Genomic DNA, 115343 nt, shown 5'->3' with positions numbered 1-115343 from the left:
TTCGGCCCGGTACGCTCGGTGCGTGCGGAACCAGATCATGGTCTCGTGGTGGAAGTTGCTTTTGAGGGCCTCAACCGTTCAACCCGGCACAAGTCGGGTGTTGCCATGCGCTTTCCACGTTTTTCCCGGCTTCGATGGGACAAGCCGCCGCGTGAAGCGGACCGGCTTGAGACATTGGAAAGACTACTGAGCTGAGAACCTGTTTACTCGACAGCGGTGGTTACGCGAATTGCAAAAATATCAACGGGCTTGCCTGCACCACTGAGATCAGAATTGATCGTGATTTTGCCCGAGCGACCAGCGGACTGGCTTCCCTGAAAATCCTGATCGAACAGGAAATCGCTCACGGAATCACGGACGTCATAACGTCTGCGTCCACAATCACCGAGACCAGCAAAATCGCAATTAACTGACATTTGCGTAGGCTTACCATCATCACTGCGGGCAACAATGTCAAAGGTCGCCTTTTTACCAATCAGCTGGTTCAGGACACCTTCGCCGATATCAAAGGTGACACTGTCGCTCGCGCTTTTCGACTGAACCCGGGCAAAACTATTCGTACCTTCGCGCATGATTTCAGCCGTTGCCCCACCTTGCACTGACATGCGCGTAGCATCCACTGGCGTGAAAATATTGATCCAGGTACGTCCTTCCGGATCTTCGCCTTCCTTGATCGGAGCCATGCGATTATCTGTCAGAAGTGGGCTTGAGCCATTGCCGCGCGTGAAATCCGCAAAACTGTTGTAAAGTGAGAAACCAATCAACCCCAGAATAACGACAACCATGACCGAGATGCCGAGACCAATAAGCGGTGAGCGGCGCTTTTTCTTGCGATCCTTGCGGGAAACACCCGCTTCATAACCGAGATCGGCGGAACCGCGCTTTTTCCTTTTCGATGTCGCGCGGATATCCGTCGTATCGAGCGCCGGGCCAGTTTCATAAGCGCCCTCACCCAAAACGGGGTCTGAGGATTCTGGTGCTCCCAGCGACGGTTCTCGCTTCGCATTCGCCTCAGAACCAGCTTTAAACTCAGCCTCGATCTCAGAAATAGCATCCTTGATCTTCTGACGCCGCTGCTGCTTCTGATCTTCACTAAGAGCAGTATTGCTCGTCAACGCGCGCTCATGTGCACCCCAAGCCGCCTCATAAATGCGCTGACGGGTGGCCGGATTATGTGCATCCGACTTTGCGAATGCATTCCTGATTGCGCGTTCAATACTTTCCAAAGGGCTGCTCTTCCTTGGTTGCGTCTTCTCACTGGATCCTTCGGACACAGCTGGTTAAATGAGCCTCAGCGAAATTAACGTCTGAATCAAGGCATTTACCTGTTCTGGACCCATTTTGGCTACCCGCAAGAACTGTCAAATATACCAAATATTAACTTTAAGGCTCATTTTCCCCCGACCTTTATAAAAACAGCCTGCTCATAAGCTCTCATACTGCCGTGTTTTCTCCTAAGATTTTTCATGTTGCTGTTCGCAAAAGCCGTGCTAAAAATATTACGTTTACGGAAACGTCAATTTTTGGAGGATAAAATGGCATTGCCGGATATTTTGAAAAACAGGCTGCGCATTCCCGTGGTCGGAGCGCCACTGTTTATCATTTCCAATCCGGCTTTGGTGCTGGCGCAATGCAAGGCAGGCGTAGTCGGCTCATTTCCAGCGCTGAATGCGCGCCCCGAGGCACAGCTCGATGAGTGGCTCGCCGAGATTACTGAAGAACTTGCCACCTACAATGCTGCGAACCCCGAACGCCCAGCCGCTCCGTTTGCAGTTAATCAAATTGTGCATCGTTCCAACAGACGGCTCGAGCACGACCTTGGCCTCTGCGTGAAATACAAAGTCCCAATCGTGATTTCCTCACTCGGTGCCGTGCCCGAGGTCAATGCCGCGATCCATTCTTACGGCGGTATCGTGCTGCATGACGTCATCAACAACAGACATGCCAACTCGGCGATCCGCAAAGGTGCTGACGGCCTTATTGCCGTTGCTGCAGGCGCTGGTGGTCATGCAGGCGCTCTCTCACCTTTTGCACTCGTTCAAGAAATTCGCGAATGGTTCGATGGCCCCTTGCTCCTTTCCGGTGCAATCGCCAATGGTGGCGCTATTCTGGCGGCACAGGCCATGGGCGCAGATCTTGCTTATATTGGCTCGCCATTCATCGCGACGACTGAAGCTCGCGCATCCGAAGATTACAAGCAGATGATTGTCGATTCGAACGCTTCTGATATTGTCTATTCCAACTACTTTACTGGAATTGCTGGCAATTACCTGAAGCCGTCAATCGCTAAATCCGGCCTGGATCCTGATCACCTACCAGAAGCGGATCCATCCAAGATGGACTTCGACAAGGCCCATCAGGACGGCACAAAAGCATGGAAAGATATTTGGGGCTGCGGACAGGGTATCGGCGCGATTAAGGAAATCGCACCGGCAGCACAGCTGATTTACCGGCTGGCTCAGGAATACGAGCAAGCGCGCAGCCGGATCTGCCAAGGCGCATAATTACAATCCATGAAGATAACAAAGCCTCCAATCGCGAACACTGGCGGCTTTGTTTCAAATTGGCTCTAACAAACGTGAAGAATATGTGTTTTGGACCTTGCTTTCCATCCTGCTTTTGGTTATCAGCGCACCGTTCGGTCACAAACTGATCGACATTCCTTCGGGAGTTTGGAACTATGGTTCCGGGCCGCTTTAGCTCAGTTGGTAGAGCACATCATTCGTAATGATGGGGTCAGCAGTTCGAGTCTGCTAAGCGGCACCATAAAATCCATGATTGAGCTATTTTTCGTTTTCACCACAAAGATGCTAGCAATCAAATAGCAATCACCTTCGCGAAACGTAATCTGCTCGGCAAAATTGCCTTAACTAGCAGCATAAGATCCTGTAGAAAAACGCTCGAGAACCATCATACTCGTCCGGAGCTGCACATAGTCGCGATCAACACTTCACAATTTCTGCGTTGTCAAACTCGACTATTCTCATTGTTCTGTTAGCAACGAATTCCGTCCACATTCGTGATCGAACGCTGTCTATTGTCATGTGAGCTAAAATAAATGGCGAAAAAGCCTAAGAAGAAAAATGAGCAGCCTAGCCTTGAGCAGCTCTATCTCAGGCTCACGGAACACTTCGTTCGAAAATATAATATGTCATTAAGCTTTCTCGCGCCGCACACTGACAGTCCTCGAGAACGTCCGTCTCTCAACAAACTATGAGCTTAACCATCTGGTGACGTCTGAGCAAGCCGCTAGTTCTTGGGTTTAAGCCCAAAAACGTTAGCTAACCGGCGGGTGCAGGGCATTGAGAATCCACCTTACCGAAAAGTGGGTAAAGCCATTCGTTATCAATACGGCGATTTATTGCCTTTTATTGAACTCCAAAAGAGGAAAAACACTAGTCAGAAGTGAAGCAGATTTTATTATCTGAAAATGCATGACTGATCATTTCGAATGACTGGAACGGGGTCGGGAGCGAACTGTCCTCTTTTGGAGGCCAGCGATGCAATAGAAGCTACTATGGGGCGCGGGCGAGATCTACGCCCGCTACCGGCCCCTTAGTGGTGATTACAAATGGCACATATTGTAAAAATCACATTTTCCCATATGTGGCCATCACTTCGCTTTTAGCAGGTGATGCAACCGCACCACAGCCTAAATCCTTCTACCTGTTTTACTGTCGAAGAGATGCACGCGGCTTTCGTCTCCTTTGACGTGCACCCGTTGCCCTAGCTCCAACTCGCTATCACGCGGGAACTCGACAGTCAGCATTTTAGCGTGGCCAATTTCGATATAGCCGAACATCTGACTGCCCAATCGTTCAACCACAGCAAGCTCACCACTGAACCACGCTTCCTGCGCAGAACAAGCTGACAGGTCTTCAGGCCGAACGCCAAGCGTGACGTGATCCTGAAGGCTAAGCTGCGTGTTTTGTAAGCCGAGAGAGACATCTCTATCCATGCAAGAAAGCACAAGATTCTCTTCGCTATTTTGTCGAACTGCCGCAGGAAGAGCGTTCATGGTTGGGCTACCGATGAATTGTGCAACGAAGAGACTAGCAGGCTTGCGGTAAATATCGAGCGGTTTGCCAATCTGTTCGACATTACCCTTGTTCATAACCACAATTCGATCAGCAAGTGTCATCGCCTCGACCTGATCATGCGTCACGTAAACGGTGGTTGCTTTAATCTTCCGGTGCAGTTTTGCGATTTCCAACCGCATTTCAACACGCAAAGCTGCATCAAGGTTCGACAGTGGCTCATCGAACAAAAACGCATTGGGTTCTCTCACAATGGCGCGCCCCATAGCGACGCGCTGACGTTGACCACCCGAAAGTTGTGCAGGGCGCCGGGCGAGAAATTCACCAATTTTCAGCGTCTCCGCCACCGTTCCAATGCGCGATGATACGTCGTTGTCATTGGAGCCACGCATCTTGAGTCCAAAAGCCATATTCTCCTCCACACTCATGTGCGGATAGAGCGCGTAGTCCTGAAAAACCATGGCAATGTTACGCTCTGAAGGCGACAGCTCATTGACGATAGCATCGCCAAACTTCAGCTCGCCACCCGATATATCCTCCAGACCAGCGATCATTCTGAGCAAAGTAGATTTGCCACAACCGGAGGGACCGACCAGAACAACAAACTCTCCACTCTCGATACGAAAGTCGAGATCGTGAATGACTTTATGGGTGCCATAAGTCTTCTGGATACGCTCCAACGTGATGGCGATCATGCTTGCTCCTCCCAGAGTTTTTGCTTGACGTCTATTATCGATATTATTATCAATAATGATAATTGAAGCGTTAGGCAAGAAGGCGCAGGTATCGGCGTGGCATATTTTTCACCCAAACTCGTTCAGAGCAGACCTCCGAAGGCAGCAGTCGTATTTGAGGCGCTGAAGCGAGATATTATGCTTGGTACATTGCCTGCCGGGATCAATCTGACAGAGCTGGAAATCGCTGCACATTTTCAATGCAGTCAGGGACCCGTGCGTGAAGCGCTGCTTCAGTTGCAGGAAGAAGGCCTCGTTCTCCGACAGGGCCATAGGGGAACACAGGTTTCTCTATGCACACCGGACGAAGCTGTTGAAATGTTTCGTCTACGTAACTCCATTGAATGTAATGGGATCCCACGCGTCATGATGCGTCGCTCCAAGAAGCTGACGGATGATCTTAAAGGAATGCTGGACGGGATGCTGCAAGCAGCCGATCAAGAAGATGAATATCGTCTGGCTGCAATTGATCGTGATTTTCACAGATGCATTTTCGACGAAGCTGACTTGCCCGCTCTGAACCCCATTTTGCATCGTTGCCTTGTACATAATCATCGCTTCAAAATTTCACAAAGTGGCAGTACGCGCGATCTCCGTGGAACAGCACTGCGTCATTGCTCAATCATTGATGCGATTCAAGCTGCCGACACTGAGGCCGCAATGACTGCTATGCGTCATCACATTGCGACAATTGTCGATTTTGGGCCCGCGATATTCCCTGAAGAGGGCAGCTCTTCATGAGAAATACCATCAAACAAGAACTATTGCCAAAAATGCGGACTCTTCTCGAAGAAATCGCAATCGAGTTCGCTGGTACTCCTGATCCAACGATGCTTCCATCAGCAGAAGGGCGCGCATTGGCGGAAAAAAACAACCAGCGCTGGAATATCAATCTTCCAGAAATGCAGGATGTGCGTTCAATACATCTAGCTGCGAACCCATCTGTCGGCTCACAGGAAACTCCATTGCTTGTTCTGGAGCCTCACAACAAAAAGCCAGGAAGCATTCTTTTCGTTCATGGTGGCGGCTTCGCGTTTTGTAGTCCCAAAACACATGAACGCTGCGCACGCGTGCTTGCAGAAAAGACCCGCTTAACTGCGGTTTTGCCTGATTACAGACTGGCCCCGGAGAACCCCTTCCCGGCAGGCCTTCATGATGTCATCGGTGCCATGCGGGCATTGATCGATGGAAAATTAGAGGGTCTGGTTGGCCCCGTTTATATAGCAGGCGATTCTGCTGGCGCAAATTTAGCACTTTCAGCAATGCTGCATGAGGCAGAAAACAATTATGCACTGCCTAAAGGCGCCCTGCTCTTTTATGGCAACTATGCCATGGATTTTGACACCCCATCGTATCAGGCATTCATCAATGGTCCCGGACTGACCACCGACAGAATGAAGCGTTATTGGAACTGGTATGCGGGTGGACAAGACATTGTTTCACATCCGCTGGCCTGCCCGCTTCAAGCCAAAGATGCAGCCCTAGAAAAAATGCCGCCGCTCTATCTTACAGCGGCAGGCATCGACCCCCTCTTTTCCGATACGATTTTGTTGCACGAGCGACTTTTGAAAATTGGGCGCAAAGACGAATTAGCCATCACAGAAGGCGTTGTGCATGGCTTTCTGCAGTACACGAATGAACTAACGGCAGCTGAAGCAGCGTTGGAGGATGCGGCAACGGCATTAAGCCGAATGGCCTGAACAGAAGGGGCCTTTTAAACAACTGGGAGGAGTTGAAATGTTTAAATCTATTATGCTTAGTGCGGCATTTACCACTGCACTCACAATTTCCGCGCAATCCGCTGAGACCGTCCGCTTCTGGTATCATTTTGACAATCCGGAAAATCCGATGTCGGAATTGGTTTCCAAGTTTGAAAAAGCAAATCCGGAAATTAAAATTGAAGCGGAAAATATTCCGTGGAACAGCTATTATGATAATCTCTACACGTCGATCATTGGCGGCAGCGCGCCCGATGCTGCAATGGTCAAACTGTTCGCGCAGCCACGTCTGACGGAAATGGAAGCACTTGAACCGCTAGGCGAACGGATCGATGGCTGGGCCGGAAAAAATGACCTGCTCGATAATCTGCTGGAACTGAACAAAGCAGCAGACGGCAACCAATATTATCTGCCTATTCAGTATGTCGTTCTTTATCTTTATTATCGTGCTGATCTCTTCAAGGAAGCTGGCTTGGAGCCTCCTAAAACCTGTGACGACTTCCGCAACGCCGCAATCAAGCTGACAGACGCTCCAAATCGTTACGGCTTCGGCCTTCGTGGAGGCAAAGGTGGATGGGATCAATGGGGTGCCTTCGTTCTTTCACAAGGCGGTGAGGTTAAACCCGGAGGATTGACAACCCCATCTGCCGTGGCAGCCAATCAATGGGTGATCGATCTTTTCCAGAAAGACAAAGTCATTCCTCCATCCGCCCCTAATGATGGATTTCAGGAGATCATTTCAGCTTTCAAAACCGGTAAAACTGCTATGACGATCCACCATGTTGGCTCATCTAAGGATCTCGTCTCTGCACTCGGAGATAAGGTATCAGCAGTTCCTGTACCTGAATGCAGCGGTAATCGCTGGACCTCCTATGGCGATGAATCGCTTGCGATTTTCTCGTCCTCAGAAGTGAAAGACGCTGCATGGAAATGGATATCCTTCCTTGCAGAAGGCGAAAATAATGTTTCCTTTAACAGCGCAACCGGCCAGATGACGGTCACAAAGAGTGGCTCAAAAGACTGGAAGCTTCATGATCGCCGGTTCGTTGATGCTACAGTCGAGTCCCTGCCCTTCGCGCATGTACTACCACAAAACGAAGGTACATCAGAATTCGTGAACACGGCGTGGCAAATTGCGATGCAACGCGCACTCGCTGGGCAAATCACCTCCGAACAGATGATGCAGGAACTGGAAAAGCTTTTCCAAAATTAGACGAATAGTTCGCGGAGTTAGCATGGTGGCAAACAAGTGTGCTGTCATGCCTCCCATCGAAAAATGCCGTCGAAATCCAGTTCTTTCATCAGCATGGATAGATAACCTATGTCCGCTTTGCCCTCCGCTTCCCGCGCACCGACGCGCCTTCGCCGCAGAAGCAAAACACTGCTGCCTTACTGGTTGCTTAGCCCTGCCGTTATCGTGACGCTGGTGATCGTCTTCCTGCCTATGGTGCAGGCAGTTTGGACAAGCTTTTACGACCTGCTACTTTTCAAACCAAAAGCAACAGCATTTGTTGGACTCGGCAACTACGTCAAGTTGTTGCAGGACCCGGTATTTTGGACTGCATTCTGGAACACATGTATCTGGATCGGGCTGACTGTACCACTACAGATGGGGCTGGGACTGATAACCGCCCTCTTGCTCAACAGGGAATTCCCATGGCGAGGTTTGGCCCGCGCACTGATAATAATTCCATGGGCATTGCCAAGTGTCGTCATAGCACTCATGTGGCGGTGGATTTACGATCCTAATACTGGCGTTCTCAATGACATATTGCTCAATCTGTCGGTCGTAAGCCAGGCAGTTCCATGGCTGGCCGATCCAAACATCGCCCTCTATGCAATCATTGCCACACTGACATGGCAGGGCTTCCCGTTCTTTGCGATCATGATCCTCGCAGGCTTACAGGGCATTCCCAAAAGCCAGTATGAGGCGGCATCCATCGATGGTGCTTCGCCATGGCGCCAATTCGTAAACGTAACACTGCCCGGCATCGCTCCGGTTTTGGCAACAGCTGGATTGCTCAGAGTGATCTGGGTTGCGAATTCGATGGACGTGATCTTCGTCATGACAGGTGGCGGTCCCGGTTACTCAACCTACACCCTCCCCCTCTATGCATTCGTAAAAGCGCGACAAAATCTCGATTTCGGCTATGGCACAGCAATCGCTGTCACCTTCACGCTGCTGCTCGGAGTTCTGGTTGTTCTTTATCTTGCCCGTACAATGCGTGAGGTGGAAAAATGAAACGTCAAAGCACGCTCAAACGCGTATTAACCACCGACCTGCCAGTCGCCTGTATCGTATTATTCGCCTTAGCCCCATTCGCATGGATGGTTTTGACATCGCTCACACCGACTGAGCAGCTATCAGCGAGCGGTGTATCCCTGTCACCATCAGGCTGGAGCCTCGATAATTACGAGCGACTTTTTAACAAAGCCCAGTTCTACAAAAACATGCTCGACAGCCTCGTCATAGCAGTTGGTACAGTAGTGTTGGGCCTGGCGGTTTCAGTAACAGCAGCCTATGCGCTATCGCGTTTCCGCTTTATCGGGCGCAAATTGTTCATGATGCAGTTTCTGCTCATCAACATGTTCCCAATCGTGCTGCTAATTCTACCACTTTTTATTCTCATGCGGAAATACGGCATTCTGGACACCTATTTCGGGCTTATTCTCGCAAACGCCACGGTCGCAATTCCCTTTTCGGTCTGGATGCTAACAAGCTACGTTGCGGCTATTCCCAAAAGTCTTGACGAAGCTGCGATGATCGATGGTTGCTCGCGTCTTGCTGCGCTGCGCCGAGTGATCATTCCGCTGATGATGCCGGGTATTATTTCTACCGGCATCTACATCTTCATCACGGCATGGAACGAATATCTCTATGCGCTCACACTTGGTGGCAGAAATGTGCGCCCCGTTACAGTCGCGATCCAAACCTTGATCGGTGAATACCAGATCGAATGGGGATTGCTGGCAGCCGGTGCTGTTGTCGGCGCTATGCCCGCAACCATTCTTTTCCTGCTCGTTCAAAAACGCCTTATCGGCGGCCTCACACAGGGGGCAGTCAAAGGCTGACACCTCCGTTCCCTAATAATTCTTCAAGCAATCGAGGAAATATCATGAACCCCATAGGGTTGATTTCAATGCAATATGCACGCCCCTTCACGGCCGAGCATTTTCCGCTGTTCCATAAAATGCGTAAACACGGATTTGAGTTTGTGGAGTTGCTGGTGCCTGAACCCGGCGAACTCGACCTGAAAGAAACACGCAAAGCACTTGATGACGCAGGACTTGGCGTCGTGCTTGCGGCACGCGTTAATCTTGAACGTAACATCTCGTCTGCTGACAACAACGCCTATCAGGGCGGCGTCGATTATCTCAAATACACTGTCGATTGCGCCCATTCACTCGGCGCGCAGGTTGTCGGCGGGCCGCTGACCGGGAACCCCCTCGTATTTGCTGGCCGCCCTCCTCAGCCCGTTTCAGAAGATGAGCGCTTGCGCCGCAAAGATAGCTGCGTAAAAGCCCTGAAAATTGCAGGGGAATATGCTCACGGAAGCGATATTCTGCTCGCAGTCGAACCGCTTAATCGTTTTGAAAGCGACGTTCTTTGCACGACGCAACAAGCAATCGAACTGTTAGATGCAGTTGATCAACCAGCAATCAAGCTGATGCTCGACACTTTCCATATGCACATGGAAGAAAGCTCAATTCCAGAAGCAATCAGGCTTGCAGGCGATCTGGTCGTGCATTTTCAGGCTAACGAAAATCACCGCGGCTTTCCTGGCACGGGCGCAACAGACTGGGTAGCGGTTTGTCGCGCACTACACGAGATCGGTTATACAGGCCCGATTTCGCTTGAACCTTTCCGCCGTCAGGATGATCGTTACGGCGTTCCTTTTGCGCAGTGGCGCGCCCCGCACGAGGACGAAAGTGATCGTTTAGCAGCCAGCACTGCCTTCATGAAAAGCCACCTCCTTCTCACGGAATATCGTCGATGACCCTCAAAATTGGTTGGATTGGTTGCGGCATCCACGCAACCCAAATGTTGCTTCCTCAGCTTGTTCGCTATGATGTGGAGATTGCCGCACTCTGCGATGTCGACCCGGTACGGCTAGCAAATGCCGGACGACAGTTCGGGGTACGCGCACTTACAAATGATGTTGAAACCCTGCTCAACACACCCGGTCTTGATGCAATTGGCATGGCTGTCGGCCCTGATCAGCATCTTGCCTTTGGTAAAGCCGCACTGGAACGCGGCCTACCTGTATTCATGGAAAAGCCACCTTCTGGATCGGCCGAAGGCGCGCGAGAACTTCTCAAAGCTTCCGAGAAAACGAAAAAGCCACTGCTGCTCGGTTTCATGAAGCGCTATTCTGTCGGAAACAAAATTGCTTCAAATATCATACGGTCGGGTCAATTCGGCGACGTTCTCGGGCTGACGGGCTATTATATGACGGCTCCCGGTTATTTCGCGGGCAACGTCGATTACACCGGTTTCTTCCTGCACCACTGCGTCCATTATATGGACCTCGTCTCCCACTTGGTTTCCCCTGTTCGAAAACTGACAGCCAAGAAAGTCGAAAAACAACCGGGCAAGCTGCTTATTCACGCGGCTTTCGACTTTGAATGTGGAGCTATGGGCAGCATTGCCATGGGGACTATGCAATCGCGTGGAACACCCGTCGAGCGCATTGAGCTAATGGGAGATCATCAGCGTATCGAGGTAGATAATGTCATTGATGTGCGCTGGCATCGCAATCCTGCATTCAAGATAGATGATCCCAAAGCAACGCTATCAAGCGAATGCGATTCACTGACTTGGAAGCCTAACTTCACTGCAGCTGCGAACGAAGATCCGAAGGGCTATCATTCGCTGCTGGCCGATGTCGTTCCGGCGCTAATGGGCGAAGATACACCGGCACCAAACATCATAGACGGTGTTATCGCCATGGAACGCTTAGAGACCATGCGAAAGGAAATAGGACTGTAGTGCCAGCTGATGTTTAACATCAGAGCGAAATTATCAAAGAAAAATGGCCAAGGATTTGCCTGAGTTCGCTTTCTTTAGGCATTTGCGAACGATTGTAACTGCTACTAGATGGTTGCTTTTTGACCCGGTCAGTTCCTATACGTACACTTGAGCGTAGAATTACGGTCAATCTGCAACGTAATCAACGTAACTCCACACTTAACGCCAGTAAATAGGTATAACTCCGGCACATATGGCAAATGCACTTTTGCCATATGTGCCAAACTGCTCGACTAACCGACTATAAAGGTCAAGATCAGTTTTCGCAGTCGTCATCTGATCACTGCATTCAAACTAAAATTCACTGATACAATTTTGATATCGAACCTTCTAATTGGCGGATGTAAAACGTTAGAAAGATAATAGGTTTCGGTATTACACATTTATCGTTCAGCGCGGAATTTTGTATGAAGAATGTAGACGTTTTGGCGATCACAGTAACATGCTTGATCACATCAATCGTACAGCTTTGCGCGCAAGAATCTGACTTCAGTCTTACTTATCACGTCGAACGAACTCCAAGCCACGCACTTGATATAGAAAACTGCTGATCAGTGTCGAAAGCTCAACCAGAGCAGCCAGTTTTTTGGTTAGTTTGCAGCAGTTTCCGCAACAGCCGATTATTGTCAGCGGTGGCGAGCAAGGGCGCGGTGTTTTCACGGTTCAATGTATCGCTGTCGAAGATGTGAACGTCAGCGTTGTGCAAGGCTTCGATTATAAAGAGAATAAGGGCGAAAACTGTTGCGGGGTTTAATGAACTGCAGAATGGTGAGCGGTAGCTTGATCAAAAACGGTATTGTATTCCTGTCAGCATCGCTTTTAGCCGTGTTGACGATAAGCGGTCCTGTTCGTTCAGATGGTTTGCAACCTCATCAGCCGCTCGGCATCAGACATGTTTGCGCACCCGCACAGGTAAGCGCCAGTCCCGGAAAGTCAGCTCAGCATTCGCTTAGTTCCAGAGATGAAATCCAACTGGAAGACATCACCTTTGGATCAGACAATAAGCCTTATTTTGCAGTCAATTATGCCACCGGAACCGGGCTTCAACGTGCCACGGGTTTTTTGCCAATCGACCAGGTCTTTAATTTCTGCGACTTTGAAAAGCGCGCAGTGAACGGCCAGAGCTTTCTGGCTCCTCCAAACACCTGCCACCTGATTGCAGTTGAAACAAGCTCGGTCGCCGCTTTGAATAAAGAAGCATCGGCTCTTGAAAAATTCCGCGCTTCCATGGCCGCCTACCGAATGAGCAATGGAAATTATGCACTGTCCCTTGGCTTGCTCAATACGCGCGCGAGTGAAGCGATACTGCGGCAAGCAGATGGCATTCCCACGACCAGCCAATGCTCAACCGGTGCAGAATTTGCTGAAGCGATGCTGAAAGCCGAAAACACGTTTTCAGAAGGAGAAAGCGGACGCTTTGCTTCCGACGCCGAACGTCTGGCCGCAGCTCACGATTTGATGCGTAAGGGAGTGCAAACGACCGATGCAGCTGTTTTAAAGCAAGCCTGTGATTTGGGAGCTTCAGAAGCCTGTAGTCGCTACGCTGAAGTGATCTACGACGCGGACGATCCAAACGGAACCTTGCCTGCAACTGTTACCCATTATGCCCTTATGGGGTGCATGGGCGGGAATGTGCTTGGCTGTAAACTTGCGATCAATCGTGCTGAAAACACATTGGAAAATGCGCAGTTTCGTGCCGTTGACGGCGGAACCCGCAATCCTGACGATCTTGTTGTTTTGGAACTTGCAAAGCCTGGCTGCGATGCACGACAGGCTGTGAGCTGCATCTTATTAGCGCGTGGTACAGCACCTTATAAGACACCGACACTCATTCAGGCGGCATCGAATTTTGCTGCCATGCTGATCGCATGCAGAACCAGCATTACCTGGGCATGTGAAGAACTTGAGGACACCTTCGCACAGGTTGTTCAGGCGCGTAAAGGCTACGCCTCCGCAACGGCGGATGAAAATTACGCGCTGGGATCTTTTGTCGAGGAATTCTGTACTCCAGGCCCTGCTAAACCCAACGTCCCTCAATGTAAGCCCGGTTATCTGAAATACCGTGATTTTCTACAAACTACAAAAATTTCGGCAACTGGCGACACAAGAATTGAAAAAGCGAAAAGCTTTCTGGAAAGAGGCTGCACTGCTGGTGATCCATCAGCCTGTGCCGCCCAAACCAGGCTGGGCGATCACTGGCCTGCCGAAGCCCGAAGCAGAGCAGCAGCAAGGGCGAACGATTTATGTGCGCACCAATCTGAGAAAGACAGCGTTTGTGATGGATTGGCGGCGGCTCTCGACCCTGAGCTTAGTGGAGCAAAACCCGCTCAACGCGAGATTTACGGCGCTCTTGTTGCGAAATGCATGACCGACAGAACCTCCGATGGACCACAGGCTTGTAGTGCTGCCGTTACAGCCTATAAGTCACTGGAGGAAGATAATCAGCCGTCCCGTATTGAAGTTATGCTTTCTGAAGCTTGTAAGGGTGAAAATGTCAACGGCTGCCAGGCACTGGCTTCACTTATAGCCGAGAAATCCCAGAATCGATCGCCAGACAATGAAGATAAAGAAGCGCTTTTGTCAGCCCTTCGCACCGGTTGTCGCTTTGATGATAGCCCTGCAAGCACATGTCTTACCTTAGCAGATACTCTTGCTTCCAGCGGGGATAACGCCAACGCAGCAGATGTTTACGCAAGAACTTGCGAGTATCAGATCAAGAATGCAGTCAGAAGACCGAGGGATGTCAGCATCTGTTATAATGCAGCCAAATTCGCACTGGCGCAGAAAATCCAATATGCCGATGCGCTTCGCTGGTCAGAATTTGCCTGTGGTGCCGAAGATCTTGGACTGTCACCCTATGCCTGCAAACTGGCAGGTAATATCCACGCATCCGGCCTTGGTGTTGAGCCCAATCCGCAGGAAGCAGTGATTGCCTATCAAAGTGGATGCTTTCATTCGTTTGTAAAAACCACAGATGGCGAAGCCTGTATCAAGTACGGAAATATTCTCCTGGATACACTCAATCATCTTGGTGAGACTGGCGCTCCCAAATTAATCCTTCCGGGAAACATGTATGACGACACCCAAAATCCAATTGGAATTGGATCGGAGGCCTCGCGCGCATACGACATGGGTTGCATGGACAATATTAAGCAGGCTTGTCAGTTAAACCGGAAGCTGCTCGATGACTGGAGTAACGGGCGTTATCCCCATAACCGTGTTCGCTGTCGCGTTCAGGATGACCGCGGATCTGTGTCTTCTGACAAGATATGCCGCGAGTTTCCTTTTTATCAGGCAGCTGGACAATTAAAGGAACAGCGTCATCAGGTCAGATTAGAAGTGTATGTCTGGCCAGATGGCGACAGAACCGTGGTCTATCAAAAGGACGGAACATGGCTTTTAAATGAAGTCATAACAGATGGCGTTCGAAGTGACAGTGCAACAAATTGCTGGCTCAACCCAATTTCAAAGCGGAGCTTCTGTGTGGAAACACTCGAGCAATGACGTTATGAAACGGAGACAAACAGTGGAAATATCATTCCGATTACCGGAGAGATGAGCACGCCACGCCTGCAATGATTTACAAAACTACTTCAAATCATTTTGACGGCAGACAGATTTTTTAAAACTGGCAGAGCATTATAGACAGACACTAGCACTAAAGAAAAAAGACCCATATTGAGCGCGAAGTCCTGATATATCCATTTAACTGGCTAGCCAAACCCCACAGACAAGAGATCTGAAGAAGAATGTACTGTTTCGCTCTTTAGATTTGCCATTGTCCAGCATAGGATAGCAGCAGCGGGTAAGCTGCACAAAAACGTCTTGATCCATTGGGTTGTCCGAATTTTCATCCTAAGGAAAAGCCTTAAAACCTGATCTATTTTTACTATTCGACACAAGGTGACTACTAAATTTCGAATGAAAATGGAGCAGATCTGCATTAAGATAATGCAGATGTTATACTATTGTTTTAAATAGTTATATTGATCAGATTCTAACCAGACAAATTGTCTGAAATAATCGAAAATCAGTTAGCATTATCCACTATTTCATTCAACATATTTTTCCAAAGATCGACTAGCTTTCTACTGGTATCGACATCCGGATCAAAACTCTGATGAACAGCGATGCCGCGCAGCACTGATAAAATGAGATGAAGCTTTAGAGTATCCGTTTGGTTCTCAGGCTCAAAACCTACCAGTTTAGATACGCGTAAGTCACGTATATTAACCCATCGCTTCATTTCATCACGCAATCGCTGACCCAGTTCGTTATCCAATCGTGCCGCCAGCATCAATTCAATTGCAGCAATGTATCGTTTGTCTGCAAAGATGTTTAGCCATAGCGTTTCAGTGAGTTCAGATAGGGAATATCGTGTCTCATCTGGATTAGACGCAACAGGATGAACTATCTCCCAGTCTTCATGAAGCTGTCGAAGAGCTGCCACGAGAAGATCATTGCGCGAAGGGAACTGGTGCGTCAGCGCACCACGCGAAACTTGTGCCTTTTGAGCAATCATAGCTGTTGAAATGAGTCCATGACCAACTTCGGCAAGCGCCTCGAGGGTGGCTTGGCACACTCTTGACCGCGTCGATAACGAGCGCTCCGCCTGCGTTTTTCTACTCAATTGCGCTGAATTTCGCGCCCTGATCGGCTTAGCGGAGCTGTTCATGGGATGACGTCTCTACAAATAATTACAGATTAAATTACTGCCTCGATATTAAGCGAACTGCATCTAAAATCAACATATGCAACGAACAACATCCATTTAAATCTATGTTAAAACAGAGGTATAGGCGAGTTTTCAACATAAAAACAAACTGACCTGTTTTTATGTGGACAAACCGAAACCCCCGTGCAAGGATGAGGGCAATATACTTACTGTATACAAGCGCCGAAACTGGCGCATTATGGGGAATGAACGATGACGAGTTATGTGTTTTTCGGCGGTCAGATTCTTGATGTTGATAGCGGCGCACTTAAATCCGGCTTGGAAGTACTGGTCGAAGGCGATCGCATCGTAACAGTTAGTGACCAGCGAATTGACGCTCCTGACGCGCAAAGAATTGACTTGGCAGGCCGCACATTGATGCCAGGCCTCGTTGATGCACACGTGCACGTAGCAGCAACGCTCGTTGATCTCGCCGAAAACGCCGCTTTACCGACATCTCTTATAGCTCTGCGTAGCGCCAAGATCATGCGTGATATGCTGATGCGCGGATTTACAACTCTGCGCGACCTGGCTGGCGCTGATCTTGGCTTGAAACTTGCTGTCGACGAAGGCGCCGTTGAGGCCCCTCGCCTCGTTATATGTGGTAAAGCATTAAGCCAAACAGTCGGCCATGGTGATTACCGTAAGCGCTACGACAATCGTCCCTTACATGAAGCCCGGCTGGGAAGTCTGGGTCGCATTGCAGATGGCGTAGATGAAGTGCGTCGCGCCGCACGCGAAGAAATCAAAAATGGTGCACAGTTTATCAAAATCATGGCCAATGGCGGTGTCGCATCGCCTAACGACCCCATTCACGTACTGCAATATTCGCGCGAAGAAATTTGCGCCATTGTTGAAGAAGCCGAGAATTACGGGCTTTATGTTGCCGCGCACACCTATTCAGATGCCTCTATTCGCCGTGCTGTCGAATGCGGTGTCAAGTCATTGGAACATTGCAACCTCATAACGCCTGAGACTGCACGACTGGCTGCCGAAGCTGGTGCAATCGCCTGCCCAACACTCGTTGCCTATGAAGGGCTAGCGTTGGAAGGCGCAAGCTTCGGTCTGAGTGAAGATTCCCAATCCAAGATTGATACGGTACGTCGTGGTGGACTAGAGTCGTTGGCGATTATGCGTGATGCCGGTCTTCCAATGGCATTCGGGTCCGATTTGCTCGGCCAACTTCACAAATACCAGTCGATGGAATTTTCCTTACGCGCAAGCGTTCTGACGAACCGCGAAGTGCTGCATTCAGCGACCAGAGTTTCGGCAAAGCTCTGTGGCATGGAAGACGAAGTTGGGGTGATCATGCCAGGCGCCTATGCGGACCTTTTGATTGTAGATGGGAATCCGCTTGAGGATATCACCACGTTAGAACGTCATGACGAGTGCTTGATTGCAATCATGAAGGGCGGCGTCTTTCATAAAAACGCTCTGGCGGAGTAAGTCACATGGTCCGAGGCAATTCTCTTTCAGAACGCCTGGGACGATTGGGAGCAGCAACAATGATAGCATTCAGCCTTGTGCTGATGCTTCTGCCCCTTGTGCTGGTGTTCTGGCTCTCTGTGATCTCGAACGAGATACTGTCATTGCCGGTTGAAGGCTACTCGCTCCACTGGTTTTCGGAAGCCTTTCGCCAGCCCCAGTTTTTCAGTGGCTTCCTGCTTTCTATCGCTGTCGCTAGCTTTGCAATGTTTGCTGGCCTTCTGGTTTCAGTTCCTGCGGCAATTGTGATTATTCGGCGCAGTTTTCGCGGTCGAAGTGCATTGATCCAACTTTTAATGTCACCTCTTACGGTGCCAGCAATCGTCATTGGTGCGGCACTCTATGTCACTGTAGTTGAAATCGAAATTGCCTCTGGAGCCCCGATTGTCGGTTCGACGGGTGTCTTTGTGGCCGGGCATGTTTTGCTGACAATTCCGTGGTGCATTCGCTTGCTTCTGGCCTCGCTCGAAGGTGTAAACATGACAGTTGAGGAGGCTGCGGCTTCCCTTGGTGCCAAACCATCAACTGTTGTCTGGCTTGTAACGCTGCCACTTATCAAGCCAGGGATTTTTGCAGCGGCCGTGTTCTCGTTCGTCGTCAGTTTCGGCAATCTTGAGGTATCAATTTTCCTCTCTGCTCCAGGACAAGTGACGCTTCCGGTTGCGATGATGCAGTATCTGGAATGGAAGATTGATCCAACGATCGCTGCCGTTTCTGTTCTGCAAGTGCTTTTTGTGGCGCTGATGCTGATGATTTCCAACCGCTTTGTAAATATTTCGAGGATGGTCTGATGGCTGACGTTCAAATTCAGGGACTGACCAAAACCTACGGGGCTTTCCGGGCCGTATCCGACATGACGCTTGACGTTCATGAGGGCGAGTTCCTTATCTTTTTGGGACCATCAGGTTGTGGCAAGACGACAACTTTGCGCATGCTGGCTGGCTTTATCGAACCAGATGCCGGAACCATGCGCTTGGGCAGCAGGGAAATCACTTACGAGCCTCCGCATCGACGTAATATCGGTCTGGTGTTTCAGAACTATGCGCTTTTCCCGCATCTGAGTATTTTCGAAAATGTTGCCTTTGGCCTTCGCCGCAGAAAAGTCGCAGAACCAGAACTGAAAACCCGCGTACAGCACGCTCTTGAGCTTGTAGATCTTGGGCACTTGATGGACCGCTTACCCAAACAATTATCCGGCGGTCAGCAACAGCGTGTCGCCATTGCTCGCGCTATCGCAATTCGGCCGGATATGCTGCTTCTCGATGAGCCCTTATCCAATCTGGATGCTCGTTTGCGTCTGCAAGTCCGTGATGAGCTTCGCAGCCTGCAAAAAACACTTGGTATCACGACAATTATGGTGACTCACGATCAGGAAGAGGCCATGTCGGTTGGTGACCGGTTGGTACTGATGCGTTCAGGTGTGATTGAACAGATCGGCAATGCGGAACAGTTGTATAAGCAGCCTGCAAACCGCTTTGTTGCTGATTTTATCGGTCGGGCGAATTTCCTGACCGGACAAACAACGGACAATGGGATTTTTACGACTGATGGCGGCGTGCGGTTTCATGCAGCTCTTAGTTCCAAAACTGCAACCGAGGTGCTTATCCGACCAGAGGCACTCAGTCTAAGCAAAGCACCCTTACCTTCCGCGCAAAATAGTCAGACAGTTACTATTAAAAAACATGTGTTCCTCGGCGGCATGGTCGAAATTGACCTCATGCTAAGCGACGGTCAGCATCTGACGGCCGTTTCTTCACCGCGCGAACTCAATGAGGCAGGTATTCATCTTACTCCTGAAAACTCGATAACAATGAGCATCGCGCCGGAGGACGTCGTGTTGTTTTAGTCTCTCATGCCCAAATGAGGCAGCAGACCTCTGGGAGTGATCCACCGACGATAAAAAGGGGAATTAATATGACAAAAATAAGCAGACGTACTTTTGGAATTCTTTCCGGCAGCCTTCTGGCCTCTACAATGATGCCTTCTTTTGCTAAAGCCGCAGGACGCGTTGTCGTTGGTACTTGGGGCGGAGATTATCAGAATCTCCAGCAGATCAATATTGCTGATGGCAATCTGAAAGGCAGTGGAACACAGGTCATTTATGATCCTGCAACTGATACAGTGCGCAAGGCAAAACTTCTGGCCGAGCGTCGTTTGCCACGCGGATCAATGGACATCGCTTGCCTCACCCGTCAGGGCAGCTTTGAGATGTTTCAGAACGGGCTGACTGAAGAACTGGATGAAACTAAGGTTCCCAATCTGAGCAAGGTTCTTCCATTCATTCGCACCAATTACTCTATCCCGCATATCTATACGGGTCGTGTCATTCTCTACAATCCAAAGCAGGTGAGCCCTGCCCCCACGTCTTACGCAGACTTGTGGGATCCAAAATATGCTGGTCGTGTGGGCGTGATCGATCTGCAGTATCAGACGACAATTGAATCTGCTGCCATGATTGCAGGTGGTAGCGCGTCGGATTACGAACCCGGCAAAGCCAAATTGCTGGAGCTGAAAAAGCAGGGTGTAAAAATATACCCGACCAATGAGGCTCTCGCACAAGCGTTGAAGTCTGGTGAAATCGTGATGTGCATCATGTGGAATGCGCGCGGTTACATGTGGAAAAATGCTGGCATCGATATCGAAATTGCCATTCCGAAAGAAGGCATTGGCCTTTATTTGTCGGATATGACCGTTCCGAAGAACGCGCCGAACAAGGAAGCTGCATATCAGTATTTGAACGCCATGCTTGAAGAAGTACCGCAAACGGCATTTGCTGAGCAGATGGGGTATGCGCCGACAAATGCCGAAGTGAAGTTGCCAGCGGAACTTGCATCAGCCGTTGATTACACAGCGGAGCAACGCGACCAATTTGTATTGCCCGATCTTGAGTACGTCGCAAAAACCGACGCTGATCTGCAAAACTGGTGGAACAAAGAGTTCAAGGCCTGATTCTCGCCACATCCTGTCTGGCTCCGGCCAGACAGGTACAGCTCCAGCTTTCTCGGTATAGCCATGCAAAAAAACTCTTTTTCCGCCGCCGCACTTCTTATGCCTGCGACCGGGCTGGTCCTCCTATTTATGGCCCTGCCGCTGCTTTATCTGTTGCGTTATAGTTTTAATGACTTTGTGCCCGGTGAGTTCATGGTGCAGGGCTTTACTATAGCGAACTTTGCAACGTTCGTTACCGATACATATTACCTGAAAGGCATGGGTACGACATTACTCATGGCAAGTTCAGTTACCGCAGTCTGCATCATACTCAGTTTACCTCTGGCAAACTGGATTTCACGCCAAAGCGGCAGTCTCAAAACGTTGCTTCTTATGGCTATTATCCTACCACTCTTTATCTCGAACGCTGTTCGTGCTGCTGGATGGATGGTGGCTTTTGGTCAGACGGGTGTGTTAAATTTTCTTCTTATGAAGATTGGTATCATTTCTACACCACTGACGATCATGCAGACGCCAACTGCCGTTTTTATTGGCATAACTGCAGTCAATCTCCCCTATGTAGTTCTCACTCTACAAAGTGTCTTCGAGGGCCTGGATGAGAATATTGACTACGCAGCAGCTAGCCTCGGCGCGTCACCGTTACAGAGCTTTATGCTCGTGAGAATGCCACAAATTATGCCCGGACTTCTTGCCGCTTCGGTGTTGTCGTTCATTCTGACAATGAATGCATATGCCACGCCAGTACTTCTCGGCGGTCCATCGTTCCGCATGATGGCTCCAATGATCGTGACAGAAATCTTGAACAAAGCAAACTGGCCTCTTGGGGCTGCCCTCGCCTTCATTCTTCTAACCGTAACGGTCACAATATCAGTGCTCGCCGGGCTTTTTATTCGCCGGCGCTACTAATGAGGAAGGCCGGTCAGGGTCGCTGAACTAACTCCCTATTTACTTACGATGACGCTCGCTATCGACTTTTCCAAAGCGGAGAATTCGGTAGCCTCACGCGCCTTGCTATTGACGATCAGATGTGAAATTTCCTCGATTGTACAGAACACAGAACGGGCTGGCGCGCCGATTTTGGAATGATCAGCAAGAATTATAGTCTTTGCTGAGTTGCGCACCATGGCTCGCGCTATTTCGGCTCCGTGGACAAAATGATTCATAGCTCCTCGCTCAGGGTCAATACCCCATGGAGCCAATAAAGCCACATCAGCGCGATAGCGATAAATGTCATTGATTGTTGACGCGCCCCAGGTTTCAAGAGGATCCTGACGCACGTCGCCAGGCAACAAATGCACCTTATAACAATGATAAGAATCGCTTTCTTTTCCTGAGAGCAATCGCGCTACGTCGATTGAATTGGTTAGGATATTCAAGCCTGTAAGACCATGATGGTTAGCTAATACTTCCGCCATCACAGTCGTGGTGGTGCCAGCATCAATGAACAAAGTCATGTCATTGGAAAGCAGATTAAGGGCTTCCAACGCGATGGCTTGCTTCTCGAACAGTCTTTGTTTGATACGCACATGATAGTCAGTATCTTCCTTGGCAAGCGGCACAGCGCCACCCCTGACACGCTTCAGTTTGCCTGCCTGCTCAAGCTCCATGAGATCGCGCCGGATCGTTTCGCGCGAAACGCCCATTTCCTCCGTGATCTGGTCAATCGAGATACGACCAAAAGCCGTGAGATAATCCCTAATCTTCTTATGCCGCTCATCCTGCCACATGACTCTATCCGTCCGCTTTGTTTGGCATATAAAAAACACAGAAAAACACATATGCCAACTATTGCCACATTTTTTATTTGTTGCTAGTTTTATTTAAGGGAAATTGGGGGAAATATAATGTCGACATCAGAATTGGATCATTATGTTGGTTTCGCAGCCGCTTTAGCAGACATGGCGCGCGAAACATTAGCAAATGAACTGAACTGCAATGAGAACGCAGTTTCTGAAATCGAAGTGAAGCCGGACCGCAGTTTGGTCACGAAGTATGATCGCGCCATAGAACACCGTCTGCGTGTAGAAATTCGCAAACAATATCCACATCATGGCATCATTGGTGAAGAAGAAGGCAGTATTGATGCACAGGCATCGCATGTATGGGTTCTTGACCCCATCGATGGCACAGCACCCTTCATCGTAGGTATACCAGTCTGGGGAACACTGATTGCACTGGCAATTGACGGCGTGCCAAAGGTCGGCGTGATCGACAATCCCGTGCTGGACACAAGATGGATAGGTGCTGCTGGACAAGCAACGCGGCTCAATGGGCAAATTGTGAAATGCCGCCCATGTGAAAGCCTTGCCACTGGGCTTATGACCAATTCCAATCAGGATTATATGTCAGCTGATCAGCTACCTGTTCTGAATGCACTGCGCCGTCGAACTGCCAACCGAGTATATGGCGGCGCTTGCCTCAATTATGGAAGACTTGCTGAAGGGCGCACAGACCTCGCTGTCGATGCCGGACAGCAAATATATGATTTCGCTCCATATCGTCCGATTATCGAAGGTGCGGGTGGAAAAATCACAGACTGGCACGGCGAACCGCTGACTTTAGCCAGCAACGGCACCATTCTTGCGGCTGGCGACGCGCGTTGCCATGCACAGGCACTGGAAGTGGTGCATTCCGGTCTGGCGGAGGCAACTCCAACGGCGTGAAATTCGCCCCTATCTTACTGTTAAATTTAACTAAAAATAAGAGTGGGAACTCAAGTATGGGCATTAAAATCCAAACCCTAGATGTGACTTATGGAGAAGAAAACGTCATCTCCCAATTATCACTAGATATTCCTCAGGGTTGCTTTTTTACTCTTTTGGGACCGTCCGGCTGCGGCAAGACAACATTATTGCGCACTATTGCTGGATTTGTAGCAGCGTCTAATGGCTCAATCCGTTTCAGTGATACAGACGTCACGCACCTGCCACCGCATAAGCGCAATATCGGGATGGTTTTTCAAGATTATGCACTTTTTCCCGACAAGACGGTGCAGCAGAATGTTGCCTATGGTCTTAGCGCCCGTTGCGAAAAAGGCGAGAGCGCAAAAGCCAAGGTTGGTCAGGCGCTTGAACGTGTTGGCCTCAGTCATCTGGCACAACGTCATCCCGCCGCATTATCGGGTGGGCAGCGCCAGCGTGTAGCCCTCGCCCGTGCTCTTGTCATCAAGCCAGCAGTTCTGTTGATGGACGAACCCCTGTCCAACTTGGATGCCAAGCTGCGCATCCAGATCCGCGAGACAATTTGCGAGTTGCAGCGCGAGGACAATATTACCACGGTATTTGTTACTCATGACCAGGAAGAAGCACTGGCTATGTCAGACCACATTGGTGTCATGAACCGTGGAGCGCTTGAGCAAATTGGTACACCCAAACAAATTTATACGACACCACGTACGAGCTATGTGGCTGATTTTGTCGGCTCTGCTAACTGTATACCGGTCGATGTGCAGTCCGTACAAAATGACTATGCTAACGTCTCCATCGGTACGCAAGTAATCCGCGCTGCCGATCATCGCGGCGAAAAATCAGGCAAACGTGGCACTCTGATCCTTCGCCCTGAAAATCTTCATATCTCCGCGGCACGCCAGCAGGGCCAGCAGGCAATCTCCGGCTCGGTCCGCAGTCGTCAATACCTAGGCACCAAGACAAGTTATCGTCTCGATCTTCATGACGGACAGCAACTCGTTGCCGAATTGCATGGTCAGAACCATGATGCCTTTGAACTGGGCGATCAGGTCCATGTTACGATCAATCCGGATCAGGCGCTGGTGATCGCATCATGAAAAAATCACTTCAAACACCCTGGTTCTGGTTGAGCCTACTGGCTCTGGCGCTGTTATGCGTCTTTATACTCTACCCGCTCATAACCATTCTTAGCGCCAGTTTTGTAGGCGAAGGTCAGAATGGCTGGATGCGCCTGTTGGACAATCCACGCTATATCGCCGCGATACAGAATACACTCATACTCGCCTCTGTCGTCACCATATTCTGCACCATTATTGGTGTTCCGTTGGCATATGTGGCGGCTCGCTATACTTTTCCCGGCAAGTGGCTCATTGCTCTTTTGCCATTGATTACCTTAGTGCTCCCAGAAGTCATAGCAGCCCAAACCTGGCTCATGATGTTGGGCAATAATGGTTTAGTGACGAGATTTCTTAAGGGCTACGGGATCATCTTACCAAGCTTCTATGGCTGGTTTGGCCTCATCGTCTCCATGAGCTTCATCTATTACACCTATATCTACATTGGTGTCGTAGCGGCGATTGGTAAGTTCGATGTGCAACTCGAAGAGGCAGCTCAATCGTTGGGAACAAGCCCAGCAAAATCTCGCTTGCGCGTCATGCTGCCAGTAATTCTGCCAACCGTTCTTGCCTCGGCTTTGCTCGTTTTCACAATGGTAGTCGGAAACTTTGCCATCTCTATGATTTTGAGCCATCGACTGCCATTGCTTTCCGTCGTCACTTATCAAGCGGCAGTGGCAGACGGCGCCAGCGACATCACCATGCAATCGACGCTTGCCAGCGTGTCCGTGTTAATCGTTATGCTCGTGCTTTTTTGCAACCGGTTTGTGGTGTCGCGTGGGCGTTTCGAAATTGTTCAAGGGCGCGGAGCAAAACCTATACCTTTGCGGGGATTAAACGGTCTGCTGGTCGCTGTAAGCGCAGGATTTATAGTAATAGTATCACTGTTGCCACTTTGTATGATCGTCGTCGGCGCGTTCACCGCATCGCGTGGACCCGTGATGCAATGGGGCAACTGGACATTTTCCAACATAGCCCGCGTTTTCGTCACGGCACCTCAGCCGCTCGTCAACTCTCTCACCTATGCAGCGACCGCCACGTTCATATCGATTATCTTCAGTGCCGTAGTCAGCTATCTGATCGTAAAAAAGCCAAATCTTATTACCCCGATCATTGATTACATATCAGCCATTCCACTCGCTTTATCGGGCACGGTTTTGGGCGTTGGCCTTCTGGCAACCTTCCACGGCGGCTGGTTGCCATTGTCCGGCACCGCGATGATCATTGTATTGGCCTACGTGGTACGCCGGATGCCTTTTGGTATGCGCAACTCACAAGCCATATTGCAGAACATTCCAAATTCGATTGAAGAAGCGTCGATCAGCCTTGGTGTTCCACCAGTACGATCTTTCTTCAAGGTTGTGCTTCCTATGATGTTACCGGCAATTGCATCCGCCGCAATCCTGACATGGACAACCACGGTTGCCGAATTATCAGCGTCTATTCTGGTCTATTCCGGTGGGCGGGAGACACTACCAATTCAAGTTTTCCGACTGCTCGATTCTGGCCTCATGGCATACGCATCAGCTTACGGCTTAATATTGGTAACAGTCATTCTGGTACCGATCATCATTGCCACAAAACTGTTCCGGATCGATGTTTTTGCTTCCAAATAAACAGACGAAGCAGATCAACTGCTCAACCACTTCATCAAATGCGAGGAAACTATGAAACTATCTTCTTATCTATTAGCTGGTTCTATGTCGCTTGGCCTCACTATTCCAGCGATGGCCAGTGATCCAGTGCTTTATACGTCCAACCCGGTTCAGGCCTATGAGGCCGTGCAATCCGTGGTCAAGGAAAAAGCCGGGCAAAATCTCGGCGTTATCACCGGAGGTTCTGGCGTTTTGTTGCGGCGTGCAGAAGCTGAAGCATCGGCACCTCAGAGTGACATTTTCTGGTCTTCATCCGCGAACACCCTTGGCGCATATGAAAAGTTATTTGAGCCCTATAAGGCATCCGCGCTCGAAGCCATTCCGGAAAACCTGCATTACAGTGGCGATCTGTTTATTCCATCCAATGTTCATCTGGTGACAATGCTGGTCAATTCCGATCAGCTGCAAGATAATGAAGCTCCCAAGAGATGGGCTGATCTGGCCAAACCGGAATGGAAAGGCAAGATTATCATGCCCGACCCAGTCAACAGCTCGACAGGCTATACAATTGCGTGGGGGCTTTCAAAACTGCTCGATGAAGACACGTTTAGGGCTGTTGTAGCCAATATCGTAACTTCGGGTGCTGCTTCCAATGTGCCAAAAGGTACAGCGATGGGTGAATACACCATTGGCCTGACTTTTGAGGCCACAGCTTATCCTTATATCGACGGCGGGCAGGAAGAATTATCCCTTGTATATCCATCAGAAGGCACATTCATGACGCCAGAATTTGCCGGTTTGTTCAGGAATGCACCAAGTGGTGAGAATGCTAAGAAAGCACTCGACAGCCTGCTTTCAAAGGAAGCGCAAATTGAACTGTTGAAGGTCGCATTCCGTCGCCCAAGCCGCAACGATATTAAAGTATCTGAATTCGTCGAATTGCCAGAGCTAGCCGAAGTGAAAGTGTTCGAACTCGATGAGGCCGATGCTGCAAAGAACCGCGAAGCGTTTCTAGCCGAATGGGCTAAGCTGCCAAAAGCAGGTGATCTACCGCAATAGAAAACTAAATACCCATATCTTAGTTAGAAAGCTGCTCTCCCTCACTGATTTCATATGAAATTTAAAAGTTAAGTGGGAGGGCAGCGACATTGGACACTTTGTCGTCGTCGATGATTTTTTGCTGGAAAATCAAGCTAACTGCATCGCGGATTGGGTCTGGTGCCAGATGCACATATTGCTGGGTTGTCTGAGACTGACTACGATCTAACAGTTTCCCAACTAGATATAGACTTTGCCCCGAAGATACAGCGATTCTTGCAAAATGATGGCAGAGATCATGGATACTCAGATCAACTAAATCCGCTTCAGAGCGAATGTCATGCCATATCTTTTGTATACTGATCGGCCGATACCCTCTAATGGATGAAGGAGACCCAAATGGTGAGCCGGCCATTTTAGGGAGCGAATTAATCAATGATAATGCACTATCACCTAGGTGCACTACTTTTTGGCCAGTTTTGCTATCTGGTAATTTCGCTAGTCGGTGTTCATTCAATGTCGGCTTAGGAGATATTCGAGAGAGTAATTTAATCTCACAAATACCTGTCGCCCCTAGGTCTTGGTGAGTCAAGCGCGTGTGATCTGTGGAAAATCACCCAAAAGTCCAGGCTCCCTCTGGATTATGCGTATTATCCGAGGCGAGCATCACCGAAACCAATGCTATCCCGGAAGGCTCATAGCTTGGCCGAAAGATATCATTGAGGGTGTCTATCCAATGCAGCCGATTACCACCAGAAAAGCCCTTGAACCTTTCTTTATACGTGGGACGGAAATGGCCTATCAATGTTGCCTCTAGAACTTCCGCGCATGCTGATACCCCTGCCAGCCTCAAGAATATTACGGCTTTCTATGAACTTTAGAGGGGACACACTCAGCAAGATAGCAGCTCTGGTATCCAAAAACATATACCTAAAGAATACCCGCAATCTCAGGGACTTTTTATGGTCCCAAAGTCGGTCGACGAAATCTCGATTTCCATCTTTTCGGGCAGAAATACCGATGTAGTCGACTTTGAAATCCGAGCACTCCGGCCAATTTCGATCGTCGACTCGAATAAAATACGGAAGATCTGATTCCAAGAAAACCCTTTGCGGTTCGCGTCATCATCAACAATTACCCGATTTGAATGTCCCATAGGACCACGGACAAGGTGAACATTTTTGATTAACTGGAGTCGGCATTTGTGTGTCCGCTAGCAAATGATACGGCGAGTTTCCATCGAGAAGCATCACAAACGCAACGCTCCTCCAATCTCAATACCCCATTTCAAAATCAAGCTCTTCTACGACTTAATTTTGGCTGGGAACCACGAAAAGCTGTCTTGCTTGAACATGCAGCGAGGACGAGTAACAATGATGTAGTGGTGATGACCATGCGTTACACCGATGCCATGGACCTCGTGACAGTGATCTTTCTTGAAGACTATTGTTCTGTCGAGTTCGCGACTTTAATCTTCTTGTAGTCCTCAATGTGTTGCCGGCCGATGACTATTGGAAAGCCGGATGAGAAGTGAAGAGTTGAGTAATCGGTCACAAGAGTTTCAACCGTAATGGATTATGAATACTCGGTGGATGGTGGTCTTCAAACAACGGCCATCTGTCCAGTGCAGCTAAATGCATGGACGACGTTTTGCCAACTTTCCGGACGCGCATAGTGGTAGTGTGCTGTTAGAACGTACGCCCGCTTACTAGCCCAAGCAGGACATTCAGCTCAAATACGCCGAGCGGCGGCTTTGGGGAAATCTCATTGCCAGCGTGAACGGCACGAATTGCGCGCAATGCAGACGTTAAACAATCAGGACGGTCGGCAGCGATCAAACAAACATATGGTAGAATTTACATTCTGCCATATGTCGGCGCTCTGGACTAGAAAGCTCGCATTTATATTGAAGAGAAGCGATTTACAAAAATGTTTTGTCGTTCACATCCGTATTTTTACCAACCTTCTGTCAGGACAACTTCTAAGGTATCAGCGAAATAATCAGCGCTCTCCTTGGTAAGGCATAAGGGTGGCTTTATTTTGAAGATATTCAAGTGTTCACCCGTCGGCTGCATAATGATACCAAGCTCCAAAAGCCGGTCGCATAGAGCCATCGTTTCCTCGGTAGCGGGCTCTAGAAAAACATGGTCACGGACAAGCTCTAAGCCTATATAAAGCCCCGCGCCATGCACCGCTCCAACTAATGAAAACTGCTGTTTGAGCACCTCAAGACGTCTTTTGAGATGATCTCCAACGCTCCACGCATTGGCCTGAAGTTGCTCATCTTCCATAATGTCCAAAACAGTGTTTCCAACGACAGATGAAACTGGGCTCCCGCCAGCAGACGAGAAAAAATAGCCTTCCTTTTCAAGTGCATGAGCAATTTCCTTGCGCGTAATTACTGCGCCTAACGGGTGTCCATTGCCCATGCCTTTTGCAATCGTGATGACGTCAGGCACAACCTGCTGCTCTTCAAAACCCCAGAAGTAGTGACCTGTACGTCCATAACCGACTTGCACTTCATCGGCGATGCAAAGCCCGCCACGCGATCTGACTTCCTGGTAGACCTTTTCAAGATAACCTGATGGCAAGGGTATTCCGCCAGCATTGCCATAAATAGGTTCACAAATGAAACCAGCGATGCTTCCACCTTTTGCATCCAACTCCGACAGTTTATCGAGTACCGTTCCGATATATTGTTCGGCAGTCATATTACCCCGATAGGTATTGGGTGATACCACGGCATGCACCCATGACGGCCGTGTTCCAAGCGCATTGGGATTATCAGCTGTTGAAGTCGAGATGGCATCGCTGCCAACTGTCCAACCATGATAAGCTTCTAATAATGACACAATATTGCGATGACCATTCCATGCCCACGCAAGTCTCAATGCAAGGTCATTTGCCTCTGAACCGCTATTCACCAGAAACACTGTGTCCAGTCCTTCCGGTGCGAGTGCCGCGAGCCTTTCTGAAAAATCAGCTACTTCTGAATAGTTGAAGCGCGAATTGGTATTGAGCTTCAACCATTGCTTTTTCACATTTTCTGCAAGTCGGGGATGCCCATGGCCCACCGTGGTCACGTTATTGACCATATCGAGATATGCGCGCCCTTCTGTGTCAAACAGATGTTCTTTCCAACCACGTTCAATCTGTGGTGGCGTATCGTAATAATGTTTCTGTGTGCCAGCCAGGCTTCGATAGCGCTTTTCAAGCAACAATTCCGCCTCGCGTGGCGATGCTTCGACGGACAAGCCTAAAAATGTAGCCGGTGATGGGCATACGGAAGACCATGCGGCGGCTTGCGATGGCCTGGCAAATTGTGGCAACGCGTCAGACACCAATTCTGACTGTTGAACACAGATGATACCGAAACCATTCGCATTATTGCGGACAGTGCCCAACGCATCGCCCGATGATACTGAAGCCGCCACACCATCCGCGATGTCTAATCCGCTTAAATGCAGATTTAGATCGCCATTTCGCAGAATTAATGTGCCATCTGCAAAATGGGCACGACCATCAAAAGGCGCAACGACCTCAGTTCCGGCGCGAACGCAGGCTGTAATATGCAGCGCAAAACTTTCAGGCTCTAAGCGGCTGTTAATCTGCGTGCGCGTCAGTCGGTACTCACCATATTGCGTCAGGCTACTGCCCACGGCATAAGCGGCCTCCAGCAATATCTTGCGTTCGATACCGCTGTTATTCCAGTTCCCTGCGACAAAGTCGGGGTTCTCAATCGATAAGTCCACTTGTTTTGCTAAGGACAAATCAAGGGACGGAAAAATCGATAGCACATTGGCATGAGGCTTTTCTGCTAAGGTCACGCCAAGCGCAAAGAAGATTGCCTTTTCCATAAGTTCAAACGGAACCGATGTCGCCGTTTGGAAGATGATCCGCTCATGCGCGGCGTTGGTCGCGGCATAGATATTATTCGGATCAAGCTTGAGTTGCTGATGTGATGCTGCAAGCAATATGCAGGCGCGTGCCACAATCAACGGCCAAAGGGCGACAAGCTCATCCTTATTCAATGGGCAAACGGCATGAAATGCCTTCACAGCTGGCAAAATAGAGAATGGGTCTTTTTCACCGTGATGCAGCAAGGAAGTGCAGGTCGTTGCGAGCTCCGCAACCAACCAGCTTTTTGTCATATCGCCAAAATCAATAACCGCATAAGGCAAGATCGAGCCTGAGATCTCTCTATATCCAACGACATTATCATCTGTGATGTCGTGGTGGATGACCTGAACACGCAAACCTGCCTTCAACGGATCAAGCCGCTTTTTGACTTCTCCCATTGCATTAATAATGGGTTTAGCAACCACGCCGGACGTCTCATCCTGCAATAAAAACGGCACCGCAGTTTCAGCATGAGCCAAGTCCCACTGAGAATTTCTCAGCGTGCCGGAATGCGAAAAATCGGCCAGTGCACTTGCGACACTTCCTGCGAGCGACCCCAGCGCTTTAATTGCCGAGCGGCCCAAATATTTGCGCGCTGTCAGGGTCTCACCTTCGATAAAGCTCAAGAGACGAACATGATAGCCCTCTCCCCCTACAGTAGCGGAACCAATAAGTTCTCCGTTAAGACAGGGGGTAACAGTGGGACAAACAAAAGCATTATGCCCGCTGCCATCCTGCTTTGAAGCGAGGTGTTGCAGAATGGCATTTTGGGCTTCGAGTTCTACACGCAGATACTCGCTACGGCTGATTTTGAGGACATAGCTTTCACCAGCAATGCTCACCTTGAAATTGCGGTCCTGCTGACTGCCAAGCTCGCGCAATTCTCCCTTTTGCCCGTAAACTGAACCAAGAATATCTGCTGCATCCTTAAGTGTAAGGTTAGGGCGAGGCAACTCAGCTGATGAAAAAAGGGATATTTCAGACATACAACTTTCCAGTAGAAAACGGTTTGACAAAGCAGAAACTGGCGAAAGAGCGTCGCCGCCACAGAAATTGTGATACGCCCCGAAAGAAGGCGTATCATCATCGGGCTGGCGCTTTACCGCATGTTGTATCGCGCGTAGTAGCGCTCAATACGTGACTGAATGAATTCAAACGAAATGGAGAGCATCCAATAGATCATCGAGGCAGTGATCAGCATCTCGATGTGCCTGAATTCTGTTTGACCCTGTGTTCTCGCAACATACATCAGCTCCCAGACACCGATCACCGAAACAAGCGACGAGTCCTTGAGCATGGCGATAAACTGGTTACCTGTTGGGGGGATGATAATCCGCATAGCTTGCGGCAGAATGACAAGCCACATGGTCTGTGCCGAGCCAAGGCCGAGTGCCGTTGCGCCCTCTTTCTGGCCGCGGGGAATGCTTTCAATACCTGCACGGAAAATTTCCGTCATATAGGCACCATAGCAGAGTGAAAGTGCGAGAATACCGGCAGGGATTGCGCCAATCACATAACCGATCTGCGGTAAGCCAAGATAGATAATGTAGATTTGCATAAGCAGCGGCAAGCCGCGAAAAAGTGACGTATAGAAGGTTGAAAGCCCATAAATGACGCCGTTCTGCGACAGCTTTGCAATCGCACCGACAAGTGCAATGATCGTCGCGATCACGATGGAAATCGCCGAAATATATAGTGTCGTTACGGTTCCCTGTGTGATCAGGAAGCCAATTTTACGAGCGATAAATGAAAACGAGAGGTCGAACGAATAGAAGAACAACATCAAAAGAGAAAACAATTCGACCCAGACGGCTACGACTTGCTGTTTTCTCGATAGTTTTTTGAGCAGCTTCCAGTTCAAAAACAGGAATAGTGAAATTGAGAATGCTGACACGATCCTCGCAATAGCAGGATTTTCCTTCACCCATTCAGCAACCGAAGGCACAATCATTCCGAGCCAGTGAGCACTGATGCCGATCGAATAGAGCGCCACCATTGTAAGTGCGAAGAGCACGAGGCCGCCAAGCCTACGCGCTGTATCGGGATAGTTGAGAATGAATCGTCCAAGCATGAACGGCCTCCTTCAATTCGGTGTGTACCCTGTACCGATCGGTTCAACGGATGTCTTTTTGTTCTGGGAGATTAGAATTTGCAGTACGCAGAAGATAGATTATCAGGCAGACCGTTCGCGCCATTTATCCTGTGCTTGCAGCTTCCAATAGGTGAGTTGGGCAACGGCAAGACCGGCATAACCACCAGCCCAGATAAGGCCGAAAGGCTCAAAAAGCTTATAGCGATCAGTTGTGCCGAGGATCGCCTCTGAAACAATCTTGCCGCCAATTGCAGTGGTGTTCAGCCCATGCCCACCAAATGCCGTGCAATACCAAACCCCATTTGGCATTTTCCCAATTTGTGGCATCAGATGGCGCGCATAAGCCATAAGGCCCGACCAGGCGAGTTCCGTCTTGAGTTGTGAGAGTTGCGGATAGGTGCGTGTCATTTCATGTCGAAGCTCCCGCACCAGGCCTTCTGTAGATGCGGCCCGAGTTGTTATACGCCCACCCCACAACACACGCCTTCCGCCTTCAATGAGCCTGTAATAATCACCAGCTCTGCGATTATCGCCAATCGCGGCCTGTGTTTTGATGGCTTCGCTGATCAGATCAGGCGCCACTTCGGAGACCATCACATAGGTTGCAATCGGCAAATAGGAGCGCTGAAGTTTCTTATTCAGCGCGCCTGTATAACCACCTGTGGCGATCACCAGGTTTTTCCCTCGCACTGAGCCCCGACTTGTACGAGCCACTTTTTGAGCCCCCGCAACATCTATGGATTCCGATGCAGAACTCTCGTAAATCCTGCCGCCAAGACGTTCGATTTCCTGAGCAAGACCGCGTGCATAGTTGAGTGGGTGAATGTGAAACGCCTTCGGATCGCGAACGGCCTGATAATAACGTTCAGACTTGAGTACCGATTGAACTTCTTCGCGCGACATATATTCGAGGTCGTAATTGAAATCTCTTTTTGTTTCCGTGACTTCAGCCTTCAAAGCCGCCGCATCTTCATAGCGCTGTACACTAATCAGCCCATGCTTGGGATCTGCTGATGCGATATTCAAATCACGGATTGTTTCCTGCACAAAATCCATGCCCTCCACTGAGAGCATATGGAGTTTTTTGGCAGAATCTTCGCCGACCGTTCCAGCAATCTTGTCGTGACCGGTTGCATATCCGGGGCTGACGAAACCACCGTTACGCCCGGAAGCCCCAAACCCAACACTATCGGCCTCAAGAACAATAACAGAATGCCCCTGCCTCGCCAGCTCCAACGCTGTTGTCAGCCCGGCCAGGCCAGCACCGATGACGAGGGTTTCGCACTCCTCGTTGCCGATCATCGCAGGGCGTTCTTTGTTGTCAGCCATTGTTCTGAAGTAATGCGTGTCAGGATAGGACATCTTGTTACCAGCTCGAAAATATTGCATGTTCCCACCTTCAAATCACAACCCGACCCGCCCTCACGGCGAAGCCGGGCTTTGATATTGAATTGGTTAGGAAATCTGAGATGACATTATCGGCAGAGATTAGTCTTTACTATAATCAGCGCCGTACCACTTCGTCGTAAGCGTTGCGAGAGTGCCATCATCCTTCATCTGCTTGATGATCTCACCGATCTTTGCAGTCCATTCCGGATCGTTCTTTTCTGCAATAACAACGAGCGGCTCACGGAAAGCATATCCGCCTTCAAGAATGCGGACCGGATAGCCATTTTTAATGGCTGTCTGCGCGGTCTGCTCTGGTGCAATTACCGCATTTAAACGCACGCCATCACCAAGACGAAGATCGTCGAATGGCATCATGGAATCTTCAAACGTGCGCACTTCACCCGGCGTAACCTTGTATTCAAAAGCCGGAAGATTAGGTGCATCAATTTCCAGACGGCGATTGATGAAGTCTTCAGAGGTCGTTCCAGTTTCAACGCCGATAATCTTGCCGTTGAGATCATCCGTAGAATGAGCCGGGCTATCCTTGTGCACGACGTACACATAGGGGCTGTAGTAGTAGATGCCAGCAAAATCGATAGCCTGTGCGCGTGCCTTGGTCGGCGTTACCGAGCCAACACCCACATCATAACGTCCCTGCCAATGACCGCCGGTCAGCGTTGGCCATTCCGGTGTTTCAAAGCGAACCTTTAAACCCAGTCTCTTGCCAATCTCGTTTGCCACATCAATATCGAACCCAACAAGTTCGTTATTGTCATCAAGAAAACCCTGTGGAGGCCAACCAACATTGGTTGCGACAACCATTTCTTTCTTTTCATTAACACGGTCAAGCGTTGGGCCCGCATGTGCCAATCCTGAAAACACAAACAGCGCCGCGGATGCTATTGCGAGAAATTTATTCAAGTTACCCTCCGTTGGTACGTTTATTTTTGATAGTTTCGTTGATTTTTTTCAGTGCAGTATCTGGCTCAGGAACAGCTTTGTGCGTTCATGCTGCGGATTGTCGAAGAACTCGGCTGGCGAATTCTGTTCAACGATCTGACCCTGATCCATGAAGATCACGCGATTGGCAACCTGACGCGCAAAGCCCATTTCGTGCGTCACGCAGATCATGGTCATGCCTTCTTCTGCATGGCTGACCATCGTATCCAGCACTTCCTTGACCATTTCCGGATCAAGCGCCGATGTCGGCTCATCGAACAGCATGACCTTCGGGTTCATACAAAGCGCACGGGCAATTGCCACACGCTGCTGCTGACCACCTGAAAGCTGGCCCGGATACTTGTTGGCCTGTTCCGGGATTTTCACGCGCGCCAGATAATGCATGGCGACTTCTTCCGCCTTCTTTTTTGGCATTTTGCGCACCCAGATCGGTGCAAGCGTGCAGTTTTCCAGAATGGTCAGATGCGGGAAGAGGTTAAAGTGCTGGAACACCATACCGACTTCACGGCGCACTTCATCGATCTTCTTCAGATCGTTGGTCAGTTCAATACCATCAACGATGATCTGGCCCTTCTGGTGTTCTTCCAGACGGTTGATGCAACGGATCATGGTCGACTTGCCGGAACCGGATGGACCCGCAACAACGATACGTTCGCCGCGCATGACCTTCAGGTTGATGTCACGCAGAACGTGAAACTCACCATACCATTTGTGCATGTTCTTAAGTTCGATGGCCACGTCGGTCTTCGAGACTTCATGTTTTTTACGGTCGATTTGGAGTTGGGGGGCTATATTTGTCATCGTATCACCCGTGAGCAATCATGACATGACGCACAGTGGTGTAGTCCTCAAGTGCGTAGATAGACATGTCCTTGCCATAGCCGGACTGTTTCAATCCACCATGTGGCATTTCATTGGTCAGCATGAAATGTGTATTGATCCACGTGCAGCCATATTGCAGGTGCGCTGCGGCTTTCAAACCCTTACTGATATCTTTTGTCCAGACCGATGATGCCAGACCGTAATCACTGTCATTGGCCCAGGCGATTGCCTCTTCATCTTCGCTAAAACGCGTTACGGAAACAACAGGCCCGAAGACTTCGCGACGAACGATTTCATCGTCCTGCAACGCTCCGGCAACCACAGTTGGTTCAAAGAAAAATCCCCTGTCTCCAGAAGGTTTGCCGCCTGCAGTTATTTCAATATGCGCATTCTCACGGGCCCGAGCTACAAAGCTGTCCACACGATCACGTTGACGACGCGATATGAGCGGCCCCATCTCATTTTGGGCATCATCTTCGCGATTGAAGCGAATGCTGGAAACAGCGCCGGATAAATCCGCAACAAGTCGGTCGTAGATCCGCGCGTCAGCATAGATGCGACAAGCAGCCGTGCAGTCCTGCCCGGCATTATAGAATCCAAATGTTTTAATGCCTTCTACGACAGCATCAATGTCTGCATCAGCCATGACGATGACAGGCGCTTTGCCTCCCAACTCAAGATGCGTACGCTTCACCGATTTTGCCGCAGCCTGCAAAACCTTTTTGCCAGTTGCAACATCCCCCGTAATGGAGACCATGTTGATTGAAGGGTGATTAATCAGAGCGTTTCCAACAGTTTCTCCCCGCCCGAGAACCACGTTAACCACACCCGATGGCAGAATATCAGCCATCACCTTTGCCATTTTCAGCGCGGTCAAAGGCGTCTGTTCTGATGGTTTAAAAACGACGGTATTACCGCCTGCAATTGCCGGGGCGAGCTTCCACGCCATCATCATCAATGGATAATTCCAAGGTGCAATCGACCCGATAATCCCGACAGGATCGCGGCGGATCATAGACGTATGCCCAGCGATGTATTCAGCAGCAACAGGCCCCTGCATATTGCGAACAGCACCTGCGAAATAACGATAGCAATCGATAATTGCGGGTATCTCATCATTGAGAACCGCATGGTACGGCTTTCCACAATTGAGAGCCTCAAGTGCCGCAAAGCCTTCCGCATCTTTTTCAACTGCATCGGCGATTTTAAGCAGATAACCCGACCGTTCCGCAGGTGTCGTACGAGACCATATTTGAAATGCTTTTTCTCCGGCCTCTACAGCTTTGTCAACTTGTCCCAAAGATGCCTCAGGCAAATTCAGAATAACGTCCCCTGTTTTCGGATTGAGAACAAGTTCTTCATTTTCTGTTCCCAGTTCAAACTGGGAGCCGATAAGCATTTCACAATCCATTACATTCTCCGGCAGAAATTATGTCTGTTTCCATCACCTATGCGTGACATGAAATCACTGTGGTTCCGAAATGCAGCACTGATCTAGGGCTGGATACAAAACCGCACAGCACATCAGCTACTTCGCTGACTGAAAGCGAAGCGCGAAATCGCATATGGGTTTTAGGACTACTGAAAAACTTAGCTGAGCAGCGCGAAACGGCAATGAGGAAGACTAGATGCAGCTCATGATATTAGCTGGTCAGCGCACATAGAATATAATCGCATTACTCTCTCCATTTTGCCGTTTTCGGCTTTTCGTTCCTGAGGGAGAAAGTGATCCAAACACGCAACATTCGCAAATTCATTTATTAGAAAGCAGATATCGGTTTTTCCGATTTCTAGAAAATGCTAAAATCTTTATTAAAATAGATTTCAAGAATACCTTTAATAATAGTAACTTAATAAATTTCAACGGTCTGCAAAAAATAGCTTCAACGTTGCCTTCCAGACCGTGCAGCTTCTGCAATTCCAATAAAATCGCGCGCAGACTGTGGAAGACTCGAACCCTTTCGCCACACCATTCCAATCTGCACGATTGGCAAAGAGCCAGAAACATCCCGGCTTTCAATTCGATCACCTTCAAGCGACCATGGGCGATAGACGAGATCAGGTAGAAGGGAGACACCGGCACCAGTCGCCACTAAACTACGAACCGCTTCAACAGAGCGAGTCCTGAACGCCACATGCGGCCTTGCCCCAAGTGCAGCAAGAAGCTTTCCGGTATTCTCCTCAATTTCATCGACGGTGAGCATGATTAAAGGTTCTTTAGCCACATCATCGATTGATATTCCGTCAACGGATATAAGCGAATGCCCTAAAGGCAACCACAATCGATAGGGCGATGTTTCCAGAATTTCGGCATGAAGCGCCATGCGGTCGCGTAGACTGGAAATCACCACCACAGCCACATCAAGTTCACCCCCGATGAGCAGATGCTCAAGGTATGAGCCATTATCCTCAATTGCGCTCACCTCCACATCGGGAAACGCCCGGCGATAGCGCGCCAGCAAATCGGAAAGTACATAGCCAGCAACAAGCGATGTGACGCCGAGATGCAGAGTTCGTTTTTCTGTCACCTGCCTGCTCGAAAACGAGCGTCGGGCATCAGAAACGTCAGCCAGGATTTTCGTTGCATGACGCATAAATTGATGGCCGCTATGCGTGATAATCAGCCCACGCGGATGCCGCTCGAACAATGAGACGTTGAGATCGGCTTCAAGCTCCTTAATCGCCTCAGTAATAGATGACTGGGAAATCGACAGCGATTGTGCAGCACGCGTAACCGAACCTTGCTCAGCACATGCGATGAAATAACGTAACTGCCTGAGCGTGAACATTTCTCTGCTACCGGTATTCCTGAAAAGGCCTTTAGGATCGAGCCTGTTTGCGAATGATAATCATCTCATAGCGTTAAAGACACAAAGGTTAAATGCCACGATGATATCTTTTCTCTGGTGCCGCTACACGTTTTCGAAATATACCGGTAGCATGGGATGAGCACCCTATCCTTTTACATCTATAGACTATCCCCTATTACAAACTTTATGTTGAAGCAGTTTGACTCGGATAGAGTGCAAACATCTATACAGTGCCATCATTTTCGAAGCACCAAAATGGGTATACGCACACATACGCCTCAACAAAGGGGAGACCTAGCCGACCCTTATAAAATACAGGTTCTGTATATGCCGGTGCAACTGTTCACTCCATTTCAACCTTCAGCATGCAATTTATATGCTTACGCTCTAGGATTGGCTCAGTATTCGTCGCCTTGTTGAAATACGACCCAAATCAACTTTGCGTTCTTGTTTGCAACAACAACCGCTGCCCGGTTGTAACCGCGCCTGTTCGTAAGTGTCCGTTTCAAAATAAATTGAATGATTGCGGTTATTTATGATTCAATCGAATTGCTTAGATTTGATGGAGATCAAGCTGGATTAACCTGAAATCACCTATCGGCAGTATGAGCGACATGGCCAGTGTTATACAAGTGATGTGGCGACGCAGAGTGGCGGCTGCTTTCGCCACTTCTGCTTTTTCAAAGCAACTTGTCCCCCCGCACACAACAGATATTCGAGAGGTGATAAATCCTCTTTTGTACATCAGGTCGACGGGTTTTCGGTGGCGGTTTTTGCCCAAGAACTTCTCACCGTTCTCCACCTTAAGGAAATGCTTCTATGGTAGCGTGATGGAGAAACGATGCGTGCGATCAACAGCACGCTTGTAATGTTTGCGCAAACAGGTTGAAAGACAGGTCAGTCCGACAGCTGGTGTGATCGATAGTCAGTCAGTAAAAGCCGCGAACGTGGGGGAATACGAGGCTTTGATGCCGGTAAGAAGATCAACGGACGCAAGCGCCATATTGTGGTTGATCACTCGGCTTGATGGTTGGTCGTGTGATCCATTCTGTGGGCATTCAGAACAGAGATAGTGCGCCGATAGGCTTGAAAACCATCCTCAAGCGCTGGCCGTGGTTACGGCATATCTTTGCTGATGGTGGATATACTGGTCCCAAGCTCAAAGGTAGGTTAGAAAAGGTCGAGAAGTTTACGCTGAAAATTATGAAGAGATCAGACCAGACCAACGGTTTCGAACTACTCCCACGCAGATGAGTTGTCGAGCGGACCTTTGCTTGGCTCGGAAGATGCCGCTGAACGGCAAAGGACTTTGAGAAAGCTATCGCTTCCGCTGAAGCTTGGATCTACATCGCAAATATCCGCCTGCTCACCTGGTCCCTGGAAGGGCTTGAAGTAGCTGCAAGCATTATGATTCAGCCTCTGACAGAGCCGCACAACTTAGCGCAAGGTTCAAAAATTCGTTGCTCCAATAAATCATCGCAGGGCACGCAGCTATTTTGCACCGCCCTGTCGATTCTATAATCATAGGTATGATAGTACCAACTTCAAAATGAATACAATACTTTGATTTAAGACGATTTTTCCGCCTTTATTCAAGACTAACTCTTATAATTGGATACATTGTCGTTGACACCATTCAAAAAGAGTGAAATCCTCAACGAAAGAAAAAAGGGAACTGCTCGCGCTACTCGTCGGTGATGATTGCACTAAAGCAACGACATAGCTTCATCAAAGCTATGATGCGGTTGAATCGCGATGACACGTGATGGAGGGTTCATGAATGAAATTCAGTACACTCACTCAGTCTAAATGAATAAAAATATTTCCGTAAGCGTAACGGTTTCGAAAATAATAAAAGACAGAATAAAAGGGAAACGAATGAATAAGTCGGTGAGAATAATCTCTATATTTGGAATTTTACTTTCTGCAGCGTCGGCAAGTGAAGCCAGAGACCTGACCGTAGTAGGCTTTGGCGGCTCGGTTCAAGATGCATTTCGTGCAGCTTATATGGAGCCATATTCAAAGCTAAAGGGTATCAATATCCTTGAAGACACGACCAATGGTGGGCTTGCAAAACAAAAAGCTATGGTTGACAGCAACAATATCACCTGGGACGTCATGCAGATGGAAGACGATGAAGTCACCATGGCATGCGAACAAGGTCTTGTTGAAAACATCGACTGGAGTAAACAAGCCCATGCTGAAGAGACCGATCCATCGCAGTTCAAAGAATGCGGTGTTGGGGCTTTAGCCTGGGCGAATGTCTTGACCTATGATGCCGACAAGATCGCTGACGGTCCGAAAAGCTGGACCGATTTCTGGAATGTCGAAAAATGGCAAGGAAAGCGGGGTCTGCGTAAAACAGCCAAGCTAACCATGGAAGTCGCATTGATCGCTGATGGTGTCCCGCCGTCAGAAGTCTACGAAATTCTGGCTACAAAAGAAGGACAGGATAGAGCTTTCAAGAAGCTGGATGAATTAAAGCCGCATATCCAATGGTGGGAAAGCGGTGCCCAGCCTCAAGAATGGCTTTCTTCAGGCGACGTGGTTATGACTTCAGCATATAACGGTCGTGTCGATACGGCGCAGAATAATGGAAAAAACTTTCCTGTCATATGGGATGGGCAGATTAACTCTACTGAGTTCTGGGCCATAATGAAAGGCTCCTCCAATCTTCAGGAGGCGACTGAATTCGTGGAATTCATGATGTCGAAAGACCCGCAGGTCGTGTTTGCCAACGCTATTCCCTACGGCGTCAGTAACGTGAAAGCCATGGAAGCCTTATCGCCTGAACGTCTGTCGAAGCTTCCTTCAGCACCTGAGAACATGAAAAATGCAGTTCGCTTCGACGCAGGTTTCTGGATTGATCACGGAGAAGAACTGTCTGAGCGCTTCGCAAGCTGGGTCGCTCAATAGCTTTTTAGTTGATCCCTGCAAAGCCGCGCCGGTTAAGCTCCGGCCGGCATTAGGATAAGATTCGGATGAGTATTGCTCTCGCAGATAGAAACGAAACGATGCAGCTTGCAAGGACATTGCATCGCATTCAAAGAAATAGACGCATTAACTCGCTATTACTGGTCGCGCCACTTTTATTATATGTCTTACTGACGTTTATACTTCCAATTGCAATTATGTTTTACAAAGCGGTGGAAAATTCGGAAGTCATAACAGCATTCCCCCAAACAACAACTCAACTTGGTCAATGGAACAGCACCAATCCGGTTGAGCAGCCTCCCAACATGATTTACTTAACATTCGTACGAGAAATAGCTGGCGCATCACGCAGCGACGTAGGTGAAGCTGCGCGTCGCCTGAATTACGAAATTAGCGGCTATCGTTCACTCCTAACGAGCACGTTGCGGAAAGTACGCGAATTACCCGCCAATATTGACGACAATGAAAACGCCAAAGGGTTTCTTTTGGATATCGATAGTCGATGGGCAGACCCTGTATTCTGGCACGCCATGCGGCGCTCATCTGCCTCTTACACAGCGTATTACATGCTGGCAGCATTGGACCTGAAGTTGAATGACAGCGGACAAATCATTCAGGTGCCGGAAGAGCAGCGAACTTATGTCGACATTCTCCTGCGTACAATCAGGATCGCAGCAATTGTAACAATTGTCTGTGTTATCTTGGGTTATCCATTAGCAAACCTAATGCTGACAGCCCCAAAGCCATTCGCAATCGTGCTTATGATCGCTGTTATGCTACCCTTCTGGACTTCGTTACTCGCCAGAACATCAGCATGGATTGTGCTGCTACAGCGCGAAGGTCTGATCAACTCATTCCTCGGCTATCTGGGTGTAATCAATCAACCTCTTGAACTCATCTTCAATACCACGGGCCTATATATTGTCATGGTCCATATGATGCTGCCGTTCATGGTGTTACCCATCTACTCAACCATGAAAGGAATACCGCCTCAATATATGAAAGCGTCTGCATCGCTGGGCGCAAAGCCATTGCGTAGCTTCTGTGAAGTTTACCTTCCTATGACGCTACCTGGTGTCGGAGCCGGTGCCTTGCTGACTTTCATCGTTACAACGGGCTATTATATTACGCCATCTCTGGTTGGAAGTGCCCGCGATCAAATGCTCGGCTATTTTATCGCTTTCTTCGCTAACACAACAATTAACTGGGGTATGGCATCAGCGCTCGGTATCATCCTGCTTTTCTGTACACTCTGCATTTATCTCGTGGCAACCCGCACCGTTGGCGTCCGTCAACTGGCCGGACTGAAATGAGGGCAAGCATGTCATATTCAAAGCAAACTCTTCTCGCTCGTTATTGCTTTTACGCTTTCGGATGCCTGATGGTGTTGTTTCTGATTGTACCACTCCTAGCAATCATACCGCTTTCATTTAGCGCAGGCAGCTTCTTGTCCTATCCACTGCCCGGTTTTTCCTTTCAGTGGTATGACCGGGTTTTTCATGACGGCCCCTGGCTGGCAGCCTTGAAAAACAGCTTTGTCGTCGGAATCGCGACTACGATACTTGCAACAATCTTGGGAACTTCGGCGGCATATGCCTTTGCGCGCCGCGATCTGCCCATGCCAACAACTTTGCTGGGTATTCTGATCGCGCCGATGATCGTTCCCCCCGTAATCAGTGGCCTTGGCATGTATTTTCTAATGGCGAAAATCGGGCTGACTGCAACAATGCCGGGGGTTATTATCGCCCATACAGTTCTGGCAGCACCCTTCGTGCTAATCACAGTGACCGCCACGTTGCAAAACTTCGACATGGGCCTTTTGCGCGCTGCAAACAGCCTGGGCGCATCTCCGCTTGCAGCCTTTTTGACTATACTCGTACCTGTCACCGCACCAGGAATTATATCCGGCGCACTGTTTGCTTTCATGACCTCTTTTGATGAAGTCGTCGTTACACTTTTTCTGGCAGGCCCTGCTCAACGCACTCTGCCATTAAAAATGTTTGAAGGGCTAAGAGACAATATCGAGCCCTCTATTCTGGCAATGTCAACTTTCCTGATGCTGATCGCGACGCTTAGTCTGGCTACTGCAGTCTGTCTCATTCATCGCAGCACCAGAAATCTGACTGCTGCAAAACCGAATTGATCCATAGAAGAGCCATTCTTAGAGGGCATTATGACATCACAAACCATCGTTGATTTCGCCAATGTAAAGAAAACATATGATGGCAGTAACATCATTATAAACGATCTTAACCTCTCAATACAAAAAGGTGAATTTCTTACATTGCTGGGTGGTTCCGGGTCTGGAAAAACGACAACACTCATGATGTTGGCCGGGTTTGAAATGCCAACAAGCGGCCGCATCTTTCTGCAAGGCAAATCAATAGAAAACCTGCCCCCACACAAAAGAGGAATTGGTGTGGTATTCCAGAACTACGCACTTTTCCCACATATGACCATCGCCCAAAACCTTGCCTATCCATTGCGTATGCGCAAAATGAACCGGCAGCAGATACAGCATAAAGTATCAAAGGCTATCGAGATGGTGCGTCTTGAAAAGATGAAGGACCGACGGCCCAATGAGTTGTCGGGCGGGCAACAGCAACGTGTAGCGCTGGCGCGCGCGCTGATATTTGAACCAGAGCTCATACTGATGGACGAACCACTCGGCGCACTCGACAAAACGCTGCGTGAACACATGCAATATGAAATAAAGCAAATCCATCGCGACTTGGGCGTCACCATGGTTTATGTCACCCATGATCAATCCGAAGCGCTCACGATGTCAGACCGCATCGCGATCTTCGAAAATGGAAATATCGTTCAGATCGACAGTCCGCGCGCGCTTTATGAGTGTCCGGCCAATGCCTATGTTGCTGGATTTATCGGTGAAAATAATATGCTTTCAGGACAGTCCAAAGGTTATGACGGGGAAGGATGTCTTTTCGTCTCTCTTGATAGTGGTATCTCGGTACATATGCGGGATTCGAGCGTTATAGGTGCAGGAACACCCGTTAAACTCGCGGTCCGGCCGGAAAATATTGCTATTGGAGAAGCCGCGCGACAAAGACGCAATCAATGCAGCGCAACGATAAGCGACGTTACTTACGTCGGAGATCATTTACGTCTGCTTGTTGACATAGGAGCAGGTCAACAACTCGTCCTGCGACGACCCTTGATCGACTTTTCATCAGAGCCACAACTCGGACAAACATTGCTTATCGGCTGGAACGATACAGACGGGTGCGTGTTCTTTGGTAGCAAAGCAGCCTAGTGGATTGAATTTGAGGTTAGAATCCTTGCTGACGCAGCTGTGTTTCAACCATCAAATTCGCTCCCCCTTGGGCCATTTACCTGCTGGCAGTCTGTCAAGACCTGGAACAGTTAATCAAATTGACTATTCCATTCTCTTGTTACCACAGAGATTTTGCGGAAATCTGCGCTATCGGAGACATGAAACCCAAACGGTGATTGACGTCGATAGAGCGCCATGCAAATAATCATTATGATGCATCATGCAACAAATATCGAGCGAGGACCATGTTTGACTACTGTATCGTGGGAGGCGGCATCGTTGGCTTGGCGACCGCATTAAAGATTGTCAAAAGCGAATCGGGTTCTCGTATTCTTCTGTTGGAGAAAGAAAACTCGCTTGCGGTTCATCAGACCGGGCATAATAGCGGTGTCATACATGCTGGAATTTACTACAAACCGGGAAGCCTAAAGGCTGAACTTTGTCGTGCGGGTGAGCACCTAACGAAACAGTTTTGTGACGAAAATAATATCCCCTACCGTACTCCTGGAAAACTGGTAGTCGCAACAAATCCAGTCGAGTTGCAGCGTCTCGCGAATCTCGAAATGAATGCGGCAGCAAACGGCATTAACTGTCGCCGGTTAAACAGTCAGGAACTTATAGAGATTGAACCAGCCGTAACTGGCCTTGGTGCTTTGCTCGTGGAGCAAAGCGGGATCGTCGACTATCGCGCAGTTTCCAGAGCAATGGGTGAGACGATCAAGGCGGCAGGCGGCACAATCATATACAACGTAGAAGTTGATCGCATCGAAGAGCGTTCAGATACTGTCCGCGTTCATACGAGCAAGGATGTATGGGAAAGCCGCTATGTCATTGCCTGCGCTGGACTACAGGCTGACCGTCTCGCTCAACAATCGGGACAAAAAGTCGATTTTCAGATCGTGCCTTTTCGCGGAGAATATTATGCGCTGAAGCCCGAGTTAAGCAATTTGGTCAATCGGATGATTTATCCCGTACCCGATCCATCCATGCCATTTCTCGGTATCCACCTGACGCCTATGATGGATGGAAAGCTGACTGTTGGTCCAAACGCAGTCCTCGGCATGTCACGCGAGGGCTATGCAAAATTCTCGACAAACCTGCGGGATATGGCCACCTATGCAAGATTTCCAGGTTTCTGGAAGGTGATTTCAAATAACCTTAGCTCCGGAATTCAGGAGATGAAGGACAGCATCTTCAAGTCGAGTTATCTGGAAAAATGTCGCAAATACTGCCCGACGCTACAAGCAAGCGATCTGCTGCCCTACCGAGCAGGAATACGCGCTCAAGCAGTCTCCAAACAAGGCGTATTGATCCATGATTTCAAGTTCTTGCAGTCCAAGCGTGTACTGCATGTCTGCAACGCCCCCTCGCCGGCAGCTACATCGGCAATTCCGATCGGCGATTTGATCTTCAAACGTTTACAACAAAACAATTGAGTGAGCCATGTCGAACCAAAATGCATACAAAGACACCCAACTTTTCATCAATGGTAAATGGGTGGAAGGACAAGGCGGCAAGCCAATAGATGTCCTCAACCCTGTCAGCAATGAGCGAATTGGATCGGTCAGTGTAGCTTCGCAGTCACAACTCCAGGCAGCGACGGAAGCGGCAGAAAAAGGATTCAAGGTTTGGAAAAATACCAGCGTCTTTGAGCGTTCAAATATCCTTAGAAAAGCTGCGACACTGTTGCGCGAAAGAGCTGATGCTACAGCCCATTTGCTTACACAGGAGCAAGGAAAGCCACTGGCAGAGGCCCGTGCTGAAGTGAACGTTTCAGCGGATATATTTGATTGGTTTGCAGAAGAGGCACGCCGCGCTTATGGCCGCATCATTCCTGCTCGTGATCGCGCGGTAAGGCAAACTGTATTCAAAGAACCGGTTGGCCCGGTGGCTGCATTTACGCCCTGGAATTTCCCGGTATCCCAGACCGCGCGAAAGCTCGGCGCAGCGCTCGCTGCCGGTTGCTCGCTCGTTGTCAAACCATCAGAAGATACGCCAGCAGCGGCCGCAGTCCTTGCGCAGGTACTTCACGAGGCAGGCATTCCAGATGGTGTAGTTAATTTCGTATATGGCGTACCAGCGGATATTTCAAATTATCTGATCGCTCATCCCGCTATTCGTAAAGTATCTTTCACCGGATCTGTCCCAGTCGGCAAACATCTGGCTTCCCTTGCAGGAAAACATATGAAGCCAGCAACGATGGAACTTGGTGGTCACGCTCCGGTTTTGGTTTTCGGCGACGCAGACATCGAAGCTGCAGCGAAAACCATGAGCCAATCAAAATTCCGCAACGCCGGTCAGGTCTGTGTATCACCCACCCGTTTCCTTGTTGAAGAATGCGCGATTGATCAGTTTGTAGACATTTTCGTCACTGAAACGAAGCGTCTGACAGTTGGCTCCGGTCTGGACGTCGAAAACAATATGGGGCCACTGGTCTCAGAACGTCGTCTCGAAGCAATTGAATCGCTTGTTGCGGATGCGCGTGAACACGGCGCAAAGCTCGCAACAGGGGGCAAAAGAATTGGCAATTCCGGGAATTTTTATGAACCAACAGTGCTCACAAATATCACACGTGACATGCGCATCATGAATGAAGAGCCATTCGGACCTGTCGCGTTGATGATCCCGTTTCAGGACATCGATGAGGCTTTGCAGGAAGCCAACCGTCTGCCGTTCGGGCTTGCTTCATATGCCTTCACAAAATCAGCTGCAACGATTAGCGAACTTGAGCGCGGGATTGAAGTTGGCATGCTATCAATCAACCATCTGGGACTGGCGCTTCCAGAAACGCCATTTGGCGGCGTGAAAGATAGTGGTTACGGTTCAGAAGGTGGCAGCGAAGCGATTGAGTCCTACTTGACGACTAAATTCGTTTCTGAACGCCACTTACTTTAGAGTACCTGTAATATTACACACGAGAAATCTATTTAGTCTAAAACTAAGCCCGCATGGTACGCCATGCGGGCTTTCGATTTTACACCATACCCAAATTACTGATGGTCAGAAGTCGTTTTCTCTGCATCAATTTTGAAAGTCCCTGGTTCATTCTCATCTGGCACGAGCATAACGCCATAAATTCGCAACGCCGCTTCCACAGAGAGCCAGCCTCGATTGGCAGTAGCAAGCACACGCTGCGGATCACGTTTACGAGGATCACCATAGCCACCGCCGCCAGAGGCGGTAAATGCGATTTTCGCACCTTCTTCGATGACAACTTCAGCAAATGCGGGCAACACCTCTTCACCACCGTTTGCCTGAAGCTTGATTGTTTCCGATGCCTTGCCGGTTCCACCGCCCAACACTCCGCGTGGTGGGAATGTTGTGCCGTCCGCCGCATAGACAATGGTCATATCGTGATCCAGGGGATAAAAAATACCGCCCACCGTCGGAGCTCCCTCAAATTCTCCATACCCTTGAGAATCCTGAACAACCCCACGTCGCTCAATAATGATTGGATACATGGATTCATCAACTTCGACCGAATCCAATTGGATCAACCCGGCATTTGCAGGTCCGCAGTACGTGAGCCAGCCGTCGTGACCATGTAAAGCGCCACCACCCGCATAGCCCACAAAGACCTGATTCACATATCCCTTGCCATCTTTGTATGGGTCTTGCCCGGAAATGACGCCAACGCCCGCAGGCAAGTGAGAGCCGCCTTCGGCCTGACCGTATGGCGCGCCCATTTCGGAGAAAACAGCATTGCCGGCAATCATCAGACGATCGTTCACGTTGGTTGTCGCAACTGAGGTACCCACTGGGTATTTTGGTTTGCCTACAACCGAGCCATCACGAAGCAGAACTTTAATCTGGGATTTCGCCCCTTCATTATGCGGCACACTTTCGTCCAGGTTATTAAATACCCCAATACGACATGATCCTGTGGCGGTATTTTCGGAAAGATTCAAACCGCCCGCAACGCAATCGATATTGTCACGCGCGTCTACAACGATTTCACCCTTCTCTGGATCGACATTAATCGTAAGCCTGACAGGTATCCCTTCATCCGCCACTCCGGGAACCGGATCGTGGCGGATTTCGTAGCTATATTGGCCTGCCGGGAGTTTGGCGATTGCTGCCTTCGCGCAACGTGCTCCGTAGTCAAACCAATCTTCGACAAAATCCATTACCGTTTCAGGAGAATATCGCTCCAGCAATTCATGAATACGGCGCTCACCAGTCCGGCAAGCACCAATCTGCGCGCGTACGTCGCCCAGCCACATTTCAGGCACGCGGTTACGCATGGAACCTATGCGCAAAATATCCGCTTTTTCCTTATAATTTTCCGCGACCCTCACACAGGGCCAATGCATGCCTTCTTCAAAAATATTCTTCGCAAACGGCAAATATGTTGAAGGCGTTGGTGCACCTGTATCTGCGTGATGAGACAGCGCCATCATCCAGAATAATGGTTTACTCTCATAAAATACAGGCATAGCAACGATGAGATCGGCATGATGGGTACCGCCTGTGAATGGACAGTTGTTGAAGAAGATATCGCCCGGTTTGATATCATCAAACATCTGAGTGATAGGACGTGTGGCCAAATCCATTGACATAACGTGAATGGGCAACGCATCTTCAACAGACACAAGACGGTGATCATAGGTCAGAATTGCACACGAAAAATCGCGTGCATTTTTGATCACAGCCGAGCGGCTGGCACGCATCACCACGAGCGTCATTTCACGCACGACAGCTTCGAAGCGGCTCTTAAGTACCGACATGAGAAACGGGTCGACGCGACGAGCTGCTGTACCTGTATCAGACATTTTTGCGCTCATATTCATCTCTGAAGCCTCTCTGCTTAGTCTACATGGACAACAAGATTGCCGTATTCATCGACAACAGCATTGTGGCCGTGCTTCAGATACGCTGTGAAGGTCTCGGCATCGATAATGCATGGGCCGATCAGATCAGCCCCCATTCCAAGGCCGGTCAACTCGTATACGGGCAGTTCTTCGCGCCCGCCCTTCTCATGGCTGTAAACTTTACGGGTAGCCTTAGGTTCAACAGGACCGCTTTGCGCTGAAAGCTTATGGTTGAGCCAAATATCCTGACCTGTTCGCTTTCCTATGGCGCGTAGTTTCCAGGCAGTAAACTCGACAACGTCAGCGTCTGCGCGGATCGAATAGATGCGCTCGTGCATCTGGTGGAACGCTTCGACAAAATCAGACAGCTGTGTCGCAGAAATCTGCCCGTTTTCGACCGTGAATGGAACTTCGATTTCAAATGACTGATACTCGTAACGCCCCATGAAGGTAAATTCAAAACGGCGATTGACATCGGGGACGCCCGCTTCTTCGAGGAAACTGCTGCCGGATTGAAGAAGCCGAGCTAGGATAGCGTTCACACCATCGGGATCAAACCGCTCGCTTGACGTTAGCAACACGCCTGTATCTTCCCGACGTATATCTGAAATCAGCCCGCCAAAAGCCGATAACCCTGCCATGAAACGAGGAACCATGTAGCGTTTAAGACCAAGAATGTCGGCCATTTCTGCGATATGAATCGCAGTCGCGCCGCCGCCACATACAAAGAAACTATCGCGCGGATTGATGCCTTCACGCACAGTGATTTCTTCAATAGCAGCAACCATATTGTGGTTTGATGTTGTATAGATGGCATAGGCGGCCTCTTCATTGGAAACCCCAAGCTGATCCGCAACTTGCGCCACAGCCGCTTCAGCAAGATCCTTGCGAAGTTGCATTTTGCCACCCAGAAAGTAATCCGGGTCAACGATACCGAGAACTACATTTGCATCTGTAACAGTTGGAAGGGTACCACCTTTATCATAACAGGCAGGCCCCGGACGAGCACCGGCGCTATGGGGGCCGACATGCAACAGACCACCGTCGTCAACAGAAGCGATAGAACCGCCTCCGGCACCAACCGAACGCACATCAACCTTGGGAATACCAAGACTATCATGGTGGATCATACTATCTGGTGTGATAATAATTTGATGGTTGCGCAGCGCGGATACATCAAATGTCGTTCCTCCCATATCACCCACGATAATGTCCGGTTCATCAGAAAGCGCGAGTGCTGCCATCGGAGCGAGTGTTGGCCCGGACATGACAGAATAAATCGGCTTCTTGATCATTTCCGCCAGGGGCATCATGCCACCAACGCAATTTGCCAGCAACAACTCGCCTTCAAAGCTCGTCCCGTCGAGAGCAACACGAAGTTTTTCAATGTAACGCTTCACGATTGGATTGATTGAGGCGTCGATAGCAGCAGCAATAATACGCTTATATTCGCGTGGCATCGGGTTGATTTCATGGCTCAGTGTGATTGCAACGCCCGGAAGCCTTTCCTCCAGAATATGACGTACTTCCAGCTCATGATCCGGATTGACGACAGACCAGAGTAATCCAACTGCAATCGCTTCAACGCCAAGTTTGGCGAAATCATCTGCGGCACGAATAACGTCTTCGCGATTGAGCTCTCGAATGACACGGCCACGAGCGTCAATACGTTCGCCGACTGTGCGTGTAAGATGGCTCGGGACATAGGCATCAGGATAGTCGAGACGCCATTGAAATGCCCCTTTGCGCGGTCCTTCGCGCAGAACCAGCACGTCTTGATGGCCTTCTGTAACAATCAATCCAACCTTGACGGTCTTCCGCTCAACCAGTGCATTGGTCGACACCGTTGATCCATGAACAATCAGGTCGATGTTTTTGAAGAACTGCTCGGACGTCAGGTTATAGCCTTCAGCAGCCACATGAAGCACGTTGATAAAGCCATTTTCAAACTCACCGGGTGTCGTTGGTGATTTGAAAATAGAGATTTCGCCGTTTTCATTTGAAACAAGACAATCGGTGAAGGTGCCACCAATATCAATACAAACCTGATATGTCATATAATCCTCAAGATCTCTCTTAGAGCCGAAAATGGAAACGGTTTGCCCTATGAAGCTTATGCAACCGTCGGGATTGCTTTGCTGGCTTTGGGTAAATGATTAACGCGGTACTTCCTCCCGCACGATAATCAAGGAGGCTATGATAATCAGCCCGAGGAATATCTGCTGGAGATAACCGTCCACCTGAATAAGGTTCATGCCATTGGATAGGACAGTGATAAAAATCGCGCCGATTAAAGCTGCTGTTACGCCACCTTCTCCGCCTGACAGTCTAACGCCGCCGACAACTGCCGCCGCGATGGATTCAAGGGTCAGATTCCCGCCAAGATTGGGTTCTCCCGACCCTGTGCGCGCCGTCAACATAACCGCACCCACTGCTGTCAGAAGACCACAAATCGTATAGGCCATGATGACCACAGGTTTCGCACGAATTCCGGCAACATTGGCCGCCTTTGGGTTGGCCCCTATGATATAAATGCTACGGCCGAACCGGGTGGCAGAAAGCGTGACGCCAAGTATGATGAAGGTCACGGCCAGAACCCAGATAGGCATTGAAATTCCAAGCATTTTCCCTTGAGAAAACACTGCATTGAATACCGGTGGCAAGCCCGCGATTGGAAAGCCGCCACTGACCGTTGAAGCCAAAGCCAGTACGATGTTGGCCATACCAAGTGTCGTGACAAGCGGATTGAGTTCAAACCCTGCAATCAAAATACCGTTGGTTAGGCCGATAGCTGATCCCAGAAGCAAGGCCACACCGATGCCGATCAACATAGATGAAATGTCAGCGCCACCGATCCCGACCATCGCCATTGCCGAAACAACGCTGATGAGCGAAATGTTAAACCCAAGCGAAAGATCAAACCCGCGTGTGAGAATAACAAAGGTTTGGGCCATCGCGAAGATCGCCAGAAAACTCGCCTGAATAAGAATATTCTGCAAATTACCGAGCGACCAAATGCGAGGTTCTATGCTTCCAAAGAAAATCAGGACAGCAATAATGGCCAAAGGCAGCGCAAACGTTGATAAAGAGTGCGAGAATGCCTTGAACTTCAGTTTTGGGAGTATTGAAGTTATATCAGTCATCTTTAATTCCTCGCCCGCAGCACGCGTTCAATTCCTAAGGCGATGATCAGAACAGCACCAAGCATCAAAGTCTGAAACTTGCTGTCGATCTGTAGCAAATTCATTGCATTGCCAATGACGGTCAGGAAAAGGGCAGCCAGCACGACAAGCTCGACGCGCCCCACACCTCCACGCAGTGAGACACCTCCAATGACTGCCGCCGCAATGGTTTCCATTGCAAGCGTACTGCCGATGGTCGCCTGTCCCGAACCAAGACGCGCAGTCATAAGGAACCCGGTAATAGCAGCCAAAATGCTCGCAAGAACATAAGTTGAGATGATTACCCGCTTCACTTTAACCCCAGAAAGGCGAGCCGATCTGGCATCGCTACCAACTGCGTAGATATGGCGGCCAAATGCGGTGAATCGTTGCATAACCCAGCACAGCGCTGCGATCGCAAGCACAATGACCATCACAACCGGAATACCTGCTAACTGACCGCGACCAACGCCTTTGATAAAACCGTCGAAAACACCATAGACAGGGATACCTTGCGTAAAGTAGAGCCCCACCCCCATGAGCACTGAAGTAACAGCCAGCGTTACCATGAACGGTGAAACATTGAAGGTTGCAATCAATGACCCGTTGATGAGACCAACAAGCCCCCCAAGCGCGATAACTGCAAGCAAGGCCATAAGCACAACATAGAGTTCCATACCAGGATACAGCGGCCCCACAACAAGCATAATTGTTGCAGTAATCAACGTAGCCCCTGCAACAACCGCTCCAACGGAAAGGTCAAATCCGCCGGTCGTCATAACAAGCATTTGCGCCACAGCAGGCAACGCTAAAAACGAAAAATTTCTCATAACATTGAGGAGGTTGAGGCGATTCAAAAATCGCGGTTCAAGAATTGACGTGGCAATGATCGACAGCGCAAGAAATGTGAGAACAATGCCGCCGCCGGTGATAAACCGATCGATATTGCGTAACTTATGGATGGGAGCGATATACCGTGTGGTGATCTCGGTCATGCCACGGCCTCCTTCGCTTCTGCTTTACCAAAATAGTGGGAAAGAACGTTAGCCTCCGATTTTTCACTCTCCTGAATTTCAGCCATGATGGTCCCCTCATGCATGACATAGATACGTGATGCGAGATGAATTAATTCAGGGAGCTCAGACGTCGAAACAATGACGCAAGCACCACGTTCTACAAGACGTTTGATATATCGATAGACATCGGCCTTTGCACCAACATCGATACCCACTGTGGGCTCGTCAAATATGTAGACGTCAAAGTCTTTCATAAGCCCACGAGCCAGCATGATCTTCTGGCGGTTGCCACCCGAAAATGCCCGAACAGGTCTTTCCGGATCAAGCGGGCTTAACGCCAACTCTCTCAATGGCCCATCGACAAGTTGACGCTCTCGCTTGTGCCTGAGAAACGCGCCTTTCGATATTGCCGAGTGTCCCAGACTTACCATTGTAACGTTCTCACGCGCAGGTCTATTCAATGCCAGACCTTCTTCCCCCCGGTCAGCGGGGAAATAACAAAGATCGTTCTTCAACATCACAGATGGAGACGGATTACTGATCGCCTTCCCGTGCAGCTCAATCCGCCCTTCTGAAATATGTTCAAGTCCAAAAATTGCTCGACACAATTCAGAACGACCACAGCCAATTAGTCCCGCAAGACCCACAACTTCGCCGGACCGAGCAAAGATACTGGCTTGGAAAACAGTACCTTTGCTCGTTGAAAGTTTATGAACTTCGACGACAGTGTTTCCGGGTTTGAAGGCAATATCCGGAAACAATTCAGAAACAGGTCGACCAATCATCATCTCGATCAGACCTTCATCACTGATTTCCTTGGTCGTAACGGTTCCTATGTATTTTCCGCCCCGCAACACAGTTACGCGATCAGAAAGATTACGAATTTCTGCCATCCGGTGTGAGACATAAATAATGCCGACACCCTTCGCCTTCAGTCGATGTATTGCCCGGAAAAGCTTTTCAGCTTCACCATCAGTAAGAGAGGCCGTTGGCTCATCAAGAATAAGTATCCTCGGCTCCAGACGTAGTGCTTTGGCGATTTCCACCATTTGTTTCTGCGCACGAGACAAGTGTCCAACTGGAATATCCAGTGATACTGGAAACTCCAGATCTTCTAATAATTTTTTCGCTTGTTGACGCATCGTCGATTTTTTCAGGAAGAAACTTCCAGTCGTTTCGCGTGCCAGGAACAGATTTTCAAGAACTGTCAGATCGGGAACAAGGCTGAACTCCTGAAATACAGAAGCGACACCGAGAGAACGCGCAAGCGTTGGGTTGAGCTGACCATGCGAAGTGCCGTCAAAAATCAGTTCTCCCGCTGTTGGCTCAAAAGTGCCCACAATGAGATTTATAAGCGTGGACTTGCCAGCACCATTCTCACCTAGAAGCGCATGAACTTCTCCGGCTCTCAAATGAAAGTTCACATCGCTCAGAGCAGCCACATTACGGAAATGTTTCGTAAGCCCTTTGATTTCAAGCATTTTTCTTCCGATCAATGATTCCTTACCGGCCTTTTGAAAGGCCGATAGGTATTGCATTGTTAAGAAACGATACTGATTGAACAGGCCGTCCGATTACTTCGCTGACACCGAGAACACTGGGCGCGTGTTCGCAGGGGCAAAAATCTGCGTCGTATCAAAAGTGCCAACATTGTCCTTCGTGACAATGCCCGGCGATACCAGAAGCACTTTTTCATAAGGCTTTTTTTCAAGTGCTCTAACAGCCAGATCAATGCCGATACGCCCCATCATCACGGGATACTCTGTAGCAAATGCCAGCACTTTGCCATTCTGAACAGAGTCAAGCATGGTCTGGTTTTCGTAGGATGAGACAATCATAACGTCGTCACGCCCTGCATCCTCGACAGCACCGATGGCTGCTTCCGCAGTTGGAGCTCCGCCCCAGATCACATTCATTTCCGGATAGGTCTGTAGCGCATCTTCTACGAGACGCAGCTGCGCAGGAACGCTGGCTTCACCAAATTGTTCGGCGAGAAGTTGAATGTTGCCTTCTTTTACAGAGTCACGAAAACCACTCATGTAAGTTTCCGCCCAACCCGACCCCTGCGGTCCTGGAAAACCTACGGCTTTACCGGATTTATCACCGAGCGCCTTTTTCGCATATTCACCAGTTTGATAACCTTTCTGGTAAAAATCGGGCGTAATGCGCGCCGTTATAGGCGTTTCGAGAATTGGATTTGCCACGGCAATATTGACGATGCCCTTATTCATTCCCTCCGTAATCTTCGCAGCAACACCTGCTTCAGAAATTGGAGAAATCAAAATGGCGTCAGCACCAGCCGCCACGCAATCATCATATTGCGAAATTTGCTTGGGAAGAGACGTGTAACCACCAGCCTGAAAAATGGTCAGATTAATACCGAGGCGCTTGGCTTCTTCGACCATGCCATAGTTTACAGAAACCCAGTATCCATCCTGAATGTGCGGATAAAGCACACACAGATTCCACGGCTTCTCGGCTTTATCCAGCGGGACATAATCAATATCGGATAACGCTTTAAGATCGCCGTCCTTTGCGGACTTGATTTTAAACGGCCACCAATCCGCAGCCTGCGCCGTTCCCATCGAACCCGCAGAGACAGAAATCAGGATCGCCACCAAAGACGAACCAATCGTTTTGTTCAACGCCATTTTTGTTCGAGCTCCCATTTGCTCTATGTTTAAAATCACAGCAGGCGGCTTCGCTTCTTATTTTCCAAAAAGCTTATACCGGTGGTCACGCTTGTCAATCTAATTGGATACATAATATCTATTATTTGGCCAATTCTGGCACATTCCCCGATATTATTTTATTGTAATGTATCCAATTTTGACCTTTCGGTAGAATATTCCTCGTCGGAGTCAACAAAAACTCCGACGGATATCATGCGTCAGGACCCGGACGTTATTTTACAGATGCAAGGACCTCATCGAGAGATTTTTTCGTCACCGCAATCACATCATCTACCTGGGCTGGTGTTATGATCATGGGTGGACAAAAGGCTATCGCATCACCCATATTGCGAGTGATAACCCCATTGTTGAACATAGCGGCATTTGCCATACTTCCGAGCGCTCCGACCTTCTCATGAGGCTGCTTCGTTTGCTTATCGGCAACAAGTTCGATGGCGGCGATAAGACCCACGCCACGCACTTCACCAACCAATGGGTGGTCTGAAAGCTCGCCAAGGCGCTCCAGCATGTAAGCACCCGTATCTCGCGCATTTGCCACAAGGTTACGCTCTTCGATGATTTTAAGATTTTCGACAGCGACAGCGGCAGCAACCGGATGTCCAGACCCAGTGTATCCATGCCCGAAAACACCCAGACGCGCACTCTCATCCGCGACAGGCTGATAAACACGATCGTTGAACATGAACGCAGAAATGGGCAGGTAAGATGACGAGATTTGCTTGGAAAGCGTCATAATATCTGGTTTGATATTGAATGTCTGGGAACCGAACATGTTACCGGTTCTGCCAAAGCCGCAAATCACTTCATCTGCAATCAGCAAAATGTCATATTTATTGAGAACTGCCTGAATTTTCTCCCAATAGCCAACCGGAGGAACGACAACACCGCCAGCTCCCATTACCGGCTCGCCAATAAAAGCGGCTACGGTATCCGGGCCTTCTGCCAGGATCATATCTTCCAGCTCCTGCGCCAGACGGGTGGTGAATTCTTCTACTGTTTCACCCGGAAAAGCATCCCGATAGTAATGCGGGCAAGTCGTATGCAAGAAGCCAGGCAGAGGCAGATTGAACGACACATGATTGACCGGCAGTCCTGTTGCACTCGCTGACGCAATGGTCACACCATGATAGCCTCGCTTCCGACCGATGATCTTGGTACGCTGCGGCTGCCCCAAGGCATTCGAGCGAAACCAGAGCATCTTAATAATCGTATCATTGGCCTCCGAGCCGGAATTCGTAAAGTAAGCTTTGCTCATAGGAACAGGGGCAATACTGATGAGCTTTTCCGCGAGCTCGATTACCGGAGCATGAGAGCGATGCGTGAATGTATGTGAATAAGGCAACTTCTGCATTTGCTTGCATGCTGCATCAACCAGACGCTGTTCCGAGAAACCGACACCGACGCTCCACAAACCCGCCATAGCTTCAATATATCGCCGACCATTATTGTCCTCGACATAGATTCCATCGCCTTTTTCAATAACGACGGGCCCAATTTCTTCATGACGCCTGGCATTGGTGTTAGAATGAAAATGATACTGTATATCGCGTGCTTCAACGGAATTCGGCTGATTGGTCATTGAGTTCTACCTTCAATAAAACGGGCCGGTTGTCCCAGCCTCACATAAGAAATGGCAGTTATAAGCGGTGATGCTATTCCCCTCATCACGGAGATAACGGAAGCTGATTGACCGTTGGTACAAAGCTACATACAAACGATATTACATGCAACATGTTTGATGCATCATATTGCAAATTGATATGAGATCGACTTTAGGGAGCGCCCGCAATGCACGATATTTCTGCACTACAAACTTTGGAACGCGAGAATTTGGGCGAAGTCGTTTATCGCAAAATCTCCGAAAATATAGTCGGCGGCAAATTTGCACCCGGCACCCGCCTTACGATACGCGACCTTTCCACCTCCCTTGGCACATCGGTCACGCCGGTGCGGGACGCTATTCTACGGCTTATCCAGGATAATGCGCTCATTCAAAAAACCCCGCGCGAAGTTCGCGTGCCAGTATTGACCCCCGAGCAATATTGCGAAATCCGCGACATTCGCGTGCGTCTCGAAGGTCTCGCAGTTCGCAATGCAACAGCCAAAGCAACAACCAAAGATATTGAACGACTGTGGGTTCTGATAGAAAAAAATGAGGCTGCACTTAAAGAACAGCGCTGGCAGGACGCATTGGAGTGCAATCAGCAATTTCATTATGCCTTTGCGGAAATTGCCCAAATGCAATCACTATCCCTGATCCTCGGTAAACTCTGGTTACGGATGGGGCCCCTTATCGCAGGTGCTTATGAACATGGTGGGCGATTAATGATTGATGATCATTACGTCGTCATGAAAGCACTTGAAGCAAAAGACGCCGATGCCGCTGAAGCAGCCATTGCCAAAGACATACTGGATGCCAGTGAACTCATCCTTGCTCGAATTGAAGTCCTTCTGAAAAACTGACTGCCACGAAAATCCAGGCTGCCTGCACCAAGGCCACTTACAACTACCCAAACTCATTAGAATGTATACATTATAGAAATTATTATTTTAACCCGCGCTTCAGAATTTCGGAAACCTTTCGAGAATTTATTAGTATCTTATTGTTTTCCTTAATTATAATTGCAACCTCATGAATTTACTATGATTTTTAGCATCGAAAAATTACACTTGAACCGACCTGAATTTCATGAAATGTATCCAATTGATGGAGAAGTCGCAGCTGACTTCCATCCCTTTAGGGTAAACGGGAGGACACATGCCAAATCTCACAACTCTCAATCCGGCCAGCCTTTGGGTCAATTTGACTACAACCCCGGACGACTGGGCAAATGCTGATCCTTCACAGCTTCAAACCATGCTTGTTTCAACGCACCTTATTCGGGCTTTTGAAGAAAAGGTATTGGAACTGGCAGGTTCGGGGCTTGTACATGGACCTGCACATTCGGCCATTGGTCAGGAGGGCGGCGCAGTTGGTTCGGCGCTTTTGATGCGGGCCGGAGATCAGATCAACGGCTCTCACCGCGCCCACCATCAGTTTCTCGCAAAGTCTATTCGTTATGTCGAACCCGAAGGCATGCTCGTCAATTCAGAGTTCTCTAACGGAATCCGTGATCTTGCACAAAAATCACTGGCCGAAATCATGGGGCTGGCACAGGGGTTTTGCAAAGGACGCGGAGGGTCCATGCATTTGCGCTGGTCAGATGCAGGTAATCTTGGAACCAATGCAATTGTAGGTGGGGGTGTTCCTCTTGCAGCGGGTGCGGCCTGGGCGCATAAAAATGCAGGCACTGACGATGTCGTTTTTACCTATTTTGGCGATGGTGCCATCAATATCGGATCTGTTCTTGAAACTATGAACCTCGCAGCCGCATGGAAGCTGCCTCTTTGCTTTTTCATTGAGAACAATCGCTATGCAGTTTCTACCCATATCGATGAGGTAACGGCTGAACCACGTCTGTCTGCGCGCGGCTTGGCATTCAACATTCCAGCTTGGAACGTTGACGGTATGGACCCTCTCGCGGTCATGCTTGCAAGTGAAGCGGCCATCAAACATATGCGCAATGGAGATGGCCCTACGATTATTGAGGCAGACGTCTATCGATATTTTCACCAGAACGGACCCCTGCCCGGTTCGGCATTTGGTTATAGAGACAAAGCCGAAGAAGCCGAGTGGCAGCAACGCGACCCCATAAAGCGGCTGGAAAGTGAACTGCAAGAGCGGCAAATTCTGAGTGAGACAGCAATCAGGGAATTACGTGTGCGCGCGCGACAACTAATGGAAGATGTCACGTCAGAGCTAACAGAAAACATTGATGGCAAAAGGACCATTATCTCATCCTTGTGGCCAGAAGAAAGCTTTCGGGACTTCGGCATTCGCGGTGACTTATCCGAATTCTCCAATGTTCAATACGATGAACTGGAGAGCTTTGAAGGGACAGTTACGCAAGGCAAATTTATCGATGCTGTATCCTTCGTAATGCAGCGACGAATGGAGCAAGACGATCGCATCGTCATTCTCGGGGAAGATATCCATCGTCTGAAAGGTGGAACCAATGGAGCAACGCGCGGATTACCTGCACTGTTTCCAAAACGAATTTTAGGCACCCCAATCAGCGAAAACGCCTTCACTGGTGTTGCCGGAGGAATGGCCATGGACGGTCGCGTTCGACCAGTCGTAGAATTTATGTATCCAGACTTCATGTGGGTCGCAGCAGATCAGGTATTCAATCAAATCGGAAAAGCACGGCACATGTTTGGCGGAGACACCAATGTGCCGCTTGTTCTGAGAACAAAAGTGGCTATGGGATCAGGTTATGGATCCCAACATTTGATGGATCCAGCAGGTATATTTGCCACCTCACCCGGCTGGCGAATTATCGCCCCCTCGACTCCTTTTGATTATGTCGGCCTCATGAATTCCGCTTTAAAATGCCAGGATCCAGTCCTCGTCATTGAACATGTCGACCTATATGTAGCAACCGGCCCGACCCCTCAGAAAAACTTTGACTACTTCATTGAACTGGGCAAGGCAAAAATCGTGCGATGCGGCGATAAGCTTACAGTCGTGAGCTATCTCAACATGGTCCATGTTGTATTGGAAGAAGTAGAAAAACTTGGAATCGATGCGGAAGTCATCGATCTTCGGTCACTTGATCGTGCAGGGATCGACTGGGAGACAATCGAAGCTTCGGTTCGCAAAACTGGAAATGTACTGATAGTAGAACAAGGGGCACTTGGTACATCTTATGGCGGACTTCTTGCCGGCGAGATACAAAATCGCTGCTTTGACTGGCTGGATCAACCCGTTGCTCGCGTACATGGCGGTGAAGCATCTCCAAGCATTTCCAAGGTCCTGGAAGCCGCGGCCTGCGCGCGTCCGGCAGATGTGGCTGACGGTTTGCGCAACGCGATGAGCGCACAGGGCCTCCCGATTTAGCGCGCTTTCCGATCTGATTGAACGAGATCAATGATCCAACCATTTGCTTTAACGCATATTCCGATCAGAAGGACCGACCGATGCCACATGAAATCAAACTTCCGTCCCTCTCCGCTGGCATGGAGAGCGGAACGTTGGCGCGCTGGTTAAAGCGGGACGGCGATGCGGTGGAAAAACAGGAAGTCATCGCCGAAATCGAAATAGACAAAGCGACAATGGAACTGGAGGCGCCAGTATCCGGCATTCTCGGGGGAGTCACATTTTTGGACCGCGAGGAAAATGTGCCTGTTGGTTCAACTCTTGGCATCCTGTTTGCTAACAAAGACGATTATGCAAATTTCAACCTCAGATCAACCAGCATAGCAATACCAACTGACGCCAAACAAACTGCCCGAGGAGAAAGCATAAACAGAGAATTCAATTCAAATCCAGTTGCACAGCAAGAGAATATCACAGAACAAGAACTTCGAACAAAGGCATCTCCTCTCGCCCGAAGACTCGCACGAGCGAATGGCCTTGATTTCGACGGTTTAGAGGGAAGTGGTCCACGCGGACGAATCGTGCGGATTGATATCGAACGCGAGTTGAAGAAAAAGCAAGTCGTAACCCCAGCGTCGACTATCTCAAAGTTCGATGCAATTAACGCGATATCATTCGCCATCGATGGAGAACGAATTCCGCACAGCCCTATGCGCAAGGCCATAGCGCGTCGTCTCAGTCAATCCAAAGCCACGATACCACATTTTTACTTGCGAACTGAATGCGTCGTTGACGACATTCTGGAATTACGCACGCGAATTAACGCCTCCGGAATAGCGGAAAAGATTTCAATAAACGACTTCATGATTAAAGCTTTCGCTTATGCATTGGCGCAGACACCACAGGCAAACATCGTTTGGAATGACGACGCAATGATTGCGTTGACACAGGTAGATATTGCTGTCGCAGTAGCCACGGATGGTGGTCTGATTACGCCTATTGTCCGGAACGCCGACAGAAAAAGTCTGAGCGCCATTTCTTCCGAGGTGCGTTCTCTTGCAATGAAAGCGCGCAGTGGGAAACTATCCCCTTCAGAATTTGAAGGGGGAAGTGCTTCAATTTCCAATCTCGGAATGTATGGCGTGAGTGAATTCTCAGCCATTATCAATCCTCCACAGAGCATGATCCTGGCAGTTGGAGCGGTTGAACGTCGAGTTGTATGCAAAAGTGACGAGTTGGTTGCCGCCAATTGTGTAACCTGCGTTTTGTCGGTCGACCATCGGGCAATTGATGGAGCATTGGCTGGGGACTTCTTTAAAGTATTCAAGTCTGCGCTGGAGCAGCCCCTAACATTGCTAGTCTAGTTTTAATATTACGCTCAATAAAAGGCGGCACAAGTGCCGCCTTTCCTTATCAAAAATTTTTGTGTCGCTTAAATTTGTTCCGCATAGATAACTTCATCCGACCGCCACAAGGCATCATGCTTGCCCCAGTATAGTTCATAAACCTTCGCCGTGATCGGCCCGGGTTTCCCATTGCCATATATCTGGCCATCTACTTTCGTGACCGGCATAATACCACCCGCAGTCGACGTTATAAAAATCTCGTCAGCGTGTTCCAGTTCTTCAACTTTCACAGGGCGAACCTCAACATCGAGTTCAACCTCTTGTGCGAGCTCAATAACCGTGCGTCGTGTCATACCTTCAAAAATACCTTTATCGGGCGTGGCAAGCTTGCCATCTTTAACAAGGAAAATATTGAATCCGGCCCCTTCGGTAAGGTTCCCCTGGCCATCGGTGAGCACGGAGACAACCGCATCCTTATCATAAGCCTCAAATATTCCCATCGTGAGATCAAGCCAGTGAAAATTCTTGATACGAGGGTCAACCGATTCCGGGGGAATTCTCCGGACGGAAGATACAATCATGCTCAGGCCATTGGCGCGTTGTTCATCGTTGGCGATCCAGACAAATGGCTGAGCAAACGCATAAAAGCGGTTTTCACATTCCCGGGGGTCGCGCGAACCGGGTTTGGGTACTCCGCGTGTGCAGGTCATTTGCACATAAGCGTTCTTCAATCCAGAACGACGAACCAACTCATGCAGAATTTCGGCAATTTCAGTGTTGCTATAGGGAAGTTTCATGCGCAGGCCCTCCATCGATTGATGGAAGCGCTCTATATAATCCTCAAGCCTGAAAAAATGGCCATTCCAGACATGCGTCACGTCGTAAGTGGCATCTGACCGAACAAAACCGCGATCGGTAATGGGGATGCAAGCCTGCTTCAACGGCACATATTCTCCATGCATAAAGGCAATCCCGTCTTTTGGATCATAGCTCGTGATGTTCATGATTTCCCCTATATGTTTATCGTTTGACGCCACGTGAAAGCGCTGCGTGTGTTTAATATCAATGACGATCAAAATCATTAATTGGATACATATTTGCATAAACTGAGGTTTATATCTAGATTAATGCTATTAGAATCGTCATATTGAATACAATTATCTAAAGACTATTTTACTGAGGGGGAGAAATGCCCATGGAAACGAACAAATTTCCTGGAATGCGCGGGATGGAGCACGTTGGCTTTACAGTGCCCAACCTAGAAGAGGCCATCGACTTCTTTACAGAAATCTTGGGGTGCGAATTATTTTATAAGCTGGGGCCATTTCAGTCAGACGACGACTGGATGGAACGGCAATTAAACGTTCATCCACGAACAATAATGAAACAACTCGCATTTCTACGTTGCGGATACGGTTCCAATTTCGAGATTTTTGAATACACCGCACCAGATCAAAGCGTTCAACAACCTCGAAACAGCGACGTCGGAGGCCATCATCTGGCGTTTTATGTAGATGATATCCAAACGGCAACAGACTACTTGCGTAGCAAAAAAATTCGAATGCTCGGAGATCCAGTGGTTCGCGAAATGGGGCCAAGTGCGGGGCAAACATGGATCTATTTTCTAACCCCTTGGGGTATGCAGCTCGAGCTTGTCTCTTTCCCTAGCGGAAAAGCTTACGAAAAAGACACTGTGAGGCATCTATGGTCCCCCGTTGAACCGGCTAGATAAACTTATATAGTTATCAATCAGAATCTAAAGTCATAGGCGCGGAGCTTTTTAATGCTCACTGAAAATCAAACGTCATCGGCAGTTGCCAGTAATCGCATAACTGATGCGATGCGTGACGCTATTTTAAAGGGCGAGTTAAAGCCCGGCAGCCGTCTAAGGCAGGAAGCCCTTGCGTCTACCTATAATGCCAGCCGCATTCCAATACGCGAGGCCCTACGTCAGCTGGAAAGCGAGGGGTTGATTACGCTTGTTCCCAACAGCGGAGCCTGGGTCTCCAAACTTGATCAATCGGAATGTGTGGAAATCTACAAGATCCGCGAACAACTGGAACCGCTGGCTCTGAGAGAAAGCTGTCAAAATCTCTCCGATGCAACATTAACCAGGCTTGAAGAGCTCGTCACAGAGATCAGAGATGCCCAGGACATTGATGAGTTCCTTCATCTCGACCGTGAGTTTCATTTGCTAAGCTATCAGGGTGCCAGAATGCTCACCCTGCTTCAAATGATACGACAATTCTGGAACTCAACCCAACAATATCGGAGAGCATATGCGCTTTCAGTGGAATTGAACGACCGATCGGCTGTTCACCACGAGCATTGGCTGTTAGTTGACGCACTTAAAAGAAAAGACGCTACTCATGCTGGCCTGATCCTCGGTGGACATATACGCCGAACCAGAATGGAATTACTTCACCGGCCGGATCTCTTTCAATAAACTAGCGCTCGGCTGCCCATCTTATCAATGAAAGAGCAAACTTATCATAGGCTCGTATAAAATGGGAAATGGACAGCTTTCCCGCTGGATAGAGCTATACTCCAACTCAGTTTGATCCAGATTGTAAGGTGATGGTTGTGCAAAGCAGCGTTAGAAACGAATTGATTGACCCGATCAGCAACAATTCAATCATTTGATAAAAGTAAATTAAAAATAATAATGAATAGTTCACAGTATAATTCTTAAATACTTTCCGAGTTTTTTCCGAATCTACCGTCAACGCATTTGTTATGTTAGACCCTGCTGGCAAAGTCATGCAACCATATTTTTACGGCCGCAATAGCTAGGACTGCCTCGAAAGATTTTCTGGTTTTGTCATATTGAGTGGCAATGCGACAGAATTGCTTTATTCTGTTGAATACACGTTCGACGCGGTTACGATCTTTGTAAGCTTGGAAGTCGCAGATAGCGTTTTTTTGCAGTTCGCTTTGGACGAAATGACAGGCTTGGTACTACTGCCAAGAAGTGCTTCTCGAATGCCATTGCCATCATACAATCATAGCTCAACGAGTATTTTTAAACGCACGTCCCATAGGTTTTTTCTGCATCGCGAGCTGCATCCGCAGACCATGGCGCTGCAAACGCTCCGATCGTAAAGCGCTTTAAACTTCCATTCCGCTGGAATTGGAGAACAAATATCTTTTTACCGGCTGGCGCGACTTTGCCCCCTTAAGTTCATCGTCTCAATGAAGGACATCTTTGGTGGCTGGTTCAATTTCGTCAATGTGACGCTTTCATAATTTCATCACTCAGCCACGAGATTGCTAGCAATCAACTAAACGGGAGAAGCAGCCATCTGCCTTCAAATCCCTCCATACCAATCATATCCCTGATCTTCCCAATAGCCGCCTCTTCCGCCCTCTATGTTCGCAAAGCCGGATACGAGTTCTATAGATTTGATATACTTGCTCATTTTGTACCCAAGTTGTCGTTCGACGCGCAGGCGGAGGGGAGCACCGTTCTCTACCGGTAAAGTACCGCCGTTGAGGCCGTGAGCCAGCATAGTCTGCGGATGACGCGCATCAATCAGATCTATACTGCCGTAGAACGAGGCGGGGCCGCTTATAGTTTGTACCGCATCAAAACAGTGGAAGACCACATAACGTGCAGACGCAAGGGGGCGAACAAGATCGAGTATCTGGCTTAAGGGAACTCCAGACCATTTGGCAATTGTGCTCCAGCCTTCAACACAGTCGTGGCGCGTGATCTGGGTGCGTTGAGGCATATTGCGTAACTGCTCCAGAGAAATGCGAAGGGGAGCCTCCACAAGACCATGTACTTCCAAGCGATAATCGGCAAAATTCCCAGCCCGTAGAGCTTCATACTCTTCTGTTTCAGGGTTTGTTTCGCCGTTAGGCTTCTGTCCCTGTCGTATTTCACTTTCGCTATATTCTCTTGCCAAAGCGTCCCTGCCCTGCAACCCGCGTTGGACTGCATAGGTCAGATCATTCGCCTTTTGGAGCACACGCCGGGTGGTGCTTTCATTTTCGCCGATAAAGTCAAATGCGTCACAACCGCTAAGAAGAACGGATGATGCGGCGACCCCGGTGACGCTCAGGAAACGTCTTCTGGATAGCTGGAATTTGGTCATGGCAGCTTTTCCGTTTCGTCTTCGGACCGGTCGATACGGTACCATCCGGAAATCATTGATTTCAGTTCGTTGATGGGACCTGCGGCAAGCACCATTGCGATATGAACCAGGAAGAACAACACAAGTAACAAAGCGGCTGTAAAGTGAAGCGTTCGTGCGGTCTGTCTTCCCCCGAGCCACTCAGTCAGCGGAAACACTGCGTCGACACCCGGAGACATCGCCAGACCTGTAACCACAATCAATGGGAAAAGCCCAAAGAAGACGGCAAAATAGGTCAGCTTCTGCAACGGGTTGTAGGACTTTCTGTGTTCAAAGCGAAACTTCAGATGGTCAAGCATATCGCGCGGCAAACGGCGAATATCTAAAACGGACGGCAGAATGTCTTTCTTCAGGTGTCCGTTAAGAATACTGCCCGCAAGCCATAGTGCGAGTGTGGTCACAAGCAGCCATGCAAAAAAGAAATGGACTATCCGCCCAGTAGCAAGATCGCGGTACGACGGAATGGTCAATGCTGGCGGAAAGGCCTGATAGTGTGGCGTATCCGCTGTGCCTGTTACGCCCAGAATGCCAGTCGTGCCAATTGTCTGGCCCAGAATGTCGACGCGGCCTTCAGGACCGTGTTCACCATCGACGGCATAAATCGCAAGAACCGCATTGTCATAGCTAAAACCGGATTCATTGCCGAGATAGAGCGTCGGGTGCGCGTTGAATATCTGCAATCCCGACAAAAGAAGGAAAAAGAGGCACGCGGCCCAAACCCAGTGTGTGATGCGTGTCAGCAAACGCTGACGATATACGAGCTGTCCCATAGCATTGCGCTCCAGCAAAACGCCCGCCAGTCTGAGGGAAGACCAGCGGGCAATGGCGATTACTGTGGCTTCTTCATGGTATCCGATTTCATGGTGTCAGATTTCATGGCATCGCTCTTCATTGCCTTGTCGCCATGCTTCTTCATCTTCTTCTTGGTATCTTTTTGCATGGCGGCGCCCTTCATGGCGTCCTGCTTGCCCATGGAGTCCTTTTTCATAGTGTCCGTCTTCATCGCGCCAGACTTCATGGTGTCAGACTTCATGGTGTCAGACTTCATGGCATCGGTTTTCATCGCGTCTTGCGCAAAAGAAGCCGGCATGAAAGAAAGGCCTGCAAGCAGGGCAAGTGCCGGGAGGACAACGATGTTCTGTTTGATGGTCATAACGATACTCCTGTTGATCTTCGCGCCAATGGCGCGTGACGAGAAGAGTTTCGTCAGGCAGAGGAAAATGGTTACATCAATCACGCCGATGTGATCATCTGTCCGGAATATGTAACCTTTTCCGTTTCTTTCACGAATAAGCCGGTGAGTAGGAGTTGCAATCTGACCTATTCGAGCGAAGAGAGGTTAAAGAGCCTGATGTTACTGGCGCTGGATGGAAATGAAGCGGCCTACCGGACGCTGCTTGGCGAATTATCACGCCTTCTCACGTCCTATTTCCAGCGACGTCTTTTCAGTGGCGGCACGGAAGCTGAGGATCTGATGCAGGAAACGCTGCTGGCGATCCACACCCGACGCATAACTTATGATCGTGATCTGCCTTTCATGCCCTGGGTCAGCGCAATAGCCCGTCACAAACTGTTCGATCATCTGCGCCGACAGGGACGGCGAGCGACCACATCGCTCGAGGACGACATTCTGTTTCCCGATGAAGCGGATGCCACAAATGCCCGCATGGATGTGGACAGAATGCTGAACGATATACCAGAGCGTACTGCCGGACTGATCCGCAAGGTAAAGATCGAAGGGCAATCCATTGACGATACTGCGCAGGCCACAGGCATGAGCCAAAGCGCAGTCAAAGTAGCCATACATCGGGGTCTAGCGACACTTGCCCAAAAGTTCGGGGGTAAAAAGAATGACTGATAACCTGATCAACCGGCTGGCAGTTGACGTTAAACCCGTTGCGTCGAACGCCATGCGCCTGCTGTTTTTGCGCCATGCTGGCGGTGGCATAGCAGCCGGGCTTGTCATCATGCTCCTATTGTTAGGTGTTCGTCATGATCTGTCTCTGGCTATGACAACGGCTGCCTTCTGGACCAAGCTTGCCTATGCCACATTCTTGCTTTTGATTTTGGTTCCCGCAATTTTTGCCTTGTCCCGACCGATCCATGCCCGGATGAACTGGCTGCCTTTAGCACTGCTTCTTGTTTGCCTGATTGGGGTCGCACTGTATCAATGGGGAAATGCTTTGCCTGAACAGAAGGATGTGCTGGTGTGGGGACGTACCGCGCTCGTCTGCCCATGGCTGATCGTTCTCATATCTTCGCCCATGTTGGCATCGCTTCTTGCAGCTATGCGCAGGCTGGCTCCTGCTAATCCGGCGCTTGCAGGTCTCGCCGCAGGCATCTTATCAGGCGGAAGTGGCGTTCTTGTCTATTCGCTCCATTGCCCCGAGACAGGGATTCCGTTTGTCGCGATCTGGTATACGCTCGGCATCGCCATCACTGGACTGCTTGGCATGATCGGCGGCCGTCTTTTGCTGCGGTGGTAACGCAGATAGACCTTGAATCAGAGAGGTGTAATCTATAATCGGCTGTTATGTTATTGGGCTCTGTGGGCTGATTGCCCAACGGCTGGACATTTAATTCGTATTCGCTAATTAAGATATTTCTATAATAAAAATTGAGATACTCCACGCATGAACTCATGCGACATGAATAAATATCAATTCATCACATGCCTGTTAAAAGGAGATCGTCGTGACCATACTGAATGCAATCATCGACTTTCTGAACACGATCTTCTGGAGCTATATTCTCCTTTATGGCCTTATCGCAGTGGGATTATATTTTACATTTCGCCTTGGGTTCATACAGTTCAGACATTTTCCGGAGTTCTTCCGGTCAGTCATGCGCGCACCGGCAAATGACGCCAGCGGCATCACACCGTTTCAGGCACTCTGCACCAGTCTCGCATCGCGGGTCGGCACAGGAAATCTCGCTGGCGTAGCTGTGGCTCTGTTTCTGGGTGGTCCGGGCGCTTTATTCTGGATGTGGGTCGTCGCCACCGTGGGTATGGCAACTGCCTACTCCGAAAGCGCTCTGGCGCAGCTGTATAAAATCAAAGATCACAATGGCCAGTATCGTGGTGGTCCTGCCTTCTACATCTCACGTGGTTTGAATGCTCCGTGGGCCGGCGCCATCTTTTCGGTTTGCCTTATTATTGCATTCGGACTTGTGTTTAACGCAGTGCAGGCAAACTCCATCGCTGACGCTGTGCAGGGCGCTTTCGGCATCGAAAAAATCTGGGTCGGCGTTACACTTGCCGTACTGACAGGGATCGTGATCTTCGGCGGTATTCGCCAGATCGCACAGGTTGCCGAGTACGTCGTACCGTTCATGGCCATCGCTTATCTTGGTATGGCTCTTTATGTAATTGTCGCAAATATTACTGCCGTACCCGGAGTGATTGCCCTTATCGTCAAGAGTGCTTTTGGTATTGAGCAGGCTGCGGGTGGTATTGCAGGAGCCATGCTGAACGGCGTCAAGCGTGGTCTGTTTTCAAATGAAGCCGGTATGGGTTCCGCGCCTAACATTGCAGCCGTCGCCACGCCCTCACCTCACCACCCTTCGAGCCAGGGTTTTGTGCAGGCTCTTGGCGTATTCATCGACACAATCCTGATCTGTACCGCCACAGGCATCATGATCCTGCTGTCAGGCGTCATGACACCGGGTTCGGAGCTGACCGGAACACCACTGACACAAGAAGCAATGGTGGTACACATTGGAGAGGCCGGTCGCTATTTTATTGCGATTGCCATTTTCTTCTTCGCCTTCACCTCAATCATCGGAAATTACGCCTATTCAGAAAACGCGATGGTTTTCCTGAAACTCGACAATCGGGGGACAATCGGCGCTCTGCGTGCGGCTGTTCTGATCATGGTAATCTGGGGTGCCTATACGACCGTCGCAACAGTGTTCAACATGGCCGACGCGGCGATGGGTCTGATGGCATCGGTCAACTTGATCGCTATCGTGCTTCTGTCAGGGACAGTCGTCAAAATCACCAAAGATTATTTCAATCAGCAAAAATCAGGTGAACCGCGCTTTGATCCCGACAATTTCCCCGAACTAAAAGATAAAATAGACTATTCTATCTGGTCTGAGAAATAACGTCGTAACCACATATATTCATTCTGGAATGATAGTTTGATTCCGTTCTTTAATTCATTGAAGAACGGATATCAAAATCGCATTATCATGAAGTCAATTGAGAGAATTATACTGGCCAAATAATAATGGCCAAAAACATTTGGGATTCTCCGAATAATGCTATAGCGTTTCCCCAGTTCCTAGGGAGGACATTTTAAAATGCAGTGGGGGAACGATCTGCAAGATCCCCCAACTCAGTCGTGGTTTTAGCGCCACGGCGACATTTATTGATGGGAGGAGGAAGTATGCAAATTTTTAACCGGAAAACGACTGTTTCTCTGGCTACAGCACTGGGCTTGGTTCTGGGTGCGGCGCAAGCCAAAGCTGAAGAGTTTGTGAATATTCTGACTGGTGGCACCAGTGGTGTTTATTACCCGCTCGGCGTTGCAATGGAAAAAATCTATTCCAGCATTCCTGACGTACGGCCATCGGTTCAGGCGACCAAAGCATCGATAGAAAACATCAACCTTATCAACAGCGGTCGCGGAGAAGTAGCGTTCACTCTGGGAGACTCCTTGCGAGACGCCTATGAGGGGAATGAAGCCGCTGGCTTCAAAAAGAAACTCACCAATCTCAGCACTCTGGCAGCAATCTATCCGAATTATGTTCAGATCGTTGCCTCCAGGGAATCCGGCATCAAGACACTGGCTGACCTCAAAGGTAAGCGACTTTCCGTCGGCGCGCCAAAGTCTGGAACCGAACTGAATGCACGAACCATTCTGGAAGCTGCGGGGCTTTCCTATGACGACCTCAGCAAGATCGAATATCTGCCTTTTGCAGAATCGGTTGAGCTTATGAAGAACCGCCAACTTGATGCCACTTTGCAATCGTCCGGTCTTGGTGTCGCCTCGTTGCGCGATCTCGCCAACGCCGTAGACATCAACGTGGTTGAAGTTCCCGCCGATATCATCGAAAAAATCGGTGCGCCCTATCAGGTCAATACGATCCCGGCAAATACTTACAGCGGACAGGACAAGGATGTCGTAACGGCTTCCGTGATCAACTATTTGATCGTTCGTCCCGATATGGACGAGGAACTGGTCTATCAAATGACCAAAGGGTTGTTTGAGAATCTCGACCAGCTGGCTGCCGCCCATTCTTCGGCAAAAGCAATCAAACTTGACAAAAACACCATCATCTCGCCGGTTCCTATACATCCTGGCGCACTGCGTTATTACAAGGAAAAGGGCATCGAATAAGCCCGGCTGGCAATCGTGGCAGGGTCTCTCTGCCACACCCGGAGGATCAGAGCCCGAGCCGGATAACTCGGGCTTCATCCCTTTTCCAACAGTTCACATCTGATCTGATCTCATCGGGTCTTCGGAGCAGCTGTTTGTTTTAACTGGTATAATCTGATGAAGGTTCGTTCATGACGCAGAGCCAGAACAACGCCGTCGAATCGGCCGAGCATATTCCTGGCTGGGGCAACGGCACAGGAGCGAAACTCCTGTTTGCCATCGCCGTGGCTTTTTCCGTTTTCCAGCTATGGACTTCTGCCTATTCGCCATTACCGAGCCAGGTGGTTCGCTCCATCCATGTCGGATTCCTACTCCTGCTACTGTTCGGCCTTTATGCGAATGCGAGCACGGTCGCTGCCAAAAGAGCAGCCTTCTGGCTGGCTGCTATCGTGTCCTTTGTGCTCAGCCTTTATCATTGGATTTTCTACGAAGACCTTGTGATCCGGGCGGGTGAGCCCAATACGCTGGATATTGTGATCGGCATTCTCGTCGTCGTGCTCGTCTTCTGGGCGGGAAAGAAAATGATGGGCTGGACCTTGCCGCTCATCTGCGCGATATTTTTGGCATATGGCTTATTCGGCCAGTATTTACCTCATCCTTTAAATCACCGGGGATATGATTTCGAACAGGTGGTTGAAGTTCTCTTTCTGGGAACCGAAGGCATCTACGGGACTCCCATCTACGTCTCATCGAGCTATATTTTCCTCTTTATCCTGTTCGGAGCATTTCTCGAACGCGCTGGCATGATCCAGCTTTTCAACGATATCGCAATGGGAACAGTTGGCGCCTCGCGCGGAGGGCCAGCAAAAGTATCCGTGATCTCATCCGCGCTCATGGGAACGATCAATGGCTCCGGCGTCGCCAATGTTGTGACGACAGGCGCGTTCACCATTCCGCTGATGAAGCGATCCGGTTTTCGCCCTGCATTCGCCGGCGGTGTTGAGGCTGTTGCGTCTATGGGTGGGCAGATCATGCCTCCAGTCATGGGTGCCGTGGCCTTCATCATGGCTGAAACGCTCGGCCTGCCTTATGTCGATATCGTCAAGGCAGCAATCGTACCTGCAATTCTGTATTTTATCACCGTCTTCGTCATGGTTGATCTTGAGGCGCGTCGCCTCAAGATGAAGGGCCTGAATAAGAGCGAAATGCCGAGCGCTTTGGAAGCAATCAGAAAACGCTGGTTTCTTGTGTTGCCGCTCGTGGCGTTGGTTTGGCTCCTGTTCTCGGGCTACACACCGCTTTTTGCCGGCACTGTCGGCCTCAGCCTGACTGCGCTTATCATCCTCGGCGTACCGGTTTCCGGCGGCATGTCCATGCCCCTGCGGATTCTGTTCTGGGTGGTGCTGGGCGTCATGTCAGCAGCTGCTTTCGGTACCACCTTCAACATATTCGGCTACGCCTTACGCGGAATTACGCTGATTATAGTTCTCGTCGCTGTTCTGGTCGCTATCAATTTTCTGGTACGCGGTGGCCGCGAGACGCTTAATCTTTGCCTTCAAAGCTTAGCGGAAGGTGCCAAGAACGCGCTCCCAGTGGGCATCGCCTGCGCCCTTGTTGGTATCATCATCGGCGTTCTGGCAATCACGGGCGCTGGATCGACTTTTGCGCGTGTGATTGTGAGTGTCGGAGAAAACTCGCTGTTCTTCTCGCTGGTACTGACAATGCTTACCTGTCTTGTGCTTGGCATGGGCATTCCGACCATCCCGAACTACATCATCACCTCTTCGATAGCTGGGCCTGCGCTTCTTCACCTCGAAGTACCTCTGCTGGTGTCGCACATGTTCGTCTTCTATTTTGGCATCATGGCTGACCTCACCCCTCCCGTTGCTCTTGCGGCTTTTGCAGCTGCTCCAATCGCACGAGTATCGGGAATGAAGATCGGCATGCAGGCGATCCGCATCGCGGTCGCAGGCTTTGCCGTGCCGTTCATGGCCGTGTACGAACCAGTCATCATGTTGCAGGAAGGCGGTCCGCTTTCAGAAAAAATCGGGTTCTGGCCAGCCTTCGCCTATATGTTCATCAAGGCGCTGCTCAGCATCCTGCTTTGGGGTGCGGCAGCGATCGGCCATCTTCGGACCCCATTGAATATGTGGGAACGCATATGGGCTTTCGTCGCAATTGCCCTGATGCTTGCCACCTATCCTTATAGTGATGAACTGGGCTTTGCTGCCTGCGCAGCTTTCCTTATCTGGCATTTCTGGAGATCGCGACCATCGGTTGTCGCGTCATCCGGCTAAATGGCGGTCTGTATTGCAACAGCTGGCGGCGTCATAAAAATCGCCGCCACAAGCTTTCTGCTTTCATGGACGCACAGCGTTGAAAAAGTGCCTTGGCAAGAATCCTGGGCAGTCACATCTCAAGGGCTGGTTCTGTCTGAGGCACGTATCAAAGGGTCGGGAGCAGGCATGGACCCTCCCCCAGATGCAGTCCTGCAAGACGGTTGGTATAAATATCACCCGCACATCCCACCCCGCCAGGAAATCGTTCTGGCCGCTTCCGGCAAGACTGGCGGCGGCTGGACTTTCTGCGCAGCTCAAAAATGCATCGAATTGGGTAAAGACGAAACGGCACCAATCCGCATCAAAACATGTGACTAAATCATATTGTAGAACGCTGGGTGAATATTCCGAATAGTGGAAGCAAATCTTGCAATAGGCTTTTTAAAACAAATTGTTAGAACTTCGATCTGATAAGTCACAAAGCTTCGCAACCTATTTTTCAGGCTTAAAAAGCTGTCATCCCTTCTATCGCTGAACCTGATCGATTGGCGAACGCCAAAGCATTCCCGTCAGTAACGCCCAGCAACACACATCACCGGGTGCGTTTAACCTTTTCGGCCGAGTTGATGCTTGTCCAACTCCAACCAGCCGTCAGATGCTTCCCTATGCTGTTCTGCTGAATTCCCGCATCAGGCTGTGATCTTGTATCGATTGTGGATGGCTCGGCAGGTCGAAGCATCACCATATTGACTGGTATGGTAGTATGGTATAGTCAAAAAAGAGGAGGAAGAATATGCAAAGTCAATTGTTGCGACCAAAGCACATAAGTGTGGTGGATCAGCTTTACGCTGCATTGCGGGCTGCCATCATTGACAATGCATTGTCCCCCGGCACCAGAATTTCCGAAGCAGACGTGGCTCAGCAGTATGGTGTCAGCCGCCAACCCGTGCGCGAGGCCTTCATTACCCTTGCCAATGAAGGCCTGCTTGAGGTCCGCCCTCAACGCGGCACCTTTGTGGCAAAAATTTCACTACAGGCGGTGATGGATGCACGCTTTGTGCGTGAAGCGGTTGAAGCCGATATCGTTAAGCTTCTGGCTCAATCCCCCGACACTGCGCTTGTAACAGAACTGCGGGTGCAGCTCGTTCGTCAGGAAGAACTCATCGGCGGATCGGCCCGGGATTTCATGGATGCGGATGAGATTTTCCATCGTACTCTGGCTGAAGGCGCCGACAAGGGCAAAGCCTGGCGCGTCGTCGTAGAGATGAAGGCCCAGATGGATCGGGTGCGCTTTCTTTCAAGCATGCATTTCCCGGTTGCTCGCCTGATTGCCCAGCATCGTGAAGTGGTTGAGGCCATTGCAACGGGAGACGCCTCCCGAGCCGAACAATTCATGCGGCAACACCTGCAGGGGATTCTGATTGATCTCCCCGTGATTGAGCAGGAGAGGCCCGAGTATTTTCTATAGCGCTGCACAATGCAGCAATGACATCATTCCAGAGGAGGAAAGAATGAAGTTTCGGAATTTTAAGCACATAGCAGCAACCTGCGCGATGCTCGCATTGATGGGAGGCACATCGCTGGCACAAGAGGTTACTCTCAAGCTCGGCCATCTCGCCAATGAAGAGAACATCTGGCACAAAGCCGCGCTGAAATTCGCTGACGAGGTCAAGTCTCGCACCGAAGGGCGTGTAGCCGTTGAAGTCTATCCGAATGAATCGCTCGGCAAGGAAATCGACGTCATCAACGGTATGCAGCTCGGCACCGCCGACATGACCATTACCGGCGAGAGCCTACAAAACTGGGCTCCGAAAGCGGCCTTGCTGGCCCTACCATATGGATACAAGTCGCTTGAACATATGGACAAGGTTGCATCAGGTGATATCGGTCAGCAAATCGAAGCCGAAATTATCGAAAAGGCGGGTATCCGTCCTCTGACCTATTTCGCGCGTGGTCCACGCAATCTTTCGGCCAACCGCGAGATCACCAAGCCGGAAGATCTGAAAGGCTTCAAAGTCCGCGTCCCGAACGTTCCAATTTTTGTGGCCGCTTGGCAGTCGCTTGGTGCAAACCCGACCCCTATGGCCTTTTCGGAAGTGTTCACCTCGCTTCAGAATGGCACCATCGAAGGACAGGAAAATCCGCTCGCTCTCTTCAAATCGGGTGGCTTTTATGAAGTTCAGAAAGTCATCAACAAGACCGAACATGTTCGCTCGTGGATTTATCTGACGATATCAGAGCGCAGCTGGGGCAAATTGTCGGAAGCAGATCAGGCAGCATTGCAGGAAGCAGCTAAAAGCACTCAGGCCTATGAGCGTGAGTTGTTCACCGCAGACGAAAAAGCACTCGTCACTGATCTGGAAGCGCGCGGCGTAAAATTCGTCGAAGTCGATCAGGCCGCATTCGCAGCTAAGGCAAAAGACGCAGTTCTCGCATCGGTGCCGCAGGACATCCGCCCTCTGGCCGAACAGGTTTTCAACGACTGAGATAAAGGCGCTGCCGGATTAAATCCGGCAGCTACCTGTCGAGGACACCATGACAAAAACATTCAAAGGATTGGAGGGCGTCTGCCGCCTTCTGATACTCGCAACATTTCTCGTGCTTATGGGCACAGTCTTGCTGCAGGTTTACGCACGCACGTTTCTGAGCACTGCTCCGGTCTGGACTGAGGAGCTTACCAGGTTCTGCTTGCTCTACATCGGCGCGCTGGGCGCAGGTCTTGCCTTGCGTAGCGGCGACATGGTCAATGTTGACCTCTTATGTGAAAGCCTGCCCGGTCGTATGCCCTGGCTGCTGCGATTGGTCAGTGCAATCCTGACAGTGGTTTTCGCAGTCGTGCTTCTGCCTGCCGCATGGGATTATACCACCATTGGCAGCCGTCAAACGGCCCCTTCTCTCGGCTGGCGCATGGACTTCATCCACGCATCGCAGCTTATTCTTTTCGTTGCGCTCACCCTTTGGGCAGTTCTGCGCATCATCGAAATGCTGACAGGCCGCCATGATGGGCGCCCCATCCCCAATTCGGAGGAAAACTGATGGGTCTGACCCTTCTTCTTGGCACGTTTGTTCTGGGCCTTGCCATCGGCTTGCCCGTTGCCGTGACATTGGGCCTGTCTTCAATGGCCTATCTACTGTTTGCGGACATCCCACTCGTTGTTATCCCTCAGAAAATGTACGCAGGGATGGACAGTTTCGTGCTGCTTTGCATTCCTGGCTTCATTCTGGCTGGAAATCTCATGAATTCTGGCGGCATTACCGAGCGGATCATTCGCTTTGCCAATGCTCTGGTCGGCTGGATGCGCGGCGGCCTTGCACAAGCCAATATCGCAGCATCCATGCTCTTCGGCGGCATTTCCGGAACAGCGGTCGCTGACGTAGCGTCGGTTGGCGGCATGATGATCCCCGGCATGAAGAAAGTTGGATACCCCGCTGATTTCTCGGCTGCAGTCACCGCTGCCTCATCGACAGTTGGCCCCATGATCCCACCGAGCGTTCCCATGATTATTGTCGGATCGCTCTCCGGCCTTTCAGTTGGGAAACTGTTTCTCGCCGGTGCAATGCCCGGATTATTGATGGGTTTTGCGATGATGGTCACAACCTATTTCATCGCAAAGAAGAAGAACTTCCCCCGCGAAGATTGGAAAGGGGTCCGCGAGTTGTTCTCGTCGTTCACAGGAGCGATCTGGGCAATTGCAATGACCGCCCTGATTGTCGGCGGACTGCTGATCGGCATCACCACACCAACAGAAACTGCCGTGGTGGCATGTCTTTATGCAGCCCTCGTCGGCCTGTTCATTTATCGGGAATTGCCGGTAAGCCGTATCCCCAAGATCATCATCGACAGCGCAATCAGCTCGGCTGGCATTCTGGTGCTGGTCGGCACTGCGAATGTCTTTGGCTGGATTTTGGTCGCAGAGCGCATTCCGCAGACACTGGCAAATGGCGTTCTCTCCATTACCGACAACAAGTTTCTCGTTATTCTGCTGATTAACATTCTGCTTCTGTTCGTTGGCATGTTCATGGAAACGATTGCGGCTCTGATCATTCTGTTCGTACCTTTGCAGGCTCTGGCGATAGCGGTCGGCATCGACCCTATTCACTTCGCCTGTTTTGCAGTCCTGAACCTGATGATCGGCCTGACGACACCCCCCGTCGGTGTCTGCCTGTTCGTTGCGTCTAATATTGCAAGACTGCCACTGTCACCGGTGATCAGGGCCATCATTCCCTACATCATCACCAATATTATCGTTCTTCTGATGGTCAGTTATTTTGCGCCTCTGGCGACATGGCTGCCAAACACATTGATGCCATGAGGTTGCAATGACAGAATTGCCCAACACCCGTGTAATTTGCCTGCATGCACAGGATGATCTGAGGATCGAGAACAGACCACTCGGAGCACCAGGCCCCGGTGAGGTGATGGTGGCTGTTCAGGCTGGCGGCATTTGTGGGTCGGATTTACATTACTGGCTGGAAGGCGGCATTGGCACCATTCGTGTCCGGGAACCCATCATCCTCGGACATGAAGCTTCCGGACGGATCGCAGCACTTGGCGAAGGCGTAGCCGGCCTCGCCGTCGGCCAGCTCGTTGCAATGAACCCATCGCAGCCCTGCGGTAGTTGCAGTTTTTGCCAGCAAGGATTGCCGCGCCATTGCACTGCGATGCGTTTCAAAGGCTCCGCAATGTATCTTCCACACGAGCAGGGTATGTTTCGCGACAAAATGGTAATTGCTGCGGATCAATGCTTCGCTGTTCCCGATGACATCGATCCGGGTGCGGCGGCCTGTTCGGAACCGCTGGCAGTTTGCCTTCATGCAGCCAACCGCGGTGAGGCAATCGCTGGCAGTCTGACGGGTAAGGTTGTGCTCGTTACTGGTGCTGGCCCTATTGGGGCACTTTGCGTGGCGGTAGCGCGAATGCGGGGCGCCGCTGAAATTATCGTGACAGATATTCAGGACGCGACGCTGGCCATTGCCGCAAAAATGGGAGCCAATCACGCAGTCAATATTGCAACCAACCCGACCGGGCTCGACCGATGGAAAGAAGGTAAGGGCAAGGTTGATCTGGTGTTCGAATGCTCTGCCGCAGCACCTGCAATCAATGATGCAATTTCGTGTCTGCGCCCACTCGGCACAATGGTGCAGGTGGGGGTCGCCGGGCCAACGACAATGCCTCTGAACGTGATGGTCGGCAAGGAAATCCAGTTCATCGGCTCGCAACGTTTCGATACTGAATTCGCTGAAGCCGTGCGCCTTATCGGATCACATGCAATCGATCCACGCCCGATCATTACTGCCACGCTGCCCATCACCGAAGCGCTTGCCGCCTTTCGCGCAGCTATCGACCGATCGCAATCGGTCAAAGTTCAAATTACTTTTGCCAACGCATCCGCACGGCACTGAAAATAGAGAGACGACAATATGAGACAGACCTGGCGCTGGTTCGGCCCCAAGGACCTGGTATCCATCGATGATATGTTGCAGGCGGGAGTAGAAGGTGTCGTGACGGCCCTGCACCATGTTGCAACCGGTTCGGTTTGGTCGCCGGTGGAAATTGAGAAGCGAAAAGCAGATATCGCCAGTATGAAGAACGGGGATGCTTCCGGTCTGAGGTGGGAGGTCGTCGAGAGCCTTCCTGTGTCCGAGGACATCAAACGCCAGACGGGTGACTGGAAGACGCATATCGCAAACTGGAAGACCTCAATGCGCAACCTGCACGACGCGGGGATCGAGGTCATCTGTTATAATTTTATGCCTATCCTTGACTGGACGCGTACCGATCTGGCCTATCGATTGCCAAATGGCGCAACTTGCATGCGCTACGACGCCATTGATTTTGCTGCCTTCGATTTGTTTCTTCTACAGCGCGAAGGTGCATCAGACGATTACAGCTCAGAGGTTCTCGAGGCGGCACGCAAGCGTTTTGCGGAGATGTCTGACGCTCGGCGTCTCGAGCTCTCCGGCAATGTCGTGTTCGGCCTGCCCGGTGCTGCCGAACGCATGTCTATGGAGGACGTGAAGGTTCACCTGGCAAATTACGACAATATTTCACCTGAGCGCCTCAGGGGACACCTGATCGATTTTCTAGCCGAGGTAAGCCCGCTGGCAGAAGAACTCGGTGTACGTTTGTGTTGCCACCCGGATGATCCTCCGTTTCCGCTTCTGGGGTTGCCACGCATCATGTCTACCGAAGCTGATTACAAAGCGGTGATGGACGCGGTGAACATTCCAGCAAATGGCATCACGCTATGCACCGGATCGTTGGGAACACGAGCCGATAATGATCTGCCGGGCATGATGAAACGTCTGGGTGAACGGGTGCACTTCCTGCATCTGCGCAACGTTGCGCTTGAAGATCCTCACCTTGGCGGTTCGTTCCATGAAGCGGCTCACCTCGAAGGTCACACTGATATGGTTGCAATGATAGCGGCCATTCTGGCGGAGGAAAATCGGCGCAAAGCCGCCGGTCGTAAAGACTGGCAAATTCCTATGCGCCCCGATCATGGTCAGGATATTCTTGACGATCTGAACCGGAGGGCACAACCGGGGTATCCGTCCATCGGTCGGTTGAAAGGCCTGGCGGAGTTGCGTGGGATCATGACCGCGCTGTCACATCCGGATGTCAGGGTCGTTGAATGATAAGGCTATCAGCACTAGCGAATGAAGGAGCTCCAGCCACATGGCCCGGTTATACACCGGAAAACCATGCGGCCGGTATCGTTCATTTGGGGCTTGGTAATTTTGCCCGTGCCCATCTGCTGTCTTATACCGATACTGTTCTGGCGCAAAAAGGTGGAGATTGGCGCGTAATCGGTGTGTCGCTGCGTGGAACGGCAGTTGCTGACAGTTTGAACCCGCAGAACGGTCGCTACACGATGATCACACGCGGCGCGGTTACCGAAGCGCGTGTGATCGGAGCGTTGGAAACAGTATTGGCCGGGCCTGATGTCCATCGTGATGCGTTGGTCGCCATGACATCGCCCAACTGCCGCATTGTCAGTCTGACGGTGACAGAAAAAGGATATGGCATCACCAGTGATGGTCAGCTGGATCGCATCCATCCTGCTGTCGTTGCCGATCTTGCAAATCCTGATGCCCCAAGCGGTGTGATCGGCCTGATTGTCGCGGCGCTCGCCCGCCGCATGCTGTCGGAATTGCCGCCATTCACTGTGTTAAGCTGTGACAACCTATCTCATAACGGCCAGAAACTGCGTAACGCAGTATTGAGTTTCGCGCGGGAAACCCGCGGAGAGCAGCTTTCCAATTGGATAGAAAACAATGTCAGCTTTCCATCATCCATGGTGGATCGCATCACACCAGCCTCCAATGCCGATACAGCAAGAATTGCGGCTGAGCTAACCGGGCGGGAAGACCATGCTGCGGTAGAGACCGAACCTTTCACTCAATGGGTAATCGAGGATCAGTTTTGCGCTGGGCGACCAGAATGGGAATGCGCAGGCGTCCTGTTTGTCGATGACGTTACTCCATATGAACGCATGAAACTTCGGATGCTGAACGGTGCCCATTCCATGCTGGCATACAGTGGTCAGTTGTCGAGCAAAACATTTGTGCGCGATGTGATGGCAGACCCCGACCATGCCGCTCTCGTTCAGCGCCATCTTGCAGCAGCCGCGGCAACTGTGAAGGGACTAACTATTGATCTCGACGGCTATGCATCTGCCCTGGCCGAACGATTTTCCAATCCGGCGATTGCCCACTCTACAGCACAGATCGCAATGGATGGGACACAAAAGCTTCCCCAACGCATAACGGCTCCGGCATTGGAGACAATTGCGGCTGGTGGATCGATACGCCCTTTTGTATTTTCGTTGGCTGCCTGGCTCGCTTATCTCGTTCAAAAGGATCACGACGGCCAGCCTATACCGCTCAACGACCCGAAAGCACTTGAGCTTCAGACTGCGTTGAAAGCCGTGGAAACACCAGACGATATTATTCGTGCAGTAGCGCTCGTCTGTCCTGACATTCTTCCAGCCATATTGACGAGTGGGGCCTTCGGCACTGAACTCAATGATATGCTGACGGCCATTCTCTCAGAAGGAATGAGCTCCGTTATCCGGCAGGAAGCTATGGAGCATTACTAATCATGTGTATCAGCCGGTGCCTCTATCAAGGCTCCGGCTTTTGCATGAGATAATCTGCAACCGCCTGATATGCAGGCAAAGAGGTTGGATCATTATGCGCATTTCCGGCCTGCGGATGTGAGGCGAAACGCGCAATCACCATTTCAGCTTTGGGGTCTATATAAAGCGCCTGTCCGTGTACTCCGCGCGCCGTGTAAGCTCCATCTGCATTGTGCGAAACCCACCACATGCCGCGATAGCTCCAACCTGGCAGTAGTTTGTATCCAGCTTTTTCAAATGCCTTCTTATCGCCGCCGCCCTTGATACTGGCAATGGCAGCGACAGGTATAAGACGCTCGCCGTTGATCACACCATCATTCAACAATAGCTGCCCCAGACGCGCCATATCGCGTAATCCGGCATTGAACCCGCCGCCAGCAAAGGGTGTCCCGATGGAATCGACCGTATAATAGGCATCCTGCTCAGTCGCCAATTTGCTCCAGATACGTTCCGATAATAGCGTTGCAACAGACTTTCCCGTAACGCGCGCAATAATCCAGCCAAGCGCATCAGAATTTATAGTCCGATAGCCAAAAGCTTCTCCATGCTCACCCTGTTTACGGACCATTCTCAGATAGTCGAAATAGCTGCGCGGCCCATTATAATCAGAGGGCTTCGGCAAAGGGTTGCCTGCCGCCGAGTATATCCAAACATCCGCATTCGGATCACTGTAATCCTCGCTGTACTTCAAGCCTGTGGTCATATCCAATACCTGCCTGACAGTCGCATCTCCAAATGCACTTTTCGCAAGCTCTGGCACAAGGCTGCTGACTTTTGTCGCTTCATTGAGCGTACCATCCGCCACCAGCATCTCACCCAGCAAACCAGTAATTGATTTGGTTACGGACATTGCCCCATGCTGACCTGAAACGTCCAGACAGCCGGAATAGCGCTCATAGACAACCACGCCCCGATGCAGAACAATGATCCCATCGGTATAGTTCTCATCAAATGACTGTGCCCACGTCATTGTTTTATCGCTGCCCAGCGGGTTGAAAGTCACGGCATCAATCGCTGGATCAGGCTGCTGCACCAAAGGCGCTGGAGCACCTATGCCACGGCTGACATTCATCGTCGGCATTAACTGACGAAAATGGCAGACGGTCCAGCGCATTTTCGGAAAACTAAAATAATCGGGATCAGAAAAGCGAATAATCTTATCTTCAGCCGGAGGAGCACCTTCCATCCAGCCCAGCACGCGAGGATCAGACGTTTTAGCCGACATTGCATCTGTCTCCTGCGACCAAGCTGTCTGGGAAGAGCCGGACAACATTCCGGCAGCCAACAATAGAATTTGTGATACCCGCAGGACCATCGATGGACCAATATTCTCTGAACAACTCCGAGAACTAATAGTTAACAACGACATTGGCAAATCCTCCGGCCCAAATTGATGCGTCAGCGTTGATAATTGAATCAATACCCGCGCCTGCTAATGACGCGCTGACCCTACTGTAAGATAGATGTTTGCGTTTATTGGATGATTGTAATCCAGAACCACATCATCCGCCAGATGATCGCTCCTCACCCCTGCAATGGGGTTCGATATGCCGTCATTCATTTCGATGCATGGACCTTGTCTAAACTGGATTGGACCAGGTAGCTGGTTCGCACACATATGAGAATGGCACAAAGCAAATGTATCACCCAAATGTTTGAATGGTGCAGCTCTGAGCCGACGAGCTGAGTAGCTGAATGAAACTTACATTTCTGCCGATTGCATTTGACCTGTCAATTGGCGTATCAAAACCAATGAAGCCCTAATCGTTACCGGATGAGAGTTCAATGGCGCATCAATCAGAACCTATTCGTCATCCGGGGAGTCAAAGTTGAAAGATCGTCTATTTTTCTTCTGGATAGCTATCTTCGCTCTAGTGACAGGTGGCTTCAACTGGTTGCTGAATCCAACACCGCCTCAGTCCCCCTCAATTGGTGGAGGTGGCTATGACCTATCCAAACCCGTCTACACATTGCTACTTCTGGCTTTTTTGATTTTATGGACACTGATCACGACATCGATCGGTCTGAACATCAAAAATCGTCGGACTTCCCGACGAGCCTTTCTGCTGGCGGCTATTGGCGCATTGACCACAATAGTGTCCTTTTTGGTCTACAGTCACAATATACACTAGCAACAAGTAGAGCGTCATTAGAACGGCTCTATCTATTTGTTTTTACCTATGTCTCAATCGAAAAATTGAGTTCCGAATTTGGAAGACATTCTCAAGGCTAACACGCAGCCAAGCACGGGCGCTCGTCTCTTCTCTCATAGCCTGCGTTGATTGCTGCAAACTCCATTTCATGGACACTATTTTAGTTGGTATCCATGAAATTATTGGCAAGCCGGATAACTCAATCCAGCACGTGTCTCTTGCGCATTGTTCTAGAAGTTCCGTATTTGCTCTCGGATGTCATTCGTAAAACGATCGATATCCGCCTTATTTTCATCTCGGGTTTTCGACACTTCCGAAATCGAGCTCTCACTTTGCTCAAGCATAGTCAGATACTTGGCTTTCAGGTCGCTGTTCTCAGGAACCGCTGCAATATTCTGGCGGATACGCTCCTGCTCACCTTGAAGGTCCTGAAGTTTTTCATCAGCTCTTTGAAGAGCAAGCTGTATGTCAATTTGCTGCTGTCGAACGTTAGCGAGCTTGCTGAATTTATCTGCAACGCCCTTATCAGAGGCAGAGGACGACCAACTCAAAAGCGCAGCAGGATCTACATCAACAAGTCCAAAACTCTCACTCCGAACCTGCTCATCGACCGCAACGACCGATTGCTCCTGCCCCGCTTTAACCAAAGCTTTCAAACGATGTTGAGATGCCGTTCTGCCATCTTCAGCTTGCGAAGAGAACGACCAGCCATTCCGAACAGGATGTTCAATAATGACCGTCCTGTCGGCATCAAGAGCGCCGGAGATACGATAGGTTGTAGTCTCGCGCACTTTTTGTGAGAGGTGAACGACGCCATCAACGACTTTAACATCGGTGATCTGTCTCGTTGGTTCCTGATCTTGCGTTATCGTCACCTTGCGATCCGTCGCAAAGGCGGCGATCCTCGTGTCATCCTTTGGTAGGCTCAACAATTGAGCATCGCCAACATAACCGGCATTGCTATCGTAAACAGTCAATATACCGCCGGGCATGCTGTTATCGGTCGAGTTCTTCAGCATGATCGCTGCCACCGGATGAATATTGCTGTTACCGCTGCGATAAATTGAAATCATTTCAGCATCGATCTGCGCATCGGCAATCGGTACTGACAAGCTGTCACCATTTGTCAGATTAAATGTGCCAGGGAGTTCAAAACTTGCACTCGTGTCATTCTCAGATGCAGTTGCAACCGCACCACTTGTGTCTTCCGCTGCCGAACCACCCCCATAACCGCTGATGGCAGGCGCTGGAACACGCATGGTGTTCATCATTTTTGCATCGCTCTCATATACCGCAGCCTCATCGCTGGCAGACGGGCGCGACTGCACTCTATTGGAGAGATTTCCGGTATCCGCATCGACCACATTATTTGTCGCCGTGTTTACAATGACCTCAGCCCTATCCTTCCAGTAAATCTGGTGAAGGCGTTGCGTTAATGTGACAGGATCAGCGGAGGTAAGGGTCAACTTGACGTCTTTCCAATCTTCACCACTGGCATTCTCGACAACGGCCCATGCCTGAAGTCGCGCCTTGCCATCTGGCAGAGTCAAAATACGATAAGCCGTCTTCCAGATAGGCGAAGCAACCACATAGGCCAAACGGGAATTGGCCTCAGAAATATCATTGACGGCGATGCGAATTAAGCGGGAGCTATCATTGCTCCCTCGTCCCATGGCCACAGTGGCATTTGCAAGCTTCAATTTCATCTCGGCGTCGTCAACGCTAAGCGATGTATCGTCACCCAGCATGATGGTCTGAATCTGGTCATTCTGATCCAGCACAGTCAGAAGATGAAATTTCGCATCATCGGCATTAGCAACCGTTTCAACGCCCAGCACTTTGCCTTTCACGGTCTTTCCACCGCTTGAAACTGTTACTGATGTGCCCGGAATTGAGGAAAGCAGATTTGCAACAGAGGAAAAGTTCGATGGCTTGAAAGGAAGCTGCCGGAAGACCTCATCAAGTGGGTTTGGGCCTGCGAGAGAAATGCTTTTTATCGCACCTTTTCCGCCTTTGAGGACGAGACTTTTAAGCACATCGTCGACCTGGTTCAGTGGAACTTCGATCTCGACAATTCCGCTGTCTGAAACACTAGGTTTTCTGTATATTTCCGCTACGCCACCCGAAGACAACGTGATCGCATCGATGGAACCTGAGCCAGAAGCCAGAACCGTCGAAGAGAGCATGGTAACAGCTAACGAGGTAAGCGTGATAAGCTTTATCATAAAAATCTCCAGCCAGATAAAGGGCTTTGCGAGCCAATTCGCTAATCTTTATAAGTCAGTTATGGATTTTGTGCGGTTAGATTTAGACCATAAGGTCTATTTCTCTTCTTTTAAAAAATTTCCTTATTCAATAAAAAAAGCTGCGAAAGAAACCCTTTCGCAGCTTTATTAGAGCGTTTCATTTAATGATTGAATCGAACAGCGTTTCAAATCGCTTGGTTGCTGGTTCAAATTATCTGTCGATGGAGATCGGCAGATATGTCGAAAATTCATTCCAATGTTCTTCGGGCATGTGTACCCGCTGCTGTTGATGGCGACCCATAGCTTGGGGAAACTGCCAGGCGTTTGATGTGAGCACGGTAAGTTGGAGCCATTAGCGCGAAATTACTTCAACTCATGCGAATACGATCCAACATGAAAGGGAAACGCTCGACTTGTGATACGAAATTTATCGTATTCTGACTTGAGCGGTTCGTCATCACCAATATGTTGGCAATCGATTTTAGTTAAAATACTCTACTTATTTATCTGATAGATAAATCATAAAACTTTTATTTTACAATATTCCATCACATGACAGATGATCGTATAGCACACCCTAAGATTGAGTCGAATGGCTAATACATACAAACAATCGGCTTACAATATATGTCTATAGTTTACTTTAGCCAGTTTAATCTGCTCAGCACAGATTACCTGCCGTCCAACTATAATTTGTTCTTTCAGCACACGGGTCAGGTCTCATCTACAACCATTTTCCACAATTCTGAGGTGCGCGAGGGAAATCTTAAGCTTCTGATTTTACAACAAAAAATCGTATATCTCATAGAAAACATGGTTAATGTTGCAAATATGCTACCCCAAATTGTATTCCGTTGTGTTAGCTAGGCCTAAATAAGCTGATTCAGGAGTACGGCATGCTGCACCGTAAATGCGCCCTTCTTTCTACTTGTTCCGCACTCGCTTTTACAGTCTTCCTTCCGGTGACCTTGACACTCGTCCCGACGCAGGCGCGAGCGGCTTGCACAACGACTGGTAGTGCGACTGTATGTACGTCAACGGCACCTTCCGTGTGGACGACAATGGTCGGCACAGGACGCACAGACAACAACCGCTCGGTTGATGTTCAGTCAGGTGCACAAATTAATACCAACAATACGCCTGCGATCAGTATCGGCGATGGCGGTGTAATCAACGTACGTAACGGGGCGAGCGTCACAAATAACTCCACCCCTAGCGGTTCTGGTCCATTCGGTACCGGCCCTAATACGATAGAGTTTGGCAGCAATGGTCGGCTCACCATTGAACAAGGCGGTCAGGTAATTGCCAACGGCACCAACACGCGTGCCGAGGCTGTCAACGTACACGGCTTTGGTAATACAATTATCAATCGTGGTCTCATTCAGGGGCAAAGCAGCGCAGCTATCTGGTTTGAAGATCAGGCAACGGGTGCAAAAAACACCGTCGACAATTACGGCACGATTCAAAGGCTTGGTGGCGGCAGCGTCATCGGGACCAATGGTGGTGCGGGCATTAACTTCATCAATCGTACCGGTGGACAGGTCGTCGGCGATCTGAGTTTTGCAGGCGGCAACGATACACTCACCTTTGAGCCCAATTCTGTTGTGACTGGCAACATTAATGGCGGCGGCGGCGTTAACGATCTTATTCTTCAAGGGATATTGGGCTCAAGTGATACGCTCGCAGGTGCACTTCGTAATTTTACCACACTAACAAAAAATGGTGATGGTCTGTGGACCGTAAGTGGAAGCCTTACCGGCTTCACCACTGTTACAGTGAATGACGGAACATTGGCTCTGACAGGCAATAATGTCGGCTACACAGGCACAGTGATTGTACGCCCGGATGGTGTGCTTGAAGCACGTGCACAGAGCCTTCCGGTGAAAGTCGCTGACGCCGACAACGTCAACAATGTGCAGAACAGCGGACTGGTACGCTTCACCCAACCCGACGACGGTACTTATAAAGGCCAGATAGTTGGCACCGGCGCAGTGGAAAAAACAGGTGCTGGCGTTTTGACATTGACCCCGGCTGTAGCTGCGGGAAATACCTACTCCGGTGGCACAAGGATCAATGAAGGCACAGTCGCCATCTCGGTGGACAATGCTTTAGGCAATGCGAATGGCGGCATTACTTTTGATGGTGGTGCGCTGCGTTTTAACACTTCATTCGATCTCGCCAACAGTCGCGCCATTGTGCTGAACGCCGGCGGTGGCACATTCGATACCAACGGCAACACAACCAATATCACACAAGTGATTACCGGATCGGGCGGCCTTACCAAGGCAGGCGGTGGCGTTCTGAACGTTGAAGGTGCGAATACCTATGGTGGCGCTACGTCTGTAACCGGCGGAGCGCTCTATGTGAATGGAGATCAAAGCGCAGCAACTGGTGCAACGAGCGTAAGCAGCGGCGCAACATTAGGTGGTGTAGGTACCATTGGTGGAGATGTCACGATACAGGATGGTGGCACGCTGGCACCCGGCCGGGCGGGAGCCACTCCCGGAGCGCTGACAATCAACGGCAACCTGGCACTGAGCGGCGGTTCCGCCCTCGAATATAGTTTCGGACAGGCCAATGTAGTCGGCGGCGCACTCAACGATTTGACCACAGTGCAGGGAAACCTGACACTCGACGGAACACTCAATGTTGTTGCTACTCCTGGCGGTTCGTTCGATCCCGGTGTTTATCGCGTCATCAGCTATGATGGCACTCTGACCAACAATGGCCTGGAGATTGGAACCATCCCTGCAAGTGGCTTTTATGTCCAGACTGCAGTCGCTAATCAGGTCAATCTGGTTAACACCAGCGGCCTGAATCTGACTTACTGGGACGTCTGGCCCGCATCAAACGGAGCTATTGGCAACGGTGCTGTGAATGGTGGAACGGGCACATGGCAGAGCTCTGGTTCAGGCGGTGACAACATCAACTGGACCGAGCCAACGGGCACGATCAACGCGCCATATCAGGATGATGCATTTGCCATTTTCATGGCGACTGCCGGTACTGTAACCGTCGACAATAGCGTCGGTGACGTACGCGCGTCTGGAATGCAGTTTGCAAGCAACGGCTATATCATTACAGGCGATGCAATAACATTGGTTGGGTCTCCATCTTCCATCATTCGCGTCGGTGATGGTACGGCTGCGGGTGCCGGTTATACTGCTACAATTAACTCGGTGCTTACCGGAAACACTCAACTGACCAAGACCGATTTGGGTACGCTCGTTCTTGGAGGCACCAACACCTATACTGGCGGCACAGCAATCAATGGCGGTGTGCTTCAGGTCGCAAGCAATTCAAACCTCGGCGATACAGCTGGTGGCATGTCCTTTGATGGAGGCACCCTGAGAACAACTGCCGATTTCACCATAGATCGCGCTACCGTACTGCAGGCTGGTGGTGGCACGATCGATACAGTTGGCGCAACAACGCTGAACTATGCTGGTGTTGTTAACGGTGATGGTGGGCTAACAAAAACTGGCACAGGTACACTCGTCGTGAGTGGAACCAACACCTATGCTGGTGGAACCACGATCAACGACGGTACAGTTCAGATTTCGTCAGATGCCAATCTGGGAGCTGCCTCTGGCCAACTGGTCATTGACGGCGGAACATTGCATTCGACCAGCAACATCTCGATGAATCGCGCGACGACTATCGGTGTGGGCAACGCGACAATTGAGACAGATGCAGGAACTGTGCTCACCCAACAAGGTGGCATTGCCGGAACAGGGTCGCTGACCAAAACAGGCGACGGCGCACTGGTTCTTACAGGTGCAGGAACTTATACCGGTGGCACCACAATCGCCTCGGGTCTTCTGCAACTTGGAGATGGCGGTACATCGGGATCGATTGTCGGCGATGTTTCCAACAGCGGAACTCTGGCATTCAACAGATCGGACACACTGGTCTTTGATGGAGTGATTTCCGGGGCGGGTAATGTTCGCCAGATTGGAACCGGCGTCACTGTTCTCAACAAGCAAAGCGCCTACACGGGTACGACCTCTGTCGAAACTGGAACACTCGCGGCTGGCGGTGCGAACTACTTCAGCTCCAATTCTGATTTCACCGTTGCCGAGCAAGGGATACTTGCTCTGAATGATTTCAATCAATCGCTATCATCGCTGAGCAACGCGGGAATTGTCGATCTTGGACCCAACGCAGGCACAACGCTGACTGTTACCGGCAATTACATTGGCAACAACGGCACAGTGCTAATCGGGACAGCGCTTGGCAACGATAATTCAGTCACCGACCGGCTTGTCGTGAACGGCAATACGAGCGGAACCGGCATTCTGGCGGTCAAGAATGTGGGCGGCAGCGGCGCTCAGACCAATGAAGGCATCAAAATTGTTGATGTTACTGGTGCATCCAATGCAACATTCACATTGCTCGGCGACTATCAGTTTCAAGATGCGCCTGCCGTTGTTGGCGGAGCATATGCCTATCAACTTTATAAAAACGGGAAAGCCAATCCAACCGATGGTGACTGGTATCTGCGCTCAACCATCAAGGATCCGACTGATGGTGGTGAAACCGATGGCGGTGAAGAAATCCCAATCTATCAGCCCGGCGTTCCCAGCTACGAAGCCTACCCGCAGCTGCTGCTTGGTCTGAACAGCTTGCCAACACTGCAACAGCGTGTCGGTAATCGCTATTGGAGCAAATCTGGCAATATCATGCTTGCGGAAGGCGCCGATCCTATCGGCTCTCCTTACGCACCCCCGCAAGAAGCTGGCAACATGATCGAAGGTCGCGGCGTGTGGGGACGCATTGAGGGTGCTCATACCAATGCCGATCCCCGCTTCTCTACGTCGGGAACTGAGTACAGCTTCAACACATTCAAGATGCAGGCCGGACTCGACGGCATGCTGGCTGAAACGGAAAATGGCAAGCTGATTGGCGGGATCACGGTTCACTATGCCCACGGCAAGGCAAAGACGAGCTCGCTATATGGTGACGGCGAAATTTCGACGGATGGCTATGGTTTCGGTGGCACGCTGACATGGTATGGCGACAATGGTTTCTATCTCGATGGCCAGGCGCAGGTCACCTGGTATGATAGCGATCTGATGTCAAACCTTGCCAATATGGGGCTGGCCGATAGTAATAATGGCTTCGGCTATACCTTCTCTGCAGAGAGCGGCAAGCGTATTGCCATCAATGAGAGTTGGTCTGTAACGCCACAGGCACAGTTGACCTATTCGAGCGTTGATTTTGACAGTTTCAATGATGCTTTCGATGCACGCGTCAGCCTTGATAAAGGTGACAGCCTTCAGGGTCGGATCGGGCTGTCAATTGAGCAGCAGAATTCCTGGTACAATGCCAACGGCCTTATCAACAGAACCTATCTCTACGGTATCGCGAACGTCTATTACGAGTTCCTCGATGGAACAAAGGTCGATGTCTCGGGTACAAGTTTTGCGAGCAGGAATGAACGCCTCTGGGGTGGTATAGGTCTGGGTGGCAGCTACAACTGGAACAGCGACAAATACTCGATTTACGGCGAAGGCTCGGTTAACACCAGTCTGGAGAATTTCGCCGACAGCTATAGCTACAAAGGAACACTCGGTTTCCGTGTTCGCTTCTGATTGCTAAGTTTCGATACTTGCCCACCCGCAAAACAATTCATTGCGGGTGGGCATAAGAAATATCACGGCGGATCGCTGGCCGACCCTCGCCGCAAGGCATCAGCACCAGTCGCGCGTGGATGGTAATAAAGATTGCATAAGCGGATCAACATTGTTTCCGTCAAACTGCTTTGCAAGAAGAGACGCCGTCGTCGGCCCGAGCGTAAAGCCCTGATGACCATGTCCGAAGTGGAACCAAAGGCCTTTATGGCGGCTTGGCCCCACAACCGGCAACATATCCGGCATACAAGGACGCGTTCCCAACCACGGAGTTTCTTCGATAGGCTCCTTCAGGCGAAAAAGCTCGCCCGCAGCCGCCTCTGCGCGAAGTATCTGCCGGGACGACGGCAGTGTGCCCGGCGGGGTCATATGCGCACCAGTCAGAATACGCAGCCCTTTATTCATCGGTGCGATAAAAGTCGCACTTTCAACGTCCAATGTTGATATTTGCGGTCCATCTGGAGCGATAAAGTGCCGATGATAGCCACGTTTGAAGACCATCGGTATGCGATAACCCATGGTCTGAAGAAGTCTCGGCGACCACGGCCCAAGAGCGACGACAACATTTTCGGCGGCTATTGGGCCATCCTGCGACTGCACACGCCAGCTCGCATCATGTTGCTTCAGCGTCATTGCGTCACCACTCGCCAATGTTCCGCCCCGCGCAACAAAAAGAGACGCATATCGCTTCACCAACTCGCCCGGATCACGACAAGTCCAGGGAGAAGTCCAATGAACGGCACCAGCCAGCGGACGGCGGAGCGTCGGTTCAAGCGATGCAATATCCCTTGCATCAACGACGATGTTCGGCACGTCGTATACTTGGTTCAAGCGTTCGGCTGCCGCCGCAGCAAGCTCGAATTTCTCTGGCGTCCGATATACGGCCCGCCAGCCTTTTCGGACAATCAGCTCATCCGCACCTGCAGGTGCTATGAAACGGGCGTGATCCTCGCTTGCCCGCAGAATCAGTTTTGAATAGATCGCCACAATTTTTGCATATGGCTCCGGCGCAGATTGGGCAAAATACCGCCAAAGTGGTCTTGCCAGCATCGGCATGTCACGCATCCGCCAATCAACATCGTTACCACGTTTTAGAGCAACAGACAGGATTTCGCGTATTGAACGTGGGAAAGCATGAGGCTCCACTGCCTCGGTTTGGATAATACCAGCATTGCCATAGCTGGTCTCCTGTCCCGGTGCCCTGCGATCCAAAAGAACCACCTGATGTCCACTCTCCTGCAATGCAAGAGCAGTGGAGACACCGACCATACCGGCCCCGAGTACGATTGTGTCTGTCATAGCTCTATTCCATCGTAAGAATTTGGAGAAAACAGGCGAGAGTTCTGGTTGACCGTAAGCCTAACGATATGGGGCACGGGTAATCAATTTGACTTTCCGACAATAAACATATTTTTATTATTAGAAAATCCCATTCTTTCACTTAAGAGATCAGAATGAAGCTTTTCATCGCCGGGCTGGACACTGAGACCAACACGTTTTCCCCTATGCAAACGGGTCTGGAGGCATTCGCGGAAAACATGATCGCCTATGGCGACGCGACCACCAAACCATTGAACTGTTGTTCGTCTCAGCTTTTCGTCTGGCGTAACGCCGCGCAGGGTAAAGGCTGGAAGGTGGTTGAAAGCCTGTGTGCTGTGGCCGAACCAGGCGGAAGAACAACGCGCTCGGTCTATGAACATTTCCGTAAGACGATCCTTGATGACCTTGAAGCAGCGATGCCCGTCGACGCTGTCATGCTAGCGCTCCATGGTGCCTGCGTTGCCGATGGGTATGATGACGTCGAAGGTGACTTGATTTCACACATACGGGCGCTTGTTGGGCCAACGATTCCAATTGCTGTTGAGCTCGATCTTCACTGCCATATCACCGACCTTATGATCACCAATGCGTCGATGATCATGACCTACAAGGAATATCCACACACGGATATCGAGACCGTTGCCGCACAGCTTTTCGCGATATTGGAGGACACACTGGCAGGTAAAGTTCAGCCGACCATGGCTGCCTACGACTGCCGTCTTGTCAGTATTTTTCATCCGCACAGGGCTCCATTGCGCGGAATTGTCGATCGCATGAAAGCTTTGGAAGGACAGAACGGCGTCCTCGCTGTCTCGTTCGGTCACGGATTTCCCTGGGGCGACGTTGCCGATGTTGGTGCCAAAACGCTTGTTGTCACCGATAACGACCCTCAGAAAGCCGCGCGGATTGCTGAAAGCTTCGGCAGAGAAATATATGATGCGCGTGAGCAGATGCGTGGCGATTATCTCACAATTGACGATGCGCTGGATCGTGCCATTGCCGTACAAAATGGCCCTGTCGTATTGGCTGATGTCTCCGATAACGCCGGAGGGGGAGCGCCTGGTGACTCCACCTTTATTCTGCGTCGCATCATCGAGCGCGGAATTGAAGACGTCGCTACATGCCTTTACTGGGACCCAATTGCGGTGCGTATGTGCCGCGAAGCTGGTGAGGGTGCAACTCTGGAGCTGAGGATCGGCGGCAAGATCGGCAAAGTATCCGGTGATCCGCTTGATCTTACCGTCACGATAAGACGAATTGCGTCCGACATTACCCAGCGTTTTGGACCCACGCCATTAAGTATCGGTGATTCTGTATGGGTTAGCGCAGGAAGCATCGACATTGTTCTGAACACAGTTCGTACTCAAACTTTTCATCCCGAATGCTTGACAGCACTGGGGCTGGATCCATCGCAAAAGAAGATCATAGTGGTGAAATCCAGCAACCATTTCCGGGCCGGTTTCGAGCCCATTGCAAGCGAGATATTCTATGTTGGCGCACCGGGCGCCCTGCAGCCTCGCTTTGAAGATCTGCCGCTTACCAAACTGAAAAAGCCGTATTGGCCAAGAGTCGCCGATCCACTCGCGCAATAATAAGTTGCGCGAGCCAGAAGTATTAGCACGCGCGGCTTGGATTGCATTTCAATGGCATATTGATTACCCGCTCGTGCTAGTTAAAGATTTTTACGCAGTGCAGGCAGGCAATACCGGCGTGCCGCGCGATCGGACCGAAGGCAAATTGGAGACGTCAAGAATGAATGATGCGAAATCCAGCCTCGGCGACATTCTGAGAGATATCCGCAACCGCAATCACTGGACCCTCGCCGAGGTGAGCGCGATGACAGGGCTTGCCGTCTCGACCCTCTCCAAAGTCGAAAACAATCAGATGCAGCTCACTTACGACCGGCTTATCGAGCTTGCTCAGGGGTTGAATATCGACATCGCCGAGCTTTTCGGCACGATAGCCAGCCCCGATGCTGCTTCCAATGTAATGGGTCGGCGCACCTATACGAAATCCGGCGAAGGAAAATCGATCGTCACACAGAATTACGACTATCTCTATCTTTGTACAGAGATTTACAAGAAGGCAATGGTCCCAATTCTGGCGATTGCGCACGCACGCACTCTTGAGGAGTTTGGACCTCTCATTCGCCATAAGGGCGAAGAGTTTTTCTATGTTGTCGAAGGCGAACTGGAACTTCACTCGGAGATCTATGCACCCTTGCGTCTCAAAAAAGGGGATTCAGCCTATTTTGATGCCATGACTGGCCATGCGTATCTGAGCATCAGCGAGCAACCTGCGCAAATTCTGTGTGTTTGCTCTACGCCTGAAACCGAATTGGTTTCCACTCTGGTCGATCAGCAAACCATCAAGTTCAAAGCTGATTGAGCGGACAGGTTTCGCTGATTAGGGCCAATTTGCACAATACTTTGCGAAAATTATGTTTCCTATAAGAAAATTAATTGATTGCCTTTCAGAGCTGTGTAAACCTGTATCGACTACCTCAGGGTACAGCTGAAATAGCTGGCTGAAGCGATGCTTGCAGCCAATTCCATTGTTGGAGACAACATTGACTGAACTTGCAGCAATTGATGCATTCAACCGCCCAGCGCCTGCCGACCTTCCGACACCTTATGTCGAGATCGACGAAGCGCTTCTGATGCGCAATCTCGCAGGAATGCAGAAGCGTGCTGATCTGGCTGGAGTTGCCTTGCGCCCGCATATCAAAACGCACAAAAGCCTCACAATCGCACAGCGTCAGCTTGAACTCGGCGCCATCGGCGTGACCGCTTCCAAGCCCGAGGAAGCGCTTGTCTTTGTTGAAGGTGGCATACCATCCGTGGCGCTTGCCTATCCAATCGTCCGATCAGAATCGATTGACCGGCTGGTGCGCAGCGCGAAGGTTCGCCAGACTGAACTCCTGTTCATTGCAGCACACGAAATCGGTGTTGATGCAATTGGTGCCGTAGCGAAAGCGCACGACGTAAAACTTGGTGTTTTCTTGAAAGTCGATGTCGGATTGGGCCGCGTTGGCGTCAAACCGCAAGACCCGGCATCTGACCTATTGGTCCAACAGATTGCAAAACACCCTCATCTTACATTTGCCGGACTGTTGTCTCACGCAGGTCACGCCTATGGCAGCAAGTCTGCAGAGCAGCTGGCAAATATCGCCAATGCGGAAGCGCAAGTATTGCTTGAACACGCTGAACGGCTGAGAAATTCGGGCCTTGATGTGCCAAGAATTTCTGTTGGTGCAACGCCCACTTGTATGGGCGCGCCCATCCCTGCTGGTATCACCGAAATTCGACCGGGAAACTATGCTTTTCTGGACCGCACCGCCCTTCGACTGGGCATCGCATCGGCGGATGACATGTCTCTTTCGGTCATTGCAACCGTTGTTGCCCATAATGATCAGCACTTCATTGTAGATGCCGGCTCAAAATCCCTTTCATCAGACCTTGGTGCCCATGGCTCGGGCGGGAGTGGCTTCGGCGTTGCCGTGAGTATAAACAGCGGGGCTCTGCAAACATGGGAAGTCGAACGGCTTTCCGAAGAGCACGGTTTTGTTCGCTTCTCCGAAACTCCACCCGCTATCGGCAGTCGTGTCCGCATCTTTCCCAATCATTCCTGCGCGGTTGTCGCACAATTTGATCGGGTCACATTGCGTCAGCTCGACGGAAGACCACGCACATTATCAACCGATGCCAGAGGCCGGCAAACGTAACGTGGAAGCCACCCGGCACACACGCCACTTGAAATAATGGGAAGAGGACTGGATATGACAAAGGAAGTTGAGTGGGCACGCATGACTGCACCTGCCCTGCGTGAGATTGCTGGCAAGCCGGGCGCGCTTGCCATCCTGCCAATAGGCTCATTAGAACAACATGGGCCGCACCTACCAGTCATTACGGATACTGCCAGTGCTTCTGCCGCGGCCATTCGCGCTGCACGCCTTGTGGCTGACGAAACTCCGATCGCCGTTCTTCCCGGACAATGGCTCGGCATGAGTGAACACCATCTGCCATTTGGCGGCACCATTACACTTGATTATGAAACTCTGAGCCGTGTCATCCGCTGCATCGTACGCTCATTGAAGGCTATCGGCTTCTCGCGTCTTTTTATCGTCAACGGTCATGGCGGCAATATTGATCCGCTTGCGGTTGCAGCGCGCGAATTAGCAGTCGAATTCGCAATGCCAATTGTCGTCACCACACCATGGATGCTGGCAAGCGGGGACGCGGCAAAAATCTTTGATGTCGATAGCGGCCCGCACCACGCCTGCGAGGGCGAGGCTTCTGTCATGCTGGCAATAGCGGGCGATGCCGTGAAGTCCGACAACTTCGGTCAAGCCTTTGGCAATCAACAACACCCGGTCGATGTACCGGCGGATGTTTCGCGCTTCTATTCTTTCGCCGAACGAGCGCCGGTTACCGGGACATGGGGTGATCCGCGCAGCGCAACCGCCGAAAAGGGTGAACGGTTCCTCGACCTTCATGCCCGTGAGCTCGTGAAGCTGATCCGCAATGACGTTCTCTGGACCAAACCAGATCCGGTTTGGGCGCCTGCCCGTGGTTTGGGAACGACAGAAGGCCGAATGGAATAAACGGCAGCAATAGCCATAGAAAAACAGAGGGAACAAAAATGATAATAAAATCGAAAAGAACGCGTAGGACTTTGCTTTCGTTGGTAGCAGCGGCAGCACTTTCAGGAGTGGCAATTGCCCCGGCAATGGCAAAGACGCTTGTCTATTGTTCGGAAGGCTCCCCGGAAGGGTTCGATGCAGCACTTTATACGACCAACAGCACATGGGATGCATCTGCCGAGACGATTTATGATCGACTGACTGAATTTGAAAGCGGTGCAACGAATGTTGTTCCGGGCCTCGCTGAAAGCTGGACCATTTCCGATGACAACCTCGAATATACGTTGAAATTGCGCCAAGGCGTGAAGTTTCACACGACGGATAGTTTTACACCGACGCGCGAATTCAACGCTGATGATGTGCTGTTCACCTATAATCGCCAACTCGACAAACAACACCCATGGAACAATTATTTCGTTGGTGCAGGTTGGGAAATGTTCAATGCGATGGACATGCCCACGATCATCAGGGAAGTGATCAAGGTTGATGATCACACTGTCAAATTCATACTGAACCAGCCGGATGCTTCTCTGCTCGCAAAGCTCGCTCTTAATTTCGGTTCGATCATGTCGGCCGAATACGCAGCACAACTGGAGAAGGCCGGACAGCGTGAAGATCTCGATCACAAGCCTGTTGGCACTGGGCCTTTCCGCTTCGTGGACTATCAGCTTAATGCAGCTATTCGTTTTGCCGCCAATACCGATTATTGGGATGGCGCGCCCAAGATAGACAATCTGATTTTTGTGATTGCCACAGACGCTTCCACACGTATGCAAAAGCTTCAGGCGGGAGAATGCCATGTGGCGGCCTATCCGGCCCCCGCAGATGTTGCCGGACTAAAAACCGACCCCAACCTGACCGTCATGGAACAGCCGGGGCTGAACGTTGCTTATCTGGCGATGAATACTCTTGCGGCGCCGTTCGACAAGCTTGAAGTACGCCGCGCGATCAATATGGCCGTTGATCGCAAGGCAATCGTCGATGCTGTGTATCAAGGCATGGGCGAGGTAGCTCAAAGCGTGCTGCCATCGACTATGTGGGGCTATAATGGCGACATCAAAGGCTATAGTTATGATCCCGATGCAGCAAAAAAATTGCTGGATGAAGCGGGCGTCAAAGACCTGAAGATGAAGATCTGGGCGATGCCTGTGAGCCGCCCTTATATGCCCAATGCACGGCGTGCCGCAGAATTGATGCAGGCAGACCTTGCCAAAGTAGGCATCGGAGTTGAGATCGTCTCCTATGAATGGGGCGAGTATCTCAAGAAAGCACGAGACAAGGAACGCGACGGTGCCATTGTTCTGGGAGGTACCAGTGACAATGGTGATCCCGATAATCTGCTCAGTTACTTCTTCAGCTGCTCCGGTGTCGGAGGCAGCAATAATGCAAACTGGTGTTATCAGCCTCTCGAAGATATTCTCCAGAAAGCGCGCATTAGCTCAGACAAGAGTGAGCGGACAAAGCTATATCAGGAAGCACAGGTAATTATCAGCGATCAGGCGCCTTGGGTTCCGTTGGCCCATTCGACTGTAGTGTTGCCAATGTCCAAGAAAGTCAAAAACTATGTGATGGAGCCTCTCGGATCGCACCGTTTCGAGAAAGTCGACATCGAAGAATAGAGACAGCCATCCCTATTTGTCGGCGACGGCTTTTGCCCCGCCGACAAATGATGAAATCAATCAAGTTTGATATCGAGAACCTTCTCGATCATTTCAGCTGCCAGCGTCACAAAAGTATCGGTATTTTCTCGCGTCTGATCGAGACAAGCTTCAATCCATAGGCCATCCAGGATCGCGTGTACGCAAATGGCGGCGCGTTCGATTTCTATCCGCGTAAACGGTCGCCCTTCCTCGGTAAAAACCTCCGCAAGAAGTGGTTCGGTTGCTTGGCGCAGATTAGCGTAACTTTCATTGCGAACGGCGGTGATCATGGGATCAACACGGTTTTGGCTAATAAATGTCGCCCAAAGCGATAGCATCCGATAATCCGAAGCCTGCCCTTCCAACGTCGCCCTGATGAATTTCAACAGGCGTTGATGCGGCCTTCCCTCACCGGACTCCAATATTTCCATGCTGGAAGCCGTTATGAGTTCCATCGTGCGGCGATAGGCTTCGATGATGAGGTTCGCTTTATTCTCGAAATGATGTCGGATCAGGCCATTGGTTACACCAGCGCGAGCGGCAACAGCACGCACTGTCGTAGCCTGAATGCCCACCTCGGATATGCTTTCCAGTGTCGCCTCTATCAGCTCGCGACGACGTTCATTTTCCGGGGCGCGTTTGAACAGGCTCGACATGAAACGCAGAATCTCCTTCGTGCCTGGGACGGCTCCGATCAAATCAAAATCGCTCTAACTATTTGTTTTTAAGCACTATCCTGAGAAATGATGCTACGAACTTTTGCTGAGCGTGCACCATATGTCGCATGTATGACAGAAAAGGCAAAGTGAAGATGCGTCAAATTATGCACTTGCATAGCAATTATGCATCTGTATAGTTTCTCTCATAAATGACTGCCTAAGGAGAGTTTCCGACAAGGCGGCGGGGAAAATGCAATCAAGTTGAGGAGCAGTCTCGAAAACTGAGCCGCACACCAACGCGCACGGACAAGTTCGTGCGTTAACGGCAAAGTGCGTCCGCTTGATCCCGGACCAGAATGCACCCGCATTTCTGGCTGAGTTTTTGAGATCGAATGACCAATGACGGACACGAACAGCGCAATCGCGGTCAAGGACTTACACAAACGTTTTGGCTCGCTTGACGTCCTGAAGGGCGTGTCGCTTGAAGCCAACTCCGGAGATGTCGTCGCCATCATTGGTGGTAGCGGGTCGGGTAAGTCCACCCTTTTGCGCTGCATCAATCTGCTGGAAATTCCAAGCTCCGGCTCGATTGCCATTCATGGTGAGCAGATCAGAATGCGCACGCGCGGTAATGCATTGGAGCCTGCCGACACGCGACAGGTACAGCGCATCCGTGCAAGCCTTGGCATGGTCTTTCAGAACTTCAATCTCTGGCAGCACATGAGCGTTTTGGAAAATATCATCGAAGCGCCAATTTATGTGTTGGGTGTCCCAAAAGAGCAGGCCATCGCTGAAGCAGAAGTGATTTTACGCCGTGTCGGGCTCTATGAAAAACGCGACGTCTATCCGGCTTTCATGTCTGGCGGTCAGCAGCAGCGTGCAGCTATTGCGCGCGCTGTCGCTATACAACCGCTGGCGATGTTGTTCGATGAGCCAACCTCTGCACTCGATCCGGAACTGGTAGGCGAAGTGCTTTCGGTTATCCACGACCTGGCAAAAGAGCATCGCACCATGATCCTCGTGACCCATGAGATGAAATTTGCACGCAATGTCGCGACGAAGATTGTGTTTCTGCATGGCGGACAAATTGAGGAACAGGGACCACCCGAACAGATATTCGGCGATCCGAAATCGGAACGCCTGCGCAAGTTCATCAGCTCTACACATAGCTGATGATGGAGCCGCAGCAGCAAGACTGCGGCCCAATAGGGAACCACAAAACGGAGGAAGTAATGAGGACAATAATCAAGGCGTGTGCAGTCGCATTTTTAGCTGCAACAGCAATCGTTCCAACCGCCCAGGCTAAGACCATGAAGGTTGCCTTTGGTGCAGAGCCTTATCCGCCAATGTACTACCCGGACGCTTCTGGTAAATGGCAGGGATTTGAAATCGAGCTGGCCGATGTGGTCTGTGAAGCAGCCGGACTAACATGCGAAACCGTTCCGATTGCATGGGACGGCATCATTCCGGCCCTCACCAGCGGTAAGGTCGATATGATTATGGGGTCGATGTCGATCACTGATGAACGCAAAAAGCGCGTCGATTTTTCCGATAAGTACTACAAGATTCCGCCGATGATTATCTCCGCCAAGGACGTCGCCTTCGATATTACGCCCGAAGGTATGGCGGATAAAGCGATCGGCGTGCAGGTTTCCACGACCCATCAGGCCTATGTAGAAAAATATTTCGTACCCAAGGGTGCGACGTTGAAAGAATATCAGACACAGGACGAAGCGAACAACGACCTCGCAGCGGGACGTCTTGATGCCGTGATGGCAGACAGCAGCGCGCTCAGCGATTTTCTGAATACAGAAGTCGGCAAGTCCTGTTGCGAAAGCAAAGGCACACCCGCAGATGATCCAGGCATTCTGGGTCAGGGCGTCGGGGTTGCGATCCGCAAAGGCGAAGATGATCTGCGTGAAAAGCTGAACGTCGCGATCAAAACCATTCGTGAGAACGGTGCGTATGATCGCGTGGCGAAGAAGTATTTCACTTTCGACGTCTTTGGCCAGTAATCCCGTTTCGAGGCCACTGCGATGAATTCTGTTTTCCCCGTAATCGTCGACTGGAGCTTGCTTGCCTATGACCCTCCGGGTTGGGGGCGAGCACTTCTCCTGGGGCTGCTGAACACTTTGCAAATTGCCGTTGGAGGTTATTTGTTTAGCTTGCTGATTGGCGTTTGCGGGGCGGCCGGAAAACTCTACGGCGGGCCGGTCGTGCGCGACCTGCTCGCCGTATACACAACGGTGGTTCGTGGCATCCCTGAACTCGTTCTGCTCCTTATTCTCTATTATGCAGGCACTCAGTTTCTCAACACGATCATGGGCAAACTAGGATATGGCTCAGTCGATATCAGCGGTCTCGTCGCTGGCATCGTTGTGATTGGTCTGGTTCAAGGCGCCTATGCAACAGAAGTCATGCGCGGTGCAATTCTTTCGATTGCTCCCGGACAAATCGAAGCGGGGCGAGCCTTTGGAATGTCACCCGTCAAAGTCATGCGCCGCATCACCGTGCCTGCGATGCTGCCATTCGCCATTCCAGGCCTTTCAAACCTCTGGCTGATTGCGACCAAAGACACCGCACTTCTTGCCGTTGTTGGCTTTACCGAACTCACGCTGGCGACACGACAGGCGGCAGGCGCAACCAAAGCCTACCTGCTGTTCTTCCTCACGGCGGGTGCGATCTATCTCGGCATTACGCTACTTTCGACGACGTTCCTTCGCGCACTCGAACGCTATTTTAAACGCGGTTTCCCGGAGGCTCGGTGAAATGGATATGAGCGTAACCACGCCACGTCTTCCTGCAGTTCGCGACTGGCTCCAGCCGCATCGCATTATACTGCTGGCATTGCTGGCAATCGCTATTGGCCTTGCCGTCTATATGGGCGAATGGGATTGGCTTCCACGCTATTTGCCACGCATCATATCGGGCGTCGGTGTCACTCTTTTCATGTTATTTGGCAGCGTCATCATCGGCTTCCTGCTGGCCGTACCGCTCGGCATTGTACAAGTCACAGGCTCCTGGTGGCTTAAAGCTCCAGCAACCATATTTTGCACGATATTTCGCGGCACGCCTCTGCTCTTGCAGCTCTGGCTGCTTTACTATGGTCTCGGCTCTATCTTCCCGATGATCCCCGGCATACGCTCGTCATTCTTCTGGCCCTATCTGCGTGAAGCATGGCCCTATGGGCTCTTTGCCCTCACCATGTCTTTTGCCGCCTATGAAGGCGAGGTCATGCGCGGTGCTTTTGCGGGCGTTCCTTCAGGAGAACTACAGGCGGGCCGCGCCTTTGGTATGGGGCGTTTTAAAATCTTCCGCCGCATCTGGTTTCCACGCGCCTTTTATCGTGCACTGCCAACGCTCGTTGGCGAAACTGTGCTGCATCTCAAGGCAACACCGCTCGTCGCGACAATCACTGTCATCGACATTTACGGCGTCATAACCAAGGTTCGACAAGACACTCTCCTAACCTATGAACCGCTCTTCCTGCTGGCTGCGATCTATCTCGCACTGACATGCGTCCTTGTGCTTGCCATGGGCCGGATCGAGCGCCGCATACCGGTTAAGGGGGTGTAAGATAAGAACTAATCTCGACACGCTCTGACAAACAGAACAACTCAAATTTAACCGGCAAAGGCGGCGCAAAGGCTCGCACTTTCCGGAACAATGGAACTATGCCCATGCGCGACCCACGTTACGATATATTGTTTGAACCCATTAAAATCGGCCCTGTCACCGCACCCAACCGTTTTTATCAGGTACCACATTGCAGCGGCATGGGTCATCGTTATCCCGATGCCGACCGTCACATGCGACGCATGAAGGCAGAAGGCGGCTGGGGCGTGATTGCGACGCAGGAAACGGAAATCCATCCCACTTCCGATATTACTCCATCCAATCAGGGTCGACTATGGGACGACAAGGACATTCCACGCCTTATCCAGCTGACCGATGCTGTCCATGAACATGGAAGTCTGGCTGCAATCCAGCTCGTGCACAACGGCATCCATATCGCTAACCGCCTGACGCGTCTCTCACCCATTGGTCCATCGGATATCATGGTCGATGTGGAAGATCCGGTGCAGGCGCGCGCGATGGATAAAAGCGACATTGCACAATTTCGCAAATGGCATCGCGATGCCGCATTGCGGGCGAAACGTGCAGGCTTCGATATCATCTATGTATATGCCGGTCATGACATGACGTTGCTGCAGCATTTCCTGCTTAATCGATACAATAAGCGAACCGATGAATATGGCGGCAGCTTTGAAAATCGCCTGCGCCTCTTCCGTGAGGTGATTGCAGACACACGCGACGCCGTAGGTGATAAATGCGCCATAGCAGTTCGGTTTGCCGTCGAGGAGTTTCTGGGCGCTGATGGACTAACGCATGACGGTGAAGGGCGCGATGTGATTGCGGCTCTCGCGGATGAGCCCGATCTGTGGGATGTCAATCTCTCCAACTGGTCGAATGACAGCCAGACATCACGCTTTTCGCAGGAAGGCTTTCAGGAAGATTTCGTTTCATTCGTGAAACCCCTCACCTCAAAACCAGTTGTAGGTGTAGGACGTTATACCTCCCCCGACGCCATGGTCCGCGCCATCAGGAAAGGCATTTTCGATATGATCGGTGCGGCGCGGCCATCGATTGCCGATCCTTTCCTGCCAGCCAAAATCCGCGATGGTCGCATTGATGATATCCGCGAATGCATAGGCTGCAATATCTGCACTGCGAGCGACAACACTGTGGCTCCAATGCGTTGCACGCAAAACCCCACCATCGGTGAAGAATGGCGCAAAGGCTGGCATCCGGAACTCATCCCTACCCTTGAAAAACAGCAATCGGTGCTCATCATCGGTGGTGGCCCCTCGGGACTTGAGGCAGCACGTGCCATGGCGCAGCGCGGAGCCGATGTCATGCTGGCCGATGCCGCACAGGAATGGGGCGGTCGCGTTGCACAGGAATGCAGGCTTCCGGGCCTCGCAGCGTGGGGTCGTGTTCGTGACTGGCGTCTTGGTCAATTGCGGCAGGCACCAAATGCCCAGCTCTATCTCGATAGCCGCCTCACCGCAGAAGACATTCTATCCTATGGTATCCCGCACGTGGCGATTGCCACTGGTGCCCGCTGGCGTAACGATGGCATGGGGCGTGCGCATCGCGATCCACTCAACTATCTCACTGAAGGCGCAACCATTGGCGTCAATGCGTTTCTTGAAAACGGTGTCGACGCACTCACCAATGATGGGCCTGTGGTCGTGTTCGATGATGACCGCTACTATATGGCAAACGTTCTTGCAGAACTGATTGCCTCGTCAGGACGTAAGGTGGCATTCGTAACCCCTGCTCCAATTGTGGCTCCATGGACCGAACACACACTCGAACAGGGCCGCGTGCAGCGTCGTCTGATAGAAAAAGGCATTGAAATTATCCCGCTGCATCACCTTGCAGGACGCACGAAAGACACACTCGATATTGCCTGTTCCTATTCAGGTGCGCATCGCACAATCGACTGTGCGACACTGGTTCCGGTCACCTCCAGGCTCCCGACCAATCAACTCTGGCTTGATCTCATCGCCATGAAAGATCAGTGGGCCGATCATGGTCTGGAAAGCGTCGAGCGTATCGGAGATTGTCTGTCTCCGGGTATTATCGCCGCCGCAACATATGCCGGGCACAGTTACGCACGAAGCCGCGACAATCCTGCTCCCGATGATAATTACGACATGTATCGCTGAGTAAAAATGAAAAGGCAGCGCTCCATAAATAAGCGCTGCCTTTTATGCACGAGACTAGATATTTAGCGCATCATCGCGGCAACATTGCCGCCGTCAACGGTGACAACAGCACCCGTTGAGGTCCGAGCTGAAATGAGGTGCAAAAACGCATCCGCAACATCATTTGCGAGAACTTCTCGCTTGAGCAGATTGCCGCGCATATAGACCTCCGGCGTCACGCCGCGCGCTTGCGCCCGTTCTTCGACCATTTCATCAGTCATCAAACCTGTACGGATACGATCTGGATTGACGGCATTCACCGTAATTCCATCAGCGGCATGTTCCAATGAATATTGCCGCATCAAGGCCATGAGTGCGGCCTTTGAAGTACCATAAGGGCCAAAATCCGGGCCAGGATTGACTGCCTGTTTGCTCACATTGAACACAATGGAGCCGCCTGTTCCCTGACGCTTCATAACATTCACGGCAGCGCGGGCAATGTAATGGTGGCTCCAGAAGTTGAGATCGAATGCCGATTTGAACAACGCGTCATCGACTGATGCGAGTGCGCCCTGAAAGGCTGCACCGGCATTTGAAACCAGAATATCCACGCCGCCATAAGCCGCGACAATATCTGCGATCGCCTGTTCAACGGATTGAGGATTGGTGAGATCGCAAGCAACAGCCTTACCACCCAGACGCTTTGCTTCCGCTGTCACACGCTCCGCATCGATGTCGATCAAAGCAATTTCGGCGCCCTGCTCTTTGAGACGCTCGGCAATGGCAAGACCAAGGCCGCCAGCCCCACCAGTGACGACAGCGACCTGACGGGTAAGTGGCTTTTCTGTTTGTTTGGCGAGTTTAACCTGTTCAAGCGACCAATATTCGATGTCGAAAAGATCTTCTTCTGACAATGCTTCAAACTGATCAATGCCTTCGGCTCCCCGGATGACTTCGATAGTTGCCTCTGCAACGTCTGCACCGATACGGGCCGCTTTTTGGGTCGGTCCGGCAGCAAACAAGCCGATACTGTCAATGTAGAAAACGCGAGGCATCGGATCGAGCATGGTTTTTCCGCCGCCGACACGCGCGTTGTTGCGCTCAAAATAGTCTTTATAATCCGCGATATAAGAGGCGACGCGGTCTTTAACAATCTGCGCCCAGTTCTCAAGATCATAGGCATAAGGGGCAGGAAGAGATACACCATAGCGCTTGATATGGATCACGTGCTCGGGCGTTGCGTTGCCACGGCGAACGAGATCGGTGACATTGGGCGCACCACAGAAATCAAGAATATCCTCACTCGAACGATGCTCCATGATGAAGCGACGCGGGCGACCTTCTTCTTTGCCGGGAAGCGCTATCGCTCCTCTCAAGATCGGTGCAATATCGGCAATTGAAGCAAGCTTTTCTTGGTGCCCTTTGGTGCTGGCACGTCCGAAAGGATGCGGGTTCCCTTTTGAAATCCGCTTTTCAGCACGATCAATCGCTTCAATCATATTCTCATAAGCGATGCGCGGATCTTCCGACCAGGTGAAGATACCGTGCTTCAACAATATCATTCCCGGCGCATCAGGGCGTTCGGCAAATGCCTTCTGACATGCTTTGGACAGATCAAATCCCGGCATGACATAAGGAACGATAATCATTTCAGGAAACAATTCGCGAATGATTGCTTCGCCGTTCGGCTGATTAGTCAGCGCAACAATCGCATTGGCATGGGTGTGATCGACGTGTTTGAAAGGAAGAATTGCATGCAAAATTGCTTCGACAGAAGGATTGGGCGATGACGGATCAAGAAGCAGACGGCGCTGCAACATAACCATATCATCGTCGCTCAACGAAGCGTAGTTCACCATAGCCTTGAGACGTTCAAGGTGAAGCGCGGGCAATCCTGCCGGCTCGATCTTGCCCATATCCCAGCCACTGCCCTTCACACAAAGCACCTCGACAGGTGTGCCATCGTGATCGTTTAGTATTGTTTTGACTGATGTGTTGCCACCGCCATGCAGAACGAGTTTTGGTTCAGATCCCAGCAAACGTGTGGTGTATGTGCGAATGGCAACATCGCGATTGATACCAGCCTTCTCATAAGCCCCAACAATTGCGTTAAAATCCGCATCCGACCAATTTGACTTCATCTGCCTGCTCCTCAGTTGGCAATCTGCTGCCTTGACGCCGCAGACATAGACAAGCGCTCACGGAAAACGTCTTTTCCCATGGCAAAACAATAATTTATGAAGATAGCTCCTCACTCACAGAACAATTGACACTATATACTGACATTAGTCAACTTCCTTGATTGGCTTGTTGATTAAAACTCTTTTCTGTGCGAGTCAGATGAACGGCTAACATCAGGAAATCAGTATGACATCGGACGATCTGACACCGTCTACGCATGCCATCCCGGCTGAGTTTGATGACGCGATTGTATGGGCGGCTTGGCTCTATTATGAGGACCAGCTCACCCAGAACGATATTGCAAAGAAGATGGGCGTTTCTCGCGCCACAATCGTCAATTATCTACAGGAAGCACGGCAGCGCGGGGTGGTGAGAATTCTGATGAATTCGGAAATCCTTGCGCGCACAGAGACCGCACATAAGCTTGCTGCCAGATATGGTCTGGACGAAGTTCTCGTTATCCCGAGTGAAAAGACCGCCTCTCCCGCAACACGACTGCAGGCGTTGGGAACAGGCGGTGCACGCCTTATCGAACGCATGATAAAATCTGGCGACACAATCTGCGTTTCGTGGGGGCAAACAGTTCTCGCAATCGCTGATGCCATCTCGCTTCCGCGGCCTGTTGAAGGACTAACCGTCGTTCAGGTAACGGGCTCATCCATGGGTAAGCGCGAATTTGCGGCCGAGCTTTGCACATCGATCATGGCACGCAATGTCGGCGCAACCAGCGTGAACATGCTGGCTCCGGCCATTTTGAGCAGCGCAGGGTTACGCGATGCCTTGATGGGTGAGCCCGCACTTAAAAGACAATTCGAACTCATTGCTCAGTCAGACATGATCGTCTTTGGCGTCGGCGGACTATCATCGGATAGCACAATGCGCATAGCTGACGTCACCACTGACGAAGAAATTGACGCCTATGCCAAGGATGGTGCGGTTGCAGTGCTGATCTGCCGCTTCCTTGATAATCAAGGAAAGCAGGTTGTCCGCGAACTTGATCAACGCGTGATTGGCATTGAACTTGATGAACTGCACCGTGTTCCGCGCAGGCTCTGCGTTGCCGGTGGCGCGCGTAAGGTGGAAGCCATCCATGCAGTGCTTACAGGTGGCTATGCCACCCATCTCGTAACCGATTTCGAAGCAGCCCAGCTTCTGCTAACGAATTAGAGCTGGAAGCGGCGGATCGTTTTAGACAATCCGCCGCGTTTCCATTACTGCTTGATTGGCGCAGTGTTCATGAAATTCAGCGTATCCTCGAAAGAGCGGATACCAGCATCTGAACCTAGCCCAGTCGCAACCAGGGCTGCGGAGGCCTGCGCGAAATTGAGCGCTGTCTTCACATCCATCTTGCGATGCAAAGCCGTGATAAAGCCCGCATCGAACGCGTCACCACAACCCGTCGTATCGACAACTTCGATCTGGAATGCTGGCTGACGCAGAACCGCGCCAGATGCATCCATGAAGCAAACTCCATCCCCACCAAGAGTAAAGACGCAGTGCTTGACGCCCCGTTCAATAAAGAACTGGCCGGCATCTTCAACGTTTTCTGCGCCCGAAATTTGCTTCGCTTCCTCAATCGACGGCATGAAGTAGTCGATATGCGGAAAGAGAGGAGCAATAAGATCAAGCGTCCCATCATTGGCACCCAGAAGATCGAACGTGGTCGTCCGACCTCGTGCTTTTGCTTCCGCAAGCAGCTTTCGGCTCGGCTCGCCATCCAGCTTTGCCAATAGACCCGTTCCACCAAGATGAATAATTGGCGGTGCCAGAACTGCATCCAGTGCACTGTCGGCAATCTCAAAGTGATCAGATGCACCGCGCGCATGCAGCGCCGGACGATCTCCATTGCGGCGAATATTCAATATCGATGAGGATGTTGGAATACCCTTCAAGCGCTGCATCTCAGTGACATCAACGCCAAAGCGTTGCAAAGTCGCCAGTACAAAATCAGCTTTCTCGTCGTCACCCACTGCACCAACCGCAAGACAGTTGAGGCCAAGCTTGGCAAGATCGACTACTGTTCCGCCAGCTGTCCCGGCCACTGTCAGCCGGATTTCGTCGATAAACTCGACATTGCCACCCGCCGGAATCGCATCCACTGGGCGTCCGAGAACGTCGAGAATATAGAGCCCGATAACGGACACATCGTGAGACATGAGATCCTCCCAGATTTCAGGCGGGAGCGGCCCGCTAAATCCACGCAGACCGTCCCAGTTCTGTTCAATAGAAACGCTTAATGTTTAGGTTTATGCAGCTTGCTTCAGGTTCTATCGCGCAAAGCGAAGATCGTGCCGGCCAGCAGAATGAAAGCTCCAATGATCGCCAGTTGCAGCGTGCTCGGGATGCCCACAAAGATCAGTACATTGCTCACAAGTGTTATCAGCAGCACACCCAGCAATGTTCCGATAACCGAACCCGAGCCACCCGTGATACGGGCTCCGCCGAGCACAACCGCGGCGATAATTTCGAGCTCCATCCCAGCCAGATCAAAGGGATTGGCAAGGCGGTTGCTGGAGACATGAACGACGCCTGCAATGCCAGCCAGCAATCCTGCATAAGCGAAGACGAAAATACGGACACGGAAGAGATTGATGCCGAGACGCTCGGCAATCGATGGGTTACCACCGACTGCGAAAATCGCGCGTCCCATCAACGTGCGCTCAAGGATGAACCATGTCACGAAGGCTGCAACCACGAGTACCAGAACAGTTGCAGGCAGAACCGAAACGACACCGTTCGATGCGCGGTGCGTGAACAATGACGCCTTACCGAAGGCATCCATCGCAGCCGGGATATTCATGAATAGTGCTGTACCAACGAAGGTCAGCAGGAAGCTTCGGATCACATATTGCGTGCCAATCGTGACGATCAGCGATGGTGCCTGCAGTTTCTGCACGAGAAAGCCATTCAGAGCGCCAAAGCACGCGCCACCCAAAGCTGCCAACACCAGAATGAGTGCCATTGGCATTTCCGGGAACAGGTTCGTCACCAGCATCGTCAGCGCATACATGACGAAAGCTGCAATCGCCGTAAACGAAACATCGATACCACCCGACGCCAGCACGACAAGCACACCCATGGCAAACAGACCACGCACGACAGATGCGCGAAGGATGTCCACCAGATTGCTCATCTGCAGGAAGTCGGGATTAGCCGCGATCACCACAAAACAGGTAATGACTGTCAGCAAAAGCGTGAACAGTTCAGGTCTGGCACCCATCAGGTCCCAAAGACGCAGCAGAATGCCACGGTCTTTCGCGCTGGTCTTTTCTGCCGATACTATGTCGGTCATTGCGCGATCTCCTTCGTAATGCTGGCCATCGATGCGTAGATCGCGTCTTCAGTCAGTCCATCGGCATTGTGTGCTGCAACGATACGGCCCTGTCGCATAACGAGAATGCGATCGCAGTTCTGCAAGAGTTCAGGCAGGTCGTCACTGATAATGATAACGCCCATTCCATCGTCAGCCAGACGCTGGATGATGCGGAAAATTGTATCTTTCGAACCAACATCGACGCCGACAGTCGGTCCGTGCAGGATGAGCAGCTGCGGGTTGATCGTCAGCCAGCGACCGATCAGAACACGCTGCTGATTGCCGCCTGATAATGATTGAACGGGGATCGATACATCAGGTGCAACAATCTGCAGATCGGCAACGCTGTCTTCCGCAACTTTTCTGGCACGTCTGCCACTGATCATGCCCAGCGCATTGCGCAAACGATCAAGAATTGGCAACGTAATATTGTCCTGAATAGGCTTTTCCAGAAAAAGCCCTTCTGTAAGACGGTCTTCGGGAACATAACCAATGCCATAGCGGATTGCATCGGCTGCCGATTGCGGTGCGATTGCCTTGCCGTTCAAGCTGATTGTGCCAGCCTTTGCAGGCACAACGCCGGCAAGCGCGAGCGCCAGTTCATTGCGGCCTGAGTCAAGCAACCCGGTGATGCCCAATATCTCGCCCTTCTTCAGGGATAGCGACACCGATTCAAAGTTCTGCCCGTCACTCAGCTGATCAACATCAAGCATCACCTCGCCGAGTTTCGGATCAGTACGATACCGGGTTTCACTGATTTCACGACCTGTCATCCAGTGGCTGAATTCAGCTTTGGTGTGGGTAGCAACATCAAGCTCTGCGACTTTCAAACCATCACGCATGATAATCGCACGGCCACCAAGCGATTTGCATTCATCAAGTTTGTGCGTCACAAAAAGAACGGCGACACCTTTGTTCAGCAACCCTTCAACAACCCGCAAAAGATTGACGACTTCCTGTCGTGTCAACGAGGTGGTTGGCTCATCCATGATGACGAGCCGTGCTTCGGACGCAACCGCACGGGCAATCGCAATAAGCTGGCGCGTTGCAAGTGGTAATGTATCGGTTCTGCGTTTCAGAAAGGCAGCATCAGTTGGCAGATGAACCTCGGCCAAAGCGCGCCTCGCCGTTTCATGCAGAGCCGAAACATTGAGCCTGCGCGCGAGCTTGCCCGATGCTTCAACAAGTTGTTCAGTGAACGCGACATTTTCGGCAACAGAAAGGTTCGGCAGCAATGACAGATCCTGATAGACAGTCTCAATCCCTGCACGCAAGGAACCGATAGCACCAATGTCGCCAGCAAGGGCGCCTGTTGGCTGACCATCAATGAGAATCTGCCCCTCATCGGCAGGCTGTGCGCCAGAAAGGATTTTGATCAACGTGCTCTTGCCACAGCCGTTCTCACCCATCAGGTGATAGATTTGGCCCGCTTCGATAACAAGGCTGACTTCTTTAAGCGCCTTGACCCCACCAAACGACTTCCTGACGTTTCGAATTTCAAGAAAGGGCGGCGGAGATGCAGGTGTTGAATCTGTAGCGTGCATGGAAAATTCCTGAAACTCTCAGACACTTGGTGCGCCGTGCGTTGGTTCAAGGCGCGCAAACTGGTTGGGTGCGATACCGCAGTTTCGGGGCTGCTGTGGTGCAAGGCAGCCCCGAAATATTATCAGACAGGCGGAGTACTTCTTAGAACGGGAAGTTCTTGTAGTTCGACTTGTCTACGTCCACCCAGGCCTGACCCTGCATGATCACGCCCTTGCCTGGTCCCTTGATCACGGTCATCTTCTCATAGCCGGGAACGCCAAGGTCCATACCGTCCTTGATTTCCTCACCCTTGAGAACCAGATCAGCGACCTTGTTCATGACATAGCCAGCGTCTTTTGGATCCCAGAAGAAAATCTGATCAACAGCGCCGGTTTCGAGATATGGGCCGGTATCCTTTGGCAGACCAAGACCATAAACGCAGGTCTTATCCTGAAGGCCTGCTTCTTCAACCGCGCGCCCAATGCCAATCACGTCAATAGCGGACGAGCCCTGAAAGCCCTTGATGTCCGGATATTTACGCAGGATTTCCTTAGCCTTTTCATAGGCCTTGTTGGCGTCGTTAAAGGATTCATTCTTCTCTGCAACCAGTTCCATATCTGGATACTGCTTTGCATTCGCGGCGCCCGCATCAACCCACTGGTTATGCGTCAGGCTGCCGAGCGAACCCACGAAGGACGTCCACTTACCGGACTTGCCCATGCAGTTTGCAAGTGCTTCGTTGATGCGTGTACCGAAGGCCTTGTTGTCGAAGGCTTCAATATCAACATCGACGTTGGTCAGGCTGTCGCCTTCGTGCGCGATAACCTTGATACCGCGCTGAGCAGCGCGACGAAGCACGCCTTCAAGCGCTGATGGGTCCATCGGCACAACTGCAATGGCAGACACGTTCTTTGCAACAAGGTCTTCAAGAATGCGGGCCTGCTGCGCAGCATCTGCCTTAGCTGGTCCGACCTGGCTAGCGTTTACATCGGGATTGTCTTTGCCAAAGGCCTCGACGCCCTCATTCATGCGGGTGAACCAGTTTTCACCGGTAACTTTTACAACCGTCGTGATGGTTGGTTTGTCCTGAGCAACGGCAACACCACCCATTGCAACACCTGCGAGCACTGTGCAGGCAGCCAGTTTGGAAATAATACGCATGTTTCTCCTCCGATTATAATGATGCTTAT

At 50.6% G+C, this 115343-nt stretch carries 89 protein-coding genes, 1 tRNA gene and 1 pseudogene (1 of these 91 only partly in view); 58 read left to right on the top strand and 33 right to left on the bottom strand.

Annotation, left to right across the window (positions count from 1 at the left end; genetic code table 11):
* Nucleotides 1–195, top strand: partial view of a cisplatin damage response ATP-dependent DNA ligase gene (locus CEV32_RS02930; RefSeq protein WP_094573986.1) — the final stretch only. It extends 1425 nt beyond the left edge of the window; only the last 195 of its 1620 coding nucleotides appear in the window; the start codon falls outside the window, past its left edge; its stop codon occupies nt 193–195.
* 8 nt (nt 196–203) lie between these two features.
* Here CEV32_RS02930 and CEV32_RS02925 read toward each other — a convergent pair whose 3' ends face one another.
* Entirely contained in the window at nt 204–1226 is a 1023-nt protein-coding gene (locus tag CEV32_RS02925) for a hypothetical protein (protein WP_094573984.1), read from the bottom strand.
* Between the two features lie 309 nt (nt 1227–1535).
* On the opposite strand from CEV32_RS02925, the gene CEV32_RS02920 reads away from it, so the two are divergent.
* The gene (locus tag CEV32_RS02920; protein ID WP_094573981.1) at nt 1536–2504 is read left to right on the top strand and encodes an NAD(P)H-dependent flavin oxidoreductase; all 969 of its coding nucleotides are present in this window, start codon (nt 1536–1538) and stop codon (nt 2502–2504) included.
* 186 nt (nt 2505–2690) lie between these two features.
* Nucleotides 2691–2766, top strand: a tRNA-Thr gene (locus CEV32_RS02915).
* 886 nt (nt 2767–3652) lie between these two features.
* Here CEV32_RS02915 and CEV32_RS02910 read toward each other — a convergent pair.
* Complete coding sequence (locus CEV32_RS02910; protein ID WP_094573979.1) at nt 3653–4732, bottom strand: ABC transporter ATP-binding protein; 1080 nt, start codon at nt 4730–4732, stop codon at nt 3653–3655.
* Nucleotides 4733–4828: 96 nt separating this feature from the next.
* Here CEV32_RS02910 and CEV32_RS02905 point away from each other — a divergent pair, with 96 nt between their 5' ends.
* From CEV32_RS02905 to CEV32_RS02870, 9 genes are all read left to right on the top strand, one after another.
* A complete protein-coding gene (locus CEV32_RS02905; RefSeq protein ID WP_094573977.1) occupies nt 4829–5512 on the top strand; it encodes a GntR family transcriptional regulator in 684 nt (227 codons plus the stop codon).
* A 116-nt stretch (nt 5513–5628) separates the two neighbouring features.
* Complete coding sequence (locus tag CEV32_RS02900) at nt 5629–6471, top strand: alpha/beta hydrolase (RefSeq protein WP_235818698.1); 843 nt, start codon at nt 5629–5631, stop codon at nt 6469–6471.
* A 37-nt stretch (nt 6472–6508) separates the two neighbouring features.
* Nucleotides 6509–7702, top strand: a complete 1194-nt coding sequence (locus tag CEV32_RS02895; RefSeq protein WP_208620790.1) for an ABC transporter substrate-binding protein — start codon at nt 6509–6511, stop codon at nt 7700–7702.
* A 108-nt stretch (nt 7703–7810) separates the two neighbouring features.
* Nucleotides 7811–8731 carry a carbohydrate ABC transporter permease gene (locus CEV32_RS02890; protein WP_094573973.1) on the top strand — a complete coding sequence of 307 codons (921 nt, stop codon included), beginning with the start codon at nt 7811–7813 and terminating at the stop codon, nt 8729–8731.
* Nucleotides 8728–9561, top strand: a complete 834-nt coding sequence (locus tag CEV32_RS02885; protein ID WP_094573971.1) for a carbohydrate ABC transporter permease — start codon at nt 8728–8730, stop codon at nt 9559–9561. Before CEV32_RS02890 ends, CEV32_RS02885 begins: the two co-directional genes overlap by 4 nt.
* A gap of 44 nt (nt 9562–9605) precedes the next feature.
* Nucleotides 9606–10487 (top strand): sugar phosphate isomerase/epimerase family protein, encoded by an 882-nt coding sequence (locus CEV32_RS02880; RefSeq protein ID WP_094573969.1) that lies wholly within the window; start codon nt 9606–9608, stop codon nt 10485–10487.
* Entirely contained in the window at nt 10484–11479 is a 996-nt protein-coding gene (locus tag CEV32_RS02875; protein ID WP_094573966.1) for a Gfo/Idh/MocA family protein, read from the top strand. The genes CEV32_RS02880 and CEV32_RS02875 overlap by 4 nt, the downstream gene beginning before the upstream one ends.
* A gap of 583 nt (nt 11480–12062) precedes the next feature.
* Nucleotides 12063–12272 (top strand): DUF6180 family protein, encoded by a 210-nt coding sequence (locus CEV32_RS24065; protein ID WP_374882759.1) that lies wholly within the window; start codon nt 12063–12065, stop codon nt 12270–12272.
* A gap of 356 nt (nt 12273–12628) precedes the next feature.
* Nucleotides 12629–15022 (top strand): sel1 repeat family protein, encoded by a 2394-nt coding sequence (locus CEV32_RS02870; protein ID WP_143128782.1) that lies wholly within the window; start codon nt 12629–12631, stop codon nt 15020–15022.
* Between the two features lie 526 nt (nt 15023–15548).
* Here CEV32_RS02870 and CEV32_RS02865 read toward each other — a convergent pair.
* Entirely contained in the window at nt 15549–16193 is a 645-nt protein-coding gene (locus CEV32_RS02865) for a TetR/AcrR family transcriptional regulator (RefSeq protein WP_094573961.1), read from the bottom strand.
* 252 nt (nt 16194–16445) lie between these two features.
* On the opposite strand from CEV32_RS02865, the gene CEV32_RS02860 reads away from it, so the two are divergent.
* From CEV32_RS02860 to CEV32_RS02840, 5 genes are all read left to right on the top strand, one after another.
* Nucleotides 16446–17678 carry a metal-dependent hydrolase family protein gene (locus CEV32_RS02860; RefSeq protein ID WP_094573959.1) on the top strand — a complete coding sequence of 411 codons (1233 nt, stop codon included), beginning with the start codon at nt 16446–16448 and terminating at the stop codon, nt 17676–17678.
* Between the two features lie 59 nt (nt 17679–17737).
* A complete protein-coding gene (locus tag CEV32_RS02855; RefSeq protein WP_094573957.1) occupies nt 17738–18508 on the top strand; it encodes an ABC transporter permease in 771 nt (256 codons plus the stop codon).
* Nucleotides 18508–19563: an ABC transporter ATP-binding protein gene (locus tag CEV32_RS02850; protein WP_094573955.1), complete on the top strand. Its 1056-nt coding sequence runs from the start codon at nt 18508–18510 to the stop codon at nt 19561–19563. The genes CEV32_RS02855 and CEV32_RS02850 overlap by 1 nt, the downstream gene beginning before the upstream one ends.
* A gap of 68 nt (nt 19564–19631) precedes the next feature.
* A complete protein-coding gene (locus CEV32_RS02845) occupies nt 19632–20666 on the top strand; it encodes an ABC transporter substrate-binding protein (protein WP_094573953.1) in 1035 nt (344 codons plus the stop codon).
* Nucleotides 20667–20729: 63 nt separating this feature from the next.
* A complete protein-coding gene (locus CEV32_RS02840) occupies nt 20730–21572 on the top strand; it encodes an ABC transporter permease (RefSeq protein ID WP_235818697.1) in 843 nt (280 codons plus the stop codon).
* Between the two features lie 35 nt (nt 21573–21607).
* Here CEV32_RS02840 and CEV32_RS02835 read toward each other — a convergent pair whose 3' ends face one another.
* The gene (locus CEV32_RS02835; RefSeq protein WP_094573949.1) at nt 21608–22393 is read right to left on the bottom strand and encodes a DeoR/GlpR family DNA-binding transcription regulator; all 786 of its coding nucleotides are present in this window, start codon (nt 22391–22393) and stop codon (nt 21608–21610) included.
* 117 nt (nt 22394–22510) lie between these two features.
* Here CEV32_RS02835 and CEV32_RS02830 point away from each other — a divergent pair, with 117 nt between their 5' ends.
* From CEV32_RS02830 to CEV32_RS02815, 4 genes are read left to right on the top strand one after another with little or no spacing between them, the layout of a single operon-like run.
* Complete coding sequence (locus tag CEV32_RS02830) at nt 22511–23329, top strand: inositol monophosphatase family protein (protein ID WP_094573947.1); 819 nt, start codon at nt 22511–22513, stop codon at nt 23327–23329.
* A 56-nt stretch (nt 23330–23385) separates the two neighbouring features.
* On the top strand, nt 23386–24450 hold the full coding sequence (locus tag CEV32_RS02825; RefSeq protein WP_094573945.1) for an ABC transporter ATP-binding protein: 1065 nt from the start codon (nt 23386–23388) through the stop codon (nt 24448–24450).
* A complete protein-coding gene (locus tag CEV32_RS02820; RefSeq protein ID WP_094573943.1) occupies nt 24447–26084 on the top strand; it encodes an ABC transporter permease in 1638 nt (545 codons plus the stop codon). Before CEV32_RS02825 ends, CEV32_RS02820 begins: the two co-directional genes overlap by 4 nt.
* A gap of 51 nt (nt 26085–26135) precedes the next feature.
* On the top strand, nt 26136–27122 hold the full coding sequence (locus CEV32_RS02815) for an extracellular solute-binding protein (RefSeq protein WP_094573941.1): 987 nt from the start codon (nt 26136–26138) through the stop codon (nt 27120–27122).
* A 61-nt stretch (nt 27123–27183) separates the two neighbouring features.
* Here the strand turns inward: CEV32_RS02815 and CEV32_RS24060 are convergent, their stop codons facing one another.
* The 8 genes from CEV32_RS24060 to CEV32_RS02775 all read right to left on the bottom strand — a co-directional run bounded on the left by CEV32_RS24060 (nt 27184) and on the right by CEV32_RS02775 (nt 39053).
* Nucleotides 27184–27516 carry a tyrosine-type recombinase/integrase gene (locus CEV32_RS24060; RefSeq protein WP_374882757.1) on the bottom strand — a complete coding sequence of 111 codons (333 nt, stop codon included), beginning with the start codon at nt 27514–27516 and terminating at the stop codon, nt 27184–27186.
* Between the two features lie 1540 nt (nt 27517–29056).
* A complete protein-coding gene (locus tag CEV32_RS02805; RefSeq protein ID WP_094573937.1) occupies nt 29057–31987 on the bottom strand; it encodes an aminotransferase in 2931 nt (976 codons plus the stop codon).
* Nucleotides 31988–32100: 113 nt separating this feature from the next.
* On the bottom strand, nt 32101–33072 hold the full coding sequence (locus CEV32_RS02800) for an amino acid ABC transporter permease (RefSeq protein WP_094573935.1): 972 nt from the start codon (nt 33070–33072) through the stop codon (nt 32101–32103).
* 102 nt (nt 33073–33174) lie between these two features.
* The gene (locus tag CEV32_RS02795) at nt 33175–34455 is read right to left on the bottom strand and encodes an NAD(P)/FAD-dependent oxidoreductase (RefSeq protein WP_208620793.1); all 1281 of its coding nucleotides are present in this window, start codon (nt 34453–34455) and stop codon (nt 33175–33177) included.
* A 126-nt stretch (nt 34456–34581) separates the two neighbouring features.
* The gene (locus CEV32_RS02790; protein ID WP_094573930.1) at nt 34582–35403 is read right to left on the bottom strand and encodes a transporter substrate-binding domain-containing protein; all 822 of its coding nucleotides are present in this window, start codon (nt 35401–35403) and stop codon (nt 34582–34584) included.
* Between the two features lie 48 nt (nt 35404–35451).
* Nucleotides 35452–36243 carry an amino acid ABC transporter ATP-binding protein gene (locus CEV32_RS02785; protein ID WP_094574459.1) on the bottom strand — a complete coding sequence of 264 codons (792 nt, stop codon included), beginning with the start codon at nt 36241–36243 and terminating at the stop codon, nt 35452–35454.
* A 4-nt stretch (nt 36244–36247) separates the two neighbouring features.
* A complete protein-coding gene (locus tag CEV32_RS02780) occupies nt 36248–37675 on the bottom strand; it encodes a gamma-aminobutyraldehyde dehydrogenase (protein ID WP_094573928.1) in 1428 nt (475 codons plus the stop codon).
* 472 nt (nt 37676–38147) lie between these two features.
* A complete protein-coding gene (locus CEV32_RS02775; RefSeq protein WP_094573926.1) occupies nt 38148–39053 on the bottom strand; it encodes a LysR family transcriptional regulator in 906 nt (301 codons plus the stop codon).
* A gap of 610 nt (nt 39054–39663) precedes the next feature.
* On the opposite strand from CEV32_RS02775, the pseudogene CEV32_RS02770 reads away from it, so the two are divergent.
* The 7 genes and pseudogenes from CEV32_RS02770 to CEV32_RS02740 all read left to right on the top strand — a co-directional run.
* Nucleotides 39664–40445 (top strand): annotated as a pseudogene (locus tag CEV32_RS02770) (IS5 family transposase); the annotation flags it as partial.
* Between the two features lie 438 nt (nt 40446–40883).
* Nucleotides 40884–41990, top strand: coding sequence for an ABC transporter substrate-binding protein (locus CEV32_RS02765; protein WP_235818696.1), 1107 nt, complete (start codon nt 40884–40886; stop codon nt 41988–41990).
* Nucleotides 41991–42055: 65 nt separating this feature from the next.
* A complete protein-coding gene (locus CEV32_RS02760) occupies nt 42056–43321 on the top strand; it encodes an ABC transporter permease (protein WP_094573922.1) in 1266 nt (421 codons plus the stop codon).
* A gap of 8 nt (nt 43322–43329) precedes the next feature.
* Nucleotides 43330–44151 carry an ABC transporter permease gene (locus CEV32_RS02755; protein ID WP_094573920.1) on the top strand — a complete coding sequence of 274 codons (822 nt, stop codon included), beginning with the start codon at nt 43330–43332 and terminating at the stop codon, nt 44149–44151.
* A 30-nt stretch (nt 44152–44181) separates the two neighbouring features.
* The gene (locus tag CEV32_RS02750; protein WP_094573918.1) at nt 44182–45282 is read left to right on the top strand and encodes an ABC transporter ATP-binding protein; all 1101 of its coding nucleotides are present in this window, start codon (nt 44182–44184) and stop codon (nt 45280–45282) included.
* A 266-nt stretch (nt 45283–45548) separates the two neighbouring features.
* Nucleotides 45549–46739 (top strand): L-2-hydroxyglutarate oxidase, encoded by a 1191-nt coding sequence (gene lhgO, locus CEV32_RS02745; RefSeq protein ID WP_094573916.1) that lies wholly within the window; start codon nt 45549–45551, stop codon nt 46737–46739.
* A gap of 7 nt (nt 46740–46746) precedes the next feature.
* The gene (locus CEV32_RS02740; protein ID WP_094573914.1) at nt 46747–48198 is read left to right on the top strand and encodes an NAD-dependent succinate-semialdehyde dehydrogenase; all 1452 of its coding nucleotides are present in this window, start codon (nt 46747–46749) and stop codon (nt 48196–48198) included.
* 95 nt (nt 48199–48293) lie between these two features.
* On the opposite strand, the gene CEV32_RS02735 is transcribed toward CEV32_RS02740, so the two are convergent.
* From CEV32_RS02735 to CEV32_RS02705, 7 genes are all read right to left on the bottom strand, one after another.
* Nucleotides 48294–50075 carry a hydantoinase B/oxoprolinase family protein gene (locus CEV32_RS02735; protein WP_374882665.1) on the bottom strand — a complete coding sequence of 594 codons (1782 nt, stop codon included), beginning with the start codon at nt 50073–50075 and terminating at the stop codon, nt 48294–48296.
* Between the two features lie 35 nt (nt 50076–50110).
* Nucleotides 50111–52171 carry a hydantoinase/oxoprolinase family protein gene (locus CEV32_RS02730; RefSeq protein WP_094573912.1) on the bottom strand — a complete coding sequence of 687 codons (2061 nt, stop codon included), beginning with the start codon at nt 52169–52171 and terminating at the stop codon, nt 50111–50113.
* Between the two features lie 99 nt (nt 52172–52270).
* Nucleotides 52271–53257, bottom strand: a complete 987-nt coding sequence (locus tag CEV32_RS02725; protein ID WP_094573910.1) for an ABC transporter permease — start codon at nt 53255–53257, stop codon at nt 52271–52273.
* Nucleotides 53258–53259: 2 nt separating this feature from the next.
* Nucleotides 53260–54270: an ABC transporter permease gene (locus CEV32_RS02720; RefSeq protein ID WP_094573908.1), complete on the bottom strand. Its 1011-nt coding sequence runs from the start codon at nt 54268–54270 to the stop codon at nt 53260–53262.
* Nucleotides 54267–55772, bottom strand: coding sequence for a sugar ABC transporter ATP-binding protein (locus CEV32_RS02715; RefSeq protein WP_094573907.1), 1506 nt, complete (start codon nt 55770–55772; stop codon nt 54267–54269). The genes CEV32_RS02720 and CEV32_RS02715 overlap by 4 nt, the downstream gene beginning before the upstream one ends.
* A gap of 93 nt (nt 55773–55865) precedes the next feature.
* Nucleotides 55866–56942, bottom strand: coding sequence for a TMAO reductase system periplasmic protein TorT (torT, locus tag CEV32_RS02710; protein ID WP_094573906.1), 1077 nt, complete (start codon nt 56940–56942; stop codon nt 55866–55868).
* A 253-nt stretch (nt 56943–57195) separates the two neighbouring features.
* Nucleotides 57196–58563 (bottom strand): aspartate aminotransferase family protein, encoded by a 1368-nt coding sequence (locus CEV32_RS02705; RefSeq protein ID WP_094573905.1) that lies wholly within the window; start codon nt 58561–58563, stop codon nt 57196–57198.
* Nucleotides 58564–58772: 209 nt separating this feature from the next.
* Here CEV32_RS02705 and CEV32_RS02700 point away from each other — a divergent pair, with 209 nt between their 5' ends.
* The 3 genes from CEV32_RS02700 to CEV32_RS02690 all read left to right on the top strand — a co-directional run bounded on the left by CEV32_RS02700 (nt 58773) and on the right by CEV32_RS02690 (nt 63266).
* The gene (locus CEV32_RS02700) at nt 58773–59447 is read left to right on the top strand and encodes a GntR family transcriptional regulator (protein WP_094573904.1); all 675 of its coding nucleotides are present in this window, start codon (nt 58773–58775) and stop codon (nt 59445–59447) included.
* 295 nt (nt 59448–59742) lie between these two features.
* Nucleotides 59743–61923 carry an alpha-ketoacid dehydrogenase subunit alpha/beta gene (locus CEV32_RS02695; RefSeq protein WP_094573903.1) on the top strand — a complete coding sequence of 727 codons (2181 nt, stop codon included), beginning with the start codon at nt 59743–59745 and terminating at the stop codon, nt 61921–61923.
* A gap of 80 nt (nt 61924–62003) precedes the next feature.
* Nucleotides 62004–63266, top strand: a complete 1263-nt coding sequence (locus CEV32_RS02690; RefSeq protein ID WP_094573902.1) for a dihydrolipoamide acetyltransferase family protein — start codon at nt 62004–62006, stop codon at nt 63264–63266.
* Nucleotides 63267–63334: 68 nt separating this feature from the next.
* Here the strand turns inward: CEV32_RS02690 and CEV32_RS02685 are convergent, their stop codons facing one another.
* A complete protein-coding gene (locus CEV32_RS02685; RefSeq protein WP_094574455.1) occupies nt 63335–64252 on the bottom strand; it encodes an aminotransferase class IV in 918 nt (305 codons plus the stop codon).
* A gap of 191 nt (nt 64253–64443) precedes the next feature.
* Between CEV32_RS02685 and CEV32_RS02680 the strand changes: the two genes are divergently transcribed.
* The gene (locus CEV32_RS02680) at nt 64444–64980 is read left to right on the top strand and encodes a VOC family protein (protein ID WP_235818695.1); all 537 of its coding nucleotides are present in this window, start codon (nt 64444–64446) and stop codon (nt 64978–64980) included.
* 51 nt (nt 64981–65031) lie between these two features.
* Nucleotides 65032–65694 (top strand): GntR family transcriptional regulator, encoded by a 663-nt coding sequence (locus CEV32_RS02675; RefSeq protein ID WP_094573900.1) that lies wholly within the window; start codon nt 65032–65034, stop codon nt 65692–65694.
* A gap of 293 nt (nt 65695–65987) precedes the next feature.
* Here the strand turns inward: CEV32_RS02675 and CEV32_RS24055 are convergent, their stop codons facing one another.
* The 4 genes from CEV32_RS24055 to CEV32_RS02655 all read right to left on the bottom strand — a co-directional run bounded on the left by CEV32_RS24055 (nt 65988) and on the right by CEV32_RS02655 (nt 68537).
* Entirely contained in the window at nt 65988–66161 is a 174-nt protein-coding gene (locus CEV32_RS24055) for a transposase (protein WP_374882755.1), read from the bottom strand.
* A 395-nt stretch (nt 66162–66556) separates the two neighbouring features.
* Entirely contained in the window at nt 66557–67345 is a 789-nt protein-coding gene (locus CEV32_RS02665) for a molybdopterin-binding protein (protein WP_094573899.1), read from the bottom strand.
* The gene (locus CEV32_RS02660; protein WP_094573898.1) at nt 67342–68154 is read right to left on the bottom strand and encodes a cytochrome b/b6 domain-containing protein; all 813 of its coding nucleotides are present in this window, start codon (nt 68152–68154) and stop codon (nt 67342–67344) included. The genes CEV32_RS02665 and CEV32_RS02660 overlap by 4 nt, the downstream gene beginning before the upstream one ends.
* A 59-nt stretch (nt 68155–68213) precedes the next feature.
* Nucleotides 68214–68537 carry a pentapeptide MXKDX repeat protein gene (locus CEV32_RS02655; RefSeq protein ID WP_094574451.1) on the bottom strand — a complete coding sequence of 108 codons (324 nt, stop codon included), beginning with the start codon at nt 68535–68537 and terminating at the stop codon, nt 68214–68216.
* 198 nt (nt 68538–68735) lie between these two features.
* Here CEV32_RS02655 and CEV32_RS02650 point away from each other — a divergent pair, with 198 nt between their 5' ends.
* The 13 genes from CEV32_RS02650 to CEV32_RS02590 all read left to right on the top strand — a co-directional run bounded on the left by CEV32_RS02650 (nt 68736) and on the right by CEV32_RS02590 (nt 83089).
* Nucleotides 68736–69242, top strand: coding sequence for a sigma-70 family RNA polymerase sigma factor (locus tag CEV32_RS02650; RefSeq protein WP_094573897.1), 507 nt, complete (start codon nt 68736–68738; stop codon nt 69240–69242).
* Nucleotides 69235–69870 (top strand): DUF1109 domain-containing protein, encoded by a 636-nt coding sequence (locus CEV32_RS02645; RefSeq protein ID WP_094573896.1) that lies wholly within the window; start codon nt 69235–69237, stop codon nt 69868–69870. The genes CEV32_RS02650 and CEV32_RS02645 overlap by 8 nt, the downstream gene beginning before the upstream one ends.
* 217 nt (nt 69871–70087) lie before the next feature.
* Nucleotides 70088–71491 carry an alanine/glycine:cation symporter family protein gene (locus tag CEV32_RS02640; protein ID WP_094574449.1) on the top strand — a complete coding sequence of 468 codons (1404 nt, stop codon included), beginning with the start codon at nt 70088–70090 and terminating at the stop codon, nt 71489–71491.
* Nucleotides 71492–71775: 284 nt separating this feature from the next.
* The gene (locus tag CEV32_RS02635; RefSeq protein WP_094573895.1) at nt 71776–72729 is read left to right on the top strand and encodes a TAXI family TRAP transporter solute-binding subunit; all 954 of its coding nucleotides are present in this window, start codon (nt 71776–71778) and stop codon (nt 72727–72729) included.
* A 170-nt stretch (nt 72730–72899) separates the two neighbouring features.
* Entirely contained in the window at nt 72900–75005 is a 2106-nt protein-coding gene (locus CEV32_RS02630; RefSeq protein WP_094573894.1) for a TRAP transporter permease, read from the top strand.
* Nucleotides 75006–75365, top strand: coding sequence for a DUF1850 domain-containing protein (locus tag CEV32_RS02625; protein WP_094573893.1), 360 nt, complete (start codon nt 75006–75008; stop codon nt 75363–75365).
* Nucleotides 75366–75780: 415 nt separating this feature from the next.
* Nucleotides 75781–76455, top strand: a complete 675-nt coding sequence (locus tag CEV32_RS02620; RefSeq protein WP_094573892.1) for a GntR family transcriptional regulator — start codon at nt 75781–75783, stop codon at nt 76453–76455.
* 43 nt (nt 76456–76498) lie between these two features.
* Nucleotides 76499–77473 carry a TRAP transporter substrate-binding protein gene (locus CEV32_RS02615; protein WP_094573891.1) on the top strand — a complete coding sequence of 325 codons (975 nt, stop codon included), beginning with the start codon at nt 76499–76501 and terminating at the stop codon, nt 77471–77473.
* 49 nt (nt 77474–77522) lie between these two features.
* Entirely contained in the window at nt 77523–78023 is a 501-nt protein-coding gene (locus CEV32_RS02610; RefSeq protein WP_094573890.1) for a TRAP transporter small permease, read from the top strand.
* On the top strand, nt 78023–79300 hold the full coding sequence (locus CEV32_RS02605; RefSeq protein ID WP_094573889.1) for a TRAP transporter large permease: 1278 nt from the start codon (nt 78023–78025) through the stop codon (nt 79298–79300). Before CEV32_RS02610 ends, CEV32_RS02605 begins: the two co-directional genes overlap by 1 nt.
* Before the next feature lie 7 nt (nt 79301–79307).
* Nucleotides 79308–80390 (top strand): L-idonate 5-dehydrogenase, encoded by a 1083-nt coding sequence (locus CEV32_RS02600; protein ID WP_094573888.1) that lies wholly within the window; start codon nt 79308–79310, stop codon nt 80388–80390.
* A gap of 18 nt (nt 80391–80408) precedes the next feature.
* Nucleotides 80409–81626: a mannonate dehydratase gene (gene uxuA / locus CEV32_RS02595; RefSeq protein ID WP_094573887.1), complete on the top strand. Its 1218-nt coding sequence runs from the start codon at nt 80409–80411 to the stop codon at nt 81624–81626.
* Nucleotides 81623–83089 (top strand): mannitol dehydrogenase family protein, encoded by a 1467-nt coding sequence (locus CEV32_RS02590; RefSeq protein WP_094573886.1) that lies wholly within the window; start codon nt 81623–81625, stop codon nt 83087–83089. The genes uxuA and CEV32_RS02590 overlap by 4 nt, the downstream gene beginning before the upstream one ends.
* A gap of 25 nt (nt 83090–83114) precedes the next feature.
* Here CEV32_RS02590 and CEV32_RS02585 read toward each other — a convergent pair whose 3' ends face one another.
* Both CEV32_RS02585 and CEV32_RS02575 read right to left on the bottom strand, forming a co-directional pair.
* Entirely contained in the window at nt 83115–84353 is a 1239-nt protein-coding gene (locus CEV32_RS02585) for a serine hydrolase domain-containing protein (protein ID WP_094573885.1), read from the bottom strand.
* A gap of 1158 nt (nt 84354–85511) precedes the next feature.
* On the bottom strand, nt 85512–87506 hold the full coding sequence (locus CEV32_RS02575) for a DUF4139 domain-containing protein (protein ID WP_094573883.1): 1995 nt from the start codon (nt 87504–87506) through the stop codon (nt 85512–85514).
* 917 nt (nt 87507–88423) lie between these two features.
* Here CEV32_RS02575 and CEV32_RS02570 point away from each other — a divergent pair.
* Nucleotides 88424–93121, top strand: coding sequence for an autotransporter outer membrane beta-barrel domain-containing protein (locus CEV32_RS02570; protein WP_094573882.1), 4698 nt, complete (start codon nt 88424–88426; stop codon nt 93119–93121).
* A gap of 99 nt (nt 93122–93220) precedes the next feature.
* Here CEV32_RS02570 and CEV32_RS02565 read toward each other — a convergent pair whose 3' ends face one another.
* A complete protein-coding gene (locus CEV32_RS02565) occupies nt 93221–94459 on the bottom strand; it encodes an NAD(P)/FAD-dependent oxidoreductase (protein ID WP_094573881.1) in 1239 nt (412 codons plus the stop codon).
* Nucleotides 94460–94614: 155 nt separating this feature from the next.
* Here CEV32_RS02565 and CEV32_RS02560 point away from each other — a divergent pair, with 155 nt between their 5' ends.
* The 5 genes from CEV32_RS02560 (at nt 94615) to CEV32_RS02540 (ending at nt 100741) form a co-directional block, all read left to right on the top strand.
* Nucleotides 94615–96072, top strand: a complete 1458-nt coding sequence (locus CEV32_RS02560) for a M81 family metallopeptidase (RefSeq protein WP_094573880.1) — start codon at nt 94615–94617, stop codon at nt 96070–96072.
* Between the two features lie 160 nt (nt 96073–96232).
* Nucleotides 96233–96868 (top strand): helix-turn-helix domain-containing protein, encoded by a 636-nt coding sequence (locus tag CEV32_RS02555; protein ID WP_094574447.1) that lies wholly within the window; start codon nt 96233–96235, stop codon nt 96866–96868.
* 181 nt (nt 96869–97049) lie between these two features.
* Nucleotides 97050–98204 carry an alanine racemase gene (locus CEV32_RS02550; RefSeq protein WP_235818694.1) on the top strand — a complete coding sequence of 385 codons (1155 nt, stop codon included), beginning with the start codon at nt 97050–97052 and terminating at the stop codon, nt 98202–98204.
* Between the two features lie 54 nt (nt 98205–98258).
* Nucleotides 98259–99083: a creatininase family protein gene (locus tag CEV32_RS02545; protein WP_094573878.1), complete on the top strand. Its 825-nt coding sequence runs from the start codon at nt 98259–98261 to the stop codon at nt 99081–99083.
* Between the two features lie 38 nt (nt 99084–99121).
* A complete protein-coding gene (locus CEV32_RS02540; protein ID WP_094573877.1) occupies nt 99122–100741 on the top strand; it encodes an ABC transporter substrate-binding protein in 1620 nt (539 codons plus the stop codon).
* A gap of 56 nt (nt 100742–100797) precedes the next feature.
* Here CEV32_RS02540 and CEV32_RS02535 read toward each other — a convergent pair whose 3' ends face one another.
* Complete coding sequence (locus CEV32_RS02535) at nt 100798–101418, bottom strand: TetR/AcrR family transcriptional regulator (RefSeq protein WP_094573876.1); 621 nt, start codon at nt 101416–101418, stop codon at nt 100798–100800.
* A 402-nt stretch (nt 101419–101820) separates the two neighbouring features.
* On the opposite strand from CEV32_RS02535, the gene CEV32_RS02530 reads away from it, so the two are divergent.
* The 5 genes from CEV32_RS02530 (at nt 101821) to CEV32_RS02510 (ending at nt 107156) form a co-directional block, all read left to right on the top strand.
* Nucleotides 101821–102594, top strand: coding sequence for an ABC transporter ATP-binding protein (locus CEV32_RS02530; RefSeq protein ID WP_094573875.1), 774 nt, complete (start codon nt 101821–101823; stop codon nt 102592–102594).
* Nucleotides 102595–102653: 59 nt separating this feature from the next.
* A complete protein-coding gene (locus tag CEV32_RS02525; protein ID WP_094573874.1) occupies nt 102654–103436 on the top strand; it encodes a transporter substrate-binding domain-containing protein in 783 nt (260 codons plus the stop codon).
* Between the two features lie 21 nt (nt 103437–103457).
* Nucleotides 103458–104189: an ABC transporter permease gene (locus CEV32_RS02520; protein ID WP_094573873.1), complete on the top strand. Its 732-nt coding sequence runs from the start codon at nt 103458–103460 to the stop codon at nt 104187–104189.
* A 1-nt stretch (nt 104190) separates the two neighbouring features.
* Nucleotides 104191–104997, top strand: a complete 807-nt coding sequence (locus tag CEV32_RS02515; protein ID WP_094573872.1) for an ABC transporter permease — start codon at nt 104191–104193, stop codon at nt 104995–104997.
* Nucleotides 104998–105095: 98 nt separating this feature from the next.
* Nucleotides 105096–107156, top strand: coding sequence for an oxidoreductase (locus CEV32_RS02510; RefSeq protein ID WP_094573871.1), 2061 nt, complete (start codon nt 105096–105098; stop codon nt 107154–107156).
* 62 nt (nt 107157–107218) lie between these two features.
* On the opposite strand, the gene CEV32_RS02505 is transcribed toward CEV32_RS02510, so the two are convergent.
* On the bottom strand, nt 107219–109276 hold the full coding sequence (locus CEV32_RS02505) for a bifunctional aldolase/short-chain dehydrogenase (protein WP_094573870.1): 2058 nt from the start codon (nt 109274–109276) through the stop codon (nt 107219–107221).
* A 226-nt stretch (nt 109277–109502) separates the two neighbouring features.
* On the opposite strand from CEV32_RS02505, the gene CEV32_RS02500 reads away from it, so the two are divergent.
* Nucleotides 109503–110483: a sugar-binding transcriptional regulator gene (locus CEV32_RS02500; RefSeq protein ID WP_094573869.1), complete on the top strand. Its 981-nt coding sequence runs from the start codon at nt 109503–109505 to the stop codon at nt 110481–110483.
* A gap of 44 nt (nt 110484–110527) precedes the next feature.
* Here CEV32_RS02500 and CEV32_RS02495 read toward each other — a convergent pair whose 3' ends face one another.
* The 4 genes from CEV32_RS02495 to CEV32_RS02480 form a co-directional block, all read right to left on the bottom strand.
* Nucleotides 110528–111472 (bottom strand): carbohydrate kinase family protein, encoded by a 945-nt coding sequence (locus CEV32_RS02495; RefSeq protein WP_094573868.1) that lies wholly within the window; start codon nt 111470–111472, stop codon nt 110528–110530.
* A 104-nt stretch (nt 111473–111576) separates the two neighbouring features.
* Nucleotides 111577–112608 carry an ABC transporter permease gene (locus CEV32_RS02490; protein WP_094573867.1) on the bottom strand — a complete coding sequence of 344 codons (1032 nt, stop codon included), beginning with the start codon at nt 112606–112608 and terminating at the stop codon, nt 111577–111579.
* Nucleotides 112605–114173, bottom strand: a complete 1569-nt coding sequence (locus CEV32_RS02485; RefSeq protein ID WP_094573866.1) for a sugar ABC transporter ATP-binding protein — start codon at nt 114171–114173, stop codon at nt 112605–112607. The genes CEV32_RS02490 and CEV32_RS02485 overlap by 4 nt, the downstream gene beginning before the upstream one ends.
* 142 nt (nt 114174–114315) lie before the next feature.
* Entirely contained in the window at nt 114316–115314 is a 999-nt protein-coding gene (locus tag CEV32_RS02480) for an autoinducer 2 ABC transporter substrate-binding protein (protein ID WP_094573865.1), read from the bottom strand.
* Nucleotides 115315–115343 lie beyond the last annotated feature (29 nt).

Origin of the sequence: Brucella rhizosphaerae, assembly GCF_002252475.1 — a bacterium.
Classification (GTDB): domain Bacteria; phylum Pseudomonadota; class Alphaproteobacteria; order Rhizobiales; family Rhizobiaceae; genus Brucella; species Brucella rhizosphaerae.
This window is presented reverse-complemented; position numbering and strand designations above follow the sequence as displayed.

What these genes read in the sequence shown, in the direction of transcription:
- CEV32_RS02540 (WP_094573877.1), top strand. Translation starts at nt 99,122, where the DNA reads ATGATAATAAAATCGAAAAGAACGCGTAGGACTTTGCTTTCGTTGGTA.
- CEV32_RS02780 (WP_094573928.1), bottom strand. Translation starts at nt 37,675, where the DNA reads ATGGATTGTGAAATGCTTATCGGCTCCCAGTTTGAACTGGGAACAGAA.
- CEV32_RS02755 (WP_094573920.1), top strand. Translation starts at nt 43,330, where the DNA reads ATGTCATATTCAAAGCAAACTCTTCTCGCTCGTTATTGCTTTTACGCT.
- CEV32_RS02705 (WP_094573905.1), bottom strand. Translation starts at nt 58,563, where the DNA reads ATGACCAATCAGCCGAATTCCGTTGAAGCACGCGATATACAGTATCAT.
- CEV32_RS02860 (WP_094573959.1), top strand. Translation starts at nt 16,446, where the DNA reads ATGACGAGTTATGTGTTTTTCGGCGGTCAGATTCTTGATGTTGATAGC.
- CEV32_RS02560 (WP_094573880.1), top strand. Translation starts at nt 94,615, where the DNA reads ATGAAGCTTTTCATCGCCGGGCTGGACACTGAGACCAACACGTTTTCC.
- CEV32_RS02910 (WP_094573979.1), bottom strand. Translation starts at nt 4,732, where the DNA reads ATGATCGCCATCACGTTGGAGCGTATCCAGAAGACTTATGGCACCCAT.
- CEV32_RS02630 (WP_094573894.1), top strand. Translation starts at nt 72,900, where the DNA reads ATGACGCAGAGCCAGAACAACGCCGTCGAATCGGCCGAGCATATTCCT.
- CEV32_RS02855 (WP_094573957.1), top strand. Translation starts at nt 17,738, where the DNA reads ATGATAGCATTCAGCCTTGTGCTGATGCTTCTGCCCCTTGTGCTGGTG.
- CEV32_RS02645 (WP_094573896.1), top strand. Translation starts at nt 69,235, where the DNA reads ATGACTGATAACCTGATCAACCGGCTGGCAGTTGACGTTAAACCCGTT.
- CEV32_RS02750 (WP_094573918.1), top strand. Translation starts at nt 44,182, where the DNA reads ATGACATCACAAACCATCGTTGATTTCGCCAATGTAAAGAAAACATAT.
- CEV32_RS02600 (WP_094573888.1), top strand. Translation starts at nt 79,308, where the DNA reads ATGACAGAATTGCCCAACACCCGTGTAATTTGCCTGCATGCACAGGAT.
- CEV32_RS02545 (WP_094573878.1), top strand. Translation starts at nt 98,259, where the DNA reads ATGACAAAGGAAGTTGAGTGGGCACGCATGACTGCACCTGCCCTGCGT.
- CEV32_RS02775 (WP_094573926.1), bottom strand. Translation starts at nt 39,053, where the DNA reads ATGTTCACGCTCAGGCAGTTACGTTATTTCATCGCATGTGCTGAGCAA.
- CEV32_RS02515 (WP_094573872.1), top strand. Translation starts at nt 104,191, where the DNA reads ATGGATATGAGCGTAACCACGCCACGTCTTCCTGCAGTTCGCGACTGG.
- CEV32_RS02530 (WP_094573875.1), top strand. Translation starts at nt 101,821, where the DNA reads ATGACGGACACGAACAGCGCAATCGCGGTCAAGGACTTACACAAACGT.
- CEV32_RS02565 (WP_094573881.1), bottom strand. Translation starts at nt 94,459, where the DNA reads ATGACAGACACAATCGTACTCGGGGCCGGTATGGTCGGTGTCTCCACT.
- CEV32_RS02480 (WP_094573865.1), bottom strand. Translation starts at nt 115,314, where the DNA reads ATGCGTATTATTTCCAAACTGGCTGCCTGCACAGTGCTCGCAGGTGTT.
- CEV32_RS02665 (WP_094573899.1), bottom strand. Translation starts at nt 67,345, where the DNA reads ATGACCAAATTCCAGCTATCCAGAAGACGTTTCCTGAGCGTCACCGGG.
- CEV32_RS02760 (WP_094573922.1), top strand. Translation starts at nt 42,056, where the DNA reads ATGAGTATTGCTCTCGCAGATAGAAACGAAACGATGCAGCTTGCAAGG.
- CEV32_RS02625 (WP_094573893.1), top strand. Translation starts at nt 75,006, where the DNA reads ATGGCGGTCTGTATTGCAACAGCTGGCGGCGTCATAAAAATCGCCGCC.
- torT (WP_094573906.1), bottom strand. Translation starts at nt 56,942, where the DNA reads ATGGCGTTGAACAAAACGATTGGTTCGTCTTTGGTGGCGATCCTGATT.
- uxuA (WP_094573887.1), top strand. Translation starts at nt 80,409, where the DNA reads ATGAGACAGACCTGGCGCTGGTTCGGCCCCAAGGACCTGGTATCCATC.
- CEV32_RS02850 (WP_094573955.1), top strand. Translation starts at nt 18,508, where the DNA reads ATGGCTGACGTTCAAATTCAGGGACTGACCAAAACCTACGGGGCTTTC.
- CEV32_RS02795 (WP_208620793.1), bottom strand. Translation starts at nt 34,455, where the DNA reads ATGTCCTATCCTGACACGCATTACTTCAGAACAATGGCTGACAACAAA.
- CEV32_RS02715 (WP_094573907.1), bottom strand. Translation starts at nt 55,772, where the DNA reads ATGCTTGAAATCAAAGGGCTTACGAAACATTTCCGTAATGTGGCTGCT.
- CEV32_RS02505 (WP_094573870.1), bottom strand. Translation starts at nt 109,276, where the DNA reads ATGAAGTCAAATTGGTCGGATGCGGATTTTAACGCAATTGTTGGGGCT.
- CEV32_RS02620 (WP_094573892.1), top strand. Translation starts at nt 75,781, where the DNA reads ATGCAAAGTCAATTGTTGCGACCAAAGCACATAAGTGTGGTGGATCAG.
- CEV32_RS02835 (WP_094573949.1), bottom strand. Translation starts at nt 22,393, where the DNA reads ATGTGGCAGGATGAGCGGCATAAGAAGATTAGGGATTATCTCACGGCT.
- CEV32_RS02725 (WP_094573910.1), bottom strand. Translation starts at nt 53,257, where the DNA reads ATGACTGATATAACTTCAATACTCCCAAAACTGAAGTTCAAGGCATTC.
- CEV32_RS02650 (WP_094573897.1), top strand. Translation starts at nt 68,736, where the DNA reads ATGTTACTGGCGCTGGATGGAAATGAAGCGGCCTACCGGACGCTGCTT.
- CEV32_RS02920 (WP_094573981.1), top strand. Translation starts at nt 1,536, where the DNA reads ATGGCATTGCCGGATATTTTGAAAAACAGGCTGCGCATTCCCGTGGTC.
- CEV32_RS02845 (WP_094573953.1), top strand. Translation starts at nt 19,632, where the DNA reads ATGACAAAAATAAGCAGACGTACTTTTGGAATTCTTTCCGGCAGCCTT.
- CEV32_RS02555 (WP_094574447.1), top strand. Translation starts at nt 96,233, where the DNA reads ATGAATGATGCGAAATCCAGCCTCGGCGACATTCTGAGAGATATCCGC.
- CEV32_RS02675 (WP_094573900.1), top strand. Translation starts at nt 65,032, where the DNA reads ATGCTCACTGAAAATCAAACGTCATCGGCAGTTGCCAGTAATCGCATA.
- CEV32_RS02805 (WP_094573937.1), bottom strand. Translation starts at nt 31,987, where the DNA reads ATGTCTGAAATATCCCTTTTTTCATCAGCTGAGTTGCCTCGCCCTAAC.
- CEV32_RS02525 (WP_094573874.1), top strand. Translation starts at nt 102,654, where the DNA reads ATGAGGACAATAATCAAGGCGTGTGCAGTCGCATTTTTAGCTGCAACA.
- CEV32_RS02820 (WP_094573943.1), top strand. Translation starts at nt 24,447, where the DNA reads ATGAAAAAATCACTTCAAACACCCTGGTTCTGGTTGAGCCTACTGGCT.
- CEV32_RS02895 (WP_208620790.1), top strand. Translation starts at nt 6,509, where the DNA reads ATGTTTAAATCTATTATGCTTAGTGCGGCATTTACCACTGCACTCACA.
- CEV32_RS24060 (WP_374882757.1), bottom strand. Translation starts at nt 27,516, where the DNA reads ATGGCCGGCTCACCATTTGGGTCTCCTTCATCCATTAGAGGGTATCGG.
- CEV32_RS02535 (WP_094573876.1), bottom strand. Translation starts at nt 101,418, where the DNA reads ATGTCGAGCCTGTTCAAACGCGCCCCGGAAAATGAACGTCGTCGCGAG.
- CEV32_RS02585 (WP_094573885.1), bottom strand. Translation starts at nt 84,353, where the DNA reads ATGTCGGCTAAAACGTCTGATCCTCGCGTGCTGGGCTGGATGGAAGGT.
- CEV32_RS02785 (WP_094574459.1), bottom strand. Translation starts at nt 36,243, where the DNA reads ATGACAAATATAGCCCCCCAACTCCAAATCGACCGTAAAAAACATGAA.
- CEV32_RS02635 (WP_094573895.1), top strand. Translation starts at nt 71,776, where the DNA reads ATGCAAATTTTTAACCGGAAAACGACTGTTTCTCTGGCTACAGCACTG.
- CEV32_RS02765 (WP_235818696.1), top strand. Translation starts at nt 40,884, where the DNA reads ATGAATAAAAATATTTCCGTAAGCGTAACGGTTTCGAAAATAATAAAA.
- CEV32_RS02590 (WP_094573886.1), top strand. Translation starts at nt 81,623, where the DNA reads ATGATAAGGCTATCAGCACTAGCGAATGAAGGAGCTCCAGCCACATGG.
- CEV32_RS02695 (WP_094573903.1), top strand. Translation starts at nt 59,743, where the DNA reads ATGCCAAATCTCACAACTCTCAATCCGGCCAGCCTTTGGGTCAATTTG.
- CEV32_RS02830 (WP_094573947.1), top strand. Translation starts at nt 22,511, where the DNA reads ATGTCGACATCAGAATTGGATCATTATGTTGGTTTCGCAGCCGCTTTA.
- CEV32_RS02885 (WP_094573971.1), top strand. Translation starts at nt 8,728, where the DNA reads ATGAAACGTCAAAGCACGCTCAAACGCGTATTAACCACCGACCTGCCA.
- CEV32_RS02720 (WP_094573908.1), bottom strand. Translation starts at nt 54,270, where the DNA reads ATGACCGAGATCACCACACGGTATATCGCTCCCATCCATAAGTTACGC.
- CEV32_RS02740 (WP_094573914.1), top strand. Translation starts at nt 46,747, where the DNA reads ATGTCGAACCAAAATGCATACAAAGACACCCAACTTTTCATCAATGGT.
- CEV32_RS02610 (WP_094573890.1), top strand. Translation starts at nt 77,523, where the DNA reads ATGACAAAAACATTCAAAGGATTGGAGGGCGTCTGCCGCCTTCTGATA.
- CEV32_RS02880 (WP_094573969.1), top strand. Translation starts at nt 9,606, where the DNA reads ATGAACCCCATAGGGTTGATTTCAATGCAATATGCACGCCCCTTCACG.
- CEV32_RS02735 (WP_374882665.1), bottom strand. Translation starts at nt 50,075, where the DNA reads ATGTCTGATACAGGTACAGCAGCTCGTCGCGTCGACCCGTTTCTCATG.
- CEV32_RS02500 (WP_094573869.1), top strand. Translation starts at nt 109,503, where the DNA reads ATGACATCGGACGATCTGACACCGTCTACGCATGCCATCCCGGCTGAG.
- CEV32_RS02840 (WP_235818697.1), top strand. Translation starts at nt 20,730, where the DNA reads ATGCAAAAAAACTCTTTTTCCGCCGCCGCACTTCTTATGCCTGCGACC.
- CEV32_RS02605 (WP_094573889.1), top strand. Translation starts at nt 78,023, where the DNA reads ATGGGTCTGACCCTTCTTCTTGGCACGTTTGTTCTGGGCCTTGCCATC.
- CEV32_RS02815 (WP_094573941.1), top strand. Translation starts at nt 26,136, where the DNA reads ATGAAACTATCTTCTTATCTATTAGCTGGTTCTATGTCGCTTGGCCTC.
- CEV32_RS02680 (WP_235818695.1), top strand. Translation starts at nt 64,444, where the DNA reads ATGGAAACGAACAAATTTCCTGGAATGCGCGGGATGGAGCACGTTGGC.
- CEV32_RS02615 (WP_094573891.1), top strand. Translation starts at nt 76,499, where the DNA reads ATGAAGTTTCGGAATTTTAAGCACATAGCAGCAACCTGCGCGATGCTC.
- CEV32_RS02825 (WP_094573945.1), top strand. Translation starts at nt 23,386, where the DNA reads ATGGGCATTAAAATCCAAACCCTAGATGTGACTTATGGAGAAGAAAAC.
- CEV32_RS02655 (WP_094574451.1), bottom strand. Translation starts at nt 68,537, where the DNA reads ATGACCATCAAACAGAACATCGTTGTCCTCCCGGCACTTGCCCTGCTT.
- CEV32_RS02490 (WP_094573867.1), bottom strand. Translation starts at nt 112,608, where the DNA reads ATGACCGACATAGTATCGGCAGAAAAGACCAGCGCGAAAGACCGTGGC.
- CEV32_RS02575 (WP_094573883.1), bottom strand. Translation starts at nt 87,506, where the DNA reads ATGATAAAGCTTATCACGCTTACCTCGTTAGCTGTTACCATGCTCTCT.
- CEV32_RS02660 (WP_094573898.1), bottom strand. Translation starts at nt 68,154, where the DNA reads ATGGGACAGCTCGTATATCGTCAGCGTTTGCTGACACGCATCACACAC.
- CEV32_RS02485 (WP_094573866.1), bottom strand. Translation starts at nt 114,173, where the DNA reads ATGCACGCTACAGATTCAACACCTGCATCTCCGCCGCCCTTTCTTGAA.
- CEV32_RS02700 (WP_094573904.1), top strand. Translation starts at nt 58,773, where the DNA reads ATGCACGATATTTCTGCACTACAAACTTTGGAACGCGAGAATTTGGGC.
- CEV32_RS02495 (WP_094573868.1), bottom strand. Translation starts at nt 111,472, where the DNA reads ATGTCTCACGATGTGTCCGTTATCGGGCTCTATATTCTCGACGTTCTC.
- CEV32_RS02800 (WP_094573935.1), bottom strand. Translation starts at nt 33,072, where the DNA reads ATGCTTGGACGATTCATTCTCAACTATCCCGATACAGCGCGTAGGCTT.
- CEV32_RS02730 (WP_094573912.1), bottom strand. Translation starts at nt 52,171, where the DNA reads ATGACATATCAGGTTTGTATTGATATTGGTGGCACCTTCACCGATTGT.
- CEV32_RS02865 (WP_094573961.1), bottom strand. Translation starts at nt 16,193, where the DNA reads ATGAACAGCTCCGCTAAGCCGATCAGGGCGCGAAATTCAGCGCAATTG.
- lhgO (WP_094573916.1), top strand. Translation starts at nt 45,549, where the DNA reads ATGTTTGACTACTGTATCGTGGGAGGCGGCATCGTTGGCTTGGCGACC.
- CEV32_RS02690 (WP_094573902.1), top strand. Translation starts at nt 62,004, where the DNA reads ATGCCACATGAAATCAAACTTCCGTCCCTCTCCGCTGGCATGGAGAGC.
- CEV32_RS02875 (WP_094573966.1), top strand. Translation starts at nt 10,484, where the DNA reads ATGACCCTCAAAATTGGTTGGATTGGTTGCGGCATCCACGCAACCCAA.
- CEV32_RS02520 (WP_094573873.1), top strand. Translation starts at nt 103,458, where the DNA reads ATGAATTCTGTTTTCCCCGTAATCGTCGACTGGAGCTTGCTTGCCTAT.
- CEV32_RS02570 (WP_094573882.1), top strand. Translation starts at nt 88,424, where the DNA reads ATGCTGCACCGTAAATGCGCCCTTCTTTCTACTTGTTCCGCACTCGCT.
- CEV32_RS02685 (WP_094574455.1), bottom strand. Translation starts at nt 64,252, where the DNA reads ATGAACATCACGAGCTATGATCCAAAAGACGGGATTGCCTTTATGCAT.
- CEV32_RS02890 (WP_094573973.1), top strand. Translation starts at nt 7,811, where the DNA reads ATGTCCGCTTTGCCCTCCGCTTCCCGCGCACCGACGCGCCTTCGCCGC.
- CEV32_RS02510 (WP_094573871.1), top strand. Translation starts at nt 105,096, where the DNA reads ATGCCCATGCGCGACCCACGTTACGATATATTGTTTGAACCCATTAAA.